The sequence below is a fragment of the Bradyrhizobium ontarionense genome, assembly GCF_021088345.1.
Taxonomy (GTDB): Bacteria; Pseudomonadota; Alphaproteobacteria; order Rhizobiales; family Xanthobacteraceae; genus Bradyrhizobium; species Bradyrhizobium ontarionense.
Genome location: NZ_CP088156.1, coordinates 4,623,968 through 4,739,310, shown reverse-complemented (window position 1 = coordinate 4,739,310; position 115,343 = coordinate 4,623,968). Strand labels below are relative to the sequence as shown.

The window sequence follows — 115,343 nt, the reverse complement described above, 5'->3', positions numbered from 1 at the left end:
CTGACCGTGATCGTGATCGGCCTCGTGGTCGAGAACCTGATCTTCCGCACCATCGAGCGCAAGACCGTGCAGACCTGGGGGACCCAATCATGAGCGAGCGAAAGAGTCCGGATCAGCTGCGCAGCGCGCGCTGGTTCGCGCCCGACGATCTCCGTTCCTTCGGCCATCGCTCGCGCGTGATGCAGATGGGCTATGCCCAGCAGGAGTGGAAGGGCCGCCCGGTCATCGCCATCGTCAACACCTGGTCCGATGCCCAACCCTGCCACATGCACTTCAAGCAGCGCGTCGACGACGTCAAGCGCGGCGTCTTGATGGCGGGCGGCTTCCCGATCGAGCTGCCGGCGCTGTCGCTGTCGGAGTCGCTGTTGAAGCCGACCACGATGCTCTACCGCAACATGCTGGCGATGGACGTCGAGGAGCTGCTGCGCAGCCATCCCGTCGATGGCGTCGTGCTGATGGGCGGCTGCGACAAGACCACGCCGGCGCTGCTGCTCGGCGCCACCAGCATGAACCTGCCGGCGATCTATCTCCCCGCAGGGCCGATGCTGCGCGGCAATTGGAAGGGCAAGACGCTCGGCTCCGGCTCCGATGCCTGGAAATACTGGGACGAGCGGCGGGCCGGAAAGCTGTCGGATGCCGATTGGAACGCCATGGAGGCCGGCATCGCCCGCAGCCACGGCACCTGCATGACCATGGGCACGGCGTCGACAATGACGGCGATCGCTGAGGCGATCGGCATGACGCTGCCGGGAGCGTCGTCGATCCCGGCGGCCGATGCGGAGCACATCCGGATGAGCTCGGAATGCGGCCGCCGCATCGTCGAGATGGTGTGGGAGGACCTGACGCCGTCGAAGATCCAGACGCGGCTGGCGTTCGAGAATGCGATCGCGGTGGCGATGGCGATGGGCTGCTCGACCAATGCGATCATCCACGTGATCGCGCAGGCGCGCCGTGCCGGGGCCGATATCGGGCTCGATGATTTCGAGACGGCGAGCCGCAAGGTGCCGGTGCTCGCCAATGTCCGGCCGAGCGGCGACGCCTACCTGATGGAGGACTTCTACTACGCCGGCGGGCTGCCCGGCCTGATGGGCCGCATGACGGAGCATCTCCATCTGGATTGCCTGACCGTCAATGGCCGTACCCTCGGCGACAACATCGCAGGCGCCGGCGTTTACAACGACGATGTGATCCGCTCGCAATCGAATCCGATCTATCGCGAGGGCGCGCTCGCCGTGCTCAGGGGCAATCTCGCGCCCGACGGCTGCGTCATCAAGCCCTCCGCCTGCGATCCACGCTTCCTGAAGCATAGCGGCCCGGCGCTGGTGTTCGACGACTATCCGTCGATGAAGAAGGCGATCGACGATCCCGATCTCGATGTGACCGCCGACCACGTGCTGATCCTGCGCAATGCGGGGCCGATAGGAGGGCCGGGGATGCCGGAATGGGGCATGCTGCCGATCCCGACGAAGCTCGTGAAGCAGGGCGTGCGCGACATGGTGCGGCTGTCGGACGCGCGGATGAGCGGCACCAGCTACGGCGCCTGCATCCTGCACGTCGCGCCGGAGGCCTATGTCGGCGGCCCCTTGGCGCTGGTGCGCAACGGCGACCGAATCACGCTCGACGTCGCCGCGCGCACCATCAATCTCGACGTGCCCGACGACGAGCTGGCGGGCCGCCGCGCCGCCTGGACGCCGCCGCCTGCGCGCTTCGAGCGCGGCTATGGCTGGATGTTCGCCCGTCACATCAAGCAGGCCAATGACGGCTGCGACTTCGACTTCCTCGAGACCGGCTTCGGCTCAGCCGTGGGGGAGCCGGTGATTTATTAGTTCACCTGTCATTCCGGGGCGCCGCGTTAGCGGCGAGCCCGGAATCCATAACCACGATCGGGAGTATGGATTCCGGGCTCGCGCTACGCACGCCCCGGAATGACGAGCGGAAAGATAGAGGCATGACCAGACTCAGCACCACCACCCGCAACAAACTGAAGACCGTCTCGACCGCCACCGTCGCCACTGCGCTGTTCAAGCGCGGCCTGCGCATCCAGTGCATCCAGAACGTCCATCCGCTCAATCCGGCCGCGCCGACCATGGTCGGCGAGGCCTTCACCTTGCGCTACATCCCGGCGCGCGAGGACCTCAACACGATCGAGGTGTTTCGTGACCGCGGCCATCCGCAGCGCAAGGCCGTCGAGGAGTGCCCGCCCGGCGCGGTGCTGGTGATGGACAGCCGCAAGGATCCGCGTGCGGCCTCGGCCGGCGCCATCCTGGTCAGCCGGCTGCATCAGCGCGGCGTCGCCGGTGTCGTCACGGACGGCGGCTTCCGCGACTCCGCCGAGATCGCCAAGCTCGGCATTCCCGCCTATCACCAGCGCCCGAGCGCGCCGACCAATTTGACGCATCATCATGCGATCGAGATCAACGGCTCGATCGCCTGCGGCGACGCGCCGGTGTTTCCGGGCGACGTCATCCTCGGCGATAGCGACGGCGTCATCGTCATCCCCGCGCACTTGGCCTCCGAGATCGCCGATGAGACGTTCGAGATGACCGCATTCGAGGACTTCGTCGCGGAGGAGGTCGCCAAGGGCCGTTCGATTCTCGGCCTCTATCCCGCGACCGATCCGCAGACGCCGCAGGATTTTGCCGCCTGGCGCGCGAAGAACGGCAGGTAGTCGCCACACACTCCGCTGTCGTCCCGGCCTTGAGCCGGGACCCATAGCCACAGGGCGTTGTGGTTACGAAGGACGTAGCTCCAGCGCGCTCGACAACCGAGGACGGTGGTTATGGGTCCCTGCGTTCGCAGGGACGACACTGGTGGTCAGGCGCGATCCCGGCCAAGCATTGCACTGTTGCCGGCGGTCTTCACTCTCACGCGCTCTTGTCCGCCAGCCCCACGGCCCACAGCGCAAATGCGAAGACGATCGCGACCTCGTCGAGCCGGTTGAAGCGGCCCGACGCGCCGCCGTGGCCGGCGCCCATGTTGGTGCGCAGCACGACTGGCCCGCCACCCGTCATCGTCGCGCGCAGCCGGGCGACCCACTTCGCCGGCTCCCAATAGGTGACGCGCGGATCGGTCAGGCCGGCCATCGCCAGGATCGCCGGATAGGACTTGGCCGCGACGTTGTCGTAGGGCGAGTAGGACAGGATGGTGCGGAAGTCCTTCTCGCTCGTGATCGGGTTGCCCCATTCGGGCCATTCCGGCGGCGTCAGCGGCAGGGTGTCGTCGAGCATGGTGTTGAGCACGTCGACGAACGGCACCTCGGCGACGATGCCGGCGAACAGCTCGCCCGAGCGGTTGGCGACCGCGCCCATCAGCATGCCGCCGGCGCTGCCGCCATGGCCGACGATGCGCTTGGCGCTGGTGTAGTTCGCCGCGATCAGCGCCCGCGCGCAGGCTGCGAAATCGTCGAAACTGTTGGTCTTCTTCTCGCGCTTGCCGTCGAGGTACCAGCCCCAGCCCTTGTCGGTGCCGCCGCGGATATGGGCGATGGCGTAGACGAAGCCGCGGTCGACCAGCGACAGCCGGTTGGCGGAAAACGACGCCGGCATGGCATGGCCATAGGAGCCGTAGCCGTAGAGCAGCAGCGGCGCCGAGCCGTCCTGCGCGACGTCGCGCCGGTGCAGCAGCGACACCGGCACCTCGGCGCCGTCATTCGCTTTCGCCATGATGCGCGTCGTGACGTAGTCGGCGGGATTGTGCCCCGACGGAATCTCCTGGCGCTTGCGCAAGGTCTTGGCGCGCGTGACCATGTCGTAGTCCCAGACTTCCGACGGCGTCGTCATCGACGAATAGGAAAAGCGCAAGGTCGTGGTGTCGAACTCGTAGGAGCCCATCGCGTCGAGCGAATAGGCGCCTTCATCGAACGCGATCGCGTGCTCCTCGCCCGAGGTGAGATCGCGGATCACGATCGACGGCAGCGCATTGGCGCGCTCCAGCCACACCAGGTGGCCGGCATAGAGATCGTGGTCGAGCACATAGATGCCGCCGCGATGCGGGATGAGATCGCGCCAGTTGGCGCGCTCGGGCGCGGCCAGCGGCGTCGTCACGATCTTGAAGTCGATCGCGCCGTCGGCATTGGTCAGGATGTAGAGTTCATCGCCGCGATCGGCGATCGCATATTGCACGCCGTTCTCGCGCGCGGCGACCAGCTTCGGCGGCGCCTCGGGATGATCGAGATCGATCAGCCGCTGCTCGGAGGTCTCGTGATCGCCGCCGGCGATCACGCAGAAGCGGCCCGAGGTCGACTCGTGCACGTGCGTGAACCAGCCGGTGTCCTTCTCCTCATACACCAGGACGTCGTCAGCTTGTTTGGTCCCCAGCCGATGCCGCCACACCTGCATCGGGCGGTGATTGTCGTCGAGCTTGACGTAGAAGAAGCTCTTGCAGTCGCGCGACCACACCGCGCCGCCATCGGTCTCCTCGACGACATCGTCGAGATCGGAGCCAGCGTCCCAGCCGCGCACGCGGATGGTGAAATATTCCGAGCCCTTGGTGTCGGCGCTCCAGGCGACGAGCTTGTGGTCGTGCGAGTGGCGGCTGCCGCCGAACTTGAAATACTCATGTCCCCGCGCCAGCGCGTCGCCGTCGAGTCCGATCGTTTCCGCTCCGCCATGGCGCGGCGTGCGGCAGAACAGCTCGTGCTGGCCGCCCTCGCGGTACTTGCGGAAATACGCATAGGGCCCGTCCGGCGACGGCACCGAGGAATCATCCTCCTTGATGCGGCCGCGCATCTCCGCGACGAGCTGCTTCTGCAGCGGCGCGGTGTGGCCGAGCACCGCGTCCGCATAGGCGTTCTCGGCCTCGAGATGGCCGCGGATGTCCGCGTCGAGCAGGGACGGATCGTGCAGCACCTCCTGCCACCGCGCATCCTTCAGCCAGGCATAGTCGTCCTGGACGGTGATGCCGTGGCGGGTGAAGGAATACGGGCGGCGCGGCGCCACCGGCGCCCGGGAGGTCGTGTCGGTCATCTCGTCCTTTACGGGCTCACGCTCTCGCCGAGCCATTGGATCGCGGCGTCGAGGCCGCCTCTGCCGTGTGGGATCTTCAACGCGACCAGCGCCATTTCGATCACGCCGAGCGTGCCCAGCACCATCGGCGCGTTGACATGACCCATATGGGCGATGCGGAAGGCCTGGCCGTGCAGGTCGCCGATGCCGGTGCCGAGCACGACGCCGCACTGCTCCTTGCAATAGGTCTGCAGCACGGCCGGATCATAGCCGCCGCCGACCAGGACGGTCGTGACGGTGTTCGAGCGTTCAGCGGCCTCGCCGATGTTGAAGCCGAGCACCTGGCCTTCGCTCCACTTGGCCACCGCGCGGCGCACGGCCTCGCCGAGCAGGGCATGGCGATGGAAGGCTTGCGGCAGCCCTTCGGCGAACAGCATGTCGATCGCCTGGCGCAGCGCGAACAGCAGATGCACCGGCGCGGTGCCGCCATATTTGCGATAGTGCTCGGTGCCTTCGCGCTCGCTCCAGTCCCAATAGGGGGTGCGCATGTTGGCGCGCTTGTGCACCTCCAGCGCGCGCGCGTTGGCGGCGACGAAGCCGAGGCCGGGCGGCGTCATCAGGCCCTTCTGCGAGCCGGACATCGCGACGTCGATGCCCCAGGCGTCCATCTCGAACGGCATGCAGCCGAGCGAGGCCACGGTGTCGACCATGTAGAGCGCAGGATGGCCCGATGCCTTGATGGCGCGGCCGATCGCCTCGATGTCGTTGACGACGCCGGAGGCCGTATCGATCTGCGTCACCACGATGGCCTTGATGACGTGCTCCTTGTCGGCGCGCAGCCGTTCTTCGACCTCGGCCGGGCGCACCGCGCGGCGCCAGTCGCCCCTGAGCACCTCGACCTCGGCGCCCATGGCGCGCGCCGCATTGCCCCAGCCGATCGCGAAGCGGCCGCTCTCCAGCACCAGCAGCTTGTCGCCGCGCGACAGCACGTTGGAGAGCACGGCCTCCCAGGCGCCGTGGCCGTTGGCGATGTAGATGTAGGTCTTGCCTTTGGTGGCGAACAGCTTGCCGAGATCGGCCATGATGCCGTCGGTCAGCTCGACCATCTGCTTGGAATAGATGTCGAGCGCGGGGCGGTGCATCGCCTGCAGCACCTCGTCGGGCATCGTGGTGGGTCCCGGGATGGCCAGAAACTCCCGGCCCGCGCGAACGGTCATTGCGATTGTCCTTGACGATTTGGCTATTGGCGATTGTCTTTGGATGGGACGACGGGCTCTCGGACCCCGGGGCTCTCGGATCCCGCCGATTGCGATTTTACGCGGCGCAGCAGCATAAGAAAAGCCGGAGATCCCGGGGGGCTGGCATGCCCGCTCCGGTCAACGCGGCCAATTCAACGCCGTGTCTCGCGGCAGCCGGCGGCCTCGGCCTCCTCGACCGAGCAGAACCACCGCGTGCCCTTGGCGATGCGCATCTTGATCTGCGCGTACCAGCGGCTCGTAGGCGTGTGGTAGATGCATTCGCCGGCGCCGTTGACATTGCCCTTGATGGTGCAATCGGCTGATGGCGCCACCGGACCCGAGGCCGAGGCGAGCAGGATCGCGCTCGCGCTCTCCGGCGGCTTCGTGGCGCCGAGAATCGTCGTCTTCTTGTTGCGCACGCGCCAGTCCCAGGGGGCGATGAAGGCGCCCTGCCACATGCCGGCCTTGGCCGCGCGCGCCTCCGCCTCGTCGGCTTCGTAATCGCGCGAGACGGTCCTGTAGGCCAGCGCCCAGCCGTTGCGCACCAGCCATTTCTGGATGTCCTCACCATCGACGTCGCAGCGCGCGACCTGACGGCCGCGGCGGTCGATCGCGCGCGGATGACAGGTCCAGCTCTTGCCGTCGGCGTGCTTGATCAGCTCGTCGCGTGCGGCGATGCCGCAGGTCCAGCGCTCGCCGTGCGGATTGAGGCACAGCTGGTCGACCGACGGCGCGTCGATACCGCCGAGCCGGATCCGTGTCGTGCCGATCACGACGTTGTCGGCCTCGCGGACCTTGGCGGGGCCGGTGATGTCGGCGGCATAAGCGAGCGACGGTGCGAGCGTGAGCAGGAGGAGAAGGACTGGCTTCATCGACATGAACGGGCGCGGGACGTCCTTGGGATGGGTTATGGGGCGATTGTGCGGCGGATCGCTCCCAGGTTCCAGCGTCGTGATCGCCTGAGCTGCTCAACTTCGCGCGATGCCGGCGCGCCGCGCCAGCGCCAGGCCCATCAGCACGAAGGCCGAGGTGACTTCCGGGCCGCCGACCAGAATGCGGGTCGGTGTCTTCATCTTGTTCCATTCATAGGCGCGGTAGGGATGGCGCCGGCCGCCTTCGCCGAAGCTGGCGACGATGCAATGCACGGCGGGCGCGAAGCTCGCAGGCTCGCCGCCGAGATGGCCGAGCGCGATCAGCGCCAGCGCCGCGTCGAACGGGTTCATCTCGCGGCCGATCAGCTCGTCCTCGACATAGGCGAGCACGCGCAGGCGGATCAGCTCGAACGCGCCGTCCGGATCGATCGCCGCCCGCGCCGCCGGCGGCAGCGCCATGAAGGCCTGATAGCAGCGGCCGAAATAGGCGCAATACAGCTCCGGCAGATAGTAGATGTGCGAGCGCGGATCGGCGAAGGCGCCGCTCGTGACCAGCCGCTGCTGGAAGCCCACGATGCGGCGGACGAAGTCGAGCCGGTCCCGCGTCTCCAGGATCTGCCAGCGCGCCAGATTGCGGAACGACACCTCGAGCACGTCGAGGTTCAAGGTCGGGTCGAGATCGTTGCCATAGGGCCGCTCGCCGGCCATGCTGTCGATCCAGGTGGCGACGCCGCCTTCATAGTCGACGTGGTCGTTGATCGGCACCGTCACGCGCGGCGCGTTGCTGCCCGCCCGCACCTGGTAGCCGGCATAGAAGTCGACCAGCGGCTGATCCAGGATCGGATCGTCGGAGCCGGCCTGCGTCGCGGCCGAGAACGAGCACGCCGTGGTGTCGCAGTCCGGCACGTAGATGCCGAAGCCGAGGTCCTGCTTGATCTGCGTGAAGAAGTGCGAGAAGCGCGGATGCGGCGCCGGCGCCAGCGCGGTGACGACATGGTAGCTCTTGCCGTCGGCGCCGCGCACCTCCTCGCGGCTGGTGGTCAGGCAGAACTCGACCATCGCCGCGGTGGCGCCGCGGGCGGCCGTCGCCTGGTCGGACGTGGCGAGGCCGGTCTCGACGAAGCTCAGCAGCGCCTCGGTGAAGAAGGCGTCGTAATAGGCCGAGCGGTGGCGGATCTGCACCGGCTCCCACATCGGCTCGGCGATGCCGCGCCAGGGCGGATTGATCACGGCGGCGGCGGGCGAGCGCGCGATGAAGACGCGGGCGAGATTGAACAGCAAGGTCGAGTTCTTGTAGCCGCGGGCGTCGAGGCCCTTCAGCGCCATCAGGACCTCGCGGCCCCCGAGATCGGGGTCGCCGATCAGGTTGAACGCGGCATAGGTCGGGATGAAGCCGTTGCGGGCGTAGGAGCCGAGCAGGTCGGCGCCGCAGGCCCGGATCACGCGGTCGATCTCGCCGGCCGCCGGCATGGCGACAGCCGTGCGGCTGCGCGGCGGAGCGGGATGACGCAGCGCGACGCTGTCGACCAGATCGGCGACGGGGCGGCCGACCTCCTCCCAGTCCGGTGTCGGATTGTCGCGGGCGAGAACCAGCGCCTGGCGCAGCGCATTGAGAACCGCGGGATCGTTCAGCTCCGGCAGGCCGGCGCGGCGCAGCAGCGTGCGCAGCGCGGGGTTGCCGAGCGCGGTCCGGTAGAACTTGGCCAGATGCGGGTCGCCGCTGCCGGGCTGGCGCAGGATGGGATCGCAGACGTCGTAGAGTGACGGCCCGTCCTTGCGGGCCGTCAGCGCGCGACAGGCAGCGCCGGCGAAATATTGAAAGCTCAACTCGAGAACTCGCGGGTTGTGTCGAGGCAGGGCTGACGTGACGCGTTTCCGAACCGGCCCGGCAGCCGGTGCGTCACGCGTGCGCAGGCCTACGAAACTGACATGGGGAGCGGCCAAAGACAACGTGACCGGGATCACGGCAGGGGAGGGCGATCTGGCCCCAACATGGCGGCCCGGAGCCTGTCGCGGCTCTGCCAGGAAACCGCGTCATGGTTAAATTATCGTTAAATTTCAAGTGCTTGAAAAGTCAAGGGTGTTTGGATGTTGCTTGGCTTGCGGGTTCAGGTTAAGCCTTTCTTCGTTGCGGTGCCGCAATTTGCGCGCAAAGTGACGACACATCGTCTCGCAACCCCTCAAACCTCAGAGGCGCCAGCGCGACCAAAGGGTGCGTACCTGCAACGGGTGCCTACCCTTGGGCCACGATGGATCGGCTCGGACCAGGATTGACGTGATGACCGCAAGGCAGCCTTCGTTTTCCCGCCGTTCGGCCGTGACCGCCGCCGCGCTGCTGTGCACGGTGTCGCTCGCCATCGGCGCGCATGCTGCCTTGAACAAGCGTTCGCTGGAAGCTCCCAGGATGGCCGCGACCGAGCAGAACGTCGCGTCGGCGGCCAGTGGCGCGCGTCTCGCGCTGGTCATCGGCAATGGCCATTACCCCGATGCGAACGCGCCGCTCGCCCAGCCGATCAACGATGCCCGCGCGCTGACCGTCGCGCTGCGCCGCGACGGTTTCGATGTCGACGTCGTCGAGGACGCGAGCGGGGACGACATCACGCGTGCCGTCGAACGCCTGAAGGCCAGGGTCAAGCCGGACTCGGTCGTGATGCTGTTCTTCGGCGGTTACGCCATCCAGGCCGGCCGCGAGAGCTACATGATCCCCGTCGATGCCAGGATCTGGAAGGAATCCGACGTCCGCCGCGAGGGCACCAGCATCGAGCGCGTGCTCGACGCCGTCCGCGAGCAGGGCGCGCGCGCCAAGCTGGTCGTGATCGATGCCTCCCGCCGCAATCCCTACGAGCGCCGCTTCCGCGCCTACTCGCATGGCCTGGCGCCGGTCAACGCGCCCGCCAATGCGCTGATCCTGTCGTCGGCCACGCCGGGCAAGGTCCTGGACGATCCGCAGGGGCAGAACAGCGTGCTGGTCTCGGAGCTCCTCAATCAGCTCGGCAAGAGCCCGAGCGCGGAGACCGTGTTCAACAAGACCCGCAACGCGATCGCGCGCAGCTCCGACGGCGAGCAGGTGCCGACGGTGTCGTCGTCCCTGGTCGAGGACATCCGCTTCGGCACCGACGTCGCCAACGCCGGCAGCTGAGGCTCAGGCTTCTCCGACGATTTTCGTTGCGCGTGCGAGCTGCCACCGTCTGCCATTGGTGGTAAGCGGCCCGTTGCGGCTTGCTCGGTGCTAACCTCTCCCCGCCTGCGAGGAGAGGTCGGATTGCATCGAAGATGTAATCCGGGTGGAGGGGGTACAGGTCTTACATTTTTCGCCACTGGGTGTGGCTGCCCCTCACCCCAACCCTCTCAGCGTGAGCGAAGCTCGTCGCGGCCCCGTAAGCACGGGGAGAGGGAGCCTACCGTTCGTGCCGCGGCAGCTCGCGCCTCTCGTTCGACGATGATTGCAATATTGCCGGATGAGACGCTCAGCTACTCCAGTCAGCGGTCGCCTTGCGACGTCGCCGCCGTCAGTTGCTCGCCATGACCGGGCGCACCGGATCACCCTCGCGCAGCAGTGCGCCGGCGCGGGCGACCACGACGTCGCCCTCGCTGAGGCCGTCGCGGATCTCGACCTGGCCGCCGGCCATCAGGCCGATCTCGACTCGCTTGGTCTCGATGCGCTGGGCGCGCACCACCTGCACCACGGTGCCGTCAGGATCGTACAGCACCGCGGTCAGCGGCACCGCGACGCCGCAGCTCTGGCCGATCTTGATCACGGCGCGGCCGAATGCATTCACCAGCAACCTCGCGCTGCCGGTGATGGCGATGAAGGCCTGGCCGAGCTGGCTGTTGGGCTCGACGGTCGGCGCCACCCGGCGGATCTTGCCGTCGACCTCGCCGGCGCCGACAATGCGAATCCGCGCCGGCTGGTTGACCGCGAGCTTGCCGAGCTGGGCGCTCGGCACCAGGCCGACCAGATCATATTCGTTGCGGGCGAGGATCGAGAACAGCGCCTCGCCGCGCCCCGAAGCGAGGGCGCCGATGGTGGCGCTCGACGACAGGATCGTGCCGGCGACCGGCGCCTGGACCATGATCGTGCCGCCCTCGGGCGGCGTCAGCCGCGCCAGGTTCTGGCCGGCCGTGACGGTGTCGCCGGCGTCGACCATCACCTCCGCGACCTTCAGTCCGGGCCGGTCGGGCCTGACCGCGGTCTCGTCGCGCGCCAGCACCATGCCGGACACCTCGACCGTGTTGTCGAAGCAGGCTTTGGTGGCCTTGAGCACGCTGACGGCGGCCCCCTTGGGCGCGTCGGGACTGTCGGCTGCGGAAGCTGCCTGCGCCAGTGCCGTGAGGCTTGCGGCGACCAGCGCCAGCTGGCGCGCCCTGACGGCAAGTGCCCTCAAAGCAAGTCCGGAATGTCCCATGCGAAACCGATCCTCGACGACGCATTCATTGAACGGCCCTCGTCGAGATAGCAGACGCGCGACCGCCGGGCCAGATGACCCCGCATCTTCCATAGTCGCGCCAGACCCTCGCGACGTTCAGCGCCGATCGCCCCGCGTCGGCCGAACTTATGCCCTGCCGCCACGTTGCTGTAGCTGAACCTGCACAGCCTCGATCTGGGATCACGATCATGCTTCGGCTCTGGATACCGCTTCTGCTCTCGACCGCGCTGGTGTTTCCGGCGCAGGCCACCGAGCCCACGGCGGATGCCGTCAACACCGCCGAGCTGCGCAAGCGGCCGCCGGCCGAGGACAAGACGGACCCGGTGGCGATCCGCGCCCAGGTGCTGCTCGACCGCGCCCACGTCTCGCCCGGGGAGATCGACGGCCGCTTCGGCGACAACGCCCAGAAGGCGCTCGCCGCCTTCGCCGCCGCCAAGGGACTGAAGAGCGGCGCCAAGCTGACACAAGAGCTGTGGGCCGCGCTGACGCAGCAGGACCAGGAGCCGGCCATCGTGTCCTACAGGATCACGAAGCAGGACGTGAAGGGACCCTTCCTCAATCCGATGCCGAAGAAGCTGGAGGCGATGAAGGACCTTCCGGCGATCGGCTACGCCACCCCGCGCGAGGCGCTGGCGGAGAAGTTCCATATGAGCGAGGACCTGCTCAGTGCGCTCAACCCCGGCAAGGCCTTCGACAAGGCCGACGAGGAGATCTTCGTCGCCAACGTCGTCGCGTTCCCCGAGAATGCCAAGGACGGTCGCGCGGAAAAATCCAAGGCCAAGCCAGAGTCGAAGGCGGAGTTCAAGGACAAGAAGGATCAGTCGAAGCCGAAGCTCGCGCCGATCACCAGGCTCGCCATCAACAAGGACGAGGGCACGGTGCAGGCCTTCGACAAGGACAACCACATGGTGGCGTTCTTCCCGGCGACGGTCGGCAGCGAGGAGAAGCCGACGCCCGAAGGCACTTTCAAGGTCACCTCGCGCGATGCCGATCCCAACTACCGCTACAACCCCGACTACGAATTCCACGGCGTCAAGTCGCAGAAGCCGTTCACGATCAAGCCGGGTCCGAACGGTCCGGTCGGCTCCTACTGGATCAGCCTGTCGATCGGCAACGGCTACGGCATCCACGGCACCGCCGAACCCTCCAAGGTCGGCAAGACCGAGTCGCATGGCTGCGTGCGCATGACCAACTGGGACGCCCGCTTCCTCGGCGAGCACCTGGCGAAGAAGGCGACGGTGGAGATGCATTGACCGACTCCATTCGCGCGCGATCAACTCATAGGATATGCCTTGCTGCCGTAGGGTGGGCAAAGGCGCGCAACCGATGTGGCCAACCGCAGACGCAGTGCTCGTGCGCGCCGTGCCCACCGCGCTCATCCACGATGCCGATGGTGGGCACGGCGCGCCCGACAGCGTTGTCGGCCGAGAGAGCGGGTGAGCGCGCCTTTGCCCACCCTACGGATCGCGTCGTCGTCCTGCGCGCATGGACTAATTTGTTCAGCCATCTCAAGCTGATTTGGCCTGTCCAGTCCTTCGGTAAAAAAGAAACCACTTGCGCCGTCGGGCAAATCAGGTGGAGATTTGCGCCCGTCCCGCCTCATTGAAGAGGGGCGCTGCGCGAACGTCACGACGCGTTGGGGTGGGATGCGATGGCCGCGATGTGGCGCAGCGTGCTCGCACGCCGACGTACGCCATGCCGCGGACGGTGAAGTCGCAGGGTCCTGGCCTCCCGACGCTGAGGTCCGCGCAACGCGTCAAACGCGTTGTCGCCACGGTGGCAAACAAGCCCGGTCACCGGGGAGACTGCGTATAATCCGTAAAGCCGTCGCGCAGGGAGGGCCGGGTCATCCGGCTGACCTGTGGTTCTGCCGCGTGCTTTTTTGCTGCACGCGGACCGCAGGCCTCAGCCGAGGCCTGGCCTTCCCTGCGCCCTCTATTTCGAAGAGGGTGTCTCGATGATCACAGCTCGGACGCGAAACGCGCCGCGAGAACGCGGTGGCATGTTTGTTTGCACAGGTCGTGCGTCGATTCAGGTGTCATCACCCGCGGAGGCGGGTGATCCAGTACGCCGCGGCCGTCGTGATCGAGCCGGGCCCTCTCGGAGTACTGGATCGCCCGGTCCCGTCTTCGCCTTCGGCTTCGACGCGGCCACGATTGCTCAGGGCGCGCCGGAGCTTCAGCGAAGGCGGCGAGCCGGGCGATGACAGCGGAGCAAAGATGACGGCGGAGCAATTCGGCAACGCTTTGGGATGGTGGAAGCGACGCCCATGCCAATCACATCTCCCGAGCCTGCCGCGCCTCTATTTCGCGAACGACCGCGACGGCGCGACATGCAGCGCATAGGCATCGGCGGCCTCGCTGACGCGCGGATAGAGCTCGGTCACGAGCGGGTCGTGGCCGGGGATGAAGCGGTCCGGATGGTCGGCGAGGCGCTCGACGATCTCCCAGCCCAGCGCCATGTCGCCGACATTGTAGACGATCGGAAACGGGCTGCGGCGCTGCAAATTGGCGTAGTAATGCGCGGCGTCGGAGGCGAGCACGACCGGACCGCGCGCGGTCGCGACGCGCACCACCTGCAGGCCGTCGGAATGGCCGCCGACCCGGTGCACGGTGACGCCGGGCGCGACCTCGCCGTCGCCGCTGTGGAAGGTGACGCGCTCGCCATAGACGTGGCGCACCATGGTGGTGACGTGCTCGACCGAGAACGGATGGCGCAGCAGGCCGTTGCACATGCAGCGTCCCGTCGCATAGGCCATCTCGCGCTCCTGCAGATGGAAGCGCGCGTTGGGGAAGCGGTCGAGATTACCGGCGTGGTCGTAATGCAGATGCGTGACGATGACGTCGCGGATATCGGCGGCGTTGACGCCGAAAGCGGCCAGCGCATCGATCGGATTCCGCGTCAGCCTGCGGTTGCGGGCCTGCGCCTCCTCGGCGTTGAAGCCGGTGTCGACCAGGATGTCGCGCCCCTCGCAGCGGATCAGCCAGACGAAATAGTCGAGGTCCTGCGCGACCGCATCATGCGGGTCCGGCTGCAGGAAGTTCATGTGCGGCGTCCGCGACGGCATCGTCGCATAGCGCAGGGCGTAGATCTCGGCGGCATTCCCCATGACGGCTCGTCTCGTTGCTGGCTGGCGACGGTGGCATCGAGCCATCGTCGCGCCGCGAGGTCAATCGCGACGCGGCGAACCGGATCGAGGAGCGGGGCGACACAGTGTGAGGCGGCTCACTGTCTTCCGCGTCGGTTCGTTGCATGGTCGCGTTCCATATCCGGCGATCGAAGGGAGGCGGGCGAAACCCGCCGTACGTGGCGATTCTCCAGCCGTCGCAAGCGGTTGACGTGTCGTCACGGCGATTTGATAATGCCTGACGCGTGGGATAAGGTCGCCGCGGCGCAAGCTGGACGGCGCCTGTTTGCTGGACCGCTGGACCGCCATCGTGATGACTGCTCGTCTGCTGTTGCTGCTCGGTTTGATGTTCTCCGTCGTGGTGTCGGCCGCGTTCTCGCGGCCCGCGCTGGCGGCCGGTGACCGCTTCGCCCTGGTGATCGGCAACGCCAAATATCCCGATGCCGAGGCGCCGCTGAAGGAGCCGATCAACGACGCGCGCGATCTCACCGACGAGCTGAAGCGCGACGGCTTTGGCGTCGAGACGCTCGAGAACGCCAATGGCGATGCGATGCGCCGCGCGCTCGAGCGGCTCTATGGCAAGATCAAGCCCGGCTCGGTGGCGCTGGTGTTCTTCTCCGGCTTCGGCGTCCAGTCCAGCCGCACCAGCTACATGATCCCGATCGACGCGCAGATCTGGCAGGAGGCCGACGTGCGGCGCGACGGCATCAGCCTCGAGCAGGTGCTGCAGGAGATCAACAGCCGCGGCGCCGGGGTGAAGATCGCGCTGCTCGACGCCTCCAGGCGCAATCCCTATGAGCGGCGCTTCCGCACCGCATCGATCGGGCTGGCGCCGGTCATCGCGCCGAGCGGTACGTTGGTGATGTATTCGGCCGCGCTGTCCTCGGTCGTGTCGGACACCGGGCGCGACCGCAGCCTGTTCGTGCAGGAGCTGCTGAAGGAGATCCGCGTTCCCGACCTGACCGCGGAGGAAACACTGAACCGCACCCGCGTCGGCGTCACCCGGGCCTCGCGCAGCGAGCAGGTGCCGTGGATCTCGTCGTCGCTGGCCGAGGATTTCTCCTTCGTGCCGGGAGCAGGCGGCGCACGTCCGAACTTGCCGGCCGAGAGCAACACTGCCCCGGTTCCGACGCCCGCGCCGACGCCGTCACAGGCGGCGCTGGTGCCGCCGGTGCCGTCGCCGCTGCCGCCCGCGCCGCTGCCTGTGCCTCCACCTGCGCCGCCGACCCCGGCCCAGAAGGTGGACACGCCGCCGCCCGCCGCCCCGGCGCAGCCGACACCTGCTCCGTCGTCGGCGATTGCCAATGCGGCGCCCACCGCCCCGGTCGTTCCCGCGGTCCCTGCTCCGGCAGCGCCTGCGCCGGACGCGTTCGCCGACGATCCCGTCATCAAGGGACTGAACGAGAGGCTCGCCAAGAATCCGGACGACGCCAGCGCGCTGTACCGGCGCGGCCAGGTCTATGCCAGCAAGGGCGCCTATGCGCTCGCGATCCGCGATTTCGACGACACGATCCGGATCAATCCGAAGGACGTCGAGGCGCTCAACAACCGCTGCTGGGCCCGCACCGTGGCCGGCGATCTGCAGGCCGCGCTGCGCGACTGCAACGAGGCGCTCAGGCTGCGGCCCAATTTCGTCGATGCGCTCGACAGCCGCGGCCTGGTGAACCTCAAGAGCGGCGCGGCCAAGAACGCGATTGCCGATTTCGACGCGGCGCTGAAGATCAATCCGCGGCTGACCTCATCATTGTACGGGCGCGGGCTGGCCAAGCAGCGCAATGGCGCCGCGCAGGAGGGCGCGCTCGACATTGCCAATGCCAAGGCGATGGACCCCAACATCGTCCGCGAATTCGAAAGCTACGGCGTGCGCTGATTTCTTGCGGGCCACAGCCGGCTCGCTCGAACCATGCAGCAGGCCGGACCGACATATCAGCGAACAGCCGGGAGTCGCGAGCGGGCCTTCGCGGCGGACGGCAGCTGAGTTTCGCGTGAGGAGGGATTGGCAATGACCGCACCAATGACGAATTCGACCAGAGCCGCCGGCCTGACCGGTCTGCTCGTGGCCGCCGCGCTGGGCGCAGCCGCAACGCTGAGCGTCATACCGGCCTTCGCGGCCGATGACGTGACCGAGGATCAGATCGTCCGGGCGCTGGCCGGGCCGAGGAAGCCGCTGACGCGGGGGCTGTCGATGTCGCCGCCCACCGAGACGGCGCCCGCCGTGCCGCCGGAGCAGGACAAGTTCCTGCAGAGCATCCGCGGCCGCTCGACGCGCTCGCTGTCATCAGAGGAACGCGAGGAGATCGCAACCATCGCCAAGGCCAAGCCGAACATCGATCTCGAAATCACCTTCGACTACAATTCCGCCACCATCAGCCAGAAGTCGCTGCCGTCGGTGCAGGCGCTCGGCCGGGCGCTGACGAGCGCCGATCTGAAGGGATCGACCTTCGTCGTCGCCGGTCATACCGACGCGGCGGGCGGCGAGGCCTACAATCAGGACCTGTCGGAGCGGCGCGCCGATTCGATCAAGCGCTACCTGATCGACAAGTTCGGCATTGCCGGCGCCGATCTGGTCACGGTGGGCTACGGCAAGAGCAAGCTGAAGGATCCCGGCCAGCCGCTCGCGGAGGTCAACCGCCGCGTCCAGGTCGTCAACATGCAGAGCAAGACCGCGGCCGCGCAGTAGCTCCGTGTCTGCACAAGCGCCGTCGGGGGTCGCGTGGCCAGAGATCGAGGTGACCAGATGCGTCCCGCAGGCTTGCGGGGCGTATTGTCGTGTCGGATCGTCGCGCGCCATGGTCGCGTCAGCGGCTGGTCCATCGTGAAACCGCAGTTCGAGCCGTCCGGATCGTTTCCCCGATGAAGCTGCCAAAATCCCTCAAAACCACCGCCGGCGCGGTGGTCTTCGTGGCCCTGGTCACGGGCTATTACTGGTACGAGCATCGCTCACATCCGGCCGCCGAGGAGCCGCGGATGCAGGCGCAGGTGCTGGTCACCAAGGCCGGCAAGTCCTGCTTCTCCGATCTGGTGCGCGTCACCGGTTTCGTCGTGCCCCGCCGTGAGGCGGTGGTCGGCGCCGACCAGGAGGGATCGCGGGTCACCGACGTCCTGGTCAAGGAAGGCGACACGGTCACCGACAACCAGGAGATGGCACGACTGACGCCGCCACCGCCTCAGCCGGGCGCGCCGGCCGCAGCCGCCGGCCGTCCGTTGTCGTTACGTGCGTCGGCGGCGGGCGTCGTCACGGAAGTCCGCACGATTGCCGGTGCGCCCGCTTCGCCTCAGGCGGGCCCGATGTTCCGCATTGCCGTGAACAACGAGCTGGAGCTCGATGCCGAAGTCCCCAGCGTTCATCTCTTGAAGCTCAGCGCGGGCGCGCCCGTGCGTATCACCCGCGACAATCAGCCCGACATCATCGGCCGTCTGCGTGTGGTGGCGCCTCAGGTCGACCGGTCGACCCAGCTCGGCCATGTCCGCATCACGCTGACCAGCAATCCGTCGCTCAAGCCTGGAATGTTCGCGCGCGCCAACATCGATGCCAGGCGGAGCTGCGGTATCGCCGTTCCCAATACCGCGATCGATCATCTCACCATCCAGATCGTGAAGGGCAATACGATCGAGACCCGCAGGGTTCGGGTCGGCCTGGTGTCCGATACGTCGACCGAAATTCTCGAGGGTCTGGCAGAGGGTGAAATCGTGGTGGCCGACGCCGGCAGTTCGCTGCACGACGGCGACCAGATCAAGACCATGTTCGCCGAAGACATCGATCGCACGCGGGTACGCTGATGGCACTGAATATCTCGGCATGGTCGATTCGCAACCCGCTGCCTTCGATCCTCTTCTCCATCATCCTGCTGATCCTGGGTTGGATGAGCTTCACCAAGCTCGCGGTGACGCGGCTGCCGAACGCCGATATCCCGGTGATTTCGGTCGCGGTGGCGCAATTCGGCGCGGCTCCGTCGGAGCTGGAGTCGCAGGTCACCAAGATCATCGAAGACGGCGTCTCCGGCGTCGAGGGCGCGCGCCACATCCAGTCGCTGATCACCGACGGCCTTTCGGTGACCACGATCACCTTCGCGCTCGAGACCAACACCGATCGTGCCATCAACGACGTCAAGGACGCCGTCACCCGCGTGCGCTCCGACCTGCCGCAGAACGTCACCGAGCCGCTGATCTCGCGTGTCGACAAGATCGGCCTGCCGATCGTGACCTATGCGGCGATCTCGCCGGGCAAGACCCCGGAGCAATTGTCCTTCTTCGTCGATGACGTGGTCAAGCGGCAGCTCCAGGGCGTGCGCGGCGTCAGTCAGGTCGAGCGCATCGGCGGCGTCGAGCGCGAAATCCTGGTCTCGCTCGATCCCGATCGGCTGCAGGCCATGGGCCTCACCGCGGTCAATGTCAGCCAAAGCCTGCGCGGCACCAATGTCGATGTCGCCGGCGGTCGTGCCGAAATCGGCAGGAACGACCAGGCCATCCGCACGCTCGCCGGCGCCAAGACGCTGAACGAACTTTCGAACACCATGATTCCCCTGTTCGGCGGTGGTGAAGTGCGGCTCGCCGATCTCGGTACCGTCACCGACACGATCGCCGATCGCCGGACCTTCGCCCGCTTCAATGGCGAGCCCGTGGTGGCGCTGGGCATCAAGCGCTCCAAGGGTGCCAGCGACGTGGTCGTCGCCGCCGCCGTGCAAAAGCGCATCGACGAAGTGAAGGCCGCCCATCCCGACGTCGATCTGAAGCTGATCGACACGTCGGTCGAGTTCACCAAGGGCAATTACGAAGCCGCGATATCGACGCTGTTCGAGGGCGCCATCCTCGCCGTCATCATCGTGCTGCTGTTCCTGCGCGATCTCAGGGCGACGGTGATCGCCGCGATCTCGCTGCCGCTGTCGATCTTTCCGGCCTTCTGGGCGATGGATCTGCTCGGCTTCTCGCTGAACATGGTCTCGTTCCTGGCGATCACGCTGTCGACCGGCATTCTCGTGGACGACGCCATCGTCGAGATCGAGAACATCGTCCGCCACATGCGGATGGGCAAGTCGCCCTATCGCGCGGCGCTCGACGCCGCCGACGAGATCGGGCTCGCGGTCATCGCGATCAGCCTGACCATCATCGCGATCTTTGCGCCGGCCAGCTTCATGTCCGGAATCGCCGGACAGTTCTTCAAGCAGTTCGGCATCACCGTCTCGGTCCAGGTGTTCTTCTCGCTGCTGGCGGCGCGTTTCGTCACGCCGATGCTGGCCGCCTATTTCCTCAAGGATCACCATCACGACGATCCTCCGCCGGGGTTCATCCTGCGTGCGTATCAGCGCATCGTGACGTGGTCCGTGAAGCATTACTTCATCACGGTTCTCCTTGGCATCGGGATCTTCGCGGCGTCGATCTGGAGCACGACCCTGCTGTCGCAAGGGTTCTTGCCCGCCCAGGACGCAGCGCGATCCCTGCTCGCGATCGAACTGCCGCCCGGCGCGCAGCTCGCCTACACCGAGATGGTCACCGAAGACATCGTGGCGCGCCTGCGCAAGCGGCCCGAGGTTCGCAGCGTCTTCGTCGACGGCGGCAGGCTGCAGGGGGCCATGGAGGTTCGCCGCGCCGGGATGATCGTCAACTATACGCCGAAGGCCGACCGCAGCCTGAGCCAGAAGGAGCTCGAGCTCGCGATCACGCAGGACCTCGAGAACATCCCTGACATCCGCTTCTGGTTCACGGATGAAAACAGCCTGCGTCCGATCAAGCTCGTTCTGACGGGCTCCGACCCCAAATTGGTCGACAACGTTGCGAGCGAACTGGCGTCGCAGATGAAGCGAATCCCGATCATCTCCAACGTAGTGTCGGACACATCGCTCGACCGGCCCGAGTTGCGGGTGCAGCCACGCGCCGATCTGGCCGCGCGTCTCGGCGTGTCGACGGAAAGTCTGTCGCAGACGATCCGTGTCGCCACGATCGGAGATGTCGGGCCTGCGCTGGCGAAATATGACGTTGGCGGTCGGCTGGTCCCGATCCGGGTCCAACTGGAGGATGCGGCGCGCAGCGACGTGAAGATCCTGGAACAGCTGCGGGTGCCGCTCGGCCAGTACGGTGAAAAGGGCGGAGTGCCGCTGTCGGTGGTCGCCGACATCAAGCTCGATCAGGGCCCGACCAGCATCAGCCGTTATGACCGAGGACGGCAAGCCACGATTGCGGCCGATCTCGTCGGATTTGCGGCCCTTGGCGACGCCTACAAGCAGATCGACGAGTTGCCGGTCAGGAAGAACATGCCGAGTGCCGTCAAGGTGATCCCATCCGATGATGCCGAAAGCCTGAACGAGCTGGCTTCGGGCTTCATCAGCGCGATCACGGCTGGCCTGATGATCGTCTACGCGGTGCTGGTGCTGTTGTTCGGCACCTTCCTGCAGCCGATCACGATCCTGTTCTCGCTGCCGCTCTCGATCGGCGGCGCGATCGGCGCCCTGATGCTGACAGGCAAGCAGCTCACGATCCCCGTCTATATCGGCATGATGATGCTGATGGGCATCGTCACCAAAAATGCGATCATGCTGGTGGAGTTTGCGGTCGAAGCGATCCATGCCGGCATACGGCGTGATGAGGCGATCATCGATGCCGGCATGAAACGGGCCCGTCCGATCGTGATGACGACGATCGCGATGGTCGCCGGCATGATGCCGAGCGCGCTCGCGGTCGGCGCGGGCGGCGAATTCCGCTCGCCCATGGCGCTTGCCGTAATCGGCGGCCTGGTGTTCTCGACCGTGCTGTCGCTGCTGTTCGTGCCGGCGATGTTCCTGGTGATGGACGATGTCGGCTCGTTGTTCGCGCGACTCGGCCGCACGCTGATCGTGGGGTCGGCAGAGGGCACGGACGCGCCGGATCACGAAGCCGGCAAGGTTCATGAGCAGAAGCCGCCGCCATCGATGGTCTCGCCGGCCGCGGAATGACGAATGGCGCGGCGGGTTGATCAGTTCGCCGCGGACGGCATGCCGCTCGTGGCGCCGAAATCCTCGACCAGGTCCTGGCCGGGCTCGCTGGGGCGGCTATCGTCCGGTGGCACGATCAGCGCGACGAAACCCTGGCTCGCACCTCGCCAGCCGAACAGGTTGGTCCTCAGTGTGAAGTCGGCACGGACCCAATGCCTGGCGCGCGAGGCCGCGGCCTGCATGCCGGAGATGCAGGAAATGTCGGTGTCATAGCACAGGGCGGCCCAGCCCTGCGCCGCTCCCTGGAGTTGCAGCTCGTGCGGATGCACGAGGCTCATCTCATAGCGCGGATGGTCGGGGCTGTAGAAGGCGGCGGCAAAGGCGAGGCCGTCATCGCCGCCCACCGCGGGAAGCTCGCTGTTCGACGCGGCATGCCACAGGCGCGTCAGCTCCAGGACGGCGGGCTCATAGAAGTTGCGGCCCTCGCTGAGCGGAACGTAGTTCCGGTACAGCGCGTGAAGCGGCGCAACCACTGTAGCCGCGAACGCCGCAATCCCGATCGTGGCGGCGGCGAGATTGATCGTCATGTCGCGGGGGACGTCATAGCTGGCGCCGCACACGATCACGACGACGAACAGAAACACGCCCTGCAGGCCCCACAGGGGCGGCATGTCGGTGCCAAAGACCGCAGAGATCAATGCGGGCAGGATCACGGTGCCGATGCTGATCATCGCCAGCAGCCGGAGCCCGGAGGCGAGACTGAGCGCGTCGTTCAACACGCGACCCGGGCGGGGCCGCGTCATCCCCAGCCATATCAGGCCCGGCACGCCGACGATGCCGGCGAGCGCGAGAACAAATCCGCCACCTTCGACCAAGGCGGCCGCGGCCGTCTTGCCGACGTGATGTTCGATTGCATGCGAGAACGGCTGGGCACCTGTCGTGGCGAGCCAGTAGAGATGAGGCGCGAGTGCGACGAGGCCGGAGAGGGCGGCGATCCACGGCGCCCACGACGTGAAATAGGCCCGTCGATCACGGTGACACAGCGCGGCGACCGCGAAGCTGGCGATCAGGAAGATCGAGTAGTACTTGCCGAGCATGGCCAGAGCGGCGGTCGCGCCCGCCGCAACGGCCCAGCCGACATGACGGGTCTCGAACGAGCGCAGGAAGCAGTAGGTCGCGAGCGGCCAGCTCGACAGCAGCACGGCGTTGGCGTTGAAGCGCTGCGCGTGCAGCTGATAGATCGGCAGCAGCATCAGCAACAGCAGCACGACGAGGCGCTTGTCGCCGCGCGCGAAGCGCCGCGTGATCAGGTCGATGGCCCACAACCCGACGGCCCCGTTGGTCAGCGCCAGCAGGTTGAACGACCAGCTGGTCAGCGGGAACACCGTCGTCCAGGCCCGCGCGGCCCAACCCATCAATGGCGGATGCTTGGATGAGCCCCAGTCGAAGCTGCGGCCCAGCGACCAGGTCTCGATCACGTCCTGATGGAGGTCGCCGCCCACATAGGCGATCGACAGATACGCCATCCAGGCCGCAACGAACCCCGCGATCAGCGCCGGGACCGCCCAGCCGTCCTCGACGGCATCGATCCAGCTGGCGATACCTCTGCGCCAGCGTGCGACCGAGCCGGTCGTCTCGATCGCAATCGCCGGCAACGCAAGACTCATGACTTCGCTTCCAAACTACGTTGTTCTGGCACGACAAGCTCCGTCCCGGGCGCTCGACGCGCGCAGGCGAAGGGACATGGCCGCTGCCGGATTGACCCCTGTTAGAATTGTTAAAAAGAGTTCATGTCCCAAATTGTGAGGTGTGGTGGCCCAAATGCGATCATGTTTGGCCGAGGTCGATACGAAACGATGCACGGTGGACAGTTCCGGCCACGGACTGGACCCAGGATGGACAAATTCGGGGCGAGCGGTGCGAAGCGGCGCCGAAGGCACGCGGATGCGGAGGAGCTGGCGGCTGTCCTCGTCAGCTGGCTTGTTCCCCGGTCCGCCGACTACTCGTTGCGGGCGATCGCGTTGAGCCTGGTGATGTTGTTCAGCAGGATGCGGCCGCGTTGCAGGTCGAGGATGCCGTCCTTGCGCCACGCCTGGAGCTGGCGGTTGACGCTCTCCCGCGCTGCGCCGACGAAGACGCCGAGCTGTTCCTGCGAGATGTGGACCTCGGAGCCGAAATCCTCGGCCAGTGCGCACAGCCGGCGCGCGAGACGGACCGGCAGCGGCTGCAGCACCGACTCCTCCATCCGCTCGCTCTGCCAGCGGATGCGCTGGCACAACAGCTGGATGATCCTGATCGCAACCTTCGGCTCACGCTCGAGAAAGCTGAGGAAGTCCTCCCGTCGGAGCACGAACAGCTCAGTGACCTCTCCGGCGGTGGCGTCGGCTGTACGCTCCTGCCCGTCGAGCACCGCGACCTCGCCGAACAGATCGCCGGGACCCATGAAGTTGAGGGTCAGGCGGCTGCCGTCGGTGGCGCCGGTCTCGATGCGAATCTGGCCGCGGCGCACGCCGAACAACGCGTTCCCCGGATCACCCTTCTGAAACAGCATCTCACCTGCGGAGAGATGCTGGGTGTGGCACAGGGTCGAGAGACGCTGCAGTTCGTCGCCGCCGAGGTCCGCGAACATCGGGTTCATCTTCAGGATGACCGCAAATTCGGCCTGCTTGCTCATCACTATACCTTCAGCAATGGTTTGAAAGCCTCAGTTACCGAAACCGCTCAGGCGGAAGTGTGTCATAAGTCACATAATGACGCACGTGCTCCCGACTATTTTCAACGCTCTTGGAGCGGTCCGCCGTTTGCGGGATAGAATTGGCCTCGACGGGTCTGGCGCCGCCGTACGCCCGCCCGCGTGAACCGCTCGCGCGACGCGATTGGGACATCGACATGAAAGCATTGAAGATCGCAGGCGGGTTGGTTGGCGTCATCCTTCTCGTGCTGATCCTGGCGCTTGCCTTCGGACTGCCGGCGGGATTCCTGACGGTCGCCATCCAGGACCGCGTCGAGCGCGACACCGGCTACCGTCTCAGCATGGCCGGTTCCGCCAGCGTCAGCCTGTGGCCGTCGTTTCGTGCCACGCTGACCGACGTCACCCTGCAGGACCCCAGGGATCGGGATGGCAACAACCGACTGACGGTCGGCAAGGTTCAGGCTGACATGGCGCTGTCGAGCCTGTGGTCCGGGCGAGCCGAGATCGCGGAACTCGTCATCGACAAGCCCACGCTCTATCTGCCGCTGCTGCGCGAACGTCTGCGCGACGGCGCTCCGCGCAGCCGCGCCGGGGCGAAACCCGAGGCGCCGCCCTCGATCCGGATCGAGCGGGTGACGGTCAGAGACGGTGCGGTCATTCTTTCCAATCCGCGCGACCGCGTCGAAAACCGCCTCGACGGCATCGGCGCGACTGCAGCGCTGAGCGACGACGGCAAGATCAAGGTGACGGGCGCGGCCCGGGCCGGTGACCGCCCGATGACGTTCGACATCGCGGCGGCGGCGCCTTCGATGCCGCTGGATCGGCAGACGGTGCCGCTCGATTTCAAGGTCGAGATGACCGGTACGTTTCGAGGTCTCCTCGCAGGTCGCGCCGACGTCCGCTTGAGTGGTCCGCTGGTGATGATCAACGGCCTCAGCGGCACCCTCGGGGATGGCGATTTCAATGGCTGGGCTTCGATCGATCTCGCCAGCAAGCCGCTGGTGAAGGTTGATCTCGACGTGCGCCGTTTCGATATTGCGAGCCCCGCACCGCAGAGTTCGGCCCACGCCTCGGGATGGAGCACGGCGGCGATCGATCTGCGCGGCCTGAACTATGTCGATGCACGCGTAAGGCTGTCGGCGACGGATGTTGGAATTTCGGGCGCTCGGCTGGGCCCGCTGGACGTGGAGGCGTTGCTGGCCGGCGGCGTGCTGAAGGCAACGATTTCCAATCTCGGCGTCTATGGCGGGCAGGCCAACGGTGAGGTCGTGATCGACGCTTCGGCTGGCAATCCCACCTATGCCATGCATTGCGACCTCGTCGGCGTCCGGGCGCTGCCGCTGCTCTCGAGCCTCGCCGAGTTCGACAAGCTCGATGCGCGGATGCAGGGCAAGCTGGCGTTGCGGTCGAGCGGCGCCAGCCAGCAGGCGATCATGAGCAATCTCAGCGGATCGGCCTTCCTGCTGTTCCAGGACGGCGCCATCCGCGGCATCAACGTCGCGCAGATGATCCGCTCCCTGACGACCAATCCGCTGTCGGGGTGGCAGGACTCCAAGGATTTGTCGACCGATCTCACGCAGCTTTCGGCCTCGTTCCAGGTCGAGCGCGGCCAGGCGACGACGAGCGACCTCAATCTCGTCGGACCGCTGGTGAAGGTCGCTGGTGCGGGCACCATTGATCTCGGCAACCGGGCGCTGGCGATGCGCGTCGAGCCGAAGCTCGTGATGACGACAGAGGGGCAGGGCCGCACCTCGGATCCGATCGGTCTCGGCATTCCCGTCATCATCGACGGTCCTTGGAGCCAGCCGCGCTTCTATCCCGACATGGCGGGCATTCTCGACAATCCCGACGCCGCCTACGCCAAGCTCAAACAGATGGGGCAGGGCCTGTTCGGCAAGGATGGTGCGGGACTCAACAATCTGATCAACGGCATCGGCGGCCTGATCGGAAACTCTGCCCCCGGCACCGCCGGCTCGACCGGTGCGCCATCGGCCGCAGCCCCGAACACGCAGGCGCCGGCCGCGGGCCAATCCGATCCGCTGGGAGGTCAGCTCGGAGCGGCGATCGGCAATCTGATCCAGCAGGGCTTGCAGCAGGGTACGCAGCCGCCAGGCCGAAGCCGTGGCCGCACGCTGAATCCCTCCGAAGGCGGCGTTCCGGCGCTGCAGCCACCGCAAGCCAACCCGGCGCCGCCGGTGACCGACGCCGACCAGGGCGCAGCACAGGGTGGAGGGAACTCCTCCGAGCCCCCGCAGGACAGCGCTCGGGACAGCCAGCCCATGAACGATGTCCTGAAGCGCATCTTCAACAGGTAACATGCGGCCGCGAGATGTCGGATGTGATCCGCGCGCATCGCCAGGAAACGATCATCAGTCATTCGGATGACGAATCTCCAGGTCACGTTGACCACGTCCGAAAGCCGCCCATGCGCCCCGCCGATCTGTGCTAGACAGAGGTATTCGGCGGGCCGTCTCGACAGAGCGCGGTCCGTCACCAAAATCGTCGTTGTCGCGTCGGAACGGCAGCGAAGCCGCCCGTCTGGAGTTGCGCCCCTTGGGGGCCCCTGGGCGTGTTGCGCGCGAGGGGTCCGGATGAACGGGGTCGAGAACAGAGGCTGGTCGCTGCGACAGGGTCTGTTCGCCAAATATGTCGTCTCGCTGGTCGGGCTCGTCGTGTTCGTGCTGGCCGTCAATGGCGTGACTGAAACCTGGATCAGCTATCAGGCCACCAAGGCCAGCCTGACGGCGGCGATGGCGGAAAAGGCGGACGCGAGCGCCCGACGGATCGACCAGGCAGTCTCCGACCTGCAGCGCCAGATCAGCTGGGTGACGCGGGCGAGCGCCAATACGCTCGAGCTGCGTCGCGCCGACTATGCCCAGCTCCTGGGTCAGGTGCCCGCAGTTACGCAACTCTATCAGCTCGACGGTGCGGGCCGCGAGCAGCTCCGGGTGTCGCGTACCTCGATCTCGTTCTCGTCGGGCAACGATCTGTCACGCGATCTGCGTTTCACCGACACCGTCACCCACGGGACCAATTTCTCTTCCGTGACGTTCAAGGGCGCGCAGCCGATGATGTCGATCTCAGTCGCGCATTCCGGCTTCAATGCCGGCGTGACCGTTGCCGACATCGACCTCGACTTTCTCGAAGACTTCATGACCGAGGCCCAGGTCGGCAAGGTCGGCATCGCCTATGTGGTCGATCCGCGCGGCCAGGTGTTGGCGAGCTCAGCGAAGGGGCCGGCTGTCGGCCAGGACCTCTCCAAGCTGCCCCAGGTCGCAGCGGTGCTCACCCCCGACGGGCAACCGCTGGCATCCGGCACCGACGGCGAGGGGCACGCCGTCCTGTCGGCGGTCGCGACGCTGCCCAAGCTCGGCTGGGCCGTGTTCTTCGAACAGTCGACCGCGCATGCGTTGGCACCGATCCGCGACCAGTTGCTGCGCGGCGCGCTGCTGATCGCGCTTGGCCTCGCGGTTGCGACGCTCGCCGGCTCGCTGCTGGCGCGGCGCATGCTCGTTCCCATCACCGCTCTGCGCGCCGGCGCGCGCCGGCTCGGCGCCGGAGATTTCGTCCAGCGTATCGAGGTGAAGACGCATGACGAGCTGGAGGAGCTCGCCGACCAGTTCAACAGCATGGCGGGCCAGCTCGCGCAGTCCTACTCCGTGCTGGAGGCCAAGGTCGAGGAGCGCACGCGCGATCTGGCGCAGTCGATCAACGAGCTGAAGGTGCTCGAAGAGGTCGGACGCGCGGTGTCATCCTCGCTCGATCTCAATGCGGTGCTGCCGACCGTGGCGGCGCGCGCGCTCGAGATCACCCACGCCGACGCGGTGCTGATCTATTCCTATGACGGCGCCGAACGCCGCTTCAGGCTGGTGGAGGCCAAAGGCGTCGACCGCGCGCAGAACGGCGCGCACACCATGCTCGACGAGCAGACGAGTCTGTTGGCCGAGTCGGTACGTAGCGGCGAGCCGATCGCGATTGCCGAGCTGGAAAGCGCGCCGGATCACCCGCTGCGCGACGTCGCCGTGGCGGCTGGATTTCGTGCCGTGCTGTTCACGCCGCTGGTCGATCAGCAGGGCGTGCTCGGTGCGCTCGTCGTGCTCAGGCGGTCAGCCGGTGCCTTCCCGCCGAACCTGATCGGGCTGATGCGGACCTTCGCCCACCAGGCGGTGCTCGCCATGCGCAACGCGCGGCTGTTCACCGAGGTCGATCAGAAGGGCCGCGAGCTGGCGCTGGCCCATGACACCGTGCAGCAGCAGGCGGCCAAGCTTACCGAGCAGACCGAGCAGTTGCGCGAATGGAACAAGTCGCTGGAGGAGCGAGTCGAGAAGCAGCTCGGCGAAATCGAGCGCATTCGCAGGCTCGAGCGCTTCCTGGCGCCGCAGGTGGCGCAGATCATCGCGTCGTCGGACGGGCACGACGCGCTGCTCGAGAGCCACCGCCGCGAGGTGACCGTCGTGTTCTGCGATCTGCGCGGCTTCACGTCGTTCACGGAGACCACCGAGCCCGAAGAGGCCATGAACGTGCTGCGTGAATATCACGCGGCCCTGGGCAAGCTGATCTTCAAATATGAGGGCACGCTCGATCGCTATGCCGGCGATGGCGTGATGATCCTGTTCAACGCTCCGATCCCGTTCGACGACCACGCCACCCGCGCGGTGAGGATGGCGCTCGAAATGCGCGACGAGGTCGGCCAGTTGACCGAACGCTGGCGCAATCGTGGTCACAGCCTCGGCTTCGGTGTCGGCATCGCGCTCGGCTATGCCACGCTCGGTCAGGTCGGCTTCGAGCATCGGCTCGAATATGCCGCGATCGGCAGCGTCACCAATCTCGCGTCGCGGCTGTGCGACGAGGCCAAGGCGGGGCAGGTGATCGTATCCCGCCGTGTCTTCGGCGTCGTCGAACAGTCGGTCGATGCAAGGCCGATCGACGACCTGCATCTGAAGGGCTTCAATCATCCGGTGCTGGCGATGGAGATCCTGCGCTGGCGCGGGGAGAGCGCCGAAGTGATCGAGGCGTCCGGGGAGAGGCGGCGCTCGTCCGCAACGAACAAGTAGATTCCATGGGGGAGCGGTGAGCGAGCCCTTCCGATAGGTTTGGGTTTCCACACTCGAACCCTCGGAGAGTCAGATGCAAGCATCGACCAAAGGCACGCTCACCGCCGGAGATACTGGCACGATTTTCGTTGCAATTGAACTCAGCCAGAAGAGCTGGCTGATCACGTTGCACAGTCCCGATCAGGGACGGATGTCGCGGCACAAGCTCGACGGAGTCGATCAGGTCGGGTTGCTGGCGTTGATCGCCAAGACGCGGGCCCGGGCGGCGCAGAAGCTCGGATCGGAGCCGCGCGTGGCGAGCTGCTACGAGGCCGGCTATGACGGCTTCTGGCTGCACCGGTTGCTGGTCGCGAACGGAATCGACAATCTGGTGTTCGATCCGGCAAGCATCGCGGTCGAGCAGCGCGCACGGCGGGCGAAGACGGATCGGATCGACGGCGAGCTGTTGCTGCGCACGCTGATGGCCCATTTGCGCGGCGAGCCCCGGGTGGTCCGGATCGTCCGGGTGCCGACGGTGGAGCAGGAGGACGCCCGGCGGGTCGGCCGCGAGCGCGACCGGCTGGTCACGGAGCAGACGGCCCACACCAACCGGATCAAGGCGCTGCTGCGGCTGTCCGGCCTGGAGGTCGGCGCGCCGCGCCGCCGCAACTGGCTCACCTGGCTGGAGCAGCAACGCGACTGGCAGGGTGAGCCGCTGCCGCCCCACGTTCTGGCCGAGGTCAAGCGCGAGCACGCGCGTCTGATGCTGGTGCGCGAGCAGCTCGCGGCGCTGGAGCAGAGCCAGGAGGCAGCGCAGGCGGCTGTCGTTCCGGAGGCGATGGCCAAGCGGCGGGAGCAGCTGCAGCGGCTCAAGGGGCTCGGGCCGGCCTTCGCCACGACATTGGCGGGCGAGCTGTTCTACAAGAACTTCCGCAACCGGCGCGAGGTCGCCAGCTATTGCGGCCTGACACCGAGCCCATGGAAGAGCGGCGGCATCGATCGTGAGCAGGGCATCAGCAAGGCGGGCAATCCGCACGTCCGCCTGAAGACGATCGAGCTGGCTTGGCTCTGGGTCCGCCATCAGCCGGACAGCGCGCTCAGCCGCTGGTTCCAGACCCGCACGCTCAACGCCGGCAAGCGTGTCAGGCGCATTGCGATCGTGGCTCTGGCGCGCAAGCTCGTCGTGGCGCTGTGGCGCTATCTCGAGACCGGCCTCGTGCCCGAGGAGGCCCTGATGAAGGCGTAAACGAACTTCGCGATCAGGCCCGCGGTTCGCCGCGGTCTTGCGAGGATGGATGATGACCGTGCCACCCTAGGGCCGTACCACCAGCCGTCTTGTAGATGGGTCTCATCCTCTTTGGCTTCTCGCCGCAAGCATGCGGAACATGGGCCCGGATGACTTCATCCGACCGGATATGAGGTGATGCAGCGGACAGCTGCAGAATCTTCGCAAGCCAGTCCTCGACCGAGACCGCAGGTTCGTGGCGCCAGACGTCGCCCTGCCCACCCGCAAAGCCGCCGTCCGCTACGGCGCAAAATCGAGAGCGCGCGGACGTCGGCTTTGCTCCGCCGAACACACCACCTCTAAGGAAACGAACGGCATCCTCGAAAAAACAACCTCGACCTATCGAACGAGACTTGACTCACAAGACCCCATATGAGGGTGGGCAAAGGCGCCTGGGTGGTGCCTGTTGTTGGCCGCAGTCTCGCGCGCCGTGCCCACCGCCGCAGTTTGACGCAGAACGGTGGGCACGCGCCGCCTCCGGCGGCGCTTTGCCCACCCTACGAAGCTCTCCTCAATACGCCTGCTTGGCGTCCGCCTCCTCGCTGGTCTGGATCAGATCGAGGCTCGCTTCGATCTTGCCGATCAGCCGGTCGAGCGTGTCGCGCTCGTCGGCAGATAAACAGGCCATGATGTCGCGCTCCCTTTGCTGCAAACGCGGGATCAGTTCTTCATACAGCGTCTTGCCCTTGCGGGTGAGGCGCAGGCGGAACTCGCGCCGATCCTCGGCATTCTCGACCCGCTCGATCAGTCGCCGCTCGAGCAGCGATGTTACGGCGCGGCTGATGGTCGATTTATGGGTGCGGGTGCATTGCGCGACATATTGTGCGCTGCAGGCCTCGCGGCGGAAGCCGAGGGTCGCCAGCACGCGCCATTCCGGAATGTCGAGCCCGTAGCGCTCGCGGTATTCGCTGGCCAGTGCCGCGCTGACCTCGGCGGCCAGACGATTCAGCCGGAACGGCGCGAATTTGAACAAGTCGAGGCGCTCGGGCTCTTGCTGCGTTGCAGTGTCGCGCTTCCCTTCAGTGGATTTGGTCTGCCGCCTGGGCTCGCCGGTCGATGGATCCGCCACGAACGCGCTCCGATTTTTTTGAGTTGACGCGGCCTGGGCCGTGATGTGTAAGATAGTTGCAGGTGAGACTATCTTGCAAGGGCCTCGGTTGAAAGGCGCTGCAGGCGGGTCGGACGCCACGGGAAACGCCAGCTTCAATTACAAGATTCGTACAAAGAGCAGGGCAGACGAGCCATGGTGCAGGCCAATCCAGGGCAGAGCACGAGCCAGGCGAAGGTTCAGTTCGGCTATCATCGCCACGGCGATCAGGGCCAGGCGGCGCCGGCCGAGCACCCGGTCGTCGTTGTCGGCGCCGGCCCCGTCGGTCTATCCTTCGCGATCGATCTCGCGCAGCGTGGCCACGCGGTCGTGGTGCTCGACGATGCCGACCGCATCGGCGAGGGCTCGCGGGCGATCTGCTTCTCCAAGCGCTCGCTGGAATATTGGGACCGGCTCGGCGTCGGCGACCGCATGGTCGACAAGGGGGTCGTCTGGAACGTCGGCCGCATCTTTCACGGCCCGTCGGAGCTCTATCAGTTCAACCTGCTGCCGGAGCCCGGTCACAAGCGGCCCGCCTTCATCAATCTGCAGCAGTTCTATGCCGAGGCCTATCTGGTCGACCGTGTCAACGACCTGTCGGCGATCTCGCTGCGCTGGCGCAACAAGGTGACGGCGCTCGAACAGCGCAACGATCGCGTCGTGCTGACGATCGAGACGCCCGACGGGCCTTATCTCCTGTCGGCGCAATATGTGATTGCCTGCGACGGCGCGCGCTCCTCGCTGCGCCAGATGGTCGGCGCGGGCTTCTCCGGCAAGGTGTTCGAGGACCAGTTCCTGATCGCCGACGTGAAGATGACGGCTGAATTTCCGACCGAGCGCTGGTTCTGGTTCGATCCGCCGTTCCATCCCGGCCGCTCGGCGCTGCTGCACAGGCAGCCCGACGATGTCTGGCGCATCGATCTGCAGCTCAGTCGCTACGCTGATCCCGCAATCGAGAAACTCCCTGAAAATGTACGGCCGCGGATCGCGCGCATGCTGGGGCATGATCAGTTCGAGTTCGAGTGGATCTCGCTCTACAAGTTCCAGTGCCGGCGCATGGAGCGTTTCATGCATGGCCGGGTGGTCTTTGCCGGCGATTCCGCGCATCAGGTGTCGCCGTTCGGTGCGCGCGGTGCCAATTCCGGTCTGGAGGACGCGGAGAACCTGGCTTGGAAGCTCGATCGCGTGCTGCGCAAGCAGTCGCCGGCCGCGCTGCTCGAGACCTATCATGTCGAGCGCAGCGCCGCGGCGGACGAGAACATTCGCGAGTCGACCCGTGCTACGGATTTCATGGCGCCGAATTCGCACCAGGAGGCGCGTCTTCGCAAGGCGGTGCTGTCGCTGGCGAAGGAGACCGAGTTCGGCAAGCGCATGGTCAATGGCGGCCGGCTGTCGGTGCCCTCGGTCTATGACACGCCGCTGTCGACGGTGGATCACGAGACGTGGCGCGGCGGGCCGTGCCCCGGCACCTCGATGCCCGATGCGCCGCTGCGAGAGCGCGACGGACGCGCGCTGTTTCTGACCGACGCGTTCGCAGCGCAAGGCAAGCGCTTCACCCTGCTTGCTTTCGAGAACGGCCGTGCGCCCGACGTGCCGGACGATGTCGGCGTGATCAGGATCGGCGGCGACGACGGCCTGGTCGATGCAGAAGGATTTGCAGCCACGCGCTATGCGGCCGAGCCCGGCGCATCGTATCTGCTGCGCCCCGATGGCTATGTCGCCGCGCGCTTCCGGCATGCGACGCGCGCGGCGGTCGATGCGGCGATCGCACGGGCCGCGGGCCTGAACTGAAGGACCGGTATGATGTCGCTCTCCACCAAATCGAACTTCGCCAGGCCCGACGACGCCTTCCGCGCCATCGTCGAGGCGCATCAGGGCCTGAGCGAGATCGAGAGCGCCGAGCTCGATGCGGCGCTGGTCCTGATCCTCGCCAACCATATCGGCGACATCGACGTGCTGCGTGAGGCGATCACGCTCGCGAGGCGCCGGATGATCGATAGCGTTCAGCAACAGCAACAGCAGCAACAATAGGCCGCTGCCGACACAGGGAATGAACTGATGGCGAAAGGTTTCGCATCCACCACGGATCTCGGCGAGAAGAAGGTCACCTTCTCCGAGATCGGCCCGGATCTCTATGCGTTCACGGCAGAGGGCGATCCGAACTCGGCGGTGATCGTCGGCGACGACGGCTGCATCGTGTTCGACGCGCAGGCGACGCCGGCGATGGCCAACAAGGTGATCGAGCGTGTCAAGACCGTCACCGACAAGCCGATCAAATATGTCGTGCTGTCGCATTACCACGCCGTGCGCGTGCTCGGCGCCTCGGCGTATCACGCGCAGGGCATCGTCGCCTCGCAGGAGACGCATCGCCTAATCGTCGAGCGCGGCCAGCAGGACTGGGATTCCGAGTATGGCCGCTTCCCGCGCCTGTTCCAGGACGCCGAAAGCATTCCGGGCCTGACCTGGCCGACGCTTACTTTTGAAGGCGAGATGACGATCCATCTCGGCAAGCGCGAGGTGCAGCTGATCCAGCTCGGCGCCGGCCACACCTCCGGCGACATCGTCGCCTGGGTGCCGGATGCCGAGGTGATGTTCTCCGGCGATCTGATCGAATATCACTCGGCCTGCTATTGCGGCGATGCCTATCTGCGCGAATGGCCATCGACCCTGAACGAGATCCGCGACTTCAATCCGAAGGCGATCGCGCCCGGCCGCGGCGATGCGCTGAAGGGCGAGGCGACCGTGCGCGAGGCGATCGCGATGACGCGCGACTTTGTCAGCTCGCTCTATGGCGCGGCGGAGATGTCGGTCGCCAAGGGACGCAGCCTGAAGGAGTCGATGGCGGCGACGCGCGAGGTCATGGACCCGAAATTCTCGAGCTTCGCGATCTATGAGCACTGCCTGCCGTTCAACGTGTCGCGCGCCTATGACGAAGCCAGCGGCATCGACGATCCCGTGATCTGGACCGCCGAGCGCGACCGGGAGATGTGGGCCCGCCTGCAAGGAGAAGGATGATGAATGTCAACACATCGCCTGACCGACTGCACCGCGCGTCGGGACAGGTCACGCCAGGCTACATGTCCGGCTTCGGCAATTCGTTCGAGACCGAGGCGCTGCCCGGCGCGCTGCCTCTGGGGCGCAACTCGCCACAGCGCTGCGCCTACGGCCTCTACGCCGAGCAACTGTCCGGCTCGCCGTTCACCGCGCCGCGCGGCTCCAACGAGCGTTCCTGGCTTTATCGCATTCGCCCGTCGGTGAAGCATTCCGGCCGCTTTACGAAGGTCGATGCCGGGCTGTGGCGCACCGCGCCCTGCCATGAGCAGGAGATCACGGTGCAGCAGTTGCGCTGGGATCCGGCGCCGATCCCGTCTGGCGAGGTGACGTTCCTGCAGGGCGTGCAGACCATGACGACCGCGGGTGATGCCGCGACGCAGGCCGGCATGGCGACGCACGTCTACGTCATCACCAAGTCGATGGTCGACCAGCACTTCTATGATGCCGACGGCGAGCTGATGTTTGTGCTGCAGCAGGGACGCCTGCTGTTCGTCACCGAGTTCGGCCGCATCGACGGGGAGCCCGGCGAGATCGTGGTGATCCCGCGCGGCGTCAAGTTCCGGGTCGAGATCCCGGCGGGACCGGCGCGCGGCTATCTCTGTGAGAACTATGGCGGCGCCTTCACGCTGCCGGAGCGCGGGCCGATCGGCGCCAACTGCCTCGCCAACGCCCGCGACTTCTTGACGCCGGTGGCTTCGTATGAAGACAGGGACACGCCGACCGAGCTCTATGTCAAATGGGGCGGCGCGCTGTTCAAGACTGAGCTGAAGCACTCGCCGATCGACGTCGTCGCCTGGCATGGCAACTACGCGCCGTACAAATACGATCTGCGCACCTTCTCGCCGGTCGGCGCCATCGGCTTCGATCATCCCGATCCGTCGATCTTCACCGTTCTGACCTCGCCCTCGGAGACGGCTGGTACCGCCAACATCGACTTCGTCATCTTCCCGGAGCGCTGGATGGTGGCCGACAACACCTTCCGTCCGCCGTGGTATCACATGAACATCATGTCGGAGTTCATGGGCCTGATCTACGGCGTCTACGACGCGAAGCCGCAAGGCTTCGTGCCGGGCGGAATGTCGCTGCACAATTGCATGCTGCCGCACGGACCGGATCGCGAGGCCTTCGATCATGCCAGCAATGGCGAGTTGAAGCCGGTCAAGCTCACGGGCACCATGGCCTTCATGTTCGAGACGCGCTTTCCGCAGCGGATCACCAAGCACGCGGCGGAGTCCGGCACGATGCAGAGCGATTACGCCGATTGCTGGAACGGCCTCGAAAAGCGTTTCGATCCGACCAGGCCGTAGCCACAACTCCCGCCGTCATTCCGGGGCGCCGCGTTAGCGGCGAGCCCGGAATCCATAACCACGATCGGTCATGTGGATGGAAAGCTGAGCTACAACCAGCCCGCGTCACACATCCGCTTGTGGTTATGGATTCCGGGCTCGCGCTTCGCGCGCCCCGGAATGACGAAAGGAGATACGGTCCCAACTCAGGAAAACATCTTGCCCCACCCAAACGATCCCTCGCTGCGTTCCTTCATCCCGGTCGATCCCACTTCCGACTTCCCGATCCAGAACCTGCCTTACGGCGTGTTCTCGGCGCAGGACTCGCCGAAGCCGCGGGTCGGTGTCGCCATCGGCGAGCACGTGCTCGACCTCGCGGTGCTCGAGGACGAGGGCCTGCTCGATCTCGCGCCCGCCTACGAGGTGTTCGCGCAATCCTCGCTCAACGCCTTCATGGCGCTTGGCCCAGCGGTGTGGTCGAAGACCCGCGCTGCGATCAGCGCGCTGTTGCAGCACGACAATCCGCGGCTGCGTGATGACAAGGCACTGCGCAGCCGGGCGCTGCTGCCACGCAAGGACGTCACGCTGCATCTGCCCTTTCACGTTGCCGGCTACACCGATTTCTATTCGTCGAAGGAGCACGCCACCAATGTCGGCGTCATGTTCCGCGGCAAGGACAACGCGCTGCAGCCGAACTGGCTGCACATGCCGATCGGCTACAACGGCCGCGCCTCCACCGTGGTCGTGTCGGGCACCAAGGTGCGGCGGCCGCGTGGCCAGTTGAAGCCGCCGACCGCCGATGTCCCGAGCTTCGGGCCGTGCAAGCGGCTCGACTTCGAGCTGGAGATGGGCGTCGTCATCGGCCGGTCCTCGCCGCTCGGCGAGATGCTGACGGAAGCGCAGGCGGACGCGATGATCTTCGGTTTCGTGCTGCTCAACGACTGGAGCGCGCGCGACATCCAGCAATGGGAATATGTGCCGCTCGGCCCGTTCCAGTCGAAGGCGTTCGCGACGTCGATCAGCCCATGGGTGGTGACATCAGAGGCGATGGAGCCGTTCCGTGTGCAAGGCCCTGCGCAGGATCCCGCCCCGCTGTCGTACCTGCAGCAGACGCATGCGCAGAACTATGATCTCGCGCTCGATGTCGCCTTGCACGCCTCCGGCAGCAATGCGGCGCAGACCATCTCGCAGACCAACTTCAAGTACATGTACTGGTCGAGCGTGCAGCAGCTGATGCACCATGCCTCGTCCGGCTGTGCGATGAGCGTCGGTGATCTCCTTGGGTCCGGCACGATCTCTGGCCCCGAGAAGCATCAGCGCGGCAGTCTGCTGGAGATCAGCTGGAACGGCACCGAGCCGGTCGAGCTCGCGGGCGGGACCAAGCGCACGTTCCTCGAGGACGGCGACTCGCTCGTTATGCGTGGCTGGTGCCAGGCCAGCGGCTATCGCATCGGCTTCGGCGAGGTCGAAGGGACGATCATCGCGGCCGAGTAGCTGCTCCATCCACCACCGTCATTCCGGGGCGGCCCGCAGGGCCGAGCCCGGAATGACGACGCGAGCGTTCAGCGCTCCTCCGGCATCACAACCTTCACGCCCGCTACGAACGTCGCGACATCCTCAGCCGTATACTTCAGGTGGACCCGTTTGTCGGACGGCTCTTGCCGCGTCGTGCAGACGCCCGGCCGCCATTCGCGCGACGGGCGGATCGGTCTAGGAGCGAACCCGCCGCCGCAGTTCGGGCAGACATTGAACAGCTTCGTCTCGACGCAATCAGCGCAGAAGGTGCATTCATAGGAACAGATGCGCGCGTCGTGCGCCTGGGGCGGCAGGTCCTTGTCGCAATATTCGCAGTTCGGCCGAAGCTGCAGCGCCATGGTCGTCTCGCGGCTGGTGAAGCCAGCGAAATGTCGCAAAATCGCGCGCAAATGAGGACGGCGAATTTCCCTCGATTCGGGCCATCGCCGTGCCAGCCTCGTCAGCCCGGCTTCAATGCCGACAGCGGCAGCCTGGCGCTCTCCTTGAGCCGGTCGAGCACGATCGAGGAGCGCACATGCGCCACGCTCTGGTGCGGCATCAGCACGTTGTTGACGATGTCCGACAGGCTCTTGAGGTCGCGCAGAACAAGCTTGAGCAGGTAGTCGGAATCGCCGGTCAGCGCATAGGCCTCCTGGATGTCGTCGACGCGGTTCACCAGCGCGCGGAACTTCTTGGCGTTGTCCGGCGAATGTGTCGCCAAGGTGATCTGGATGAAGGCGATCAGCTCGAAGCCGAGCGCGGCGCTCGCCAGCACGGCTCGGTAGCCCGCGATCACGCCGTCCTCCTCGAGCCGCATCCGGCGCCGAGAGCATTGCGAGGCCGACAGGCCGGCGAGGTCGGCCAGCTCCTGGTTGGTGAGCCGGCCGTCATCCTGCAGCGCCGCCAGGATGCGGAGGTCGAAGCTGTCGACGGAGATCATGCATCATTTCCCAAAGATACGCACGGATCGTGCACATTCCGGCAAAAATGACAATAGTTTGCATGCTTCGTGCGGCCAGGGCGGGTGATGATCCGTGAAATCGCCCGACCAGGAGAACTCGCCGATGGGTCCGTTTCCGCACGACGCGCCGCCTGCCACCATCTCCGCCGACAACCCGATGGGCACGGACGGCTTCGAGTTCGTCGAATATGCGCAACCCGAAGCCAGCGAGCTGCACGCGCTGTTCAAGCTGATGGGCTTCGCCGCGGTCGCGCGCCATCGGACCAAGGCGATCACGCTGTATCGCCAGGGCGACATCAACTATCTCGTCAACGAGGAGCCCGGCAGCCACGGCCACGACTTCGTCGCCGCGCATGGCCCCTGCGCGCCGTCGATGGCGTTCCGCGTCGTCGACGCGAAGAAGGCCTATGCGCGGGCGATCGCGCTCGGCGCCGAGCCGGCCGACCTGTCTTCGCAGCAGAAGACGCTCGATGTCCCCGCGATCAAGGGCATCGGCGGCAGCCTGCTGTATCTGGTCGATCGTTACGGCGCTAAGGGCTCCGCCTATGATCTCGAGTTCGATTGGATTGGCATACGCGATCCGCGTCCGGCGGGCGCTGGTCTCCATTACATCGACCACCTGACCCACAACGTGCATCGCGGCCGCATGGACGTGTGGACTGGTTTCTACGAGAAGCTGTTCAACTTCCGCCAGATCCGCTTCTTCGACATCGAAGGCCGCGCCTCCGGCCTGTTCTCGCGCGCGCTGACCAGCCCCGACGGCAAGATCCGCATTCCGATCAACGAGGATGCGGGCGAGTCCGGTCAGATCGAGGAATATCTCAAGATCTACCGCGGCGAAGGCATCCAGCATATCGCCTGCGGCGCCCGTGACATCTACGCCACCGTCGAGGGCATGCGCGGCGCCGGCCTGCCGTTCATGCCGTCGCCGCCTGATACCTATTTTGAGCGCATCGATGCACGGCTGCCGAAGCACGGCGAAGACATCGCCCGCCTGAAACGTAACGGCATCCTGATCGACGGCGAGGGCGTCGTCGAGGGTGGTCACACCAAGGTGCTGCTGCAGATCTTCTCGGCCAACGCGATCGGCCCGATCTTCTTCGAGTTCATCCAGCGCAAGGGCGACGACGGCTTCGGCGAGGGCAACTTCAAGGCGCTGTTCGAATCGATCGAGGAGGATCAGATCCGCCGCGGCGTGCTGAAGGTGGAGGCGGCGGAGTAAACCAAGCAGAGGTCGTCATTGCGAGAACCGGAGCGACCAAGCAATCCAGACTTCCGTCTGCGCCCTGGATTGCGTCGCTTCGCTCGCAATGACGATGCGCGCGAGAGGTAAAGTCACGCCAAACAACCGCTGTCGTCCCGGGCAAGCCTGACGCCGCGCCAGCGGCGGCAGACGCCGACCCGGGACCCATACCGCGTGATTTATCTGTAGGGCACGGTCGCAGATAGCCTTCGCAAAACGACCGACGGCGGCTATGGGTCCCCGCGTTCGCGGGGACGACACCGAATTTGAGGCGACGGCGTCGGCCGCATCGCAGCGATCGAGCTTACCGCCCCGCCTGCCACGCACTCACCAATGCCCCAATCTCCACCACCTCCGGCTCGCGGATAGTCGACGGCGTGCGCGAGAAGCGGGGAGCCGGGGCCGGCTGGGTGACGCCGTGGCGCTCGACGAACACGCCGCGCGCGGCCATGTGCGCGTGCTTGGGCGCCTCGGACATCGTCAGCACCGGCGCGAAGCAGATGTCGGTGCCTTCCATGATGGTGCACCATTCTTCGCGCGTCTTGCTCTTGAACACGCCGACCAGCTTCTCCTTCAGCGCCGGCCATGCCCGTGGGTCCATCTGCGCGTCGAAGGTGGGATCGGAGAGATCGGCATGCTGACGCAGCAGCGCGTAGAACTGCGGCTCGATCGATCCGATCGAGATGAAGTTGCCGCAGGCGCATTCGTACACGCCGTAGAAATGCGCACCGCCGTCGAGGAAGTTGCGCTCGCGCCCTTCGGTCCAGCGGCCCATCGCGGTGAGGTCGAAGAACATCGCCAGCAGCGACGCCGCGCCGTCGCACATCGCGGTGTCCACCACCTGGCCCTTGCCGGACTTCGAGGCTTCCAAGAGCGCAGCGAGTACGCCGACGACGAGATAGAGCGCGCCGCCGCCGAAATCGCCGACCAGATTGAGCGGCGGCACCGGGCGTTCCCTAGGTCCGATCGCGGCGAGCGCGCCGGTGATCGAGATGTAGTTGATGTCGTGGCCGGCCGCCTGCGCCAGCGGCCCCTCCTGGCCCCAGCCTGTCATGCGGCCGTAGACGAGTCTTGGATTGCGCGCGAGCACGACATCGGGTCCGAGGCCGAGGCGCTCCATCACGCCGGGTCGAAAACCTTCGATCAGCGCATCGGCGCCGGCGAGCAGGTCGAGCACCTCGGCGATGACGGCGTCGTCCTTGAGGTCGAGTTCGATGACCTTGCGGCCGCGGCCCGCGACCGACTTCATGTTTTTCCGCGCGCCGACGCGATCGAGCGTCACGACCTCCGCGCCCATGTCGGCCAGCAGCATGCAGGCAAATGGTCCAGGTCCGATGCCGGCGAACTCGACGATGCGAAAGCCCGCGAGCGGTCCGGTGGCGCGGGTCTCAGTCTGGGGTGCGATCTTGTCGAGCACGTCGTAAAATCCTTGTTGTCTTCCGCGCGTGACGCTGCTGATCGGGCGACCACCATAGCTGCGAACGACATCCTCCCCTCGAGGGGGAGGGTCGATCGCGAAGCGATCGGGGTGGGGTGATGCCCCACGGCCGGTGCTTCAGTCATTCACCCCACCCCGGCTCACATCGCTGCGCTCATGTGAGCCGACCCTTCCCCCAGGGGAGGGTGGGAATGGGTGGCTGCTGTCGGCCTCATTCAAGCGTCATGACGCGCGAATGGCGTTTCCTCATGCGCGATTGTCCCGCGTGTATCAGGCCAACGCAAGCGCGCTGTATGCCGCAAAGCAAAACGGCGCGCATCGCTGCGCGCCGTTTGGAATTTGATCTGCCGTGGTGCGGAATGATCCGCGTTGCGAGTTCAGCCTGCCGCTTGCACCGCGCGCTGCGCCATCACCTTCACCAGGTTGGCGCGGTAGTCGGAGGAGCCGTGGATGTCGCTGAGCAGTCCGGCAGACGACACGGTCACGCCGTCGATCGCCGAGGCCGACCAGTTCGACTTCAGCGCCGCCTCGATCGCCGATACGCGCATCACGCCGCTCTGCGAGGCGCCGGTGGCAGCGACGCGGACATCGCCACCCCTAGTCTTGGTCACGAACACGCCGGTCAGCGCGAAGCGCGACGCCGGGTGGCGCATCTTGGCGTAGCCGGCCTTCTCCGGCACCGGGAACGACACCTCGGTGATGATCTCGCCGTCCTCGAGCGCGGTCGTGAACAGGCCCTTGAAGAAATCCTCCGCCGAGATCGTGCGCTTGTTGGTCTTCACGGTGGCACCGAGCGAGATCAGCGCAGCCGGGAAATCCGCCGCCGGATCGTTGTTGGCGATCGAGCCGCCGATGGTGCCGCGATGGCGCACGGCGGGATCGCCGAGCACCGAGGTGAGGTAGGAGATCGCGGGGATCGCCTTCTTCACGTCCGCATTGGTCATGATGTCGTAATAGGTCGTCGCCGCCTTGATCACGAGCGTGTCGCCCGTCAGCTGCGCGCCGATCAGGTCCTTGATCTTGCCGATGTCGATGACATCGGACGGGCTGGCGAGGCGCTGCTTCATCACCGGAAGCAGCGTGTGGCCGCCGGCGAGGAACTTGGCTTCGCTGCCCTTGGCGAACAGCGCCGCCGCTTCGTCGACCGAGGAGGCGCGATGGTAGGTCGTCTCGTACATGGGAAGCTCCCTGAATTTTTTCTCGAGATGATCCCGGTACGCGCGTCTCGCGCGCAGACCCGGACTCTCGAAGGTTCAAACTGTGCGTCCGATTCCGGGGCGCGCCTGCACGCGCCCCGGAATGACGATCAACCGTGGATCGCGTGCCAGACGCGGTCGGGCGTGGCCGGCATTTCCAGCTTGTTGTGGCCGATGGCATCCGTGATCGCGTTGATCACGGCGGCGGACGCGCCGATCGCGCCGGCCTCACCGCAGCCCTTTACGCCGAGCGGATTGCCCGGGCACAGGGTCGTGGTGTGGCTGAGCTTGAACGACGGCACGTCGTCGGCCCGCGGCATCGCATAGTCCATGAAGGACGCGGTGACCGGCTGGCCGTTGCTGTCGTAGATCGCGTGCTCGAGCAGCGCCTGGCCGATGCCCTGGACGAGTCCGCCATGGACCTGGCCTTCGACGATCATCGGGTTGATCAGCCGGCCGAAATCGTCCGCCGCGACGAAGTTGACGAACGACGTCTTGCCGGTGGCCTCATCGACCTCGAGCTCGCAGATGTAGGTGCCGGCCGGGAAGGTGAAGTTGGTCGGATCGTAGAAGGCGGTCTCCTTCAATCCGGGCTCCATGCCGTCCGGCAGATTGTGTGCGGTGTAGGCGGCGAGCGCGACCATCGGCAGCGCGATCGATTTGTCGGTGCCGGTCACCTTGAACTCGCCGTTCTCGATGACGATGTCGCCTTCCGACGCCTCTAGCGCATGGGCTGCGATCTTCTTGGCCTTGGCCTCGACCTTCTCCATCGCCTTCAGGATCGCGGTCAGGCCGACGGCGGCTGAGCGCGAGCCGTAGGTGCCCATGCCGAACTGCACCTTGTCGGTGTCGCCATGGACGATCGAGACCTGGCTGATCGGCACGCCCAGACGTTCGGCGATCAACTGGCAGAACGTGGTTTCGTGGCCCTGGCCGTGGCTGTGCGATCCCGTGAGGACCTCGATGGTGCCGACCGGGTTGACGCGGATCTCCGCGGACTCCCACAGGCCGACGCCGGCGCCGAGGCTGCCCACCGCCTTCGACGGTGCGATGCCGCAGGCCTCGATGTAGCAGGACAGTCCGAGGCCGCGCAGCTTGCCCTGCGCCTTGGCCGCCGCCTTGCGCGCCGGGAAGCCGGCATAGTCGATCGCCTTCATCGCCGAGTCGAGCGAGGCGTTGAAGTCACCGGTGTCATAGGCCATGATCACCGGGGTCTGATGCGGGAACTGGGTGATGAAGTTCTTGCGCCTGAGATCGGCCGAATCCACCTTGAACTGCCGTGCCGCCGTCTCCATCAGCCGCTCGAGCAGATAGCTTGCCTCGGGACGGCCCGCGCCGCGGTAAGCGTCGACCGGCGTGGTGTTGGTGTAGACGCCCATCACCTCGGCGTAGATCGCCGGGATGTTGTACTGGCCCGACAGCAAGGTCGCGTAGAGATAGGTCGGCACCGAGGACGAGAACAGCGACATATAGGCGCCGAAATTGGCGTGGGTCTTGACCCGCAAGCCGATGATCTTGTTGTCGGCGTCGAACGCCATCTCGGCCTTGGAGATGTGGTCGCGGCCGTGGGCGTCGGTGAGGAACGCCTCGGTGCGGTCGCCGGTCCATTTCACCGGGCGGCCGACCTTCTTGGAGGCCCACAGCGCCACCATCTCCTCGGGATAGATGAAGATCTTCGAGCCGAAGCCGCCGCCGACGTCAGGCGCGATCACGCGCAGCTTATGCTCTGGCGCAATGTTGTAGAACGCCGACAGCACCAGGCGGGCGACGTGCGGGTTCTGCGAGGTCGTGTAGAGCGTGAAATGCTCTTCGGCGGTGTCGTAATCGGCGATCGCCGCGCGCGGCTCCATCGCATTGGGGGCGAGCCGGTTGTTGGTGAGCTCGAGGCTCACGACATTGGCGGCCTTGGAGAAAGCGGCATTGACAGCGGCTTCGTCACCGATCGACCAGTCATAGACGACGTTGCCGGGAGCTTCCGGGTGCAACTGCGGAGCCCCGGGCTTCAGCGCTGAGGGCATGTCGGCCACGGCCGGCAGCTCCTCGTATTCGACCACCACCGCTTCAGCGGCATCGCGGGCGATGTTCTTGCTCTCGGCGATCACGACCGCCACGGCCTGGCCGACGAAACGCACCGTCTCCGGCGCCATCGCCGGCCATGCGCCCATCTTCATCGGCGAGCCGTCCTTGGAGGTGATGGCCCAGCCGCAGATCAGGTTGCCGACCTTGTCGTCGACGATCTGCTTGCCGGTGAGCACCGCGACCACGCCCGGCATCGCCTCGGCAGCCGACGAATCGATGCTCTTGACCTTGGCGTGGGCGTGCGGGCTGCGGATGAAATGGGCATAGGTCATGCCCAGCAGCTTGATGTCGTCGACATACCGGCCCTTGCCGGTGATGAAACGCTTGTCTTCCTTGCGGACGACGCTCGCGCCAATGCCTTCCATACCCATGCGAATCTCTCCCTACCGGAGTTCTGTTGTCCCGCCGCGGCCATCGCGCGTGGCGGTCTTGGTCTCGGTATTTGATCGAATGACGTCTGCCGCCGACGGTTCTAGCCGGCCGCCCTTACTCAGCAGCCTGGGCGACCTTCATCCGGCCCGCGGCGTCGAGCACCGCCTTGACGATGTTGTGATAGCCGGTGCAGCGGCAGATGTTGCCTTCCAGCTCCTCACGCACCGTGGCCTCGTCGAGCTCGCCTCCGTGGCGGTGCACAATATCGATGGCCGACATGATCATGCCGGGCGTGCAATAGCCACATTGCAGGCCGTGATTGTCGCGGAAGGCGGCCTGCATCGGGTGCAGCTCGTCGCCCTTGGCAATGCCTTCGATGGTGGTGACGTTGGCGCCGGCGGCCTGGGCGGCCAGCACGGTGCAGGACTTCACCGAGCGGCCGTCGATATGGACGACGCAGGCGCCGCATTGGCTGGTATCACAGCCGACATGGGTGCCGGTGAGATTCAGATGATCTCGCAGGAGGTGAACGAGCAGGGTGCGATCCTCGACCTCGACCGAGACCGCTTTGCCGTTCACCGTCAGTTTGACTGTCGACACGAGTAACCTCCCGATGAATTATTCTTATTCTGATTAGAAACAGCGCCCTCATGACTTTGCAACTCGAATTTTCGTCTCTGATGTCATTGCGACGTCTTGCGTGCGGCATCGGCGATTCGGTCGCATGTGGCGCCGGCGCGCGGCGGCACCATCGCCGCCTCGAGGCCGGACTGTACGCGGATGCTGCCCATTTACCGGCCTTTAGCCATTGTGACGTAGTTTTGATCACGGTCTGGTGCTTTGCATCCGGGCTGGACGGCTCTGGTCAATAAAGAATCGACTGTCGGGGGTGGGAATGTCTGCGCATCTGGCGCCGCAGTCGCGGCGTGGCAATTTTCTGACCCTGCGCTTCCGCGCCAAGATCTTCCTCGGTTTTGCGGTCGTGTTGGCGATCTCGGCGGCCAGCATCGGTTTTGCTTATGTCGGGTTTGAAAAGGTGGCCGCCGCCGTTGCATCCTATCGGGTGAGCGTCGCGGAGGCCGATGCTGCCAGGACCATCGACCGCGAGCTCGTCTCCTATCAGGCGCTCGCCCGCTATTTTGCGCTGACCGGCAAGCCGGAGGACGAGGCGGCCGCTACGGCGGCTCAACAGTCGTTGCAAGCCGCGATCGACAAGTCGATGGCGGCAACCCGCGCCGCGGAGCGGCGGGCGCAGCTCGGCAAGCTGCAGGTGCAGTTTCAGACCTTCGCCAAGATCTTCTCGGACATCGTCGCCTTGACCCGCGACAATGCGAAGCTGGCGACCGACCAGATCGGCATCATCGGCAACAAGATCCGCTACAAGTTCGACGACCTGGCCGATACGGCGGCGCTGGCGGGGCTGTCCAGTGTGCAGACCACGGCCAAGGACCTGACCGGCCAGTATCTGACCGCCTCCGCCCTGGTCGGCACCTTCATCGCCAAGCCCGATCCCAAGACGGCGGATGGCGCCATCGCCCGGACGCGTTTCCTGGAAACGTCGCTGGTTACGATCTACGCCAATGACGACAAGGTGACGCAGCGTGTCACCGAGCTCGGCGACCTCATCAAGCAGTATCGGGCCGCTTTCATCAAGTTCTCGGACAACTCCAAGGCGCTGGCGAAGCTGGTGCAGGACATGGGCAACGCGGCCACCGAGATCCTGGGCTTGTCGAACGGACTGAGGTCCGACCTTGCCGCCGACCAGCAGCGGATCGAGGACGCCAGCAATGCCACCATCGCCGAGCTCGAAAGGCTGATCGCAATTCTCGCCGTCGGCGGTCTGGCGCTCGGCGCGGCCCTGGCGCTGATGCTCGGCAACGGTATTTCCAAGCCGATGATCACGATGTGCAAGGCAATGCGCGAGCTCGCCTCCGGCAATTTCGACGTCCGGCTGCCCGGCCTCGGCCGCAGCGACGAGATCGGCGAGATGGCCGCCGCGGTCGAAGAGTTCAAGGTCCAGGCGGTTGCCAAGGCCGAGCGCGACGCCGCGACGCAGGATGCCCAGAACAAGGCGGCCGGCGCGGCGCGCCGGGCCGAGCTCATCCGCTTCGCCGACGAGTTCGAGACCGCCGTCGGCTCCATCGTGTCCAACGTCTCGACCTCGGCGGAGCAGCTCGAACACGCCGCCTCGACCTTGACGCGCACCGCGGAGACCACACAGTCGCTGGCGAGCCGCGTCAGCGGCACCTCCGACCAGGCCACCGGCCGCATCCACTCGGTGGCGAGCGCGACCGACGAGCTGTCGGCCTCGGTCGACGAGATCGGCCGCCAGGTCCGCGAGTCCAGCCGCATCGCCGAATCGGCGGTCGCCCAGGCCGAGGAGACCGACGGCCGCATCGGCAAGCTGTCCCGCGCGGCGCAGGAGATCGGCGACGTCGTCAAGCTGATCACCGCGATCGCCGAGCAGACCAATCTGCTGGCGCTGAACGCCACCATCGAGGCGGCGCGTGCCGGCGATGCCGGCCGCGGCTTCGCTGTCGTCGCCTCCGAGGTCAAATCGCTGGCCGAGCAGACTGCCAAGGCGACCGACGACATCTCCAACCATATTTCCGGCATGCAGGCGGCGACCCAGGAGTCCGTGACTGCCATCAAGCAGATCGGCGGCACCATCCGTCAGATCTCGACCATCGCCTCGTCGATTGCGACTGCCGTGGAGCAGCAGGGCGGCGCGACCCAGGAAATCGCGAAGAACGTGCAGAGTGTCGCGGCGGGCACGCAAGAGGCGGCCTCCGACATCACGCAGGTCAATCGCCGCGCGACCGAAACCGGCTCTGCGTCGGAGGAGGTGTTGCGGTCGGCCCAGTCGCTGTCGTCGGAGAGCGCGCGGCTGCGCGAGGAGCTCAACCGCTTCATGGCCAACATCCGCGCGGCGTAGGTCTCGCCGGGATCAGGCCGGCCGCCACCGAGCCGGTCAATGCTGTGTGTGGCCGGCTGCCCCGCACTCCGCCGCCATCCCCCGCGAAAGCGGGGATCCATACCCCGCAGCGGTCGTTTGAAGGACGGTATCAATCGCGTGCCGCAATCGCGCATCACGCGGTCTGGATCCCGGGTCGCGCTCGCTCCGCTCGCTTGCCCGGGACGACGGCGCAGAGGATGCGCCCACCTTTTCCTTTAACGGCGGTTCTCCACCAGCGCGGCGCGCTGCATCGCCGAGTTCCCGCGCCCGTCCCGGGAACCCTCCTCACGGCGAGACGTTGGGTCGCAGCGGCAGGGTTTGGCTGCCGCATTTGCTTCATCCTCTCGGTCAAGCATGCGGTGCGACCTGCGCCGTCGCATTGGGATTCCATGGCACCCCGACAGGCATCCGCACCCGATCCTCGCGTCGTCACGCCAGTGCCGCTATCTGGCGCGCCGACGGGCGATAGGCGTGGCGGCGGGCTGATCATCGAGACCAGCATTCCCTTTCGGCTCGATGATCTCCGCTGGAGCGGGTTTCATACCCGCGTCGTGCTCGCGCTCGGCATCACCTGGGTGCTCGATGGGCTCGAGGTGACGCTCGCCGGCGCGCTGTCGGGTGCATTGAAGCAGAGCCCCAGCTTGCACTTTTCCAATCTCGACATCGGCCTCGCCAACAGCGCCTATCTCGCGGGCGCGGTGCTCGGCGCCCTCGGCTTCGGCTGGCTCACCGACCGCATCGGCCGCAGAAAACTGTTCTTCATCACGCTCGCGCTCTATCTGTCGGCCACCGCCGCGACCGCGATGTCCTGGAACGTCGCCAGCTACGCGCTGTTTCGCTTCCTCACCGGCGCCGGCATCGGCGGCGAGTACACCGCGATCAACTCGACGATCCAGGAACTGGTGCCGGCGCGCTATCGCGGCTGGACCGATCTGATGATCAACGGCAGCTTCTGGCTCGGTGCTGCGCTAGGCGCGGTCGGCGCCATCGTGCTGCTCGATCCGGATGTCGCCGGCCCCGATGTCGGCTGGCGGCTCGCCTACGGCATCGGCGCTTGTCTCGGCCTCGTGGTGCTGATCATGCGGATGTGGATTCCGGAAAGCCCGCGCTGGTTGATGATTCACGGCCATCCCGAAGAGGCACACCGGATCGTCGCCGCCATTGAGCGCGACGTCACCGGCCACGACCGCGAGGAGCGCGCAAGATCGCTGCCGAAGATCCGCCTGCGCATGCGCGACCACACGCCGCTCGCCGAGGTCGCGCACACGCTGTTCTCGGTCTATCGCCAGCGCTCGCTGGTCGGACTCACCCTGATGATCGCCCAGGCCTTCTTCTACAACGCGATCTTCTTCACCTTCGCGCTGGTGCTGACCGATTTCTATGGCATCAAGTCCGATCATGTCGGGTGGTACATCCTGCCCTTCGCAGCCGGCAACGTGTTGGGGCCGCTGCTGCTGGGACGGCTGTTCGACACGCTCGGCCGCCGCGCCATGATCACCTTCACTTACGGCGTCTCCGGCGTGCTGCTCGCGCTGACCGGCTATCTGTTCTCGATCGGAGTGCTGAGTGCGGAGACGCAGACCGCGGCCTGGATGGTGATCTTCTTCTTCGCGTCGCCCGCAGCGAGCGCGGCCTATCTCACCGTGTCGGAGAACTTTCCACTTGAAGTCCGCGCACTCGCCATCGCGTTGTTCTATGCTGTCGGCACCGGCATCGGCGGGGTCGCCGGGCCTGTGCTGTTCGGCGCGCTGCTCGACAGCGGCGCGCGCGGTGCCGTGTTCGCCGGATACCTGTTCGGCGCGGCACTGATGGTGACGGCGGCGCTCGTTGCCTGGCGTTATGCGGTCGCCGCGGAGCGCAAGTCGCTCGAAGAAGTCGCGCGTCCGCTCGCCGTCATGGAGTAGATTATAATGTCCGAGAATTCAGAACTGATTGCAGCGCGTATGTCCACCTTATCCGATGAGCCGGCCGAGACCGTTCCGGCACCCGCGAGCCTGGTGCCGCATCTGCGCGAGGTCGCGATCCTGCTCGACATCGACGGTACCCTGCTCGATCTGGCGCCGACGCCGCGCGAAGTGTGGGTCCCGCCGGGACTGGCCGAGACGTTGAACATCTTGCTGCGACGAACCTCCGGTGCATTGGCGCTGGTCTCCGGCCGCTCGCTCAATGACATCGATCTCATCTTCGCGCCGGAGATCTATCCCGCCGTCGGCGGCCACGGCGCGGAGATGCGGCTCGCCAGCGGCGGCGAGGCCGATGCCATCAAGGCGCCGCCGATGGACAAGGAGCTGAAGCGCCGACTGGCCGCGATCGCCAGGCTCAGCCCCGGCATTCTGCTCGAAGACAAAGGCTATTCGCTGGCGCTGCATTATCGTCTTGCGCCGCAGGCGGAGAAGGCGATCTACGAAGAAGTATCGCGCATCCGCGCCGAGCTGCCGGGCGCACCGATCGAGGTGCTGCCCGGCAAATGCGTCTGCGAGATCAAGCACGCCGGCTTCACCAAGGCGAGCGGCGTGCGCGAACTGATGCGGCGCGCGCCGTTCGAAGGGCGCAAGCCATTCTTCATCGGCGACGACGTGACCGACGAATCGGTATTTGCGATCATGCCCGATTTTGCCGGCCTGTCGTTCTCGGTCGGCCGGCGCGCGCTCGGCGTCGACGGACATTTCGACGCACCGGACGACGTGCGCGCGTTCCTGTCGCGCCTCGCGCAAGGTGGAACTAATTCAGTGCCGCCGCGCTGAGCACAGCAGTTTCAGTTGTGGTTCCATTTGTAGTTCCATCTGCGTCGCGTTCGCACAGCGCGCATTCCGCTATTGATTAGAAATGCTCTGACTTGCTTTACGCTGTGATTACATCGCTCCGCTGCCTGAATTTGGTTTCAATTGGTTGAAAGGGTGGCCCGGAACCATATTGATGAACAGCTGTTAACCGACATGATCAACAGGAGGGGAGCTGTGAACCTCGTCGTGGTTTCGAATCGGGTGGCGCGTGGCAAGGCCAGCGAGCCAATGACCGGCGGACTTGCGGCAGCTCTGCTGCCCGTTGTGGAGAATTCTGGGGCAGTTTGGGTGGGTTCCTCGGGCCGTGTGCGTGATGGCGCGCAGATGGAGCCGATTGCGCAGATCGAACAGATCGGCGCCGGCGCGCTGGCGCTGTTGGATTTTCCCGCCGCGCATTATGCCGGCTATTACGAAGGCTTCGCCAATTCCGTGCTCTGGCCGGCGCTGCATTCTCGCAGCGATCTGATCAGCATGTCGCAGGACGACTATCGTTCCTATCGCGAGGTCAACGCCTTCGTCGCGCGCGCACTGCTGCGGTTCCAGAAGCCGGATACGCTGTTCTGGATCCAGGACTATCATTTTCTCTCGCTCGGCGCGGAGCTGCGCACGCTCGGCGTGAAGAGCCCGATCGGCTTCTTCCTGCACACGCCATGGCCCGCGCGCAGCGTCATCGACAGCGTGCCGAATCATCGTGATCTCGTGAATGCGATGCTCGCCTACGATCTGATCGGCTTCCAGACCGAGGACGATCGCGAGAACTTCAGCGCCTGCATCCGCGCCGATCTCTGCCTCCAGGTGCGCGACGGCATCGTCAAATCGCGCCATGGCCGTACGCGTCTCGCGGTCTTCCCGATCGGCATCGATGCCGACAAGTTCGCGGCATCCGCCGCCAAGGCGGCATCGCATCCGGACGTGTCGCGGCTGCGCCGCAGCCTGCATGGCGAGAAGCTCGCCATCGGCGTCGACCGGCTCGATTATTCCAAGGGCCTGGTTAACCGCATCAATGCCTTCGACCGCATGTGGACGATGCATCCGACGCTGCTGCGCGCCGCGTCGCTGCTGCAGATCGCGACGCCGTCGCGCGAATCGATCGAGGCATATGGCAATCTGCAGAACGAGGTCGCGCGTCTCGTCAGCGAGGTCAATGGCCGCCACGGCGAGGCTGACTGGACGCCGATCCGCTATCTCAACAAGGGCTACGGCCAGAACGTGCTGGCCGGGCTCTATCGCAGCGCACAGGTCGGCGTGGTCACGCCGATGCAGGACGGCATGAATCTCGTCGCCAAGGAGTATGTCGCGGCGCAGAGCCCGGTCGATCCCGGCGTGCTGGTGCTGTCGAAATTCGCCGGCGCCGCCAACGAGCTCGATTCCGCGCTCATCGTCAATCCGCACGACATCGACGGCATGGCGCGCACCATCGCGATGGCCTTGTCGATGCCGCTCAACGAGCGCCGCATGCGCTATGAGCTCATGATGGCGAAGCTGCGCCGTCATTCGATCCAGCAATGGTTCGCGGATTTTCTGGAGGCGCTGCGGGACAACGAGGCTCAGGAGGCCGCCGAGATCGAACCTCTGCCGGCGGCGAGGGCAGGATTCCTCGCCAGCCGTCTGGTGACATCGAGCGCCCGCTATCACTGAAGCCAGCCGAGTTGCCGGAGGCGCAGCGGCGCCTCAGGCTCTTCAGTGGCAGTAGGACACGCCCTCCAACACGGCGCAGCGCAGCTTGTTCGGCGAGCTCGGATTGTCCATCGGCACCATGCCGTTGCCTTGGCCGACGAACACGCCGGGCCCGACCACCACGGAGGCCTTGTTGCCGACGATGACGGACGGGTGCGGCTTCAGGCTGGACCTGGTGCCGTCCGGCCACAGGATCGCATCGCCCTGCCAGATCCCCTTGCGGCCGTCGTCGCAGGTCACGTCGACGCCCTGCTTGGTGCATTGATCGGCGCGCGCCGCGCCGGCTGCGATCACGCTCAGCATCGCGGACAGCAGGACGGCGAGGCGGGCAGGGACGTATGACGGCATGGCGGAGAATCCCTCATGGACAGCCCGGAGCGGCGGGCCGCAAATCAGTGGTCGTGCGGCTCGGCCGGCCGGTTCATCAATGGGCCGGCGAGGGCGGCGGTGGCCCCCGATCGAGCCCGTAACGAGGGCGGATTGATGATTTTTATCAGCGATTTGGGGGAAATTTGCCGCCGGGGCCTCCGCTCGGCTTGCAAAACGCCGCGGACCCCGCCAAGAGAGGGCCGCCGGAGAGATGGCCGAGTGGCTTAAGGCGCACGCTTGGAAAGCGTGTGTGCGGGAAACCGTACCGTGGGTTCGAATCCCACTCTCTCCGCCAGATCGGCCCGGCGGCGCCGGTTCTCCGGGCGACATCGGTGGCAGAAAAGCCCAGTATTGGCGGGCTTTTTTCATTTTGGCTCCCGACCGCGACAAAGCGCGGCTCTTCGCCGGGACTTTCCTATCTGCTGCAGGAGATGTTCGGCTGGGCTGACGAAACGCGACCGTGTCAACCTTTCCGACGGCGGACACATCGAGAACTTCGGCGTCTACGAACTCCTTCGCCGGCGCTGCAAATACATTGTCGCAATAGACGGCGAGCAGGATCCGAAAATGACGTTTGGTGGCCTGACGACGCTACAACGTCTCGCCGCCATCGATCTTGGTGTAACGATCGATATCGGGGTCGGCCAGCTGCGCCTAGGTGAGAAAGGGCTCCACGACAGGGCAACCTGACCGTGAACTTGTCGGTCGAGCGGCTCGTTGCAACTCTCCAATCCCTTCATTTGTCCGGCCCGCTCGCCTTGGCGATGTCCGCGACTTCCGCGTCCGTGATCGATGGATCGCTGTAGAACCAAGCCTCGCGCCATTTGGCCCCAGAGAATTTCGGCGAAGCATGTTTCGCTCTAGGCAGTCAACGCGCTTAGCCTTGGCGCGTCAGCGCCGGCGGGGTTTCGAGACGGGTTAGGTCCTCAAGCTGATTGGACGCGACCTCGATTATCGCCGAGAGCGCGCTCTTCTTGGCCGCAAGTCTGGCGATCGGATCCGCGATCTGATCCGCCGTGCTGTGAGCCACGACCTGATTCAGGACCTGGACGAGGGGTCCCCACGGGCCTACGGGATGCGGGACGCCGTTGACGAAGATGACGCCACCTCCGTCCACCGCTACCCCGCCAAAAATCTCGCCGACGATTTGCGGGACACGAATGCGTTCCGCCGCACGGTAGTGCAAGGTCAGTTTGGCATATTGCTCGATCTCGTTGATCTCATCTACCTTCACGCTAGTGAAGCTAGTGAAACTGATGGCTTCGCTGCCCCAGGTGAACCGGTCACCTGCGACCAGATCGCTGGATCCCGACGATCCGATCATGCGATATGAATATCCTTCGTTGAGGCGATGGACGAAGACGGCCGGGCGTGGAAAGGCCGCATCCCAGTCCTCCGGCACGCGGAATTCGACTAAGAAGCCGCCCGCCGTGCCGGGAATTTCAGCAGCGAGGGCGCCGGGAAGACTGCGCGAGTGCAGCGGCCGTAGCACCACCTGTTGGGTAAAGGAAGAGTTCGCCGCCTTCCACACGCGCGATTCGTCCAACCAACCCATGTTGCGCATGTTGGCCGAGCATAGCCCCGGTCCGATCAGGGTATAGTTCGGGTTCGGTTCCGAATAGCACCCGTCCCAAGTGCTCATGGCGTCCCAAGGGTCTCTATAATCGTCGGTCAATCCATCTACCCTACTGTGCTGGAGCCCGTATCCGTGGCCCATCTCTTGGCCAAGCACTGCCGGCTGGAAAGAGCCAGGGTCGCAGAGAGCCGCCATGCCGCCGACAGAACCGAAGAGGTCGGTCAAGGTATTCATCGCAACCACGACACCGGAAAACTTGGATAGATCCACTCCGGCGGCCGAAGCCTTGGCCTTCCCCGCGGTGATCAGACCTCCGCGGTCGAGTTGGCCCGGTCCAGGCGCTGCCCTGCCAACGTAAGCGCTTTGGGGCTGATCTAGGGTGTACCACCCGAATACCTGACTACCGGAAAGATCAATCGACCCATGGGACATGGTATCGAAGTAGTCGGTCATGTTAAAGGAACCAGAACCTTCGGCCGTAAACAACTTTTTGAAAAAATCGATTGGCCTCGGCTCGTCGTTCTTGTCACTCCACTTGGTCAGAATAATCGCCCATGGCGTCGCGCGGGACATTCGACCCTCCAAAGTTTGAACGTCGGACCTAGCGAATGACGTAAGGTGTCTTCGACGCCGTGATGCAGAGCGGCCCACCGCCGTCTAGCGCAGAGGTGTGATTGCCCATAGATACATGACAAACCGAGGTCATCGCCCGTCTGGCTTTATCGAACTACGTTGGGCAGGACGAAGGTGACAGCAACCTGCGCCAGGACAGCGCCGGCCTGCACGGCAACGAGGGTGTGCGCGCCGGCGTCCCGTGCGGGGGGGCTTTGCATCTGCTGGCAGATGGTGCCGTTCGCGCGCACCGTCGCCGTGCCCAGCATGGCGCCGGTTGGGGTGTCCAAGTTTATCGCCACTGTGCCAGCCGGAAAACCCGCGCCGAACAACATAAAGGTGTCGTCGGTTCTCGTTGAGCTGATTGCGTGATTCGGGCAACCCATCTCACCATTGAGCTCGCCGACCATCATGATCGACGCCTCGCTCCCCGGCACCGTCACCTGGATAATCGCATCCGCCTTCGCATCGCGGATAACCGCGTGGATGGTGTGCGTGTTGGCCGACGTCCCAAGCGGGATCGTGATGGGGGTCTGGAATTTCCCCTGAGCGTTGACGCTCACCTTGCCTAGCGGCGTACCGCCGTCCAGCGTGAGGACCACTTCGTCGTTTGTGGCGTCGGTCTTTGCCGTGAGCACGTGCAGCATCACGCTCCACGGGCTGCACGTCATTAGGTCGCAATCGCGGGCGCGGAACTGGTATGCCGTGTTGGGCGTCAAATTGGTGGCATCGTAGTCCCCCACGCATCCGCCATTCGCATCGCCCGGGAGAGACTGCATAGCGAGCGGGCCGCCAACCCGGCCCCATTCAAGGGCAGTCGCGCCGCCGAAGCAAGATAGCCCCTCGTGCTGCAAGGACACCGGCAAGGCGGTGGCCAGGTTCGTATTCTGCGGGAAGTGCTGGCCGTTAAGCTGCACGGTGTCACCCGCCCTTACCAGCGGCTGCGTGGTCGAAATCATCGGCCGCGTGAACGATCGCGGCGGGTTGAGAACCGGCACACTCAACGATGGGGCCGCAATGCCCACATGACTCGCCCGGAGGATAATCCCCTGGCGCAAGTCAATCTCGGTTTCGAGGTCGCCGAAGGCGGCGAGAATGCTGGATGCGCCCGGCGTCTTTCCGGTACACGCGTCGCCCGTCCGGAGTTCGTTGAACGCGTCATCGATGGGCAGCGGCTGAGGCTGCACGGTACTCGTGATCGCCGCCTCTGCCGCCACGAAGCCTTGCCCGGAGAAGAAAAAATGTGCGAATTCCGCGGATGCGTTCTGAAAGTCGAACGAGGCGGCAACCACGTAGACTGTACCGTTTTCCGCGATGAGCTGGCAGAGGCCGGGCGTGCGTACGACCGTCACAATCTCGGTGGCAAAGTGAATGGTGAACCGGGGATTGTTCGGGCAGAAGATACTGCCTTTCTCGGGTGAGCAGGTTTGGGGAGACGTCGACGCGAAGGACACGGTGTTGTTCGTCAGCAGGTAGGCGAGGATCAACGTGGAGCCATATTGCTTGACGAGCATCTGCCCCGAGGCCGCGAGATCGCACGAGATGTTGTAGGCGCTATAGGAGGGACCGCGCATGGCCGTCTGCTTGATGACCTGCTGCTTGATGCCGTCCGGGCCGTCGCAGGCCTTCTCCCGAGGCGTCATCCCGGTGCTCGGATCTTTAGCGTTCCAAAATTGGTCAAACTGTGTGACGAGCGGCGCCGAGAAGAACTGGCTCATCTTCGGGCCGAATAGCCCACCTGGCAGCGGCACGCTAACTGGCTGGCCAGTCTCGCGGTCGGGGGCAAACAGACGGAGCTGAACCTTCAATCCGGTGATATCAATCGGGCTGGTATAGACCGGCAGAAATTGCGCGCGCGGCTCCGAAATGCCGCCTAGCAGCAGCGTTAGTGCGCCCGCAGCAGCGAGCAGGCAACCGAGCGGGCGCATGCGTGTAATCATCTTCCCGCCTCCCGAGCGCCGAAGTATTTTATATTGATTTAATATACTCCATCACGGTCTCGCTTGAACGTCAATGGGTAGAACTATCTAAGGTAGAACTATCTAAATGGCGCTCCGACTTGCCACTCGGCGCTGTCAGGCGGCCGTTCTTTTTTCGTCCGTCCTCGTTCCACGGCGGCCGAGAGACAGAGCGTGTTGTCCCACCGGGCTGGAAGAGCCCTACTTAAAATGGCGAGGGCCTTCATCCAACGCCGGCGAGCATATCTGCTTTGGCGGCCGATCGCCGCAACGGACGCCTTCTGTCACTTAATAGCGGAGTTATTCCATGGCATTGGGTTGGTGGAAAGCGCACGGATCGGTCCGCGCAATAGATTGGCGCTCCGAAGTCGGCCGGATTCTCGCACCGCGCAGGCGGTCTCACTCCGTCAAGTGCTCACGCAACTGACGGCGGCCAGTCAAAGGCGGCCGTGGTCCGTTTGTCTCAAACGCCGGCGACTTTGACCGCGCGTGGTGGTGCGCTCAATCCGCTGTGAGGCTACTCGGAGAAGATTCGACCCCGAGTCCTCTCCCACCGCCAGCTAACCGTCTCGATCGTTCGCCATTGTCCAAAATCATCGTAAAAGCTGCGATGTAGGCGGGAGACTCTGTACTCCCTTACGCCTGCCCACCTCGACGAGGCATATCGTGGATATCGCGCTTGCCGGCAGAACGGCAGATGTCGAGCCTCGCATCGGGATGCAGGGCGGACGGGCGCCGATATTGACCGCCATATTTCCCAGTCGATGCGCCATTGATGAGGCGACGTGCCTTGGCCGCCCCATCGGAGCAATGACGATCGCTGACCGGAGACGGCGCGAGCGCGCTGACATCTCAGCTCAACGTCAGCGTGAGTCGCAGGCGAGGCGGACAGATAAGATATCTCGCCGAGCCGGTCGGCATTCCCGCCACACATATCGAGCGAGCGGTCGGTCGCTGACACTTGCGCTCACGGTCGTGCGCGATCGACGACAGTGGCACTCCTGTTCGCTGCCTGCGTTCACGCCAAGCGTGCGAGTTCATTCTGACGATGCCGGCTCCTGCGGACAAGTTCACGTCCGATCCGATCTCGACTGGATCGGCGTGAGAAGCCAAGGGTCGTGGCTGCTCGACCATTGGACACACACTCGCGTGCGAGTGAGCTTGCGCCGCCGAGCCCAGCGGGGCGCGCTTGAAGCCGGAGGACGAACGCTAGCCGGAAGTAATAGAGCCGGTGATTGAACGCCGCATCGGCGATGGCGATCCGAAGCGCACTGGCAGCAGTGAAGTCCAACAGGCTGAGCCGCTCCGGCTCATGCTCCTGGCCGTTGCGTCCATTCTATCGGCTTCGGGCCGGCGCTGCGAAGCCCGGCCCAAATCCGGCGGTCGCGGCGAGATCAGGAAGTCATGCAGCGCCACCGGTCCGGATGAGGTCGTCTTGACCGCCAGAAGGCGACCTTCGTCATTGTTTCCTTTCTTTGTCATTGTTCTCTTTCAAAGCGTCGCACGTTAAGGTAGCATCCAAGAATTAGAGCTACCGCAGAGGCCCGAGCACCGGATTTCGCGTCTCCCTGCGGTTCTTCGCGGGCACGCGGCCGGGTGCCGAGGTCAGTTTGACCGTCGACAACCGCGTTCGGGAATTTGAATCATGATCGAATTTTTACGCCAAGCGAGCGGCTTATACTTGGCCGAGTCGGCGGCAGATGCGAGAGTCGCGTTTCTATTCCAGGACGCAAACCGGACCGATCCGACCTTTGAGCTGACGGCGCAAAGCTGGGTTGACCCCAACCAGCTCGGCTACATCGCCTTCTTTGAGCCATCAGCCACGAGGGACTGGGACAGCTTCGCCGCAGGCGTGCGCTCCGCCTTCTCCAATAATGTCGGTACCCAGATTGGCTGGTTTCCGGAGCCGCTGAGCATCCAGCCTATCCTGGTGTCGGTCTCCGGCCAGGGCACGCCGACGCCGATGCTGTCGGCGGCGTTCTCGCTCGTCTTTCGCAACAGCGTGACTTTTCAGGTCACGCCCAACATCTTCAATCCCACCACGACCGTGCTTTTCGATGACCCGTCGAACAGCCTCCAGCTCGGCAACCCGCAGCAACTCTCGAACGTCTTCGCCATGGCTGTTACGCCGCCAGGCGGCGCGACCGTCACGTTCACCTCGCCGGCGCCTTATGCCGCGCTTGCGATGACGGGGCCCCTCGTTGGCTCCGCACAGGTGGCGTTTCAATTCACCACCGAGGACCTGACGCAGTTCGAAGCGGGGATGATGTATTTCAGTCCGCCGATCGACGGCGGGCAAGTTCGCGTCCTCAGCTATCCTGTGTTCCGTGCTGCGTCCGGTTCGAACAAGCCGTTCGATTTCAATGTCACGCTCACTGTGCTCGCCCCGCTCGATCCGGCGCGGACGTTCTTCCAGTTCACCGATCCGGTGATCGGCTGCAATTTCGTCACCGCCAACGGAAAATCCTTTGCCTTCAAGACCGTCGCCGGCAGTGACGATCTCGCAACGAGCAGGCTCGTGTTTGCCGGGCGTCCGATGCAATCGGCGACCGATGAGAGCTTCTATTATCTGACGCCGGCCGGGACGTTCGGTCTGACGCTCGACGGGGTCAGCGGCGGGCCGGATACGGTTCAGATGCTGTGCGGCATCACCGGCACGGAATTCCTGTCGGTCAATCTCGGCTCCGCGCCGGACAGCCTGGAATTTGTCTCCGACAAGCCGGCCTGGCGCATTCCGCCGGCTGCGGATTCGCAGACCAAGCCGGTCTATCTCGACGCCACCGCGACCACGTCCTACGGCCGCATCGTCAGCAAGGTCGGCGCTTATGTCTCGCAGCCCGAGCGGGCGCCGCTCTACAAGCAGGGCGGAAAGCAAGCGGCACGTCTGAATGGCGCCGCGCCGCAGTCCGGATTGAATGTCCACATCCTGGATTACTTCGCGGTCGATAGCTGGCTCGCCGATCAGGAGGCGCCGGCAACGCCGCTTGCCCCCTATGCCGGCATACCGTTCACCACCAATCCCAACATCGAGGTCAAAACCTACCTCGACATGGAGTCGAACGCGCTCAATCCGAAGCGCGCCGATTCCTACGTTGCCGCACCGCCGCCGAAGACGGCGCGGCTTCAGACGATGGCCGACGCCGAGCCGCAGAAGGCGATGACGCCGCAGGGCATGATCGCCGAACTGTCGGGGCAGCCTCCGGTCTGGAATGCGCTCGAGATGGCGATCAGTGATGCCGGCGTGTTGCGCATCGCCGACATGGGGCCTTCGATCCGCAAGGCCGTGCAGCAGAACCAGATCTTCACCGTCATCAGCACCCCGCCGAGCACGCCCGATCCGCTCGATTCCTCCGTGCCGCTGTTCAGCTTCGCGGACAGCAGCCTGCAGATCGGCGACTGGACCTTCGATCTGTCGTCGGGCGGGCTCAGCGGGCCCGACGGAACGCCGCCCATCTTCATCCTGAAATTCTATCCCGATCAGTCGATCCAGGATCTGGTCGACGATACGCGATTGTGGTCGGCGCCGGATACTTTCAATACGTCCACCAGCGCGGACAAGGTGCAGGCCTATCTCCAGCAGGTGATCGAGGATGCCAAAGCGGCCGTGTTTCCGAACGGCGGTGACGTCCCCGATACGGACTCGATCTACTGGAACTTCTATCAGACGGTGATCGACCCGGCCTTCAACGGCATCCTCTGCGTCAACTGCAATATGGAGCTCAGCAAGCTGCCGACGGCGATCAAGGCGGTGCTCGGCGGCATGAAGGATCCGGGCATTGCCGGCTTCCGCGTCCACCATGCCGGCATTGCCATCAACAATACCAGTCCCGACGCCGACGTCCCGACATTGGCGCGCAGCGCGATGTTCGCGCTGGTCGACTATGAGAAGGCCGGCGATACGCCGCCGCCGGGGCTGGACATCGACTATGGCTTCGAGGTCGCGTTCCTGCGGGCGCTGTTCACCAATTCGGAGCTGCGCGACTTTTCCTGTCAGATCAACCTCACCATCAACAACCTGTTCGACACCGGGGTCAAGCAACAGGATGCGACAACGGCGGGCGCGGTTGGCGGCGGCGACGACGCCGGCAACACCATTGTCATCACCGGGTCCTACCAGGCGAATGCGACGGGCGGCGACAACGACTCGTCGGGCGCGGGCGTCTACTCGTTCGTTGCCGAGGGCGACTTCGTCTACAATTTCACCGACAAGGACGGCAATCCGAACAACAAATATCTCAAGCAGATCACGCTGACGAAGCTGCAGTTCTCGTTCGGCCAGGAGACCGCGGGCAAATCCCCGCCGGATGGCACAACCAGCAGCATCAAGTCGCATTTCGGGATCTGGGGCAATCTCGAGTTCAACGAGCTCAAGGTGCTCGACCTCTTTTCCTTCGAGAAGCTCGAGTTCTCCGACCTCGGCATCGACGTCGCCTTCGACCTCACCGTCTACGACACCAAACCGCCAAAGCAGCCGTCGACGGACAATCTCGCGCTCGCCTTCGCGCCCGGCAATTTGCGGCTCGATCTCGGCACGACCGAGCAACGCGAGGGCTCCAACAGCCTCACCAAGCTGATCCCGTTCAAGCTCAAATCGTTCCTCTATTCGCAGCATGCCGATGAGACCATCGAGAGCCTCAACTTCTATTCGCTCGGCTCGGTGGCCGGCCTCGCGGAAAACGGCATCACGCTGCAGGATACGTTCAATTACGCGCTCATCTTCGATCTCGACCTTGGTTCCATGGGCGGACTGGTCGGATCGCTGTCGGCGTTCAAATTCAGCGTCCTGATCGGCTGGTCGAGCGGCCAGAACGGCGGCGTCGCGGTCGGCGTGCAGCTGCCGCAGGTCGACGGCAAGCTCGAGATCAAGATCCAGGGTGTGATTACGATCTCGATCCAGCAGTTCAATCTCGAATATGCGACGACGAGCGAGCCCAAGATGCTCGTGCTCGGCATGAACGAGTGCTACGTCGAGATCTTCGGCACGCGGATTCCGCCGAAGGGCACGATCAGCTTCGGTCTCTTTGCGCCGACCGAGGGCGCCGACCAGATCGGCTGGATCGCCGCCTACAAGCTCGGCGAGGATGGCGGCGGCGGCGAACCGGAAGGTGGTGGAGGAGACACCGGCAAGGCGATCGCAGCGCGCAAGACGGTGCTGCCGCCGGCACGCGGCCTGACGAAGAGCGGCAAAGACGACGGCAATGGCGACGAGGGCGGCGTTTTCGAGCTGATCTATCTCGGCCTCGGCCAGCGCGTCGGCCCGGATCCGGCGACGCCACCGACCAGCTACGACGAATTTCTCGATTTCATGATGAACACCTTCTGGGCCAACCTGAAGGACAAGGATTACGGCTCGATCTATCACCCGGACGGCAGGTGGATCGCCGTCACCAATTTCAAACTGCTCAAGATCATCGAGCTCGGCCTCGTCTTCTACGACGTCACGCCGTTCTATGCGCTGCAGGTCAAGATCACCGGCGGCGTCGGCGCAGGCTTCGTCTTCGAGATCACCTACACCAAGATTTCCGACACGATCGGCCTGTTTCACACCACGCTGGGCCTGCCGACCTATCTGCGCACCTTCAACGTCGGCGCCGCGTCGGTGACGCTGCCGACCATCACGGTCGACGTCTATACCAACGGCAACTGGAAGGTCGATCTCGGCTTCCCCGACGGCGACAATTGGAGCCCGTGCTTCCAGGTCCAGGCGCAGGCCGGCCCGGTGCCGGTCACCGGCTCGGGCGGCTTCTACATCGCCTATCTCAGCTCGGCCACCAACCCGGATGTCTTCAAGGGCACCTACGCCACGATCGAAGGATTCGGATTCGCCGCCCGTCTCGGGGTCGGCAAGGATTTCACCGCCGGTCCGCTGAAGGCCGGCGTCAGCGTGACCTTCTTCGGCATCGTCCAGGGTGCGGCAGGCTACGTCACCAGCGGCGGCACCGACATCATGCGCACGCCGGATGCGTTGTCGCTGCAAGGCCAGTTCGGCATCATCGGCGAGCTCTACGGCTCGATCGACTTCGTCATCATCAAGGCGAGCGTCAATGTCCGCCTGCAGGCCAGTATCGGCCTGGTCCTCACTTACGAACACGCCGTGGCGGGCGCCGACGGGACGATCCTTCTCTATATCGAAGCGAGCGTCAGCGTCAGCGTCAGCGTGAAGATCAACCTGTTCTTGTTCTCGGTCACCATCAGCTTCAGCTTCAATGCGTCGTTCCGCTTCGATTGGTACCTGGTCGGCAAGCCGAATGATGCGAAAGCCGCGCTGCTGGCCAATGTCGTGTCCGCGCGAAGGCTGCTCGAGGCGCCGGCGGTGGGCCTGTTGCCCGGACTGAATGCCACGCTGCCGCTGCTCTATCTGCCGGAGCTGACCGTGATATTCCCGGACGCCACCCATGACGGCGTGCCGTGGGCCGTGGTGTCACTCGGTGTCGAGTATGAGACGGCGCCCAAGCCGCAGCCGACATATGCCGACTTCAAGCCGTTCGAGGCGACGGCAACGCAGCTTGCGACGTTTGCCCTGATGCATGCGTTGAATCTGCCGAGCTACGACGCCGAGGTCTGGCTCGAAAGCGATCCCGACACGGGCCGGGTGGGAATGCGCGATATCGACAGCCTGCCGGAATTGCTCACCGGCTGGCTCGACTATCCGACGATCCTGGCGCAGCTCGCCAATTTCAAGGGCACCGTGGCGCTGCCGACCCAGGACACGCATGCCACCGTGTTCCCGATGCCGCCGTTCCTCAACATCTCCACCAGCGGTCGCACCCTCGATGGGAAGCCGGCCGACTTCTCCTATCAGTTCGAATCGAAGAACGTGGTCGCGCTGACTTACCTGCGGGACGTGGACGATTATTTCAATCAGCTGTTCGTCAACCAGACACAGAACGCGCCGACGGCGCGCATGTTGATGGAAGCGACTGCGCCGCTGAGCCAGGAGATTTTCCTCGACTTCTTCAAGGGGCTGATCCGTGGCGCCGTGCACCAGCTCTTGGTCACGATGCAGAACCAGAATCTGGAGAAGGCCAAGCTCACCGACCTGTTCTGTGCCATTGCGAGCGCGCCATCAACGACGGCGCAGTCGCTCTACCAGCAACTCGCCGGTCAGATGTCGAGCGCATTGCGCGGCGGCCTGCGGCTGCCCTTCACGCCGGGCATGACGGTGCCCGGCGGCGCGCCGGATCCCGCCACCAACCCGCTGTTTGCGGTGCTGTGGCAGCAGTTCCCGGTGGGCGGCTTCGCCAAGGACAATACCTACGGGATCAAACTGACCAATCCCGACATGAAGCAGACCTGGCTGGTCGCCGACGTCCCGTTCGATTTGACCAGCACATGGGTCGATCCCTACACCAAGCTGACCGAGGGGTCGGTGGCCAAGCCCGGCCAGCCGACGCCGATCGATCTGACCTCGACCGGTCCGCAGGCCTTCGCCTTCGACAGCGCCATTGTATGGACGCCGCCGGCGGGCAATGCGCTCAGCCTGCGCACTTTCCCATCTGCCCTCATGCGCCTGCAGGCGGCGCAGGGATCCAATGGCATCCCGGTGCTGGTCAAGTCGCGTGCGGCCGACGGCGCCTATCTGCCCGACGGCACACCGCTGCCCGCAGCCGATGTCGCCCTCGCGACGGCCATCAATCTGACGGTCAAACAGATTGCCGGCGAGACGCAGGGCAGCGTGCTGGCGGACATCTTCGGCCTGTCGGGGGCGAGCCAGTCGGACGAGGCGCTGCTCGGCGAGATCCTTGCGGCCCTGCGCGCCGGCGAGCGGCCGATTGCGTCGCTGCAGATCCTCTACCAGACGGCCGCGAATGCGCCCGGACTCGTCTCCGCCACGGTTGATCCCACCGCCGTCTTCGTGCTTCGCACCAACACCACCTCGGTGTCGCAGCCCCCGCCGGGGCTGAGGGCGATGGCGACGCCTTTGCCGGTCGGTGTCGCCGTCGGTGCGACCTCGGCGGTCACCGACGATGGCGGTTACAGCTTCGTCCAGATCGTGCAGCAGGCGACCGTCACCAACGCCAGCGGCTACTATCTGCGCTATCTCGATGCCAGTGCTCATTCGCTGCCGACGGCGCTGTTCGTCAAGGGCGTCGGGCAGGTGACGCTGTTGGTCAGCTACACAGCATCGACGGGCGCCAATGTCGAGGCATCGCCGCTCGTCGTTGAGCCCTATCACAATGCGGTCGTGCTCGCGAATACCCAGAGCAGTCTGGTTTATTACGCCGAAACCGACGATCCGGCATTGGAGACGCGCTACGTCAAGGTCGCTGCCGGCACCTTCGGGGTCTCGCTCGCGCGCTCCGACGATACGATGCGGCTGAAGGCCACGCCGGAATTCGCTGCCAGGGCGCAGCGTGTATCCACTCAGGGCCCGACGCGCGACGAAGCCATCAAGCTGCTGCGCGCCGCGGGCCTGGCCGACGACGAACTGCACGGCGCGCTCATGGCGATGGCGGCGGCCCCGGCCGCGCTCAACGCGCTCTACGCGTTGGTGACCTACCGGGTGCAGGCGAGCGCCGGTTTCATCGCCAGCAATCTGTCGGCGCCCCTGCAGCCGCAGCGGCCGGCGGAGGGCGATCCGAACAGCGACTATCGCGTGTTCGCGCCACTCTACAACGTCGCCAAGGCCAATGTCGGCGTCGCGAATCCCGATCGCTACGCCAGCATCGACGATCCGTTCACGCTGTCCTTCTTCACCAACGACGCTTTCGGCAATCAGCTGCCGACGCCGAGCAGCTTCTCCGCCACCAATCTCTATTTCGATCCGATTGTTCCGGTCGACCAGTGGATGGGCGTGGTTCCGAGCTTCGATTTCGGGGGCGGTCTCGCGAAGCCGAACACGATCATCATCCGCCTGACCCCGAGCGAGTCGACGTTCGACGGCATGTCGGATGTGCAGAAGCAAGCCGCGCTGGTCAGCTTCCAGACCATCGCGACTCAGCTCAGCGGGCCGGGTGTCTCGTTCTACGTCGAGACCAGCCTGGCGCTGCAGGCGGATGGCGTCAGCCTGGTGCAGTTCCCGGTCGGCAGTTCCGACTCCAGCAACGTGATCGGGATGATCGACGGCATCGTCGACTGGCTCGCGGGGACGAGCCAGGATTTCCCAGGGCCGGTGACGATCGCGATGGCGGTCACCGGACCCGGCACGCTGCCGCCCTTGTTCGCGATCACGGTGCTGTTCGGGATCCTGCGCGACCCGAATCTGATCTCGCCGTATCTGAAGGACCAGTTCGGCACCATCATCTATCCTTCGGCGCAGAACGTTGCCTCGACCCTGGTCGCCAACACTGGTGGCGCCAACAACATGTCGGCTTTCGCTGCCGATTTCGTCGCGGCCTTCCCGGCACAGAAGCTTGCCGTCGGCCTGAATGGCACGCAGAGTGCGCCGCCGCAGCATCTGTCGAGCACGGCGAAGGCGCGCCGCGCGCTCAAATCGCTCGGGCTGGCCCGCGACGGTTCGGGCGGCGCGCGCGTCGGCGTGCAGTCGATCTGGGCCGCGGCCGCCTCGCTGCTCGACATTTCGATCGGCGTCGGTGCCCACGCGGGGCCACGGTTCCTGTCGCCGAAACCGCTCGACAACGCGCTCGACAGCGGCATGGTGCCGTTGCCGACGATGCCGGCGCAATTGCCGCAACTGCCGGCGCAGCGGCAGTTCGTCAATATCGACCTCGACCAGATCAACCGGACGTTCTTCCAGACAGTGGACGACGTGCTGGGGCCGGCCAGCGCCGCCAAGGCGTTCGAGGAGGCGCGCACTGCCTATGACACGATCGCGCGCGGGCGCGAGTCGTTGGCCCAGAAATATTCGACATATGAGGTCGAATGGCTGTTCAGTGCGCAATCGCCGTTCACCGGGACGGCGGACCAGCGCACGGTCGCAGCCACCGCGTTCGAGCAGCAGATGCGCGCCGCGCTGATGACGGCCTATTCGGTGGACACGATCGGGCAATTCGACGTCACCTGGAATCAATCGGTGTCGCCAGCGGCGGACGGCTCTATCGAGCTGTTCGGACCGGTCGAGGCGATGCTCGGCGGCAGCTACGCCTGGAGCGGCGTCACGCTGACCTGCAGCACCGGCAGCCCGGATCTGCTGGCGACCGGCGACCGCGTGTTCATGTCATTCACGGCTACGTCGGGCAGTGCGCCCCCGAACGCGGTCTACACCGTGACGGGCGTCGACGGCTCGAAATTCACCGTCGTCGTGCCCAACGGTTCGGGCAGCGGCAGTTACGTCGGCACGCGACAGAATGCGGGGCTATCGACCGCGCATGTGGCCGTCAGCAGCCAGGGGTCGAGCTCGCTCACGTTCCTTTACGGCGATCCTGATGTGGTCGCGCGCGCGACGGTGCCGTTCGACCTGCACTTCAACGTCACCAACCTCCAATACTTCCTTGCACCGCCGGGCGCACCAGGCGAGGCGCGGCCGTCGCTCTGGCTGCAGCTGATCGATCCTTATCCGCACGGTGTTCCACATATCGGGCCGGCCAACACGGTGACGACCATTCCGGTCGTCTTCCGCCAGTATCCGACGCCGCCGACCCTGGTCAGCCAGGGCTGGGCCGACTACACGCCGACGCCGCCCTCCGGCAATCCGATCGCCGACGGCGCCAATTGGAGCTATCTCTACACCTATCAGGCGTTCCTGGTGGCGCAGGACCAGATCAACAGTACGATCACCTACAACACGAATCTCAGTGCGACCTCGGAGCGGGCGTCGCGGCTGAAGGCGCTGGCGGTGGGCGACGGCCCCTTCGATCTGTTCACGGCGCTGGCTCGCGCCTCGGCGGTCATCGGCGTGGTCCGGCCGATCCTGCAGAACCTCGCCGATCCGAACTGGGCGCTGGCGGTTGCGAGTTTCGCCCAGAGCGTCGACGAGGTGAGGAACAATACGAACTGGAACCCCCCGCATACCTTTGGCAAAGCGTCGGGGCTGGCCAACGTCACCGATACCTACGTGATCACGGACAAGCGCGATGATGACCGCAGCACCCAGGAGATCACACTTGCATGGCCGCTGGATCAGGGCGAATCCAGCTTCGCCAATGCGACGCTGTCGTTGACTGCGCTCGATCCGGCCAAGAACCTCGCGCCGTATCCGAACCAGACACTGGATCGCAAGCCGGATCATCTGACGATTACCGTGCAGGACGCGCCGGTCGGCGCCCTCGGCGTGGCTCATTTGATCGAGGTCGACGCGCTCAACGTGCTTGCCGCGGAGAATGCGCTCTCCTCCGTTCAGGTCGAGCGCAACCTCATCACGCTCACTGCCCCGGACAACACGACATGGCAGACCGTGTCGGAATTCGTCTACATGACCCCAGAGGTGCGGCCGAGCCAGCCGGTTACGCCGTTCATCGAGCACGCCAAGCCGGTCGATGTCACCGCGCTGCCGAACCAGGGATCGGGCGCGGGCTGCCCACAGGAGCCGTCGAGTCTGTGCCAGCGCATCTACACGATCATGGCGAACCTGCTGGCTGATCCGGTCCAGGCAGCGTCGCTGGTCGACGCGCATCTCAGGTCGGATGTGACCAGCGGCACCACGCGGCGTGTCAAGATCGGCTGCTCATTCCGGTTCGCCGTGCCTTCGGCGACCGGGGCGGCCTATGACGCCACGTCGATTGCGCCGCTGGTGCCGATCGTGCTCGCCCGCTCGTTCGATATCGATGGCCAGGACCGGAGCCAACTCGGCGACTTCTCGGTGCTGTTCGCCAAAGCCATCGCCACCTGGGCCGGCAACAACGACATCATCTTTGGAGCTGACGCGACACCGGCCGGCGCGATGTTGGTGTTCGACGTCACGCTCTATGCGGCGCTGAGCAGCGCTGACACGCCGGTGCTGCAGTTCAGTAACCTGCAGCTCAAGCTTTCCGATGTCAGCCCAGTGTAGTGCGGTGGGGACGCGTCAGAAAGGAGGCGGCAGGGAATGAAGTGAGACGACCAAGTCGATCGACCGTACTTCCAAAGCCAGAAAATATTGAGAGGAACTCATGTCAGCCAAACACGCATTTTCCATTCTCGGCGCTCCGAAAACGACAGCCAGCTGGGACGGGTCGCCGACGACGATCAGTCCACCGGATGGACTTTCAATGGCGCAGACCACCAATGGGTCGATGGTGCTCGCCTATCAGAATACGTCGTCCATGAACAACGCCGGCAAGCTGGCGCTGACCTCAGGCGGATCCGCGCCGACGTTCCTGCCGGTTCCCGCACTTCTCGTGCAGCCGACCATCTACGTCCACAACTGGGGCGCAAACAATCTCAACGTGACCAACATCAGCGTGGCTGCGGCGACGCCGATCTGGGTGGAGGCGTTCGGACCTGGTCTGCCTGGGCAGAAGCCGGTTGCGCTGCCGATCGGCTCCGCGATCACGCTCAAGCCAGTGGCGGTCGCGCAAGGCACCAGCAACCCGAACTGGATGCAGCTGATCTTCACGTCCAACACCGCCAACCTGACGCTGGTTTCCGTGATCGGCGGCCCGGCCGATTCGTCCGGCAACAATGCCTATGTCGTCGCGCTGAACTCGCCGTCGGGCAATACCGGGCCGGGCACCGGAACACCCGCGCCGCAGGGCTATTACGCGACCGCCGCCGGCAACAGCTACTCGCTCGAGTTCAATTGGGGCTCGTCGGTGGTCTATGTTGCCAACATGTCGCCGTCCACGGCGGCGCCGGTGAGCGTACAGATGATCTCGCTCTGATCGCTTCGAAGCGAAGCAGCGTGCTGGTGGCGGTGATCACCGCTGCCAGCACGCGGTCGATACCAGCAAGCGGTCGATTTCTGCAACAAGGATGTGCGCCGATGATCACTGGCTATGCGCTGGCCAACGCAGCCTGGACCGGCTCGCCCGTTCTACTGCAGCAATACCAGGGGGTCACCATGCCGGTGACCCCGAATGGTTCGATGGTGCTCGGCTATTTCAATCGCGCGACACAGAATAATGCGGGCGTCCTGACCATCACGTCCGGCGGGTCGCAGCCCCGGCGCCTGGACGTTCCCGCGCTGGCGAGCTACTTCAGCGTGCTGACCCAGAACTGGCAAGGCAACAATCTCAATATCAGCAATGTCAGCCCGAATTCGGCGACGCCGATCTATGTCGAGGCCTTTGGTCCGGGTATCCCCGGCGTCGTTCCGCGGAAGCTGCTGGTTGGAACGCCGCTTCAGCTCGCCGTGACAGAGGCGGCGCAGGGCACGACGCTACCGAGCTATATGCAGCTTGGCTTCACGGCCAGCTCTGCCACTCTGGAAACACTGGCGATCGTGGGCGGTCCGTTGGACACCAGCGGCAACAACGCCTATGTGATCGCCTTGAACGCGCCGTCGACGTCTGGGGCCGGTACAAATGTGGCTGCGCCGCCCGGCTATTACGCGACCACGACGGCCAACAGCTACACTTTCCCGTTCAACTGGGGCGCTGCGGTGGTATTTGTGGCGAACCTGTCGTCGATGACGTCGTCTCCGGTCATGGTCCAATTGACGTCCCTTTAGAACCTGTCCGGGCGCTATTGGCGATTGCGGACGGCTTCTCTTGTCGTGTCTATGGTGACAATGCCGCCGATTCTTCCGCCGACACGTCGTTCGGGCGCGCTGGGGAATCCCCAGACCACGACCGTGTGGAAAGGGGAGCCGGTGATTCTCGCTGTCAATGATGGCGTGACCATGCCCCAGACACCGAACGGATCGATGATCCTCGGCTTCCAGAACACCTCCCCCGAGAACAATGCCGGAAAACTCGCGTTGACGAGTGGCGCGGGCGCGCCGGAATTCTTCGTTGCGCCGGCGCTCAGCCTTCAGCCGCAGATCCTCACCCGCAACTGGCAGGCGAACAATCTGAATGTGACCAACATCAGCGCCAACTCGAACACACCGATATGGGTCGAGGCCTTCAGTCCCGGCATCGGGCCGGCGTCGACGCCGCTTCCCATTGGGCAGCCCGTTCCCGTGAGCCAGAAGGAAACATTACAGGGTGTGACGAACCCGAACTGGATGCAGCTGTCGTTCCGCTTCAATTCGTCGAAGCTTGCTGTCTTCGGCATCATCGGAGGACCCCAGGACGCGTCGGGAAACAATGCCTACGTCGTCGCGCTGAATTCGCCTGCCGGGGACACCGAAAAGGGCACGGGCAACGCGCCACCTCCCGGGTATTACGCCACGGCCGGCGGCAATGCCTATTCCCTCGAGTTCAATTGGGGTAGCACGGTTGTTTTCGTTGCCTATTTCGGCAGCGCCAACGTTATCACGAAGATGACCGTCGTCGAAGCGCCAATGGTTACTCTTCTATCGCTCTGATGACGTTGCTCCAATCCTGTCCGGCACCGGTGATGAGGTTGCCGAACTCCTCCTCGGACTCAGACCACATCGTCACGTGAAGTTGTGAACATGCCGGCCAAAGACTGCGTTCGCCCGGGATACAAGCCGCGTGCTTGCCGCGCAAGCGCCTGCCCGACGCAGCCGCGCGCTGGCCGACGAGATGGGTTGCGCGCAAGCCGAATATGCGGCTGCGCACGAGCGCATCAGGACGATTGGGACAAAAGCCGCCCGATGAGCTGAACAATGGTCTGTTCCAACTCGTCCGGAGATCTGATGGTGACGCCTTGCTTGTAGTAGCGCTCGACAGGGTGGCCGATGCCGATCGCTGCGAGCTGAATGTCGCCGGCCTCCTCGATTTCGCTGGTGACGCTACGCAAATGGTGGCTCAGATAGCCATCACCGTTCTCGATCAGTGTGGAATCATCGACCGGCGCTCCGTCGGACAGCACGATCAGATATTTCCACCGTTCCTTGCGCTGGCGCAGACGCGATGCCGCCCATGCGATGGCTTCGCCATCAATGTTTTCCTTGACAAGATCCTTCCGCAGCATGGCTGCGCAGTGTTGCGTTCCCAGCGTCTCACCGGCACTGCAATAGACGATGTGCAAAAGATCGTTCAAGCGCCCAGGATAAGGGGGCTGACCGTCACGCAGCCATTTTTCCCGGCTCTGGCCGCCCTTCCAGCGCGTGGTCGTGAAGCCGAGCACTTCCAGCTTTGCTCCGAGGCTCTCCAGCAGGTCGGACGCGACCAGCGCAGCCCGGGCAGCAAAGAGCATGGGTCGTCCGCGCATCGATCCGGAATGATCGATCAGCAACGACACGATCGCATCGTCGGCGTCGGTTTGCGGCGGGATCGGGGCCGTACGCTCTGCTCTTGCAGCGAGCTCCGTTTCGAGGTCGTACAGCTGTTGCGGGGCAGCCTCGGTAAAGCGCTCGGAGTAGCCGTGGTCAGGATCCGGGAGCGCCGCCAGGAACGCATCCAAATCGTTGGCGTTGATCTCCACGTCGAACTCCCGGGTGTAGACCCGATAAGGTCGATCGCGGTCGAACCGGACCGGGCGACGACGCGCTTTCCGAAGCGATGGCAGAAAGCTCAATGCCATCAACGCAATGAGCATTGTCAGAAAAACGTTGCGCCAAAACAAGCCCAGCTCCAGTGATTGCGATCAAACCAGTCGTCATCGGTCCTCGCGCGCGATCGCCAGCAAGCGCGGCGCCTGCGCGCGGATGGCATCAGTGACCTCGCGGTCGAGCCTGTCGCGCCAGCGCGCAGGGATCGCATCGAGCCCGTAGGTGGCGCCCGCGAGCATGCCGGCGAGCGCGCCGGTGGTGTCGGCGTCGCCGCCCTGGTTGACGGTCCGCACGAGACATTCTGCGAATGAGGCCGTCGCGAGGTAATGATGCAGCACCGTCTGCATGGTGTCGACGATGAACGCCGAGCTCTGGCCGGGATAGGGCGCGAAGCGGAACGCCTTGTGCCTGCCGACGAGAGCCTCGGCCTCGCTGTGCACGGCGTCCTTGCCGGTCCCCTGCAGCAGGCCGTGCGTCATGCGCACCAGCGCGAGGCAGGCGTCGTCGGACAACGGATGATGATGGGTAGCGCGGGCCTGCGCCAGCGTCCATGTCTCCGCTCTGTCGGGCGCACCGAGTGTCGCCAGCGCCACAGGAAGCACGCGCATCGCGGCGCCGTTGCCGGCGTCCCCTTCTGCGTACGCGCCTTCGACCGTGCGATGCATGACGTAGCGGCGAATGCCGCGCCGGCAGGTGTTGCCGACATCGGCCGGACCGGTCTTCAGCCAGGCCGCGAACTCCTCGCAGACGTCGCGGGCATCGAAGCCGCCACTGCGGATGAGCGAGCGCCCCAATGCCAGCGACATCTCGGTGTCGTCGGTCACCTCGCCCGGTGCGAGCTTCAGCCAGCCGCCGCCGACGATCTCACGATGCACGCCATATTGCGCGGCGATCTCGACGGTCGTCATGAACTCGACGGTGGCGCCGAGCGCATCGCCGATCGCAAGGCCCAGATAGGCCGCGAGCGCGCGCTCCTCGACATCGGGCGCGGTCATGCTGCTGCTTTCTCACACATAGTCCACGCTCACCCGGTATTCGCCTCCGATCACCAGATATTCACCCTCGCCCTTCAGCGCGTGGGAGGACAGCAGGCTGTTGAAGAACAGGATCTTGCTGACGGGAATGCGTGCGGTGAGGATGGTGTCGCCGAAGCAGCCGGCGGTGTCGCGGTCGGACGAGAACGAGACGAGGTTGTTGAGCCGGATCACCGCCTCGCGCCGCGCCGTCCGGTCCACGATCCAATGCTCGTCGAATGCGTTGACGCCGCGGTAGAGCGTCAGATGCGTCTCGCCGGGACAGACGAAGCGGCGGATGGCCCATTGGCAGAACTCGAACAAGAGATCAAGCTGCACCCAGATCGCGTTGTTGTGGAAGCGGCTCGACATCTTTTCTTCGACATAGGTCGTCCAGGCCCGGCTCGCCACGTGCTCGATGATCTCCTTGTGGAAGGAGGGGCAGAGACCGAACCGGCTCTCCACCCAGCCCTTCAGCACGGCGCCTTCCGGGCCGTTGCTGTCGAAGCTCCAGCCCTGGATCAGCCGCAGGAACGACGAGCGGAAGCGCCGCTGGCCCGCCGACGCCGCGGCGTGCTGCTCCGGATCGAGGCCGAACATCGCCATCATGTAGGAGGAGAACGCCTCGCCGGCCTCGGCGAGGTCGTCCGCCTGCGCCAGCATCGTGAACAGGCTGGGGTTCATCTCGACGACGCCCCAGATGTGCAGCGGAACGGCGGCGTCGTTGAAGGCGCAGCTCGCCAGCCACTCCGAGGGCCGTCCCACCAGGTTGGTCGAATGCCCGATGCCGCGCCGCGGGCGCTGTCCTGCGTCATTCATGACGTGCATGATGCCGCGTTGCGCTTCGGCGGGAAAGGCTTCGCTGCCACGATCGTCGACGAGGGAGTTCACGATGGCCGTGGTCAGCTGCAGCCGCCGCATCCGCCGCCACCACCGCCCCCGCCGCAGCCACCCCCGCCGCCGTCGCCGCTGCTGCCGAGCGCTTTCGAGGTTGCCAGCACCGAAGCATAGGCGGTGCCGGACAGCACCACCGCGCCGGACAGCGCCACCGCCAGCAGCAATTCATGCTCGCGCGGAGCACGGCCCGCGCGCGTGTGCGACGCCTGGTAGTTGCGCAGGGCGTCGTTGCCGGCGCGCGTCCGCGTCGGCGGCTTTGCGAGAATGTAGGCTGCAAAGCAGGTCGCTGCGAGCAGGATGAGCAGGAATCCGACCGGATGATGCCGCTCGGAGCCGACCACGGCCTTGATGGCCCCGAACAGCAGGAGGGCGCCGACGAAAGGCAGCACCGAGCTGCGGAAGGCGGTCATCTGGGCGTTGCTCGGATAGTAGCCGATCGCCGTCAAGCGGTCCCGGATGCGAGCGACCAGCGGCCCCAGCGCTTTCTGGAATTCCGGCCGCGTCATCTCGGGGTGCAGCCCGAGACGCGGTGGTCTGTCGATCAGGGTGGCCAGGGCCGCCTGATCGGTCACGGTGATTCTGTGATCGCGAGGCGTGAACGTCGCGGCGTTCTTCGATGCGAGGCCGAGCAGAACGGCGTCGCCCAGACGAGGCTCGCCGCCGGCCAGATACGCCAGCTCCAGCTCGCGCAAGGGATGGATGGTCGATGCGGCAGGACCGATGGTCCGCCGCGTTCGAAAGCCCAGCCAGAAGATCAGGGCTGCGCTCGCAACATACAGCAGCAGGAACGGGCCGGCAGTCCAGTCGAATGGATTGAGCGGCAAGGGATCATCTCCTGAACAGACGGCGCAGCCATGCGCTGGGCCGCGGCATGATGAGGCAATGGTTGCGGTCGGTGACGTGATAGCGCGGGCCGGCGAAGCGCACATGTGTCGCGGGCCACAGATCGGCGCTCGGCGGCCCGAAGAAGCGTTCGTGTAGCGCCAGGGTCTCGGCATATTGGCGGCGGTAGACCATCTGCGCCTCCGGACCGCCCGGGGTGGGATCGTGATGCAGCGGCGCCTGCAGCCGCTCGCCACACCAGACCGTCCAATAGTCGCGCGAATAGATCAGGTGCTGATGCCAGACCTCGTCGACCGCCTCGCTCGGCGTGACCGGCGTCGGCGAGACCATGGCGAGAAAGCAGAAGCGGCGGTAGGCCTCGATGGCGGCGCGGGTCTCGTCGAGATTCCAGCCATGGTCGCGGGCCAGCCGCTGTGTGAAGTTGAGTGGCGTGTCGGGCTCGAAATCATGCGCGGCGATGCGCCGCCACAGCTCTTCGCGTGCGGGGGTCCAGCCGGGCTCGTTGGCCTCGACATCGATCTTCACCCGCGCGCGCTGCACCGAAAGCTCCCGGAGATCGTGCACGGCCCCTTATAGCATAGTACCGCGCCGGTTCCACTGGGCTGATGGCTCCCCCGGACGCGGCCGTCATGGGTCTCGTGGCCCAGGTTTGTGCCATTTTGCGCCATGTCTCGCCCGAGACGGATGGACCAGTGTCAGCAGGGCGGACGCTCGCGTGCAGGCGCTTTCACGCATGGCGCAGTCGTTCAATATTCGTGACCGGAATAGTCATCGTCCCAATTGTCACGCCAGCCGGGCGGCGAATTGTCGTCCTCCCAGTGGGAGTCGAGCCAGCGCGGCAGTTCGTCGTAGAATGGACGATCGCGATAGTAGTCGTGCCAATAGCTGTCGATGTGGGAGGTGAGGATCGGCATCTCCACGCGCGGCGCATAAGCCGGAACATAGACGCGACGGGTCTCATATTCGAATTGAATGTGCGCGCCTGACGCCCAGCCGCGAAGTCCCGAGGCGCTGATGTCGCACCAGGTGTAGCCCGCGAGACAGCCGTGGATCGTCAGCGATGTGCCGGCTCCGAGGAGGCCGACGGCCGCGAATCGCACGTTCGGTCCGGACCGAACGTTCAAGTTGACGCCGGAATAGCCCGCGACTTCAGCCGCCGCGGCCTTTTCGGCAAGGCCGATGAAAATCAGCAGTGCCGCGACGTGAAAGAGGCGCTTGGTTCTCATGGGATGACTCCTTGTCCATCGTGCGCTCGTCCCGCCACTGCCAAGCCGGAAGAGAAGACCGCTTGCATCGGCCCCAGGGTTGCTGCCGACTGTCGTGGCAGGCCTGGGCAAATCAGCATGGTCTTCGTTCGAATTTTCCCGGATCTCCATGGGAGAGACGGCCGGCCGTTTGCGCTTCGATCGTTACCGGAAGCCGACGCGCACGGGCTCCGGCTCACAGCGACTCGCTTTGATGACCACCGTCAAACGGACCACGATCCGCGCGCATCGGCCTGATGACGTAATGCTGTTGTAAGGCGAGGTCGCCACCTTGTGCGTGTCCTTACGATCGAAGTCGTGTCATTCGCCCTATCGACCGCGTGAACCGGGAGCGATCGCTCGCCGGATCTCGATGCGGCCTCGCCCGGCAGGACAATGGAGTGCCGTCGCAGACAGGAAGCTGAACCTGAGATCGGCTCCGCCCACTGCGGCATACTCCATCTCGCGCTGGCGCGCCGCATGGCTTCGAACGTCGTGAGCATCCAGTGAGCAGGCCGTTCGGATCGTGACCCCAGTCCCACATGCCCGAACGGCCTGCGTTGGCGCGCTGGCCGGAGCGATCGGGGGCAGCCCCCGTATGGCGGCGAGCGCTCCGGGCCCATGTCTGATTCCGAACCCGCATCGACAACACGATCTACACGGTCGGTCTCGTTATTAGCTATCGCTTAGTAACAGGTGCGGCCGCGGCGAGACCTCATGATCCCGACACTCCGTCGCGTCGGCAGGCCCGTCGTAATGATGCGGTAAGCTGCGCGGCTCAGTTTCGCGGCTGGAGTCGCCTCGGGCGATCGGTCAAGGAGAACAGAATGAAGCAGATTTGTGCGCTTCTCGTCGTGGCATTGGCGACGGCAAGCACGACGGCGACGCCGGCCAGCGCCGGTGGCAATCGCGGCGCGGCTGTCGCGGCCGGCGTGGTCGGGGGACTGGCGATCGGTGCCCTGCTGGGGTCTGCGGCGGCCGCCCGGGCCCCTACCTACGTGTACAGCTATGACGATTATCCGCCGCCTCGGGTCGTCTATCGCCGTCGCTACGTCGACGACTACGATGCCGGATATGACCACGGCTATGGCTATGGCCATGGCTATGTGTCCGGCTACAGCGATGGCTATTCGGACGGTGCCTGGGAAGGCTATTGAAAGCCGACAGCATGGACCGCGTGAAAAGGCCCCGCAGCAGCGGGGTCTTGCCGTCTTCGCCATCGCCGGCCGCTGTTGATCTCCCGGCCGAGAGGTTTCATCTGCTGCTGCTGCCCGGTTGGTTTCGCGGCGGACCAGACAAGCAGCCGATCGTGATCAAGCTGGCGGCGTCGTCGATCGCATGGATCTGACGGAATGTTGGCCGAAGCGCATTGCACCAACCTCACCGTTCTCGAAAGCTCTTCGTGACACTCGACAGCATCGCACGAACCCTTGTGGCCGCCGCGGTCCTCGGGGTCACGACCGGCTGCGGACCGCTCGACAGTCCGTCGCTGTCGGCTCCGCCGCCTTTGCCGGCGGACGACCCGACGCCCCAGCCGGAGCCGTCTCAGCCGCCCTCACCGATGGCTCCCACGCTTGTGCATCATCCAAGGCGACTGGTGCGAAGTGAAGCGCAGGGCGCCGTCAAGCCGCGTGCGGCGGAGATCGGCGACATCGTGACGGTCGTGGTCAGCTTGGCCGATGAAGCGCGCGCGTCCGATAGAACTGTGCAGACGGAGAGCGACGGCACCACAGATCGGGTCGCAGCCAAGGGCGAGCCTTCCGCTGCCGAGCAATTGCGGCGAGGGTCGCCGCCGAGTGCGAGCGGCGACAAGACAACGGCGCCCCGGCGGGACGCAGTGAGGATGAGCGTTGCCGCCGTGGTCACGAAGGTCTTGCTGAACGGCAGTCTGGCCGTCGAAGGACGGCGTGCGATGCGGATCGATGGCGAGATCGTCGACCTGGCAGTCGCCGGCGTCATCCGCTCCGACGACATTTGCGTCGATCACACGATCGACGCCGTGACGATGAAGCAGGCGCGCATCTCCTACCGCAGGCGCGGGACTGCCGATGGCAGGCAACAGCCGGGCGATGCGCGGAATTAGGCCTGCCGCGCCATCCGTGGCGCACGCGCGCGCACGATGCCTCGCGCACAATGAGTTCAGGGATTCGTAGCGCTCTCGCAGATCGGCCGCGATCGGCGCAGCCTGCCGCCCGGCGCTCCGCAGCAACCCGACGGTGGCGCCAAGCGCGTCGGGACGGCAGCATCGCTGAAGGCCCGGCTCGCCAGCCAGTCGGAAGGCCGCCCGACGAGCCTGGTCGAATGCCCAATGCCGCGCCGCGGGCGCTGTCCTGCGTCGTTCATGACGCGCATGATGAGCTTTCGTGCGGCGGGGAATTCCCACGAACCTCTCATTTGGCGCCGGAGTTCACCAAGCGTAACGCACGACGCCCTTGCCGGCGTAGGAGCGCGTGACGTTCGAGAACTCGCCCTCGAAGGTCGCAGCCGCCGACCAGCCATTGGTCCATTTCATCTCGGCGGAGGCGGTGGTGAGCGCCGAATCGCTGGCCTGCGCCGCGCCGTTGACGACGAAGCTCGCCGCCGGCAAAGCCTGGAAAGTCGCGGCGACGGCACGGTTCGGGTTGAAGTCATGCGCCCAGGCCACGCGGCCGCGCAAGGTCAGCACGGCGTCCTGCATGGCGAACGACTTGTCACTGCGCAGGCCGAGCTCGGTGCGCGTGTCGGTCGACGTCCTCGCTGCATAGGCCAGCGCGAAGGCGCCGCCGCCCGCGACGGCGTGCTCCGTATAGGCCGGCAGATCGAAGGCGGTCACCTGGGCCGCCGCGTACGGCGTGAGGCCGATGCCGCCGATCCACGGTGCGACGAAGCGGGTGCCGCCCTCGATGCGGCCGGAATAGGCGTTGGCGTTGAACGCGGCGCTCAGATGATCGGTGCCGGCGATGGTGACGATGCGGTCGGTCGTGACGTTCTGCCACCCATAGGCGAGGGCAGCCGAGACGTAGGCCGGGCCTTGCACGTGGCGCAGATAGGCGCCGGCCTGGAACAGGTCGGAGCGACCCCATCCCTGTCCGGTGACGCTGAAGTTGGTGCCGCCGCCGGCCAGCGCAAAGCCAGCCTGCGTGTTCGGCGAGATCAGATAGTCGGCGCCGACGGCGGTCCCGTAGAGGCTGCTCGCCGTGTTGGTCGAGCCGGCTACGGCATTGCCGTCCGTCGTCTGCGAACCGCCGAAGCCGGCGGCCCACACGCTCCAGCGCGAAGCGAATGCTGCGGCCGGCGCCTTGGTGACCATCGCGAAGGCATCGCTGCGCCGGCGCGCGGCATAGGCGCTGGCGCGATCGTCCTCCTCGGCATAGCCCGTCGTGCCGCCCGGAGAACTCGTCGCGCTGCGCTGCGCCGGATCGGTCAACAGGCCCATGAACTGCCCCATCGCGCCGAACGTCGTCTGCTGCGTCGACGCGCCGAGCTGGCCGGAGGCCTGCGTGAGGCCGGACGGCGTCAGTGACGCATAGACCGCGGGAATGCCGCCGCCGGCGTTGAAGGCATGGGTCAGGGCATTGCCGACGGCGCCCTGATTGCCGCTCAGACCGGCAAGGCCGCTATAGCCCAGTGCGACGTTCAGATAGACGTTGTTGGCGTCATAGCTGAGCGACCGCGTCAGCGTGGTCGAGTTTGCAGCGACGGTCGACGCGAAACTGCCGGAGACGCCGCCGGTCGCGGTGAGGATGGTGTAGGATTTCGCGACGTAGTCGCCCGGCGCGAAGGCGACGTTCACGGTCGCGCCGCCGAGCGTCACGGTGCCGCTGACATTGGTCGTGGACGCGGCCGTGGGTGAGACCTGCACCAGGTAGATCGCTCCCGACTGGAAGGCGAGATTGCCGGAGACGTTGAGCGAGGTGCCGGCGACGCCGCTGCCGGGCGCCAGGATGCCGCCGCTCGCGACCGTCGTCCGGCCGACCGTGCCGATGCCGCTCAGGGTGCCGCTCGCGTTCACGGTCGTGCTGGCGGCGGAAGCAAGATTGCCGTCGATCCGCAGATTGCCGCCGTTGACGTTGACGTCGCCGCTGTACGTGCTGGTGCCGGTCAGGGTCCAGGCCGAGTTGTCGATCTTGTTGAAGGTGGAGAAGGCGCGGTACTGCGCGGTGTAACCGAGCTGTGAGATATCGAACGTCGCGGTGCCGCTGCCACCGAGCTGCAAAATATTGTTCGGGCTTCCCGCCACATTGCCGTTGATCACCGAGCCCGGCAGCAGAGTCAACGTATTGGTGGCACCGGTCAGGCTGACGACACCGTTGATGGTGCCGGCATTGACGATCGAGGAGCCGGTGATTGCGATGCTGAAGATCCCGCCGCTGATGGTGCCGGTGTTGTAGACCAGCGAGCCATTGTCGACGGAAACACCCACCGAGCCGCCGCTGATGGTGCCCGCATTGTAGATCGCCTGGGTGCCGTGGCCGCCGGCGATTCCGCCGTTGGTCCCGGTGATGAGGCCGCCGGCATTGTTGGTGATGATGCCGGAGCCGAACGGACTGATGATGGCGGACGACCCGGAGATGGTGCCGGAATTGACGATGACGAAGGCCGTGAAGCCATCGATGCCGTTGTTGTGTCCCGTGATCGTGGCGCCGGCCGCATTGACGATGGCCAGATTGAAGCCCTGAATGCCTTCGAAGGTCGTGCCGGTGATCGTTCCGGAATTGAAGATGCTGCCGTCGTGCAGGTTGAGGCCGGCATTCACGCCGCTGACCGTGGCTCCGGTCGCGACGTTGACGGTGACCGCCGTCTCGACGCCGGTGCCGTAGCCATAAGTGCTGCCGCTCGTCCCGGGCGCGCCCGCGCCCTGGTTGGTCGTGGTGCCGGAGCAGGTCGCGGTCACGCTGTCGGCGGCGGCCGGCGTGCAGTCGGCGCTGGCTGCTCCGGTCCCCAGCGCCAGGACCGCAAGTCCGAGGGCAAGCGCCGAGACGCTGCTCTCATAGCGAAACCGGCTGCAACGCGTGCCCACTTCACGCAACGTTTCGATGCCCTGTCCGACCTGCAATTTCATCCCCATCCGGCTTACGCAACGATCACGACAAAATGTATCATCTGAAGCATGGCGTGCGTTTGTGGAAACGTCGAGCAACAACGAAACATGTATGAGATGTTGCCGCGTTGCTACACAGGTTGTATTCGGGCGCGTCACCCGTAACGGTCGTGCGCCGCGCGGTGTTGCGTCATCGGGCAAATCTGGATTCGTCGAGCGGGGCATTCGCGCCCCCGCGCCGATGTCAGCACGTTCTGAGTGGATCGGCGGGATCGATGCGGAGCGCGCGGCCCGAAGCTCCGGCGCAGCACTCGGTGTCCTGTTGCGTTCGGCGATGGGCTCAAGGCGAACGGCGACTGCCCCCGCCGCTGCCTATCGCAGGTGACACGAGAAATGCGATGACTGTTCGCGGCAGTCCTGCCAGTCCGAACAGCCGCGACTGCACCGTGAACTCTCGCCTGACGTAATTCCCCGACGCAACGGCCATTGCTTCCGCCGCGTCGATACAATCGGCCTGTTCACGGAAGCAGAGCGAAACCCAGCCGTGATCCGTGAACGCGCCGGGCGATGTGTTCGCGTCGGGTTGAGAGGGCAACGCGGGCAGCCCGTAAAGCGGATGATCGGCACTGTAGAATGCGGTCGCAAAGGCCAGGCTTTCGGTGCCGCCGACGTGTTCGAGCGGGCCCCCGGTCAATTCGCGCCATTGGCGCGTCGTTTCCAATGCGACTTGACGGTAGAAGGTGCGTCCTTCTTCATAACCGAAACTGTTGCGGTAGAGTGCGTGAAGCGGAGCGGCGATGGTGAGGGTCACGATGGCGATTGCGGCGACCACGACCGCCATGTTGACGGTGTAGAATCGCTCGATCCGATAGCTTGCGCCGCATACGACCAGCACGGCGAACAAGAACAGTCCCTGGAGTGCCCACAGCGAGGGCAGGTCGGTGCCGATGATCAGCGAGGTGGCGACGGGCAGGCCGACTGTTCCGATCGCGACGTAGAAGAGCAGCCGCAGGCCGTCGTTCAGCGCTGCGAAGTCCTTGGCGAAGCGGGTGATGCGCGTGCCGGCCGTCATGACCCAGGTCACGGCCGGTACGGCCATCGCGGCGGCAAGTCCCATCACGAAGGAAAGTGAATCCTGCAGCGACGTCGACAGGTCGGATTGCGCATGCATCAGCGCGTGATGAATGGGCGCCGCATCGGATGCGACCAGCCAGTCCAGATGCATCCCCAGGGCGGCAAGGCCGGCGACCGCGGAGATCCAGGGCGCAGCGGACGTGAAATAGGCCCGCCGCTGCGGATGGAGCAGCGCGGCCAGCGCGAAACTCGCAACCAGGAAGACCGAATAGTACTTGCCCAGCAGCGCGATCGCGGCGGTGACGCCGGCTGCGGCGGCCCAACGCATCGTCGGGGTTTCAAACGAGCGCAGAAAACAATAGGTGGCGAGCGGCCACGTCGCGAGCTGCACCGAGTTGGCATTGAAGCGTTGCGCGTGAAATTGATAGACCGGCGTGAGCATCAGAAGCAGCAGGACGATCGCTCGCTTGTCCCCGGTCACGAAGCGTCGCGAAATGAGGTCGACGAACCACAGCGCCAGTGCCGCGTTCGTCATCGCCATCAGGTGCAGCGACCAATCGGCCGACGGAAACACGGTGGTCCAGGCGCCGGCGACCCATCCCATCAGCGGTGGATGCTTGGCGTAGCCCCAGGCGAAGTGTCGTCCGAACGTCCAGGTCTCCAGGACATCCGGATGCAGCCCGGCGCCGCAATAGGCGATGACGAGATAGATCGTCCAGACTGCCACGAAGCACGCCAGCAGCAGCGGCACAGCCCAGCCGGCCTCGACGCCGTCGAGCCAGGACAGGAACGGCCGGCGCCAGGCCGCCGGATTGCGGTCCGACCGTTTGGCCATCGCCGAGAACGCAAAATCGCAGGACGTGCCAGCCGCCATCAACGACGATACGCCGGAGAAGGGCCTTCGAAGCCGATGATGGGGCGCGACCGTACGCGATGTGCGGTCGATCATGTGTCAGATTCCATGTGAGGGTATTTCGAGCGGGCTGTTGCGCGGGGACACGAACCTCGTCGAACTTGATTACGACAGGCTGACGTTCCGCGTCATCGCGATGCACGGAGCGCGGGGGGCGATCAGTCGACTCATCCGGGGAGCCGCACGTCATACGATTGCAATCACGGTGGCTGAGAAGTCATCGGGTTTGCAACCACCGATATTGGCAACGGCCATGGCGCGAGGTGGCCGATGCAAACGCGGTTCGATCAGATCCGCGGTGGAATGAAAGCTGCAGCGTGCAGTCGAGATGTCCCAGCGCAGCGGAAGAAGCAGGATCGCTGGCGGGATCGACGGGCGCACGCTTTAACGAGCTCTGGAGCCGGGGCTCGGATAACGGTGCCCGGATGCTGCCGACGTAATCCTATTGTAATCCGTCCGTAATCATAGGAACAGCGATCGCAAATGATGCAGGAGACTGGCGTGCGCGTTCTGGTCGTTGAGGATGACCCTCAGCTCGGGATCTGGCTGCGGGATGCACTCGCGACGGCCTTCGGCTCGTCCGATCTCGTCACCACGCTCGACGAGGGGCGGGCGGCGATCGCTGTGCGCAATTTCGAGCTCGTCGTGATCGACCGTGGTCTTCCCGACGGCGACGGGCTGGCACTGCTGCCGGACCTGCGGCAACAGAAGCCAAGCCCGGCAACGGTGGTGCTGACGGCCCTCGACGATCCGCTCGACATTGCGCGTGCGCTCGACGAAGGCGCGGACGATTACGTCGCCAAGCCGTTCGAGCCGATCGAACTGGTCGCGCGCGCCAGAGCGGTGCTGCGGCGCCTGTTCCTCGACCGCGGCGCCGTGGTCTCCATTGCCAATCTGAGCTACGACATCGTCAATCGCGCCGTCTGCGTCGACGAGAAGCCGATCGTCGTGCCGCGGCGGGAGTTGGCGATTCTCGAGTCGCTGGTTCGTCGCAGCGGGCGGGTGGTCCTGCGCGAGACGCTCGAATCCGCGGCCTACGGCTTCGAGGACGAGATCCAGTCGAATGCCATCGAGGCCCACGTCTCGCGGCTGCGCCGCCGCCTGCGCGAAGCGAACTGCAAGGCCGCGATCAGGCCGGTCCGCGGCCTCGGCTATCTCCTGAGCGGCGAGTGATGAGATCGAAGTGGCAGAAGCTCAAGGGGATGCGCCGCTCCATCACGGTGCTGTCCGCGATGCTGATCGGTATCGTCAGCACGATCATGCTGATCTGCGCCGCCGCGCTGCTGATCAGGTTCGGTGGTGACGATGATGGCACGTGGGGGGCCGCCGACGTCGCTGATGCCTTGAAAGAGGCGGTTGCCCGCAATGCAGGAGGCCAGCTGCTCGTCACGCAGACGCCGCGCCTCGAGAAGATCATCCGGGAATTTCCGACCTTCTGGTATGTCGTGTCCGACAAGAGCGGCGAGGTCAGCTTCGGGCCGATCCCGAAGTGGCGTCCGCACAAGCCGTCGGCGGTGCAGGACGGCACCAGTTTCCTCGCCTACGTGATCGACGGCGAGACCAGAAACCTGAAGCGGATGACGGCCGTCCGGAACACGTCGGTCGGCGAGGTCTGGATCGAAACCGGTGGCGTCGCCTATACGTCGACGCAGCTGATGCTCGGCACGCTCACCGACGCGACGATCGTGGCGCTTCCCATCATTCTCGTACTGCTGGCGACGGTGGTCGCAGCGCTGGTGTTCGTGCCGACGCTGATCGCGCGCCCGGTGCGCGCGGTTGCGACCGCCGCCGAGATGATCGACGGTGTACCGGATGGCCGCCGGCTGCCCGAACGGGACGCGCCGGCCGAACTGCTGCCGCTGGTCGCGGCGTTCAATCGCGCATTGTCGCGCATCGACTTCGCCGCCGAGGCGCAGCGCAATTTCCTGTCCAACGCCGCGCATGAGCTGCGGACCCCGCTGACCAATGCGAGGACCATGCTCGAGTCGGTCGAGGATGCCGGCCTGCGCACCCGGCTCGTTGCCGAGAACCAGAAGCTGTCGACGATCGTCACCATGCTGCTGCAGCTCGCGCGCATATCGATGGAGCCGGCCGAACTCGCCGACATCGATCTGGTCGCGCTGGCCCGTCGGGTGACGGCCGAGCATGTGCCGATGGCGCTCAAGGCGGGGGGCGAGATCGGTTTCAACGGACCTCAGTCTCCGGTGTGGATCCGGGGGTCGGAGCCGGCGATCGCGGTCGCGCTTTCGAACCTGATCAGGAACGCCGTCATACATGCCGGGTCAGGAGGTCCCATTCTCGTCGCCGTCGACGCCGCCGCGAGTCTCAGTGTGATCGACGCCGGACCAGGCCTGCAGTCGGATGAGTTCGAACGCCTGCAGCAGCCGTTCGAACGCGGACACGCCCGCGGCGAAGGGATGGGATTGGGACTTTCGATCGTGTCTCAGGTGATGGCGGCGCATCATGGCCGCCTCGGGCTTCGCGAGACCTCAGGCGGCGGCACCACCGTCGAACTGCGCTTCGCGCGCGCCGCGCAGTAGGAAACTGCCCGATCGGTCGCGTCCGGCGGTCCGATACCTGCCGTTAGGCGCACGGCCGAAACGGCAGGCCCCCCGCGCTCGGAGCAATGAGTTCCGGCTCTACGAAGTTCGAACGCTCACGCGCGCCTCAGCGCGGCTCCTTGGTGCGCTGCCATTTCAGAAAGTCGCTGTAGAGCTTCGCCGCCTCGTTCGGCGACATCCGCGCCTGCGCCTTGCGGTCGTCGAGAAACTTGCGGAATTCCGCCGGCGTGCCGTCCTGCCCCGGCGACTGCACGCGGCTCGCGCCGTCGATCCATTCCTGCGCCGCCTTGAAGCGGATCAGTCCCTGCACCGGCGCCGACAGCACGGTGTCGCGCCATTTCGGATGCCGCGGCGGCGACTGCAGCACCTGGATCTTGTCGAACAGCGCATTCACGAACCGCGCCGTGCGCCGGTAGCGTTCGCTCTGCTCCGGCCAGTTGTAGACCATCAGCACGGTCGGAGCCGCCACCGTGTCGACCTTGGGGCCCGGCGGCACCAGGTTCGGATACTCCTCGGACGAGAACGACGACGGCAGATAGATGTCCTGCAGCGCCCGGTCATAGGGAATGTCCAGCAGATGCAGCCGGCCGCCGTCGTTCCTGATGCCCTTGATGATCGGCGCATCCTTCGACACAGAGGCGATCCACGCATCGCCCTGGCCGTCGATCAGCTTCTGCAGGCCGCCGGTCGGATCGGTCTGCGAGTCGATGTCGGCCCGGATGCCGAGACGCCGGAAGATCGTCTGCGCCGCCGGCAGGCCGATCGAGCGCTCGGCGAACACGCGCTTGCCGTTGAGGTCCTGCAGCGAGCGGATCTCGCGCCGCGCGACGATGTGGACGTCGTTGTGGAACAGCTGCGCGACGTAGCGCACGCGCTGGGCGATGTCCGGGATGTTGTATTCCGTCTTGACGTATTCCAGCGCGTCGGTGGCGACGAAGCCCATGTCGATGTTCTTCAACATGATGATGTCGACGAGGTTCTGCGCCGAGCCCTTGCCGAGAATCGGCAGCACGCGCAGATTCTCGCCCTCGTCGAGCACCGCCGCCATGTCGGAGCCCATCACCGACATCGGGCCGCCGATCGGCGCCGTGATCACGGTCACCGTTCCGGAGTTCAGCGCTTCGCGGTCCGGCAGGTTGCCCACCGGGCCTCCGGTCGTGGGCGCGCGCTGCTGCGCTTGCTGGGCCTGGGCAACGCCGCCGCATACCGGGAGAGATGACGAGATGATTGACAACACGAATGCGCAAACAGCTACGCGCGCCACACGATCCACCGAACGCTTCCTTCGAGTCATTCTAAATTGACAGTGGACTTAGCAGTTCGATCCGGGCCGAATTTTGGCATCGGCGTGGCGATGCGCAAGACGCTGCAAAGCGGCCCAAGCGGCTCCATGTCTGTGCTGGAATTGCGGTGAGATGCGGCTCGAAATTGTCTCGCCCGCTCACTGCAGCCTGGGCGCGCGATCGATGCCTGCGTGATATCGCGCGCCGCGGAATGATGGCGGAGAGAATTGATCAGCTCACGCGCTGGCCGCATCCAGCCGCGCGACCTGGTCCTTTGTCAGTTCGAGTCTCGTCGCTGCGACCAGCGTGTCGACGTGCTCCGGCTTGGTGGCGCTGGCGATCGGCGCGGTGACCGAGGGCTTGGCGAGCAGCCAGGCCAGCGCGATCGAAGCGGGCTCGGCAGCGGTCTCCTTGGCGACCGCGTCGAGGCCGGCGAGGATGCGCATGCCGCGCTCGTTCATGTATTTCGGAATGCCGCGCTGCCCCCGCGGGCTCTTGCCGTAGTCGGCTTCGGAGCGATACTTGCCGGTGAGGAATCCGGCCGCGAGCGAGAAGAAGGTGATGACGCCTATGCCGTTCGCCTCGCACACGCGCTGCAGCGCGCTCTCGTAGGACGATCGCTCGGCGAGGCTGTATTCCGGCTGCAGGCTTTCATAGCGCGGCAGGCTGTTGGTCTTGGCAATGTCGAGTGCGGCCTGCAGCCGCTCGGCCGAGAAGTTGGAGGCGCCGATGGCGCGCACCTTGCCGGCCTTGATCAGTTTGTCGTAAGCCGCCAGCGTCTCCTCCTGCGGCGTCGTCTCGTCGTCCTTGTGCGACTGGTAGAGATCGATCACGTCGGTCTGCAGCCGGCGCAGGCTGTCCTCGACCGCGCGGGCGATGTAGTCGGCCTTCAGCCCGACCTTGCCGTCGCCCATGTCCATGCCGACCTTGGTGGCGAGGATGATCCGGCTGCGGTTGCCACGCAGCTTCATCCATTTGCCGATGATGGTCTCGGACTCGCCGCCGGTGTGTCCCGGCACCCAGCGCGAATAGACGTCGGCGGTGTCGAGGAAGGTCAGGCCTTCGTCCAGCACCTTGTCGAGCAGCCGGAACGAGGCGGCCTCGTCGACGGTCCAGCCGAACACGTTGCAGCCGAAGCAGAGGGGCGGAACGGAGAGGCCGGAACGGCCGAGCTGACGCAGCTTCATGGGAGGCTCTCGATTGGGTTGGGACGATCTGGGCAGATTGCCTCCATCTGCAGCCCACGACCAGATCGGCAACGGTATGGCGGGCCAGCGCCATCACGCATCTGACCAGGCCCAAACCGTGGCGCGGCTTGCCCCGAAGACGGTCCGGCATCGTCAGACTTCTCACGCATTTCCGGGCGACGGTCGGATTATTGCGAATGCCTCGCAATTGCGATGCTGAGGCGCGGGGGAGGAGTCCGTCCGATGAACACGCTGACCTACGCCCAGCTCGGATTGAGCTCCGATGCCCTGATGGCGCCCGATCCGGCGGCGAAGACGACGACCACCACGGCTGCAGCCGCGACGCCCTTCGTGCTGCCGGACGGCGCCGTCTCGGATCCGGTGGTGCATGCCGACGGCTCGGAGACGGTGTCGGTGCACACCGGCGGACTCACCTTCAACCTGACCTTCGATGCCGCCGCCGCTGCAGCACCCGAAAGCTTCCGCGCCGGCGTCGAGCAGGCCGCCGCCATTCTGTCCTCGGCGATCACCGACGAGGCCACGGTCAATCTGGCGATCGACTTCGCCGGCACCGGCGGCGGCGCCGGGGCCAATGTCAGCAACGGCGTTCTGGCCAATTACAGGCAGCTCAGGACCGATCTGGTCGATCACGCAGCCGCGGGCGACACGGTGTTCGATCATTTGCCGGCCGGCAGCAAGGTTCAGGGCCATCAGCAGGTGTTCGTGTCGAATGCGCAGGCTAAGGTGCTCGGCCTGGTCGCACCGAACGATGCCACCACGGAGGACGGCTTTGCCGTCTTCAACACCGATATTCCGACGCAGTCGCTGGTCGGCGTCGCGCTGCACGAGCTGTCGCATGCGCTGGGACGCGTGCCGTCGCCTGGGAATCTCGACATCTTCGACCTGTTCGATTTCACCAGGCCGGGCCACAATCTGATCAACAACAGCCTGAGCTCGGCGCCGCCAGCCTATTTCTCGCTCGACGGCGGGCTCACCAAGATCGCCGACTACGGCCAGACGTCCGACCCCGCCGATTTCCTCAACACCGGCATCCAGGGCGCCAACGATCCGCTGAACGAATTCTACAACCCCACCACGTCGCAAACGCTGTCGCCGATCGACCTCGTGGTGCTGGAAGCGCTCGGCTACAACATCACGACGCCGGACACGCAGGCGCTGCTCGCCCAGCTGCCGCACGCGGCCGGCGTGGCCGCTCCGGTGCAGACGCCGCAGCAGGCCGCAGCGATTGCCTCGGCCGTCGCGGCCGAGACCGCCGCCAGCCTGACGAAGCTCGGCGATCCCGCCGGCGCCGCGCAGGTGCTTGCGAATGCCAAGGCCGATGTGGCCAATGCCGGTGACACGCCTCACGAGGCGGCGACCTACGCGTCCTACTCCACCGAGTCCCACCACGACGCCATGGCGCTCGCCATGCAGTTGCACCACATCAGCGCGAATTGAGAGCCGGCGCGAAAGCGACGCAAGCCGGCATCTCTGGACGACGGACGCGCAGGGTGGGTCTAGCTAGGTGCGAGACTACGGATTACGGTGAAAGTGCATAACGACCTACAAGGCCGGCAGCGTCGCGTTGACCTCGCTTCGGTCGGCGCACATCGTCCTCCGGGCGTGCGTCGCCTCCGGTGGAATTGGGCCATCTCCAGCTGACGTCACCGTTGTGCCGCGGCCGGATTGTCAGGGGCGATATAAGCCCCTGACATGATGGATGTGCGGCTCTCCGGCCCGGCGTCGGCACCTCCGTAGAACTACGGCCGTCATCGCCGCGGCGCCGGGCTTAGCGAACCTTCAATAAATGACGACTCATGTTGTTACCTCCGGTTGCAGAACGAGCGCGAGCGGCGACCGCTCCCTGCTGCACCGGCCCGAAGGTTTCTCGCGCAGGAGGTTCCACGCATGAGTCCGGCATCCTCCGCAACCCATCCGCGACCCGATCCCGAGGCGGCGTCCGACGGCGCAGCCATCAAGCCGGTCCATGCCAGCGACACCGGCGCCGCCAGCCGCGCCGCCATCCAGACCTGGACCGGAAAGGTGATCGCCGAGCAGATACACGCCAAGCCGCTGGGCGAAGCCTACCGCCAATGGCTCTACCATCGCGTCACCCGGCAGCCGCTGCTGCGCGACATGTATTCGAAATCATTCTCCGCCTATGGCGATACGGTGCTGGCTCTCAAGGCCGGCGACGACCATGTGGTCGTGTCGCAGAGCGACAGCTACATCCGGAGTCTCGGTCAGGACCTGCGCGGCGTGCGGATGTCCGAGCTCAAATTCGCGACCGCCAACAGCCTGCGTGAGATCTACGATCAATGTCTCAAGACCAGGCAGCCGGTCTACGCGCGCTACATCTCGTCGCTGTCCGACCAGAATGCCTATTGGGAGGTCCTGGTGCTGCCGCTGGCGATGAAGAGCCAGAGCGAGCCCCTGTTCAGCATGAGCTTCGTCGCGATGCTGAGCGAGAAGATCGACGTGCTCCAGATTCTCTATGACCGATCGCCGGTCGGCATCGTGGCCGCCGTTCCAATCATGAACGGTCAGAACAAGACCGACGACGCGCGCATCCTGACCATGAACGCGAAGGCGCGGCAGATCCTGCGGCAGGACCCGGCGCGCCACCAGATCCACACGATCGGCGAACTGATCAGATATGTCGGCGACAGCCTCGGCTGGACCGCGACCCAGACCGCGCTGGAAGGATACGCCACACGAATCGACTACCGCAACGGCGATGGCGATCTGTTCTCGTTGACGATCGAAATCGTGAACCAGATCATCCTCATCGCCGTGGCCGAGCTCAACCGGCCTGAGATGTCCGGGAGTTCCGAGACTCCCGAGGTCAAGACTGCGGGCCGTTTCGCCCGTATCCTGGGCCTCGGCTGAGGCACGGCCTGGCGAACTGCGCGCTGCGGCCCATTGCGCTGACGGTGCATTGGACTCCCGCGCGCAACGGGGCGGTCGCGCTCCCAAGGATGGCGTTCGCTTGCCACCGGGACGCGCTGGGGTGGTCGAGAAGTTTAGTGCAGCGTCACCGTAACCCGTCATCGCTCGACTGAGCGGCTTTCCGATTTCAAACTCGGGCATATTGGACAACGGGCAACGCCGGGCCAGCGTTCCGGCGTCATGCGGCAGCGGCGCCTCGCGCATAGGCGTCTCGACCGGGACCGCAACTCCGCGAGATCATCACACCACGGATGTCCTCCCGGTCACCCGCAGCGATACAACGAAGGGAATGGTGATCGCGTAGATGGCGACGACTGACAGCCAAATGGCGCCGGGCCATTGTGCCCTGACCACGAAATAGAAGCTCGAGAAGCCGAGCGGCGCAAAGATGGATGCGAGGCTGACCGTCGAGGCGAGCACGCCCTGGAGCTGGCCCTGCAGACCGCCGTCCACCTGTCGCGTGGCGATCGACTGCAGCGCCGGCATCCCCACGCCGCCGAGCGCGAACAGCGGCATGGCGCCAAACACCATCCAGCTCTGTGTGGCGAACGCCATGGCCGTCAGCGCGACGCAGACACCGGCAACCCCGGTCAGGATGGCACCACGCTCGGTCAGCAGCCTCACGGCTGGACCGGGAAGGAATGCCTGGGCCAGCGTCTGGCATACGCCGAAGGCGCCCAGCGACAGGCCGATCCAAAGACCGCTCCACTGGAACGTGTCGCTGCCCCACAGCGCCCAGCAGACGCCATAAGCCTCACCGGTCGCGCTGAACAGGAAGAACAGGAGCACGATCGGCAACAGGCTCTTCATCGAAAATACCCAGCGCAGCGGCCGCAGCGGATTGAGGAGCGCGATGTCGATCTTGTCGCGGCTCGGTGGGTGCGACTCCGGCAAGCTCACGAGCGCCAACACGAAGTTGCATCCGTTCAGGACCGCGGCCGCGATGAACGGCAGCCGCAGCCAATGATCGCCGAGCATGCCTCCAAGCACGGGCCCGACGATGAATCCCAGGCCGAACATCGCATTGAGGAGACCGAATCGGCGGGCCCGCTCCTCTTCGGCGGAGATGTCGGTGATGTACGCCGTGGCCACCGAGACGTTGGCGCTGGTGATGCCGGCGATGGCGCGGCCGAGCAGGAGCATCCAGAGATTGGGCGCAAAGGCCAGGAACAAATAGTTCACAGTGGCTCCGGCCAGCGAAATCAGCAGCAGAGGGCGCCGGCCCAGCCGATCGCTCAGCGAGCCGAGCACCGGCGCGCAGACGAACTGCATCGCGGCGTAGAGTGCAGTCATGATGCCGAGATAGGGCGCCACGTTCTGGGCGTGGGTCACGTCCTGCAGCAGCGACGGCAGGATCGGAAAGATCAACCCGATGCCGACGGCATCGAGCACGATGGCAACGTAGATGACGACGAGAGATTTGGTCATGGCGCTCCGGTCCACGCGAGCGAGCGAAGCAAGGAAGCGCCGACCGCTGGCTGGAGCCTGACGATTCGTCAGGCGATCGATATTTGGGAGACGCTGGCCGGCCCATGCCGCGATGGCGAATGGACGGCTTGTACTTGGCCGCAGGCAACGGCCGCTTTTCGCGACAGGCGCCATCTACACCCGGAACCTGGACGCGGCAAGCCGCTTTTTCGAGCGACGATCGATGCGCTCAGCGCGGTCGCATGACCGCTCCGGTCTCTGCAGGGGATTGGCAGTTATGCTCCGCCGCCCTCTCCGAGCGCTGCAATCAGGATCGTTCGGACGCTCTCTGGCGTTCCAGGTCGCGGAGGTAGCTGAGGCCACAGACGGTCAGGCGACCGGTGTCCTGCTCCCCTTGTTCAGCGAGCCTGCGAATGTGCTGCGCCAGATCGCGCCGCGTTCCCTGGTCCAGATCGTGTCTGGCCATGCGGCGATAGATCCTCATCGCTCGAACGAGCGGCTTTGCGATTTCGACCTGGGACATCCGCGACAACGGGTGACGATGGCGATCGTTCCGAATCAGCTGCGGCGGCGCCTGCGTTCAAGGAGGCAGTCCAGCATCGTCACTGCAGTTCTGAATTGTCGCGGGGATTCCCTGTCCTGCCTACCTGGCGACAGCGCCTGGTCACTCCTCGGCCCGCGACTGGAAGTCCCGTTGGATCAATGGGGTGAGCAGGTGCTCGGCGAGGTAGAGGGACGCAAGAGGCCGCAGGTGCGCATTGTCGAAGCTGACGAGGCCTTCGCGCCGGTTGCGATCGAGATAGATGAGGCAGCCGTCTCGATTGCAGAAGAAATCGTAAAGGCTGCGGTACTCGAACGGTTCGTTGGCCTGGAGCTCGTTCTGAAATGCCTTGTCGATGCCAAGCGCATGCTGGTCGAGATGCGTCAAAATTCGCGCGGGCGTGAACTGCCAATAGTGCTGCATGACCACCTTGAAGAGGAACGGCTCCCAGTGCGGCGCCAGCCCGAGAACGATCACCCTCTTCACGCCGATCTGCTTCATTTCGCGCGAGACCTGACGCAGATAGTCGGTGTCGAAGGAATTGTTGAAAGAGATGACGACGACGTCGGGAACGACCTTTTCTATTGTCGACACCGCAAATGAGTTGGACTTTTCGCAGTAGTCGGTTGCCAGTTTTGTCAGATCGATCGGGTGCGGACGGCACCCTGAGGCATAGACGAGCAGCAAGGACGTGTCGGACGGCAGCGTCTTCCGCAGGCCGTAGACGAGATGTGCCGCGTGGGAATCGCCCCACAGGAGCACTGTCCTGGGTGAGTGGCCGGTGTAGCAGTCCGGGCTGATGGCGGCCCGCGGAATCCGCGTCGGAAGCGCGCTCTCGAAGTCGTAGAAGTTGCATTGGTTCTGGTTAATTTCCACCAACTCTTCACGCGCGGGGGACACGCCTGTGCGGAATGCATCGAAATAGGCTGCGTAGCTGTTCATGTCGCCCGGCTGAAGGGTCCAGCCGTAGGTGATGGTCAGGACGCCTAATCCCGCGAGCGTCGCCAATGCACCGCCGAGCAGTGGGACCGATCGCACGGGCGATTGGCCGAAACGAATCGGATACTCCAGGTATCTATAGGTGATCCAGGCCAAACCGGCACTGAGCGCGACGACGCCGGAGCGAACCGACGCGGAGCCTGCCTCGCCGATCCAGGCGCGGGTAAGGACGAGCAGAGGCCAGTGCCAGAGATAGAGCGGGTAGCTGATCAGCCCGATTCCGACCAGGACAGGGTGCGACAGAACGTGCCGGGCGACCCAGCTGTTCGGTCCGGCACTGACAAGCATGCAGGTCGCTATGACAGGCAGCAGTGCAGCCCACCCGGGAAATGGCGTACTTCTCGAAATCAGGATCAGGCTTGCCGCCAACAAGCCTAATCCCGAAATGGCAAGCAGATCGGCAACGCGTGCTTGAAGACGGGCGTCAGGGACAGCGAAGGGCAGCTTGGTGTGTGGGGACGATGCGATCGCCAGCAGACCGCCTGCGAACAGCTCCCACGCTCGCGTGAACGGAGAGTAAAAGGCCTCTGCCGGGCTCATGCCTATGGCTTTGATGTTCAGCAGAAACGATCCGACAAGCAGCAGCCCCACAAGGTAGGGCAGGGCGCGCTTGTTTGTCCGCCAGCACAGCCAGAGGAGCACCGGCCAAAGGATGTAATACTGCTCTTCGATGCCAAGCGACCAGAGGTGAAGCAGCGGCTTCGTCTCCGCGGCCAGGTCGAAATAGTTGGCCTCCTGCCAGAACAGCAGGTTCGCGGCAAACCCGGCGCTTGCTGCGACTTGCTTGCCGAGCTCCTTGTATTCGTCAGTGTATAGAAAAATGCATCCGAGCAAGAGCGCCGCAAGAAGAACCACGATGAGGGCAGGAAAAATACGCTTGACTCGACGAGCGTAGAAGGTCGGAAGACGGAAGGATCCGTTCGCTAGGTCTGCAATGATGATCGAGGTGATCAAGAAGCCGGATATGACAAAGAAGATGTCCACTCCAACGAATCCGCTTTGAAGCGAATGAGGAAAGGCGTGGAATCCGACGACTGAAATGACTGCGACGGCTCTAAGTCCGTCGATGTCCGGCCTGTATGCCGTGCCAACAGCGGGAGCCGGCTTCGAACCGACAGCTGGCGCATGCATGTGCTTCCCCTCCGCCAAGACAATATTTGGTCTCTGCTCGCCCCGCCTGCAGTCCGCTCAATTTCCCGTTGCTCAATTATGGCGGATGGCCGGGGCCAAACGCAATCAGGAAGGGCGGTCGCGGAGGGGCTGTGGCCTTCTCCGAGGGCGGTCTGTGCGAGCCGGACGCTGATGCGTCGCTGGACGATACGTGCGGCAAACTTCGCCGCCGGGGGCAAGAGGGGTTTATGCAGGGGAACCGATTGTCAGATTGAGGCTTGGTGGCGAGGCAGCTCCGATCCGCCGGAGCCGGTCCGCGAAGGAGGCATGGCCATGTCCGACGAAGGCAAGCTGGAACGCCCTGATCTCACGCTCGGCGTGTCCCTGAGCGACTTCAACAACGGCATGCTGCTCGGTCACGTCCACAACGACCCTGTGCTGCTGGTGCGCACCGGCTCCGACACCTTCGCGATCGACGCGTTCTGCAGCCACTATCACGGTCCGCTCGCCGACGGCCTCGTCGTCGAGGAGAGCGTCCGCTGTCCCTGGCATCACGCCTGCTTCGACTTGCGGACGGGCGAGGCCACCCGCCCCCCTGCGCTCTCGCCCTTGTCGGTGTGGCAGGTCGAGCAGGAGGCCGACCGCATCGTTGTCAGGCGCAAGCGCGATCAGGCAGGTCCGGCCCGGACGGCGGCGGCCGATGAACCCCGTCGCATTGTCATCGTCGGCGGCGGCGCCGCAGGCTTTGCCGCGGCGGAAATGCTGCGCCGCGAGGGCTATGGCGGCGAGGTCATCATGCTCAGCAGCGACGAGGCGGCGCCGGTCGACCGCCCGAACCTGTCGAAGGATTATCTGGCGGGCAAGGCGCCCGAGGACTGGGTGCCGCTCCGGCCGGATGATTTCTATTCGGAGTCGAAGATCGATCTCCGGCTGCGCGCACAGGTGACGGCCATCGATCGCCGGGCGCAGCAGGTCGTGCTTGGTGACGGCAAGACCGTGCCCTTCGACCGGCTGCTGCTCGCGACGGGCGCCGAGCCCGTGAAACTGCAGATCCCCGGTGCCGACCAGCCGCATGTTCACATGCTGCGGACGCTGGCCGACTGTCGCGCGATCATCGCAAGCGCCGCGGCGGCCAAGCGCGCTGTCGTGATCGGCGCGAGTTTCATCGGACTCGAGGTTGCGGCGGCGCTGCGCGACCGTGACATCGCGGTGCATGTGATCGCGCCTGAGCAGCGGCCGATGGAGCGCATCCTGGGGCCCGACATGGGCGACTTGGTGCGTGCCCTCCATGAGGAGCATGGCGTCGTCTTTCATCTGCAGGACAGCGTGACGGTGATCGACGGCAGGAAGGTCAGCCTCAAGAGTGGACGCACGCTCGAAGCCGACCTCGTCGTGGTCGGCGTCGGCGTGAAGCCTCGTCTCGATCTGGCGGGGCAGGCTGGCCTCAAGATCGATCGCGGCGTCCTGGTCAATGCGAACCTCGAAACCAGCGTGCCGGGCATCTTTGCCGCGGGCGACATCGCGCGCTGGCCAGACCGGCATTCCGGCGACAGCATCCGCGTCGAACATTGGGTGGTCGCCGAGCGGCAGGGACAGACCGCCGCCCGCAACATGATGGGGTTCAACGAGCCCTTCGATGCGGTGCCGTTCTTCTGGAGCCAGCACTACGACGTGCCGATCAACTATGTCGGTCACGCCGAGAAATGGGACGAGATCGCGGTCGACGGCGACATCAGGGAGAAGGACTGCGTGCTGCGCTACAAGCGCGCCGGCCGCGTGCTCGCGGTCGCCTCGATCTACCGCGACATCGACAGCCTCAAGGCCGAACTGGAGATGGAGCGGAGTCAGTAACGGGAGCCGGTGGACTCCTTACGCGGCCGCCTTCCCGTCAGCCGCGTGGTCGGTTGGTTGGGCAAAAGTGCCCGCCGATGCCCAAATGTATAAGCTGGCCGCGCTGCTTGCAGAAGTCGGACAAGTGTGGTGCGTTCTGAGCCCAGATTTTATCTGAAGGTTGAGCAACCCTAGCCGCGCGTGATCGGCGGCCATGGCTGCGTCGCCTTGGCGGCTCGGGGGGTGATGACGATCTATATCTGCAACATGTTGGGCCCGATATCGACAACCTATCGTTTTCAAGACGGCGATATGATCACGCGGGTTACTCGCGAGTCGCTCGCCTATGTGCATCGCGGTGTCTCGACCGAGGTGCTGTTTTGGTACAATGGCGCGGGCGCGTTTGAGTATTCAATGCCAGCTAGTCTTCCTCCGGAAGAACGCGACGAATTCCTCGAGAAACTGGAACGGTATTGCAGGAACAAGCGCAATACCGCAGGGTCGAGTAGAGCCGTCGTCGAGCGAAACGCCACCGCAGGGCGATGTGTGTCTGGCAAACCACGCGCGATGCATGAACGGTCAATTCCAGGTATGCCTGTGTGAGTGGCGAAAGGTCGAGAGCGAAGTCGCGGACCACCACCAAAAGGACGGCCTCGTGACGAAGACGCCCAAGCACATGCATCCCGGCGAGGTTCTGCGGGAGGCGTTCCTGATTCCTCTCGGCATGTCCGCAGGCGCTCTCGCAAAGGTGTGGCGTGCCGGGGCCCGGATCGAACGGATTGCGGGCGAACGGACCGCCATCGCGGCCGACACCGCGCTCCGGCTCGCCAAGACGCTCGACGCGACGCCGGAGCTCTGGCTCAATCTGCAGACCGACTACGATGTCCAGATCGCAAAGCGCGAGCTCGGCAAGACTCTCGACCGCATCGAGACGGTGAATAAGCCGCGGGCGGCTTGAGCAGCGGGGCATCGGGCAACGACAACCAGGTGTGAGTGCCCGGCAGGGCAGAGTTTTACGCACTGGCTCCGGAATCCAGGGAGCCGAGCCCAGGCCCTGCTGACCGACTATTGTCTCCTCCACGCGAGCTGACGTATGTGTATCCGGCGGCATGATGATCGCTCGGGGCGATGCGATCAATGCCGCTGGGGGGGGACGGACGATGGGGATCAAGGCAGCTTTGCCTGCGGTGGTGATGGCCGCAATGGTGTTTCTCGGAGGGTGTGCGGCTTCGCCGGAGGGGCTGAACTCGCGCGACGACGCCGACAGCCGGACCTTTTCCGAGAACTACGAGGAGATCTTCCGGCGCCTGAGCGAGACCGGCAAGCGTTGCTATCCTCCCGGCCAGGATGTGGTCAATCCGACCCATGGACAGATCGAATCCGAAGGCGAGCTGCACCGCGACCGCGGCTTCGCGGAGTTTCGCCTGGTCGCGGGCAGCTATGGGATCCGGATGAACTACTTCGTCGCGGCGCGCATCGAAAAGTCCGGCTCCGGATCGCGCGTGACCATCAAGGTCAGCAACCCCATGGGAGCGGGCCCCCTGAGCAGCCGCATCTACCGCTGGGCCGGCGGCGACTCGAGCTGCTAGCGGCAGAGCGTTGCAGCGACGGTGTCCTTTCAGAAGTTAATGAGCAGCGGGGATCACCGTAGCGGAGGCAAATAGGGTTCCTTCTTTCCAATTGCGGTGTCGGTGCAGTTATTCATTGCGATCTGACTAGCGGAGGGGGCCCCAATCAACCAGGTGCATCCTCATCCTATTTCGCGTAATTCGCAATTCGGCATTGCCACTGCAATTCGTGGCTGCGTCGTGAGTGTGGCATTCCATGTGAGGGGCGCGTCGGAACTTTCGCCGAGAACCGCGGGTCGTAAAAAAAGATGTTGAAGTTGTGTACACAGGTCTTAGGCGTTGGGTGCCTGTTAGGGGGATTCGTCGCCACACTGACGATGGTCTACTACTTCATTTTCATGCTGGGGTGCGTACGACCGGGAATGAAAACCTATGTACGTCTGATTGGGCCGTTCGCGCTGTTCCTGTCCAATGTTTGGACTGATGCTGGAAATCGGGCCAGAGTGAGATTCTTGATCTCTTGGATCGTATTCTTTGCGTTCTTTGGTTGCGCCGCGTTGGTCGTCGAATATCTGCAGCCTCTTGCTGGAATGCGAAATTCGATCAATTGAGGTTGCGTGACAGTCCACGAAAAGACGGATCAGGTCGTCTTCGCTTCCGAGGTCCTGGCCACGTGAGTTCAGCTGCGCGTCCGTCTTGAATTTGCGGCGAGTGGGGCGGTCTCTCATCAACGCGTCTATGTAGGACCTGCGCCCTTCCTGCCTCTCCTGCCCGACGGGCAGTTCCCGCATTCCCGTCATGCGCAAACTGCCCGTCGAGCCAGTTTGTCGCACGCCGCACGGCTTGCACCGTCGGGCAAATCAGAACGATGTTTCCGGGCATCCCGTTCGCGATGAAGAGGGACGTTTCGGCCGATCGTCACGGAGCGTAGCAAGCGGGGAGCGGTGGACGTGTCGGGCTTGGGGCTCTGCGCAAGCGGGCCGGCGAGCAAGCCTGGTGCGGACGGTCAAGTCGCGTGGTCCTGGCCTCCCGATGCTGAGGTCAAGTCGGCTGATGATGCGCTTGCGCATCTCGCTGATGATGGGGGCAAACAAGCCCGGTCCCCAGGGAGATCGCGAAGCAGCCGTTAAAACCAGCGCGCGGGGAAGGCCGGGTCGTCCGGCTGAACCTGTGGTACCTGCCGCCTGCATTTTTTTCCGCAGGCGGGCCACGGGCCTCAGTCGAGGTCCGGCCTTCCCTGCACCCTCTCATGATCGAGGGTGACGTCGGCAGCATGACCCGGGCGCGGATGCGCCGCGGGGCTGCGGTGGGCTGTTTGCAAACATCGTGCAGTGGATGTGGTGCGTGGGCTTGGATGCGTCGCGCGGCGCTCGTCACGCTTGTGAGGTGGAACGGCGATACTACAAACTCGGTGTCGTCCCGGCCTTGAGCCGGGACCCATAACCACCGGCGGATGTGTGAGGCACGCAGGTGACTCAGGATGTGCCCAACACGTCTCCCTGTGGTTATGGGTCCCGGATCTTCGCGCGCTCGCGACAATGCTGCGGCAATGTCGCCGCGCGCTCGTCCGGGACGACGGCGGAGGGTGGGGCAGACTGGCGATACTACAAACTCGCTGTCGTCCCGGCCTTGCGCCGGGACCCATAACCACCGGCGGATGTATGAGGCACGCAGGTGGCTTCCGGCGTGCCCAACACGGCTTCCTGTGGCTATGGGTCCCGGATCTTCGCGCGCTCGCGGCAATGCTGCGCATTGTCCTCAGCGCGCTCGTCCGGGACGACAGCGGAGGTGGGGTGGAACGGCCAAGCTATAAGTACGCTGTCATTGCCCGGCTTGACCGGGCGATCCGGTATTCCAGAGACGGTGGAGATGGAGCCGAGGCGCCGCGGGTTACTGGATCACCCGCCTCGCGGGTGATGACGACTGAATGTGGGGCGGGATGTCCCCACTCAAACGCTCACACTCGGTGCAGTGCGCCGCTCAGCACGCGACCGCGCGAGCTACTTCCTGATCGGCACGCCCTTGGTCGTGAAGCGCTGCGGGCGCTGGTCGGGTCGCACCGGCCGCCGCGTGGTGGCGGCCTTGCCGGTGCCGGGCGGCTGATGCGCGGGGACCAGTTGATCCGGGCGCGAGCCGATCAGATCGGCGCGGCCCATCGCGCGGAGAGCGTCGCGCAGCACGGGCCAGTTATCGGGGTCGTGATAGCGCAGGAACGCCTTGTGCAGCCTTCGCTGCCGCAAGCCCTTGATGGCCTCGACCTTGTCGCTGCCGCCGTGGCGGACGCCGCGCAGCGGGTTGACGCCGGTGTGGTACATCGCGGTCGCGGTCGCCATCGGCGACGGCAGGAAGGTCTGCACTTGATCGGCGCGGTAGCGGTTCTTCTTCAGCCACAGTGCGAGGTTCATCATGTCCTCGTCTGACGTGCCGGGATGGGCGGCGATGAAATACGGGATCAGATAGTACTTCTTGCCGGCTTCCTTGGCGGCGGCGTCGAACATCTCCTTGAAGCGGTCATAGCTGCCGATGCCCGGCTTCATCATCTTGTCGAGCGGGCCGCGCTCGGTATGTTCTGGCGCGATCTTCAGGTAGCCGCCGACGTGATGCGTCACCAGCTCCTTGATGTAGGCGGGGCTCTCGACCGCGAGGTCGTAGCGCACGCCCGAGGCGACCATCACGCGCTTGACGCCCTTGACCTCGCGCACCTTGCGATAGAGCCGGATGAGATCGTCATGCGAGGTGTTGAGGTTCGGGCAGATCTCGGGGAACACGCAGGACGGCCGGCGGCACGCGGCCTCGACCTTCGGGTCCTTGCACGCCATCCGGTACATGTTGGCGGTGGGGCCGCCGATGTCGGAGATCACGCCGGTGAAGCCCGGCGTCTTGTCGCGGATCAACTCGATCTCCTGCAGGATCGAGGCTTCCGAGCGGCTCTGGATGATGCGGCCCTCGTGCTCGGTGATCGAGCAGAAGGTGCAGCCGCCGAAGCAGCCGCGCATGATCGTCACCGAGAACTTGATCATCTCCCACGCCGGGATCTTGGCATCGCCATAGGACGGATGCGGCGCGCGGGCGTAGGGAAGGTCGTAGACGGAATCCATCTCCGCCATGGTCAGCGGGATCGGCGGCGGGTTGAGCCAGAGGTCGCGGTCACCATGGCGCTGCACCAGCGGCCGCGCGTTGCCGGGATTGCTCTCCCGGTGCAGCACGCGCGAGGCCCGCGCATAGGCCTCCTTGTCCTGCTCGACCTGCTCGCAGGACGGCAGGCGGATGACGACGTTGCCCTTCTCGCGCGCGGCACCTTCGTCGGCAGAGTCGAGATCGTCGGCATGCAGCTCAGTAAAACCCTCGGGCACGCGGCGGAACAAGGCGGTGCCGCGGATGAAGTCGAGCTCCTTCGGGGTTTCGCCGGCGGCGATCCGGTGCGCGACCTCGATCACGGCGCGCTCGGCATTGCCATAGAGCAGGATGTCGGCCTTGGCGTCGGCCAGCACCGAGCGGCGCACCTTGTCGGACCAGTAGTCGTAATGCGCAATGCGACGCAGCGAGGCCTCGATGCCGCCGAGCACAACCGGGACGTCCTTGAACGCCTCGCGGCAGCGCTGGGCGTAGACGAGCGTGCAGCGGTCCGGCCGCTTGCCGCCCTCGCCGTGAGGCGTGTAGGCGTCGTCGCTGCGGATGCGGCGGTCCGCCGTGTAGCGGTTGACCATGGAGTCCATGTTGCCGCCGGTGACGCCGAAGAACACGCGCGGTTTGCCCAGCGCCTTGAACGGCTCGGCCGAGTGCCAGTCCGGCTGCGAGATGATGCCGACGCGAAAGCCCTGCGCCTCGAGCAGCCGGCCGATGATCGCCATGCCGAACGAGGGATGGTCGACATAGGCGTCGCCCGTCACCAGCACGATGTCGCAGGCGTCCCAGCCGAGCGCGTCCATCTCGGCGCGGCTCATGGGGAGAAACGGCGCCGGCTTCAGGCTCGCACGGTGGCGGGGCCAGGAATTCAGCGGCTGGGCGGCGGGGAGGGCGATATTCATGGCCCACGCATAAGGCCGTGGGCCTGCGAGTTCAACCAAGCCCCTCGCCGCAGGGGCGCGTCGGGGATCAATTTGTCCGGAATGGTTCCCGCGGGATGCCGGGGGGCGTCAGTCGAGCCCGTTCGCGACGCGGGCCCGGCGCTTGAGCCAGCCCCGGCCGAACAGCACCAGCAGCGCGCCGGCGGCAAGGACGACCCACATCGACGGCATCTTCGAGCGCGAGCCGCCGCTGCCTTCGCCGACCGTCAGCGGCCCCATGCCGGGATCGCTCATCGAGACCAGCCGCGGGCTGGCGGAGTCGGTCATCGTGCCGCGCATGTCGGCGAGCGCCCCGGGCGGCGTCGGGTCGGTCGCGAACAGCCGTCCCAGCCGCGAGCCGGCGGAATCGACCGTGGTGTCGTCGCCCTGCGGCCGGTCCATCGCGGACTGCGCGGCATGGCTGGCCGACGGCAGCTGCGCGAACGAGTCCAGGTTCGCCGGCCGGTGCTGCTTCGGCGCCTGCTGCGCCATCCGCTCCGGCTTCTCGATCTTCTTCTGCTGCGGCAGGGCAACCCGCACCTGCGGCCGCGTATAGGACGGCTGGGTGATGGCCAGAACGCGATTCGACCAGGCCATGTAGGCCTTGCAGAGATCGTTGCAGTACTGCCCGTTGACGGTCTCGGTCTCCACCGGCCCGGCCTGCACCGCGCCGGGGGCCGCAAGGACGATCGTCGAGACCAGCGCAGCGGCGGCGCCGACCTTCGGTATCGATCTCAATCGAGACATCGCTGTCAAATGGCCGATCATCGCAATTTCCCCCGTCGCGGTTTCACGCCGTTTGAGAGATAACGACAGCGGCTCAGGTCGATAGTTGGATCAGATCGCGTCAACTTCCGGATTAGATGAGGTCAATTTGCTGATGCGAGGCGTTCTCAAGAAGCGGCAGGCGCTGCTGTTCGACATCGACGGCACGCTGGCCGACACCGATGCGCTGCATATCGAGGCCTTCAACGCGGTATTCGGACCCTTTGGCCATGCGTTCGACCGCACGCGTGCGGCACGCGAACTGCTTGGCCGGTCGAATGTGTCGATCGGAGCAGAATTTCTGCCGCATGAGCGGCCCGAGCGGCGCGCCGCAATCATGGCGGAGAAGGAGGCGGTGTTTCGCAGCCTGGCCGCCGGCGAGGTGCAGCCGCTGCCCGGCCTGATGACGCTGCTCGACCATGCCGAGGCGGCGTCGATCCCGGTCGTCGCGGTGACCAACGCGCCGCGCGCGAATGCCGAGATGATCCTGCACGGGCTCGGCATTGCCGATCGGTTTCGCGCTGTGATCATCGGCGACGAACTGCCGCACGGCAAGCCGCATCCGTTGCCCTATCTCGAAGGCCTGCGCGCGGTGGGCGCCATGGCGGATCGCGCGGTCGCCTTCGAGGATTCGCGCGCCGGCATCACCGCTGCAACGGCCGCCGGCATCGCCACCATCGGCATGCGCACCAATCTCGGCCATGACGACCTGATCGCTGCCGGCGCGGCGATGACGGCGGCGGCGTTCGACGAGCCGGAGGTGCTGACGCTGGTCACGGCCCGGTTGGGAGGGGCTGCATAAGTCGCCGGACCGCGGCGCGGGTTCAAACGGAGGAGACGAAATATTTCGGCGATGGTGGTCTTTGAAACCGCCCGCCGATGCCTAGCTCCTCGCCCGCCGACATCGAACGGCATGATCGCGCGCGGTGACAGCGTTGCGGCAGCAGCCGCGCCGGCCGCGTGCGACTTGGAGATACCTCATGGACATCACCAGTCTGATCCAGCCGGCCCTCTGGGCCGGGGCGATCATTGCGCTGCTTGCGTTGCTGAAGCTTTCCAACATCATCCGCTACATCCCCAACAGCCAGGTCGGAATCGTCGAGAAGCTGTGGGCGATCCGCGGCTCCGTCGCCGACGGGTTCATCGCGCTCAACGGCGAGGCCGGCTTCGAGCCCGAGGTGCTGCGCGGCGGCCTGCACCTGTTTTTTCCGTTCATGTATCGCATCCACCGCTCCGACCTCGTCACCATCGGCCAGGGCAAGATCGCCTATGTGTTCGCGCGCGACGGCGCGCCGCTCGGCGCCTCACAGGTGCTCGGCGCCAACGACACCGAGGACAAGAGCGATTTCCAGGACGTGCGGCGCTTCCTGCTGGCCGGCGGTCAGAAGGGCCCGCAGCGCAAGGTCCTGCGCGAGGGCACCTACGCGATCAACACCACGCAGTTCGCGATCATCACCGACGAGCGCGTCCATGGCCATGCGCTGAGCGAGCAGGAGCGCGTCGTGCTCGACGCCATGCAGCTGACGATCGCCGAGCGCTGGGGCTTCACTCCGGTGATCCTTGCGGCCGATCATGATCTGGTCGGCATCGTCACCGTGCATGACGGCCCGTCGCTGCCTCCGGGTGAGATCATCGCCCCGGAAGTCGGCACCGAGCTTCATGACCCGGCCACCTTCCATAATAATTTCCAGGAGCCCGAGAAATTCCTCGCCGCCGGCGGCCATCGCGGCCGCCAGCTGCAGGTCATCGTCGAGGGCACCTGGTACATCAACCGGCTGTTCGCGACCGTCGAGAACGTGCCGAAGACGATCATCCCGGTCGGCAATGTCGGCGTCGTGATCTTCTATACGGGGCCGCGCACCGCCGACGTCTCGGGCGAGCAGTATCGTCATGGCGAACTGGTCAGCAACGGCAGCCGCGGCGTCTGGCGAGATCCGCTGCTGCCCGGCAAGTACGCCTTCAACACCTATGCCGGAAAGATCGAGATCATCCCGACCGTCAACTTCATCCTGAAATGGGTGCGCGGCGAGGTCGGCGCGATGCGGCTCGACGAGAACCTGTCGGAAATCTCGCTGATTACCAAGGATGCGTTCGAGCCGACCCTGCCGCTCTCGGTGGTGATGCACATCGACTACAAGAAAGCCCCGATGATCATCCAGCGCTTCGGCGACGTGAAGAAACTGGTCGAGCAGACGCTCGATCCCATGGTCAGCGCCTTCTTCAAGAACGTTGCACAGAAGATGACCCTGATCGAGCTGCTGCAGAACCGTGCTGCCATCCAGGGAGAATCGGCGGCCGAGATGAAGGTGAAGTTCGAGGGCTATTCGCTCGAATTGCAGGAAGTCCTGATCGGCACGCCGCGGGCTGCGCCCGGCGATCAGACCATCGAGAACATCCTGATCCAGCTGCGCATGCGGCAGGTCGCGCGCGAGCAGGTCGAGACCTTCCAGGAGCAGGAGAAGGCTGCAATCCAGGAGCGCACGCTCAACGAAGCCAAGGCGACGGCGGCGGCACAGGCTGCGCTGACGCAGTCGCTGATCCAGATCCGGGTCAATGAGAACGAAGGTGCGGCTGCGCTCGCCCGCGCGCAGAAGGATGCCGAGACGCGCAAGGTGACGGCCGCGGCCGTCGGCGAGCAGTCGCGGCTGGAGGGCCAGGGCGAGGCCGATCGTGCGCTTGCGGTGGGTACTGCCAGCGCCCAGGCGACCAAGCTTGCGGTCGATGCCTATGGCGGGCCGGAATTCAGGCTGGCCGAGCAGAACTTTGCGAAATTCGCCGACGCGCTGACGCGGATCAACCAGCCGCTGGTGCCGCAATTCCTGATGTCGGGCGGGCAGGGGCAGGAGAGCGGCAATTCCGGGCTGATCCCAACGGCGATGTTGAGCTCGATGTTCGGCCGCATGATGCCGGAGGCGCTGGAACAGTTGAAGCGCGAGGCGCCGCGGGCAGGACGATGATGACGGAGGAGAACTGAGCACGACGGCGGAGACGGCGGAGCTGACATGTCGCTGACATCAGGCAACAGCTTGCCGTCACCGCTCTCGCGCAATGGTCGCGACGAATGCGGCCGATCGATTGGCCGCGATGAGACGAAGGTGAGACGCATGCGCAAGTTGCTGATCGCGGCCGGTCCGTCGGAAGAGCCGTTCCGGTTGACGCTGCAATCCGATGAAGACGCATCTGCTTGCGAGCAGCGCGGCCGACGGACCGGCACCGGGATGCGAGCCAAGCGCGTCGGTAGCCGCGCGCATGGTTCGCCGCGGCCGTTTCGCTGGGCACGGCCGTCGCGCGCCATGGCCGCCATCGTCGCAGGGTTGAAGGCGACGCTGTCCGCCCTGGTTCCGGCGGACAGCCGACACGGCCTGCGCGAACATGACGACGCCTCGCGCGATGTGTCCTCAACCCCGCCGCGGCTTCGCCTCGTCAGCGATTGCGGCCGGGCGCTCGAAGCTCCGGCCGCGTCACCGATCGTGCCCAGCGCGATGTTTCAGGACGCGATGACGCCACGCCATCACGTCCGTTCCCCGCGCACGCCGGGCGCCAAGCGCCGTCGCCTGCGCTGGCGCTGATCGAGCAGGAGCGGTCTACGAGAGCCGCGCGGGTCGATCAATGCAGTGGATTTTCTGGGGCATTGCGCGCAAGCTGACGCGGATCTCGCGAGGGCTGACGCGCCATGCATGGCTCCGGACTCGTTGCTGCACTGCTGATCGCCCTTTTCATGCTGACGCAAGGCGCGGCAGCCCAGACCCCCGATGAGCATGTCACCTTCGGCGCCGCGCCCTACGTCCTTGGGCGGCTTCAGCAGCGTCTCGCGCTCGAGCGTGGCGAGATGGCGGTGGCGACCAGCCAGGCGGTCGACGGCTATCTGTCGAAGCCGGAAGGCACGGGTCCGTTCGCAGCCATTGTGTATCTGCACGGATGCAACGGGCTCAGCGAACGCACCCGTCGCTATTTTGCCGGCGTGTTGACGGGCTGGGGCTATGTCGTGCTTGCCGTCGACAGTTTCGGCTCGCGCGGCATCGCACAGGCCTGCGACCGCCCGATGCCCGACTGCCAGGCCGACGCCTGGGGTGCGTTGGCGTATCTGTCATCGCTGCCGTTCGTGGACCGGGCGCGCATCGGCGTCGTCGGCTCGTCGCAGGGCGGCATCGTCACGATGCGGTTCGCCTCGACGCATGACGTCAAGATCTACGACGTGCCGGATGATCTCACCTTCAAAGTCGCGGTCGCCTACTATCCGATTTGCGGCGTCGCGACGCCCTGGCTCGCGGTGCCCACGCTGATCCTGATCGGCGACAAGGATGATTGGTCGCCCGCGACGAACTGCGAGCAATGGCTGTCGCAGCGCCCTGACAAGGGGGATGCCGTCAGGCTGCAAGTCTATCCCGGCGCCTACCACGCCTTTGATTTTCCCGGGCTCAAATATGGCCTGTCGAGCTTCGGCCATTGGCTGCAATACGATGCCGACGCAGCCGCGCGCTCGACCGCCGAGATGCACGACTTCCTGGCGGCGCATCTGGGAAAGTGAACGGAGGTGGAGGCACGAGCGCGATCGTTGCCGCAGGCGTCGTGGCCGTGGTCATGACGCCGGGTAGCTCAAAACCGTCCGCCGCCGGCCTGGAAGGGAAATTGTGGAACGACGCCGATGAGCCGGGTCTGGAGTTTCGCCACAGCCTGCGGATTGGCCTCGGACAAGGCGCGCCTTGCGTCAGCGGAATTATCCTCGACCTTGGCGGCGAAAAATCCCTCGTGCCAATGCATGTGAACGATGAGGCGGCCGAGATTGACGACCTCGCCTGGGCGTACGGTGAAGCTGCCAAATCGCGGAGCATGGCTCTGCGGATCCAGCCCCGGCCCCCTGGTCGTTGGGCCGCTGCCGATGTTGATCCTGTCGATGAAGTAGATCCCGGGGTCAACGGCGAAGACGTGCGGCGCGCGATTGTCGTCGCCCCGTCCGAACACCGCCTTCCAATCGGCCGCGACCGAGCCTCGGATCGCCAAATCATAGTCGTCATCAGGGCGGCCCTGAGATCGGTCGATACGCCGGAAGAGCACGTCACCCACCGCGTCGATGTCGCGAAGGGACGTCAACTCGCGCAGGTCTGCGGCAAGCACGACGATCGCTTTTTCGCTGCTGGTGCGGGCAGTTCGTGATGCCGGCGGCCGCTCTTGAGCCAAAGCCCGGGCGAGTGGAAGCAACGCAAGAATAGCAGCAATGAGCGCAACCGATTTTCGAGACACGTCGATGTCCACCCTTTGTCAAGAAGCCCTTTGCCACATATTGGGCCCGACCCTTGTAAATATCATGGCAAGCGTTGAACGACACGAACATGTGCATCCCGCGTGTGACGCCGCGGTGCGAGGCGCGTATGCGCTCCGGGGCTGCTTAGAACGGAGAGCGCATGGGTGCCCTGCATCGGCCGCGCGTCGCACTCTGCTTGTCTGGACGCCAATGCCATGAGATTGAAGCGGAGAGGGTGTGTGGTACACGGCTGGCGCGCTCATCCATGCCCTGAGGTCAGGATCGGACATGCTGTCTTCACGCTTCCTGCTTGCTGGTCTCGCGCTGCTGTTCGCCACGGTCACGCTGGCCGCCGACGCGCCCGGCGAAACCAAGGGCACGGTGCTGGAGCCGTCATCCGATAACCTCGCGCTGACCTGGGCAAACGCAAATCTCGTCCTGCCGGCAACGCTCGCAGGCGGACGGCGCTGGGAGGGCCATGCGGAGGATGCGCCTGACGTGATCGGCATCGCGCCGCTCGTCGTCGTGATGCATGGATCGAGCGGGGTGGCTCCGGGGGTGAAGGAATTTCAGGCCTGGCTCGCCGACGAGCTCGGCGCCGCGTCGGTCGCGCCTGACAGCCTCGCGATCCCCGACCGGCTGACCTACACGTCGCCAGTCGACGTGGCGACGTACGAGCGCGTCCATGCCTTGCGGCTGGCCGAGCTGGAAAACGCGTTGAAGGCCTCCCGAGAGTGGAGCTGGGTCGACCGGCTGCGCGTGGTGCTGGCCGGCACCAGCGAGGGTGCGGTCGCGGTCGGCCGCTATGCCGGCAAGGACGCGGCAGCGCGCCTGATTTATTCATGGTCGTGCGAGGACAACTACTTCGTCACCGCGCCGCGGCTCGGCGTCGGGCCGAAAGAGCCGGTCCTGAACGCGATCTCGGCACGCGATCCGTATTTCTCGGCGGCCAATCCCTGGAACAACGATCGCGCCGTCACCGGCTCCTGTGCTGCAGCCCTCAAGGATGACCCCAAGGCGGAGGTCCTGGTGATCGATGCCGACGTGCACACCATCCTGAATCGGCCGGAGGTACGGGACCGGACCGCGTCGTTCCTGCGCGGCGTCCTGAATCCGTAAGGCTGCTACCTCGACGAATGGTCGGAGATTGAAAAGGTGCTGAGACTGCTCGTCCTCGAAGGCAATTCGCTGGCCGGCCGTCGCCGCTGGGCGGAGATCGCGGGTGTTACTCCGTCGGAAAGCTATGCCGACGTGCTGCGCGCGCTGGCGCCGGGCGCCGTGGTCGACATTGCCACCCCAGCCGATGCCGATGCGGCCTTGCCGCAGCCGCTCGACGCTTATCAAGGCGTCGTCATCACGGGCTCCGCGCTCAACATCTATCTGCGTGAGCCGGAATCGCTGCGTCAGATCGAGCTGGTGCGCACGATCTATGCCGAGGGCGTGCCGATGTTCGGCTCATGCTGGGGACTGCAGCTCGCTACCGTTGCGGCCGGCGGCGAGGTGTCCCTCAATCCGGCGGGACGTGAGGTCGGCTTCGCGCGAAAGATCGCCCTGACCGAGGCGGGCCGCGCCCATCCGATGCATGCGGCGCGAACCACAATGTTCGATGCGCCGGCCATTCACAGCGACATCGTCACAAAGCTGCCGCCGGATGCGGTGGTGACCGCGCGCAACGCCATGAGCGAGGTGCAGGCCGCCGAGATCAGGAGCGGCCGCGGCCGGTTCTGGGGTGTGCAGTACCACCCCGAGTTCAGCCTGCAGGATATCGCCTGGGTGATCAGGCGCATCGGACAGCCGCTGGTCGATGAAGGCTTCTTTGCTGATCTCGCCGAACTTGAGCGTTACGCCGTGGATCTCGCGACGCTGCATCGCGACCGCGCCCGACGCGACATTCTCTGGCGCCTCGGGCTCGATCAGGACGTGGCGAATGACGAACGGCGCCAGGCCGAGATCAGCAACTGGATTGCCTCGCTCGACCGGCGCTGAGAGGACTACCTCATGAACTGGATGATGAGCGGTGCCAGCGCCACGTTCATCAGGCCGACCAGCACCATCACGAGGCCGGCGATGGCGCCTTCCTCGCGGCCGATCTGGTGGGCCCGCGCGGTGCCCGCGCCATGCGCGCCGACACCGAACAGTGCGCCCTTGGCGAGCGTCGAGCGCAGCGGCAGCCGCGCCAGCACGATGTCGCCGACCGCAGCGCCGATGATGCCGGTGAGCACGACGAACACGGCGGTGAGATCGGGAATGCCGCCAATCTCGCCGGAGACTTCCATGGCGAACGGCGTGCTGATCGAGCGCGGCAGCAGGCTCAGCCGCAGTTCGCCGTCGATCCCCAGCAGATAGGCCAGCGCCCAGCTGGTTGCGACGGCGGTGAGGCTGCCCGCGACCATGCCGGCCAGCAGCAGCGGCCAGCGGCGGCGGATCAGCGCGCGCTGCTCATAGATCGGCACGGCGAAAGCGACCGTGGCGGGGCCGAGCAGCGCCACCAGCCAATGCGTGCCGCGGATGTAGTCGCGATAGGAGACGTTGAGCGCAAGCGCTGCGATCATCAGCAGTGCCGGCGCGACCGCAAGCGGCATCAGCCACCAGCGCGGCCAGCGCCGGTGCAGGCGCTTGGCAAGCAGATAGAGCAGGATCGTCGCCAGCGACCAGACCGCAGCCTGGACCAGCGGCTCACGCCACAGCGCCGCGATCGTCATGACGCTCCGTCCAGCGATAGCAGAGGTCCACCGTGAGCGCGGTCACGCACATCACGGCGGTCGTGCTCACGACGATGAGGGCGAAGATCTTCAGGCCGAGCAGGCCGAACAGCTCGCGATGGTCGAGCAGCGCGAGCACCGCCGGCACGAAGAACAGCAGCATCTCGGCCAGCATCCAGTTGGCGCCGCGCTTCATGCTGGCGACCTTGAGTCCGCCGGCCAGGAACAGGACGAGGGCCAGTGCCATACCGATGATGCCGCCGGGCAGCGGCAGGCCAGTCGTCCGCGCCAGCACGTCGCCGGCGGCCCAGAACGCGCCGAGCAGGCCGATCTGCACCAGCCGGTTGCGGCGGAGCAGGCGCTGAAGCTGGATGGAAATGCTGCGGTGCATCATGGCTGAGTCCAAATTCTGTTTCTGCAACATAGAATATGCGGCAATGCAGCATGTAGAAAATGAATTGATTGAATGATCTCAAGTCGATTTTGGAATAGACTGTCCCATTATGGAACTCAGGACCCTGAAAACCTTCGTGGAGGTCGTCCGGCAGGGCGGCTTCTCCCAAGCCGCCAAGGTGGTGTTCGCCACGCAGTCGACCGTGAGCAAGGCGGTCAAGCAGCTCGAGGACGAGCTCGGCCTGCCGCTGCTGGACCGGCTCGGCCACAAGAGCCGCATGACCGCAGCCGGCGAGATCGTCTATCGCCGCGCCATCCGGCTGCTGGCGGAGCGTGACGACCTGCAGGCGGAACTCGAAGAGTTGCGCGGCTTGAAGCGCGGCGTCCTGCGCCTCGGCCTGCCGCCGATCGGATCGAGCACGCTGTTCGCGCCGTTGTTCGCGCACTATCGCCGGCTCCATCCGGAGATCGAGATCCGGCTGGTCGAGCACGGCAGCGACCGGTTGAGCGAGCTGCTTGCGGCGGGCGACATCGATTTCGCCGGCCTGCTGCCGCCGATCGCCGACGAATTCGTATCCCAGGTCGTGCGCCGCGAGCCCCTGATGGCGCTGGTCTCGGTCGATCATCCCTTGGCGCGGCGCGAGACGATCACGCTGGCCGAGTTGCGCGGCATGCCGTTCGTGCTGTTCGAGGCCGGCTTCGCGCTCAACCGCATCATCCGCGAAGCCTGCCAGCGCAACGGCTTCGAGCCGAACGTGGCGGCGCGCAGCACGCAGATCGACTTCATCGCTGAGCTGGCTGGCGCCGGGCTCGGCATCGCCTTCCTGCCGCGCATGATCGCGACCCAGCGCACGCAGGTGCCGATCAGTCTCGTTCTGCTCGACGAGCCCGGCACCGAGTGGACCCTGGCGATGGCGTGGCGGCGCGGCGCCTATCTTTCGCCCGCTGCGGCGGCGTGGCTCAGGCTGGTGCGCGAGCGCGGCGGCGAGGCGTGATGCGCGCTGCAGCCTCGCATCACGCGTCATAGATGCGACGATACAGCGTCGTCACCGGAGGAACGCGCAACATCTGCGGCTCCTGCTCCAGGAAGATCAAGTCGGCGACTCCGATCCCAGTCCAAGGGGCTGATCGCAAACGCGAGATTTTGAGCGGCAAATTCAATCGATGACCTCCGCCGCGCGGAACCAGGGATGGCTTGAGGCGTTTCCGCCTGCTCCGTAAAAATGCGCGCGTCCCGACGTGCCGAGAGATCATTGTCCATCCGGAGGAGCAGGGATGTGCCGTTGGATCGCCTATCGCGGAGAGCGTACCGCGTTCGAGCATTACGTCACCGAGCCTGAGCACTCGCTGGTGACGCAAAGTCTGCGTGCCCTGGAATCGACCGCAGGCACCAACGGTGACGGCTTCGGCCTCGGCTGGTACGGCGATCATCCCGAGCCGGGCCTCTATCGTGAGACGCGGCCGGCATGGTCGGACGAGAATCTGCGCTATCTCTGCCGGCACCTGCATTCGCATCTGTTCTTCGCACATGTGCGGGCGGCGACGGGCACGGCGGTGACGCGGCAGAACTGCCACCCCTTCGCCTGCGGCCGCTGGCTGTTCATGCACAACGGTTTTGTCGGCAGCTGGAACAGGCTGCGACGCAAGGTCGAGGCGCTGATCCCGGATGCGCTGTATCCGTCGCGGCTCGGCACCACCGATTCGGAAGCGGTGTTCCTTGCCATGGTCGGCGCCGGCATCGATCAGGATCCGATCGGAGCGACCAGCGAGGTGTTGCGCGCGCTGTGTCAGCTCGTCAACGAGGACGGTCTAAACGAGCACCTGCGCTTTACCTCCGCGTTGTCGAACGGCCACGATCTCTATGCGTTTCGTTTCGCCGCGAACGATCGTGCCAACTCGCTCTACTACCGCGAGGATGGCGATCAGGTGATCGCGGTGTCGGAGCCCTATGACAAGGAGCCCGACTGGATCGAGGTGCCGCCCGATCACGTGCTGGTCGCGCGTGCGTCAAGACCGGCCGAAATCGTTCCGCTATTTGCCGGAGGTTCTGCCGGTTTCGAGGCGGAACGCAAGAGATCACAGAGGGTTGTCGGGGGGGCATAGAACAACAGGAATTGGATGACCCGCGATGTGCGGCATTTGTGGTGAAGTCAGCTATTCCCGCCGGCCCTCGCTTTCCGCGCTCGGTCGCATCAACGATGCAATGCAGGCGCGCGGCCCCGATGCGGCCGGTCTGCAGGTGCAAGGCGGGATCGCGCTCGGCCATCGTCGCCTGAGCATTCTCGATCTCTCGGCCGCCGCGCAGCAGCCGATGATCGACGCGGCGCTCGGCCTCGGCATCGCGTTCAATGGCTGCATCTATAATTTCCGCGAGTTGCGGTCTGAGCTGCAGGCGAAAGGCTATCGCTTCTTCTCCGATGGCGACACCGAGGTCATCCTCAAGGCCTACCATGCCTGGGGCAAGGCTTGCGTGCAGCGCTTCAAGGGCATGTTCGCATTCGCGCTATGGGAGCGCGACAGCGGGCGCGTCGTGCTGGCGCGCGACCGGCTCGGCATCAAGCCGTTGTACTATACCGACGGTCCCGGCTTCTTCCGCTTCGCTTCGTCTCTCCCCGCGCTGCTTGCGGGTGGCGACGTCGATACATCGCTCGACCGCAGCGCGCTGCACCACTTCTTCAGCTTTCACGCGGCTGTGCCGGCGCCGCGGACGATCCTCAATGGCGTGAAGAAGCTCGCCCCCGCGACGCTGTTGACGATCGAGCCAGATGGGACGCAGGACCGCGAACGATACTGGCAAGTCTCTGTCGGCGAGCAGCGTCCGACCGATCGCGCCATGAGCCAGGAGGAATGGTCGGACGCGCTGCTCGACGCGATGACGGCAGCCGTCGACCGCCGTCGGGTCGCCGACGTGCCTGTGGGTGTGCTGCTGTCAGGCGGCCTGGATTCGTCGCTGCTGGTCGCGCTGCTGTCGAAGCTCGGCCACGATGACATCCGCACCTTCTCGATTGGATTCGACGCTGTCGGCGAGCACAGCGGCGACGAGTTCCGCTACTCGGACATCATTGCGCGAACGTTCGGCACGAACCACGAGCAGATCAGGATCGGCGGTGACCGCGCGCTCGAGGCGTTGCCCCATGCCATCGGTGCGATGTCGGAGCCGATGGTCAGCCATGACGCCGTCGCCTTCCATCTCCTGTCCGCGGAGGTGGCCAAGCGCGTCAAGGTGGTGCAAAGCGGCCAGGGCGCCGATGAAGTATTCGGCGGCTACAGCTGGTATCCCGGCTTTCTCTCGGCCAACGATCCGGTCCATCAGTATCAAAGCGCCTATTTCGACTGGACGCATACGGATCTGCAACGGCTGCTTGCCCCGGAGCTGCTTGACGACGACATGAGTCTTGCATTCGTGGAGCGCTTCTTCGGAGATCACGGTGGTGCATCGGCCGTCGACAAGGTGCTGCAGATCGACACCGAGATCATGATGGTCGACGATCCCGTGAAGCGGGTCGACAACATGACCATGGCGTTCGGGCTGGAAGCCCGCGTGCCGTTTCTCGATCACGAGGTGGTGGAGCTTGCTGCGCGGATGCCGGCCGAGCTGAAGGTGAAGAGCGGCGGCAAGTACATCCTGAAAGAGGCGGCGCGGCGCTGCGTTCCGGCGGAGGTGATCGACCG

The 115,343-nt window shown here is 65.3% G+C and carries 82 protein-coding genes and 1 tRNA gene (2 of these 83 running past the window's edge); 48 read left to right on the top strand and 35 right to left on the bottom strand.

Annotated features, from left to right (window positions below; translation table 11 throughout):
* From LQG66_RS20915 to LQG66_RS20905, 3 genes are all read left to right on the top strand, one after another.
* A protein-coding gene (locus LQG66_RS20915; RefSeq protein WP_231317569.1) for an ABC transporter permease crosses the window boundary here: on the top strand, nucleotides 1–93 show its 3' portion. The gene continues 768 nt to the left of window position 1, outside the view; only the last 93 of its 861 coding nucleotides appear in the window; the start codon falls outside the window, past its left edge; it ends in the stop codon at nucleotides 91–93.
* Nucleotides 90–1,826 carry an L-arabinonate dehydratase gene (gene araD, locus LQG66_RS20910; protein ID WP_231317568.1) on the top strand — a complete coding sequence of 579 codons (1,737 nt, stop codon included), beginning with the start codon at nucleotides 90–92 and terminating at the stop codon, nucleotides 1,824–1,826. The genes LQG66_RS20915 and araD overlap by 4 nt, the downstream gene beginning before the upstream one ends.
* Nucleotides 1,827–1,948: 122 nt before the next feature.
* The gene (locus tag LQG66_RS20905; protein WP_231317567.1) at nucleotides 1,949–2,668 is read left to right on the top strand and encodes a ribonuclease activity regulator RraA; all 720 of its coding nucleotides are present in this window, start codon (nucleotides 1,949–1,951) and stop codon (nucleotides 2,666–2,668) included.
* A 196-nt stretch (nucleotides 2,669–2,864) separates the two neighbouring features.
* On the opposite strand, the gene LQG66_RS20900 is transcribed toward LQG66_RS20905, so the two are convergent.
* The 4 genes from LQG66_RS20900 to LQG66_RS20885 all read right to left on the bottom strand — a co-directional run bounded on the left by LQG66_RS20900 (nucleotide 2,865) and on the right by LQG66_RS20885 (nucleotide 8,880).
* Nucleotides 2,865–4,964 (bottom strand): S9 family peptidase, encoded by a 2,100-nt coding sequence (locus LQG66_RS20900; protein WP_231317566.1) that lies wholly within the window; start codon nucleotides 4,962–4,964, stop codon nucleotides 2,865–2,867.
* Between the two features lie 8 nt (nucleotides 4,965–4,972).
* Nucleotides 4,973–6,160 carry a pyridoxal-phosphate-dependent aminotransferase family protein gene (locus LQG66_RS20895; protein ID WP_231317565.1) on the bottom strand — a complete coding sequence of 396 codons (1,188 nt, stop codon included), beginning with the start codon at nucleotides 6,158–6,160 and terminating at the stop codon, nucleotides 4,973–4,975.
* A gap of 173 nt (nucleotides 6,161–6,333) precedes the next feature.
* A complete protein-coding gene (locus tag LQG66_RS20890) occupies nucleotides 6,334–7,059 on the bottom strand; it encodes a thermonuclease family protein (protein ID WP_231317564.1) in 726 nt (241 codons plus the stop codon).
* Nucleotides 7,060–7,149: 90 nt separating this feature from the next.
* Complete coding sequence (locus LQG66_RS20885) at nucleotides 7,150–8,880, bottom strand: hypothetical protein (RefSeq protein ID WP_231317563.1); 1,731 nt, start codon at nucleotides 8,878–8,880, stop codon at nucleotides 7,150–7,152.
* Between the two features lie 451 nt (nucleotides 8,881–9,331).
* Between LQG66_RS20885 and LQG66_RS20880 the strand changes: the two genes are divergently transcribed.
* Nucleotides 9,332–10,192 (top strand): caspase family protein, encoded by an 861-nt coding sequence (locus tag LQG66_RS20880; protein WP_231317562.1) that lies wholly within the window; start codon nucleotides 9,332–9,334, stop codon nucleotides 10,190–10,192.
* Nucleotides 10,193–10,562: 370 nt separating this feature from the next.
* Here LQG66_RS20880 and LQG66_RS20875 read toward each other — a convergent pair whose 3' ends face one another.
* Nucleotides 10,563–11,459, bottom strand: a complete 897-nt coding sequence (locus tag LQG66_RS20875; protein ID WP_231317561.1) for an efflux RND transporter periplasmic adaptor subunit — start codon at nucleotides 11,457–11,459, stop codon at nucleotides 10,563–10,565.
* 209 nt (nucleotides 11,460–11,668) lie between these two features.
* Here LQG66_RS20875 and LQG66_RS20870 point away from each other — a divergent pair, with 209 nt between their 5' ends.
* On the top strand, nucleotides 11,669–12,733 hold the full coding sequence (locus LQG66_RS20870; protein WP_231317560.1) for a L,D-transpeptidase: 1,065 nt from the start codon (nucleotides 11,669–11,671) through the stop codon (nucleotides 12,731–12,733).
* Nucleotides 12,734–13,782: 1,049 nt separating this feature from the next.
* On the opposite strand, the gene LQG66_RS20865 is transcribed toward LQG66_RS20870, so the two are convergent.
* Nucleotides 13,783–14,589 (bottom strand): N-acyl homoserine lactonase family protein, encoded by an 807-nt coding sequence (locus LQG66_RS20865; RefSeq protein ID WP_231317559.1) that lies wholly within the window; start codon nucleotides 14,587–14,589, stop codon nucleotides 13,783–13,785.
* Between the two features lie 331 nt (nucleotides 14,590–14,920).
* Between LQG66_RS20865 and LQG66_RS20860 the strand changes: the two genes are divergently transcribed.
* The 4 genes from LQG66_RS20860 (at nucleotide 14,921) to LQG66_RS20845 (ending at nucleotide 21,533) form a co-directional block, all read left to right on the top strand.
* Nucleotides 14,921–16,477, top strand: a complete 1,557-nt coding sequence (locus tag LQG66_RS20860; RefSeq protein WP_231317558.1) for a caspase family protein — start codon at nucleotides 14,921–14,923, stop codon at nucleotides 16,475–16,477.
* A 132-nt stretch (nucleotides 16,478–16,609) separates the two neighbouring features.
* Nucleotides 16,610–17,287, top strand: a complete 678-nt coding sequence (locus LQG66_RS20855) for an OmpA family protein (RefSeq protein WP_231317557.1) — start codon at nucleotides 16,610–16,612, stop codon at nucleotides 17,285–17,287.
* Nucleotides 17,288–17,460: 173 nt separating this feature from the next.
* The gene (locus LQG66_RS20850) at nucleotides 17,461–18,387 is read left to right on the top strand and encodes an efflux RND transporter periplasmic adaptor subunit (protein ID WP_231317556.1); all 927 of its coding nucleotides are present in this window, start codon (nucleotides 17,461–17,463) and stop codon (nucleotides 18,385–18,387) included.
* Entirely contained in the window at nucleotides 18,387–21,533 is a 3,147-nt protein-coding gene (locus tag LQG66_RS20845; protein ID WP_231317555.1) for an efflux RND transporter permease subunit, read from the top strand. The genes LQG66_RS20850 and LQG66_RS20845 overlap by 1 nt, the downstream gene beginning before the upstream one ends.
* A gap of 20 nt (nucleotides 21,534–21,553) precedes the next feature.
* On the opposite strand, the gene LQG66_RS20840 is transcribed toward LQG66_RS20845, so the two are convergent.
* Nucleotides 21,554–23,179, bottom strand: a complete 1,626-nt coding sequence (locus tag LQG66_RS20840; RefSeq protein ID WP_231317554.1) for a glycosyltransferase family 39 protein — start codon at nucleotides 23,177–23,179, stop codon at nucleotides 21,554–21,556.
* Between the two features lie 332 nt (nucleotides 23,180–23,511).
* Complete coding sequence (locus tag LQG66_RS20835) at nucleotides 23,512–24,186, bottom strand: Crp/Fnr family transcriptional regulator (RefSeq protein WP_231317553.1); 675 nt, start codon at nucleotides 24,184–24,186, stop codon at nucleotides 23,512–23,514.
* A 215-nt stretch (nucleotides 24,187–24,401) separates the two neighbouring features.
* Between LQG66_RS20835 and LQG66_RS20830 the strand changes: the two genes are divergently transcribed.
* The 3 genes from LQG66_RS20830 (at nucleotide 24,402) to LQG66_RS20820 (ending at nucleotide 30,483) form a co-directional block, all read left to right on the top strand.
* Nucleotides 24,402–26,519 carry an AsmA family protein gene (locus LQG66_RS20830; protein ID WP_231317552.1) on the top strand — a complete coding sequence of 706 codons (2,118 nt, stop codon included), beginning with the start codon at nucleotides 24,402–24,404 and terminating at the stop codon, nucleotides 26,517–26,519.
* A gap of 276 nt (nucleotides 26,520–26,795) precedes the next feature.
* Complete coding sequence (locus LQG66_RS20825; RefSeq protein WP_231317551.1) at nucleotides 26,796–29,258, top strand: adenylate/guanylate cyclase domain-containing protein; 2,463 nt, start codon at nucleotides 26,796–26,798, stop codon at nucleotides 29,256–29,258.
* 73 nt (nucleotides 29,259–29,331) lie between these two features.
* Nucleotides 29,332–30,483 carry an IS110 family RNA-guided transposase gene (locus LQG66_RS20820; protein ID WP_231317550.1) on the top strand — a complete coding sequence of 384 codons (1,152 nt, stop codon included), beginning with the start codon at nucleotides 29,332–29,334 and terminating at the stop codon, nucleotides 30,481–30,483.
* 550 nt (nucleotides 30,484–31,033) lie between these two features.
* Here the strand turns inward: LQG66_RS20820 and LQG66_RS20815 are convergent.
* The gene (locus LQG66_RS20815) at nucleotides 31,034–31,591 is read right to left on the bottom strand and encodes a MarR family winged helix-turn-helix transcriptional regulator (protein ID WP_231327877.1); all 558 of its coding nucleotides are present in this window, start codon (nucleotides 31,589–31,591) and stop codon (nucleotides 31,034–31,036) included.
* 174 nt (nucleotides 31,592–31,765) lie between these two features.
* Here LQG66_RS20815 and LQG66_RS20810 point away from each other — a divergent pair, with 174 nt between their 5' ends.
* The 5 genes from LQG66_RS20810 to fahA all read left to right on the top strand — a co-directional run bounded on the left by LQG66_RS20810 (nucleotide 31,766) and on the right by fahA (nucleotide 37,443).
* Nucleotides 31,766–33,400, top strand: coding sequence for an FAD-dependent oxidoreductase (locus LQG66_RS20810; protein WP_231317549.1), 1,635 nt, complete (start codon nucleotides 31,766–31,768; stop codon nucleotides 33,398–33,400).
* A gap of 12 nt (nucleotides 33,401–33,412) precedes the next feature.
* Nucleotides 33,413–33,640, top strand: coding sequence for a DUF2783 domain-containing protein (locus LQG66_RS20805; RefSeq protein WP_231317548.1), 228 nt, complete (start codon nucleotides 33,413–33,415; stop codon nucleotides 33,638–33,640).
* Between the two features lie 27 nt (nucleotides 33,641–33,667).
* Nucleotides 33,668–34,624: an MBL fold metallo-hydrolase gene (locus tag LQG66_RS20800; protein ID WP_231317547.1), complete on the top strand. Its 957-nt coding sequence runs from the start codon at nucleotides 33,668–33,670 to the stop codon at nucleotides 34,622–34,624.
* Nucleotides 34,624–35,970, top strand: coding sequence for a homogentisate 1,2-dioxygenase (hmgA, locus tag LQG66_RS20795; RefSeq protein WP_231317546.1), 1,347 nt, complete (start codon nucleotides 34,624–34,626; stop codon nucleotides 35,968–35,970). Before LQG66_RS20800 ends, hmgA begins: the two co-directional genes overlap by 1 nt.
* A gap of 198 nt (nucleotides 35,971–36,168) precedes the next feature.
* Nucleotides 36,169–37,443 (top strand): fumarylacetoacetase, encoded by a 1,275-nt coding sequence (gene fahA / locus LQG66_RS20790; RefSeq protein WP_231317545.1) that lies wholly within the window; start codon nucleotides 36,169–36,171, stop codon nucleotides 37,441–37,443.
* 68 nt (nucleotides 37,444–37,511) lie between these two features.
* Here the strand turns inward: fahA and LQG66_RS20785 are convergent, their stop codons facing one another.
* Both LQG66_RS20785 and LQG66_RS20780 read right to left on the bottom strand, forming a co-directional pair.
* Nucleotides 37,512–37,823, bottom strand: a complete 312-nt coding sequence (locus tag LQG66_RS20785; RefSeq protein WP_231317544.1) for a DUF1272 domain-containing protein — start codon at nucleotides 37,821–37,823, stop codon at nucleotides 37,512–37,514.
* A 101-nt stretch (nucleotides 37,824–37,924) separates the two neighbouring features.
* Nucleotides 37,925–38,404 carry an Lrp/AsnC family transcriptional regulator gene (locus LQG66_RS20780; protein WP_231317543.1) on the bottom strand — a complete coding sequence of 160 codons (480 nt, stop codon included), beginning with the start codon at nucleotides 38,402–38,404 and terminating at the stop codon, nucleotides 37,925–37,927.
* 124 nt (nucleotides 38,405–38,528) lie between these two features.
* Between LQG66_RS20780 and hppD the strand changes: the two genes are divergently transcribed.
* Nucleotides 38,529–39,647: a 4-hydroxyphenylpyruvate dioxygenase gene (gene hppD / locus LQG66_RS20775; protein WP_231327876.1), complete on the top strand. Its 1,119-nt coding sequence runs from the start codon at nucleotides 38,529–38,531 to the stop codon at nucleotides 39,645–39,647.
* Nucleotides 39,648–39,972: 325 nt separating this feature from the next.
* On the opposite strand, the gene LQG66_RS20770 is transcribed toward hppD, so the two are convergent.
* From LQG66_RS20770 to LQG66_RS20755, 4 genes are all read right to left on the bottom strand, one after another.
* Nucleotides 39,973–41,085 carry a CaiB/BaiF CoA transferase family protein gene (locus LQG66_RS20770; RefSeq protein ID WP_231317542.1) on the bottom strand — a complete coding sequence of 371 codons (1,113 nt, stop codon included), beginning with the start codon at nucleotides 41,083–41,085 and terminating at the stop codon, nucleotides 39,973–39,975.
* Between the two features lie 398 nt (nucleotides 41,086–41,483).
* On the bottom strand, nucleotides 41,484–42,284 hold the full coding sequence (locus tag LQG66_RS20765; protein WP_231317541.1) for an FAD binding domain-containing protein: 801 nt from the start codon (nucleotides 42,282–42,284) through the stop codon (nucleotides 41,484–41,486).
* Between the two features lie 128 nt (nucleotides 42,285–42,412).
* Nucleotides 42,413–44,752 (bottom strand): xanthine dehydrogenase family protein molybdopterin-binding subunit, encoded by a 2,340-nt coding sequence (locus LQG66_RS20760; protein ID WP_231317540.1) that lies wholly within the window; start codon nucleotides 44,750–44,752, stop codon nucleotides 42,413–42,415.
* 115 nt (nucleotides 44,753–44,867) lie between these two features.
* The gene (locus LQG66_RS20755) at nucleotides 44,868–45,353 is read right to left on the bottom strand and encodes a (2Fe-2S)-binding protein (RefSeq protein ID WP_012040904.1); all 486 of its coding nucleotides are present in this window, start codon (nucleotides 45,351–45,353) and stop codon (nucleotides 44,868–44,870) included.
* Between the two features lie 295 nt (nucleotides 45,354–45,648).
* On the opposite strand from LQG66_RS20755, the gene LQG66_RS20750 reads away from it, so the two are divergent.
* The 4 genes from LQG66_RS20750 (at nucleotide 45,649) to LQG66_RS20735 (ending at nucleotide 52,130) form a co-directional block, all read left to right on the top strand.
* The gene (locus LQG66_RS20750; RefSeq protein WP_231317539.1) at nucleotides 45,649–47,688 is read left to right on the top strand and encodes a methyl-accepting chemotaxis protein; all 2,040 of its coding nucleotides are present in this window, start codon (nucleotides 45,649–45,651) and stop codon (nucleotides 47,686–47,688) included.
* 410 nt (nucleotides 47,689–48,098) lie between these two features.
* Complete coding sequence (locus LQG66_RS20745; RefSeq protein WP_231317538.1) at nucleotides 48,099–49,613, top strand: MFS transporter; 1,515 nt, start codon at nucleotides 48,099–48,101, stop codon at nucleotides 49,611–49,613.
* A 6-nt stretch (nucleotides 49,614–49,619) separates the two neighbouring features.
* Nucleotides 49,620–50,453, top strand: a complete 834-nt coding sequence (gene otsB / locus LQG66_RS20740; protein WP_231317537.1) for a trehalose-phosphatase — start codon at nucleotides 49,620–49,622, stop codon at nucleotides 50,451–50,453.
* Between the two features lie 213 nt (nucleotides 50,454–50,666).
* Nucleotides 50,667–52,130: a trehalose-6-phosphate synthase gene (locus LQG66_RS20735; RefSeq protein ID WP_231317536.1), complete on the top strand. Its 1,464-nt coding sequence runs from the start codon at nucleotides 50,667–50,669 to the stop codon at nucleotides 52,128–52,130.
* A 42-nt stretch (nucleotides 52,131–52,172) separates the two neighbouring features.
* Here LQG66_RS20735 and LQG66_RS20730 read toward each other — a convergent pair whose 3' ends face one another.
* Nucleotides 52,173–52,472 carry a hypothetical protein gene (locus LQG66_RS20730; protein WP_231327875.1) on the bottom strand — a complete coding sequence of 100 codons (300 nt, stop codon included), beginning with the start codon at nucleotides 52,470–52,472 and terminating at the stop codon, nucleotides 52,173–52,175.
* A 271-nt stretch (nucleotides 52,473–52,743) separates the two neighbouring features.
* Here LQG66_RS20730 and LQG66_RS20725 point away from each other — a divergent pair.
* Both LQG66_RS20725 and LQG66_RS20720 read left to right on the top strand, forming a co-directional pair.
* A tRNA-Ser gene (locus tag LQG66_RS20725) sits at nucleotides 52,744–52,833 on the top strand.
* A 56-nt stretch (nucleotides 52,834–52,889) separates the two neighbouring features.
* The gene (locus tag LQG66_RS20720; RefSeq protein ID WP_231317535.1) at nucleotides 52,890–53,228 is read left to right on the top strand and encodes a hypothetical protein; all 339 of its coding nucleotides are present in this window, start codon (nucleotides 52,890–52,892) and stop codon (nucleotides 53,226–53,228) included.
* Nucleotides 53,229–53,415: 187 nt separating this feature from the next.
* On the opposite strand, the gene LQG66_RS20715 is transcribed toward LQG66_RS20720, so the two are convergent.
* Both LQG66_RS20715 and LQG66_RS20710 read right to left on the bottom strand, forming a co-directional pair.
* Nucleotides 53,416–54,687 (bottom strand): metallopeptidase domain-containing protein, encoded by a 1,272-nt coding sequence (locus tag LQG66_RS20715; protein WP_231317534.1) that lies wholly within the window; start codon nucleotides 54,685–54,687, stop codon nucleotides 53,416–53,418.
* Nucleotides 54,688–54,833: 146 nt separating this feature from the next.
* Nucleotides 54,834–56,666 carry a hypothetical protein gene (locus LQG66_RS20710; protein WP_231317533.1) on the bottom strand — a complete coding sequence of 611 codons (1,833 nt, stop codon included), beginning with the start codon at nucleotides 56,664–56,666 and terminating at the stop codon, nucleotides 54,834–54,836.
* A 1,663-nt stretch (nucleotides 56,667–58,329) separates the two neighbouring features.
* Between LQG66_RS20710 and LQG66_RS20705 the strand changes: the two genes are divergently transcribed.
* The 4 genes from LQG66_RS20705 (at nucleotide 58,330) to LQG66_RS20690 (ending at nucleotide 70,971) form a co-directional block, all read left to right on the top strand.
* Nucleotides 58,330–68,571 carry a hypothetical protein gene (locus LQG66_RS20705; protein ID WP_231317532.1) on the top strand — a complete coding sequence of 3,414 codons (10,242 nt, stop codon included), beginning with the start codon at nucleotides 58,330–58,332 and terminating at the stop codon, nucleotides 68,569–68,571.
* A gap of 100 nt (nucleotides 68,572–68,671) precedes the next feature.
* Complete coding sequence (locus tag LQG66_RS20700) at nucleotides 68,672–69,382, top strand: hypothetical protein (protein ID WP_231317531.1); 711 nt, start codon at nucleotides 68,672–68,674, stop codon at nucleotides 69,380–69,382.
* 101 nt (nucleotides 69,383–69,483) lie between these two features.
* Nucleotides 69,484–70,170 (top strand): hypothetical protein, encoded by a 687-nt coding sequence (locus LQG66_RS20695; protein WP_231317530.1) that lies wholly within the window; start codon nucleotides 69,484–69,486, stop codon nucleotides 70,168–70,170.
* A gap of 60 nt (nucleotides 70,171–70,230) precedes the next feature.
* Nucleotides 70,231–70,971, top strand: a complete 741-nt coding sequence (locus tag LQG66_RS20690) for a hypothetical protein (protein WP_231317529.1) — start codon at nucleotides 70,231–70,233, stop codon at nucleotides 70,969–70,971.
* Nucleotides 70,972–71,195: 224 nt separating this feature from the next.
* Here the strand turns inward: LQG66_RS20690 and LQG66_RS20685 are convergent, their stop codons facing one another.
* From LQG66_RS20685 to LQG66_RS20660, 6 genes are all read right to left on the bottom strand, one after another.
* Complete coding sequence (locus tag LQG66_RS20685) at nucleotides 71,196–72,137, bottom strand: cobaltochelatase CobT-related protein (RefSeq protein ID WP_231317528.1); 942 nt, start codon at nucleotides 72,135–72,137, stop codon at nucleotides 71,196–71,198.
* A gap of 33 nt (nucleotides 72,138–72,170) precedes the next feature.
* Complete coding sequence (gene draG, locus LQG66_RS20680; RefSeq protein WP_231317527.1) at nucleotides 72,171–73,058, bottom strand: ADP-ribosyl-[dinitrogen reductase] hydrolase; 888 nt, start codon at nucleotides 73,056–73,058, stop codon at nucleotides 72,171–72,173.
* A gap of 12 nt (nucleotides 73,059–73,070) precedes the next feature.
* The gene (locus LQG66_RS20675; RefSeq protein WP_231327874.1) at nucleotides 73,071–73,895 is read right to left on the bottom strand and encodes an NAD(+)--dinitrogen-reductase ADP-D-ribosyltransferase; all 825 of its coding nucleotides are present in this window, start codon (nucleotides 73,893–73,895) and stop codon (nucleotides 73,071–73,073) included.
* Between the two features lie 83 nt (nucleotides 73,896–73,978).
* Nucleotides 73,979–74,797: a TIGR04222 domain-containing membrane protein gene (locus LQG66_RS20670; RefSeq protein WP_231317526.1), complete on the bottom strand. Its 819-nt coding sequence runs from the start codon at nucleotides 74,795–74,797 to the stop codon at nucleotides 73,979–73,981.
* A gap of 4 nt (nucleotides 74,798–74,801) precedes the next feature.
* Entirely contained in the window at nucleotides 74,802–75,356 is a 555-nt protein-coding gene (locus LQG66_RS20665) for a glycine-rich domain-containing protein (RefSeq protein WP_231317525.1), read from the bottom strand.
* Between the two features lie 206 nt (nucleotides 75,357–75,562).
* Entirely contained in the window at nucleotides 75,563–76,042 is a 480-nt protein-coding gene (locus LQG66_RS20660) for an SH3 domain-containing protein (RefSeq protein ID WP_231317524.1), read from the bottom strand.
* A gap of 845 nt (nucleotides 76,043–76,887) precedes the next feature.
* On the opposite strand from LQG66_RS20660, the gene LQG66_RS20655 reads away from it, so the two are divergent.
* The 3 genes from LQG66_RS20655 (at nucleotide 76,888) to LQG66_RS20645 (ending at nucleotide 78,143) form a co-directional block, all read left to right on the top strand.
* Nucleotides 76,888–77,217 carry a hypothetical protein gene (locus LQG66_RS20655; RefSeq protein ID WP_231317523.1) on the top strand — a complete coding sequence of 110 codons (330 nt, stop codon included), beginning with the start codon at nucleotides 76,888–76,890 and terminating at the stop codon, nucleotides 77,215–77,217.
* Nucleotides 77,214–77,408, top strand: coding sequence for a hypothetical protein (locus LQG66_RS20650; RefSeq protein WP_231317522.1), 195 nt, complete (start codon nucleotides 77,214–77,216; stop codon nucleotides 77,406–77,408). Before LQG66_RS20655 ends, LQG66_RS20650 begins: the two co-directional genes overlap by 4 nt.
* Nucleotides 77,409–77,621: 213 nt before the next feature.
* A complete protein-coding gene (locus LQG66_RS20645; protein ID WP_231327873.1) occupies nucleotides 77,622–78,143 on the top strand; it encodes a flagellar basal body L-ring protein FlgH in 522 nt (173 codons plus the stop codon).
* A gap of 324 nt (nucleotides 78,144–78,467) precedes the next feature.
* Here the strand turns inward: LQG66_RS20645 and LQG66_RS20640 are convergent, their stop codons facing one another.
* Together LQG66_RS20640 and LQG66_RS20635 are read right to left on the bottom strand one after the other, a co-directional pair.
* The gene (locus LQG66_RS20640) at nucleotides 78,468–81,101 is read right to left on the bottom strand and encodes an autotransporter outer membrane beta-barrel domain-containing protein (protein ID WP_231317521.1); all 2,634 of its coding nucleotides are present in this window, start codon (nucleotides 81,099–81,101) and stop codon (nucleotides 78,468–78,470) included.
* Nucleotides 81,102–81,420: 319 nt separating this feature from the next.
* A complete protein-coding gene (locus LQG66_RS20635; RefSeq protein WP_231327872.1) occupies nucleotides 81,421–83,028 on the bottom strand; it encodes a glycosyltransferase family 39 protein in 1,608 nt (535 codons plus the stop codon).
* A 540-nt stretch (nucleotides 83,029–83,568) separates the two neighbouring features.
* Between LQG66_RS20635 and LQG66_RS20630 the strand changes: the two genes are divergently transcribed.
* Both LQG66_RS20630 and LQG66_RS20625 read left to right on the top strand, forming a co-directional pair.
* Complete coding sequence (locus LQG66_RS20630) at nucleotides 83,569–84,240, top strand: response regulator (RefSeq protein ID WP_231317520.1); 672 nt, start codon at nucleotides 83,569–83,571, stop codon at nucleotides 84,238–84,240.
* On the top strand, nucleotides 84,240–85,607 hold the full coding sequence (locus LQG66_RS20625; protein WP_231327871.1) for a sensor histidine kinase: 1,368 nt from the start codon (nucleotides 84,240–84,242) through the stop codon (nucleotides 85,605–85,607). The genes LQG66_RS20630 and LQG66_RS20625 overlap by 1 nt, the downstream gene beginning before the upstream one ends.
* 127 nt (nucleotides 85,608–85,734) lie before the next feature.
* On the opposite strand, the gene LQG66_RS20620 is transcribed toward LQG66_RS20625, so the two are convergent.
* The gene (locus LQG66_RS20620) at nucleotides 85,735–86,922 is read right to left on the bottom strand and encodes a TAXI family TRAP transporter solute-binding subunit (RefSeq protein WP_425601231.1); all 1,188 of its coding nucleotides are present in this window, start codon (nucleotides 86,920–86,922) and stop codon (nucleotides 85,735–85,737) included.
* Nucleotides 86,923–87,147: 225 nt separating this feature from the next.
* A complete protein-coding gene (locus LQG66_RS20615) occupies nucleotides 87,148–88,098 on the bottom strand; it encodes an aldo/keto reductase (protein WP_231317519.1) in 951 nt (316 codons plus the stop codon).
* 243 nt (nucleotides 88,099–88,341) lie between these two features.
* On the opposite strand from LQG66_RS20615, the gene LQG66_RS20610 reads away from it, so the two are divergent.
* Both LQG66_RS20610 and LQG66_RS20605 read left to right on the top strand, forming a co-directional pair.
* Nucleotides 88,342–89,556, top strand: coding sequence for an NF038122 family metalloprotease (locus LQG66_RS20610; RefSeq protein WP_231317518.1), 1,215 nt, complete (start codon nucleotides 88,342–88,344; stop codon nucleotides 89,554–89,556).
* A 450-nt stretch (nucleotides 89,557–90,006) separates the two neighbouring features.
* The gene (locus tag LQG66_RS20605) at nucleotides 90,007–90,987 is read left to right on the top strand and encodes a hypothetical protein (protein ID WP_231317517.1); all 981 of its coding nucleotides are present in this window, start codon (nucleotides 90,007–90,009) and stop codon (nucleotides 90,985–90,987) included.
* 300 nt (nucleotides 90,988–91,287) lie between these two features.
* Here LQG66_RS20605 and LQG66_RS20600 read toward each other — a convergent pair whose 3' ends face one another.
* The gene (locus LQG66_RS20600; RefSeq protein ID WP_231317516.1) at nucleotides 91,288–92,475 is read right to left on the bottom strand and encodes a TCR/Tet family MFS transporter; all 1,188 of its coding nucleotides are present in this window, start codon (nucleotides 92,473–92,475) and stop codon (nucleotides 91,288–91,290) included.
* A 664-nt stretch (nucleotides 92,476–93,139) separates the two neighbouring features.
* Nucleotides 93,140–95,146 carry an acyltransferase family protein gene (locus LQG66_RS20595; protein ID WP_231317515.1) on the bottom strand — a complete coding sequence of 669 codons (2,007 nt, stop codon included), beginning with the start codon at nucleotides 95,144–95,146 and terminating at the stop codon, nucleotides 93,140–93,142.
* Nucleotides 95,147–95,458: 312 nt separating this feature from the next.
* On the opposite strand from LQG66_RS20595, the gene LQG66_RS20590 reads away from it, so the two are divergent.
* From LQG66_RS20590 to LQG66_RS20575, 4 genes are all read left to right on the top strand, one after another.
* Nucleotides 95,459–96,976 carry an FAD-dependent oxidoreductase gene (locus LQG66_RS20590; protein WP_231317514.1) on the top strand — a complete coding sequence of 506 codons (1,518 nt, stop codon included), beginning with the start codon at nucleotides 95,459–95,461 and terminating at the stop codon, nucleotides 96,974–96,976.
* 225 nt (nucleotides 96,977–97,201) lie between these two features.
* On the top strand, nucleotides 97,202–97,558 hold the full coding sequence (locus LQG66_RS20585; RefSeq protein ID WP_231317513.1) for a hypothetical protein: 357 nt from the start codon (nucleotides 97,202–97,204) through the stop codon (nucleotides 97,556–97,558).
* Between the two features lie 52 nt (nucleotides 97,559–97,610).
* Nucleotides 97,611–97,913: a HigA family addiction module antitoxin gene (locus LQG66_RS20580; RefSeq protein ID WP_231317512.1), complete on the top strand. Its 303-nt coding sequence runs from the start codon at nucleotides 97,611–97,613 to the stop codon at nucleotides 97,911–97,913.
* A gap of 202 nt (nucleotides 97,914–98,115) precedes the next feature.
* Nucleotides 98,116–98,544: a hypothetical protein gene (locus LQG66_RS20575; protein ID WP_231317511.1), complete on the top strand. Its 429-nt coding sequence runs from the start codon at nucleotides 98,116–98,118 to the stop codon at nucleotides 98,542–98,544.
* A 1,979-nt stretch (nucleotides 98,545–100,523) separates the two neighbouring features.
* Here LQG66_RS20575 and LQG66_RS20570 read toward each other — a convergent pair.
* Together LQG66_RS20570 and LQG66_RS20565 are read right to left on the bottom strand one after the other, a co-directional pair.
* Nucleotides 100,524–102,551 carry a YgiQ family radical SAM protein gene (locus LQG66_RS20570; protein ID WP_231317510.1) on the bottom strand — a complete coding sequence of 676 codons (2,028 nt, stop codon included), beginning with the start codon at nucleotides 102,549–102,551 and terminating at the stop codon, nucleotides 100,524–100,526.
* A gap of 108 nt (nucleotides 102,552–102,659) precedes the next feature.
* Nucleotides 102,660–103,316, bottom strand: coding sequence for a hypothetical protein (locus LQG66_RS20565; RefSeq protein WP_231327869.1), 657 nt, complete (start codon nucleotides 103,314–103,316; stop codon nucleotides 102,660–102,662).
* A gap of 127 nt (nucleotides 103,317–103,443) precedes the next feature.
* On the opposite strand from LQG66_RS20565, the gene LQG66_RS20560 reads away from it, so the two are divergent.
* The 4 genes from LQG66_RS20560 to LQG66_RS20545 all read left to right on the top strand — a co-directional run bounded on the left by LQG66_RS20560 (nucleotide 103,444) and on the right by LQG66_RS20545 (nucleotide 107,862).
* Nucleotides 103,444–104,136, top strand: a complete 693-nt coding sequence (locus LQG66_RS20560; protein ID WP_231317509.1) for an HAD family hydrolase — start codon at nucleotides 103,444–103,446, stop codon at nucleotides 104,134–104,136.
* A gap of 178 nt (nucleotides 104,137–104,314) precedes the next feature.
* Complete coding sequence (locus LQG66_RS20555; protein WP_231317508.1) at nucleotides 104,315–106,291, top strand: SPFH domain-containing protein; 1,977 nt, start codon at nucleotides 104,315–104,317, stop codon at nucleotides 106,289–106,291.
* A 156-nt stretch (nucleotides 106,292–106,447) separates the two neighbouring features.
* Complete coding sequence (locus LQG66_RS20550; protein WP_425601230.1) at nucleotides 106,448–106,903, top strand: hypothetical protein; 456 nt, start codon at nucleotides 106,448–106,450, stop codon at nucleotides 106,901–106,903.
* 104 nt (nucleotides 106,904–107,007) lie between these two features.
* The gene (locus LQG66_RS20545; protein ID WP_231317506.1) at nucleotides 107,008–107,862 is read left to right on the top strand and encodes a dienelactone hydrolase family protein; all 855 of its coding nucleotides are present in this window, start codon (nucleotides 107,008–107,010) and stop codon (nucleotides 107,860–107,862) included.
* 68 nt (nucleotides 107,863–107,930) lie between these two features.
* Here LQG66_RS20545 and LQG66_RS20540 read toward each other — a convergent pair whose 3' ends face one another.
* Entirely contained in the window at nucleotides 107,931–108,587 is a 657-nt protein-coding gene (locus LQG66_RS20540) for a hypothetical protein (RefSeq protein WP_231317505.1), read from the bottom strand.
* Nucleotides 108,588–108,864: 277 nt separating this feature from the next.
* Here LQG66_RS20540 and LQG66_RS20535 point away from each other — a divergent pair, with 277 nt between their 5' ends.
* Together LQG66_RS20535 and LQG66_RS20530 are read left to right on the top strand one after the other, a co-directional pair.
* Nucleotides 108,865–109,695 (top strand): dienelactone hydrolase family protein, encoded by an 831-nt coding sequence (locus LQG66_RS20535; protein ID WP_231317504.1) that lies wholly within the window; start codon nucleotides 108,865–108,867, stop codon nucleotides 109,693–109,695.
* A gap of 36 nt (nucleotides 109,696–109,731) precedes the next feature.
* The gene (locus tag LQG66_RS20530) at nucleotides 109,732–110,562 is read left to right on the top strand and encodes a type 1 glutamine amidotransferase (RefSeq protein WP_231317503.1); all 831 of its coding nucleotides are present in this window, start codon (nucleotides 109,732–109,734) and stop codon (nucleotides 110,560–110,562) included.
* A 5-nt stretch (nucleotides 110,563–110,567) separates the two neighbouring features.
* On the opposite strand, the gene LQG66_RS20525 is transcribed toward LQG66_RS20530, so the two are convergent.
* On the bottom strand, nucleotides 110,568–111,278 hold the full coding sequence (locus LQG66_RS20525) for an LrgB family protein (RefSeq protein ID WP_231317502.1): 711 nt from the start codon (nucleotides 111,276–111,278) through the stop codon (nucleotides 110,568–110,570).
* Nucleotides 111,253–111,684: a CidA/LrgA family protein gene (locus LQG66_RS20520; protein ID WP_425601229.1), complete on the bottom strand. Its 432-nt coding sequence runs from the start codon at nucleotides 111,682–111,684 to the stop codon at nucleotides 111,253–111,255. Before LQG66_RS20520 ends, LQG66_RS20525 begins: the two co-directional genes overlap by 26 nt.
* Nucleotides 111,685–111,781: 97 nt before the next feature.
* On the opposite strand from LQG66_RS20520, the gene LQG66_RS20515 reads away from it, so the two are divergent.
* The 3 genes from LQG66_RS20515 to LQG66_RS20505 all read left to right on the top strand — a co-directional run.
* A complete protein-coding gene (locus LQG66_RS20515) occupies nucleotides 111,782–112,666 on the top strand; it encodes a LysR family transcriptional regulator (protein ID WP_231317500.1) in 885 nt (294 codons plus the stop codon).
* A 280-nt stretch (nucleotides 112,667–112,946) separates the two neighbouring features.
* The gene (locus LQG66_RS20510; RefSeq protein ID WP_231317499.1) at nucleotides 112,947–113,774 is read left to right on the top strand and encodes a class II glutamine amidotransferase; all 828 of its coding nucleotides are present in this window, start codon (nucleotides 112,947–112,949) and stop codon (nucleotides 113,772–113,774) included.
* A 25-nt stretch (nucleotides 113,775–113,799) separates the two neighbouring features.
* Nucleotides 113,800–115,343, top strand: partial view of an N-acetylglutaminylglutamine amidotransferase gene (locus tag LQG66_RS20505; protein WP_231317498.1) — the 5' portion only. The gene runs 229 nt beyond the window's last position; only the first 1,544 of its 1,773 coding nucleotides appear in the window; the start codon lies at nucleotides 113,800–113,802; its stop codon lies off the right edge, out of view.

What these genes read in the sequence shown, in the direction of transcription:
- araD (WP_231317568.1), top strand. Translation starts at nt 90, where the DNA reads ATGAGCGAGCGAAAGAGTCCGGATCAGCTGCGCAGCGCGCGCTGGTTC.
- LQG66_RS20905 (WP_231317567.1), top strand. Translation starts at nt 1,949, where the DNA reads ATGACCAGACTCAGCACCACCACCCGCAACAAACTGAAGACCGTCTCG.
- LQG66_RS20900 (WP_231317566.1), bottom strand. Translation starts at nt 4,964, where the DNA reads ATGACCGACACGACCTCCCGGGCGCCGGTGGCGCCGCGCCGCCCGTAT.
- LQG66_RS20895 (WP_231317565.1), bottom strand. Translation starts at nt 6,160, where the DNA reads ATGACCGTTCGCGCGGGCCGGGAGTTTCTGGCCATCCCGGGACCCACC.
- LQG66_RS20890 (WP_231317564.1), bottom strand. Translation starts at nt 7,059, where the DNA reads ATGTCGATGAAGCCAGTCCTTCTCCTCCTGCTCACGCTCGCACCGTCG.
- LQG66_RS20880 (WP_231317562.1), top strand. Translation starts at nt 9,332, where the DNA reads ATGACCGCAAGGCAGCCTTCGTTTTCCCGCCGTTCGGCCGTGACCGCC.
- LQG66_RS20875 (WP_231317561.1), bottom strand. Translation starts at nt 11,459, where the DNA reads ATGGGACATTCCGGACTTGCTTTGAGGGCACTTGCCGTCAGGGCGCGC.
- LQG66_RS20870 (WP_231317560.1), top strand. Translation starts at nt 11,669, where the DNA reads ATGCTTCGGCTCTGGATACCGCTTCTGCTCTCGACCGCGCTGGTGTTT.
- LQG66_RS20865 (WP_231317559.1), bottom strand. Translation starts at nt 14,589, where the DNA reads ATGGGGAATGCCGCCGAGATCTACGCCCTGCGCTATGCGACGATGCCG.
- LQG66_RS20860 (WP_231317558.1), top strand. Translation starts at nt 14,921, where the DNA reads ATGACTGCTCGTCTGCTGTTGCTGCTCGGTTTGATGTTCTCCGTCGTG.
- LQG66_RS20855 (WP_231317557.1), top strand. Translation starts at nt 16,610, where the DNA reads ATGACCGCACCAATGACGAATTCGACCAGAGCCGCCGGCCTGACCGGT.
- LQG66_RS20850 (WP_231317556.1), top strand. Translation starts at nt 17,461, where the DNA reads ATGAAGCTGCCAAAATCCCTCAAAACCACCGCCGGCGCGGTGGTCTTC.
- LQG66_RS20845 (WP_231317555.1), top strand. Translation starts at nt 18,387, where the DNA reads ATGGCACTGAATATCTCGGCATGGTCGATTCGCAACCCGCTGCCTTCG.
- LQG66_RS20840 (WP_231317554.1), bottom strand. Translation starts at nt 23,179, where the DNA reads ATGAGTCTTGCGTTGCCGGCGATTGCGATCGAGACGACCGGCTCGGTC.
- LQG66_RS20835 (WP_231317553.1), bottom strand. Translation starts at nt 24,186, where the DNA reads ATGAGCAAGCAGGCCGAATTTGCGGTCATCCTGAAGATGAACCCGATG.
- LQG66_RS20830 (WP_231317552.1), top strand. Translation starts at nt 24,402, where the DNA reads ATGAAAGCATTGAAGATCGCAGGCGGGTTGGTTGGCGTCATCCTTCTC.
- LQG66_RS20825 (WP_231317551.1), top strand. Translation starts at nt 26,796, where the DNA reads ATGAACGGGGTCGAGAACAGAGGCTGGTCGCTGCGACAGGGTCTGTTC.
- LQG66_RS20820 (WP_231317550.1), top strand. Translation starts at nt 29,332, where the DNA reads ATGCAAGCATCGACCAAAGGCACGCTCACCGCCGGAGATACTGGCACG.
- LQG66_RS20810 (WP_231317549.1), top strand. Translation starts at nt 31,766, where the DNA reads ATGGTGCAGGCCAATCCAGGGCAGAGCACGAGCCAGGCGAAGGTTCAG.
- LQG66_RS20805 (WP_231317548.1), top strand. Translation starts at nt 33,413, where the DNA reads ATGTCGCTCTCCACCAAATCGAACTTCGCCAGGCCCGACGACGCCTTC.
- LQG66_RS20800 (WP_231317547.1), top strand. Translation starts at nt 33,668, where the DNA reads ATGGCGAAAGGTTTCGCATCCACCACGGATCTCGGCGAGAAGAAGGTC.
- hmgA (WP_231317546.1), top strand. Translation starts at nt 34,624, where the DNA reads ATGAATGTCAACACATCGCCTGACCGACTGCACCGCGCGTCGGGACAG.
- LQG66_RS20785 (WP_231317544.1), bottom strand. Translation starts at nt 37,823, where the DNA reads ATGGCGCTGCAGCTTCGGCCGAACTGCGAATATTGCGACAAGGACCTG.
- LQG66_RS20780 (WP_231317543.1), bottom strand. Translation starts at nt 38,404, where the DNA reads ATGATCTCCGTCGACAGCTTCGACCTCCGCATCCTGGCGGCGCTGCAG.
- hppD (WP_231327876.1), top strand. Translation starts at nt 38,529, where the DNA reads ATGGGTCCGTTTCCGCACGACGCGCCGCCTGCCACCATCTCCGCCGAC.
- LQG66_RS20765 (WP_231317541.1), bottom strand. Translation starts at nt 42,284, where the DNA reads ATGTACGAGACGACCTACCATCGCGCCTCCTCGGTCGACGAAGCGGCG.
- LQG66_RS20760 (WP_231317540.1), bottom strand. Translation starts at nt 44,752, where the DNA reads ATGGGTATGGAAGGCATTGGCGCGAGCGTCGTCCGCAAGGAAGACAAG.
- LQG66_RS20750 (WP_231317539.1), top strand. Translation starts at nt 45,649, where the DNA reads ATGTCTGCGCATCTGGCGCCGCAGTCGCGGCGTGGCAATTTTCTGACC.
- LQG66_RS20745 (WP_231317538.1), top strand. Translation starts at nt 48,099, where the DNA reads ATGGCACCCCGACAGGCATCCGCACCCGATCCTCGCGTCGTCACGCCA.
- otsB (WP_231317537.1), top strand. Translation starts at nt 49,620, where the DNA reads ATGTCCGAGAATTCAGAACTGATTGCAGCGCGTATGTCCACCTTATCC.
- LQG66_RS20730 (WP_231327875.1), bottom strand. Translation starts at nt 52,472, where the DNA reads ATGCTGAGCGTGATCGCAGCCGGCGCGGCGCGCGCCGATCAATGCACC.
- LQG66_RS20715 (WP_231317534.1), bottom strand. Translation starts at nt 54,687, where the DNA reads ATGTCCCGCGCGACGCCATGGGCGATTATTCTGACCAAGTGGAGTGAC.
- LQG66_RS20710 (WP_231317533.1), bottom strand. Translation starts at nt 56,666, where the DNA reads ATGATTACACGCATGCGCCCGCTCGGTTGCCTGCTCGCTGCTGCGGGC.
- LQG66_RS20705 (WP_231317532.1), top strand. Translation starts at nt 58,330, where the DNA reads ATGATCGAATTTTTACGCCAAGCGAGCGGCTTATACTTGGCCGAGTCG.
- LQG66_RS20700 (WP_231317531.1), top strand. Translation starts at nt 68,672, where the DNA reads ATGTCAGCCAAACACGCATTTTCCATTCTCGGCGCTCCGAAAACGACA.
- LQG66_RS20695 (WP_231317530.1), top strand. Translation starts at nt 69,484, where the DNA reads ATGATCACTGGCTATGCGCTGGCCAACGCAGCCTGGACCGGCTCGCCC.
- LQG66_RS20690 (WP_231317529.1), top strand. Translation starts at nt 70,231, where the DNA reads ATGCCGCCGATTCTTCCGCCGACACGTCGTTCGGGCGCGCTGGGGAAT.
- draG (WP_231317527.1), bottom strand. Translation starts at nt 73,058, where the DNA reads ATGACCGCGCCCGATGTCGAGGAGCGCGCGCTCGCGGCCTATCTGGGC.
- LQG66_RS20675 (WP_231327874.1), bottom strand. Translation starts at nt 73,895, where the DNA reads ATGAATGACGCAGGACAGCGCCCGCGGCGCGGCATCGGGCATTCGACC.
- LQG66_RS20660 (WP_231317524.1), bottom strand. Translation starts at nt 76,042, where the DNA reads ATGAGAACCAAGCGCCTCTTTCACGTCGCGGCACTGCTGATTTTCATC.
- LQG66_RS20655 (WP_231317523.1), top strand. Translation starts at nt 76,888, where the DNA reads ATGAAGCAGATTTGTGCGCTTCTCGTCGTGGCATTGGCGACGGCAAGC.
- LQG66_RS20645 (WP_231327873.1), top strand. Translation starts at nt 77,622, where the DNA reads ATGGCTCCCACGCTTGTGCATCATCCAAGGCGACTGGTGCGAAGTGAA.
- LQG66_RS20640 (WP_231317521.1), bottom strand. Translation starts at nt 81,101, where the DNA reads ATGAAATTGCAGGTCGGACAGGGCATCGAAACGTTGCGTGAAGTGGGC.
- LQG66_RS20635 (WP_231327872.1), bottom strand. Translation starts at nt 83,028, where the DNA reads ATGGCGGCTGGCACGTCCTGCGATTTTGCGTTCTCGGCGATGGCCAAA.
- LQG66_RS20625 (WP_231327871.1), top strand. Translation starts at nt 84,240, where the DNA reads ATGAGATCGAAGTGGCAGAAGCTCAAGGGGATGCGCCGCTCCATCACG.
- LQG66_RS20620 (WP_425601231.1), bottom strand. Translation starts at nt 86,922, where the DNA reads ATGACTCGAAGGAAGCGTTCGGTGGATCGTGTGGCGCGCGTAGCTGTT.
- LQG66_RS20615 (WP_231317519.1), bottom strand. Translation starts at nt 88,098, where the DNA reads ATGAAGCTGCGTCAGCTCGGCCGTTCCGGCCTCTCCGTTCCGCCCCTC.
- LQG66_RS20610 (WP_231317518.1), top strand. Translation starts at nt 88,342, where the DNA reads ATGAACACGCTGACCTACGCCCAGCTCGGATTGAGCTCCGATGCCCTG.
- LQG66_RS20605 (WP_231317517.1), top strand. Translation starts at nt 90,007, where the DNA reads ATGAGTCCGGCATCCTCCGCAACCCATCCGCGACCCGATCCCGAGGCG.
- LQG66_RS20600 (WP_231317516.1), bottom strand. Translation starts at nt 92,475, where the DNA reads ATGACCAAATCTCTCGTCGTCATCTACGTTGCCATCGTGCTCGATGCC.
- LQG66_RS20595 (WP_231317515.1), bottom strand. Translation starts at nt 95,146, where the DNA reads ATGCATGCGCCAGCTGTCGGTTCGAAGCCGGCTCCCGCTGTTGGCACG.
- LQG66_RS20590 (WP_231317514.1), top strand. Translation starts at nt 95,459, where the DNA reads ATGTCCGACGAAGGCAAGCTGGAACGCCCTGATCTCACGCTCGGCGTG.
- LQG66_RS20585 (WP_231317513.1), top strand. Translation starts at nt 97,202, where the DNA reads ATGACGATCTATATCTGCAACATGTTGGGCCCGATATCGACAACCTAT.
- LQG66_RS20575 (WP_231317511.1), top strand. Translation starts at nt 98,116, where the DNA reads ATGGGGATCAAGGCAGCTTTGCCTGCGGTGGTGATGGCCGCAATGGTG.
- LQG66_RS20570 (WP_231317510.1), bottom strand. Translation starts at nt 102,551, where the DNA reads ATGAATATCGCCCTCCCCGCCGCCCAGCCGCTGAATTCCTGGCCCCGC.
- LQG66_RS20565 (WP_231327869.1), bottom strand. Translation starts at nt 103,316, where the DNA reads ATGTCTCGATTGAGATCGATACCGAAGGTCGGCGCCGCCGCTGCGCTG.
- LQG66_RS20555 (WP_231317508.1), top strand. Translation starts at nt 104,315, where the DNA reads ATGGACATCACCAGTCTGATCCAGCCGGCCCTCTGGGCCGGGGCGATC.
- LQG66_RS20545 (WP_231317506.1), top strand. Translation starts at nt 107,008, where the DNA reads ATGCATGGCTCCGGACTCGTTGCTGCACTGCTGATCGCCCTTTTCATG.
- LQG66_RS20535 (WP_231317504.1), top strand. Translation starts at nt 108,865, where the DNA reads ATGCTGTCTTCACGCTTCCTGCTTGCTGGTCTCGCGCTGCTGTTCGCC.
- LQG66_RS20525 (WP_231317502.1), bottom strand. Translation starts at nt 111,278, where the DNA reads ATGACGATCGCGGCGCTGTGGCGTGAGCCGCTGGTCCAGGCTGCGGTC.
- LQG66_RS20515 (WP_231317500.1), top strand. Translation starts at nt 111,782, where the DNA reads ATGGAACTCAGGACCCTGAAAACCTTCGTGGAGGTCGTCCGGCAGGGC.
- LQG66_RS20510 (WP_231317499.1), top strand. Translation starts at nt 112,947, where the DNA reads ATGTGCCGTTGGATCGCCTATCGCGGAGAGCGTACCGCGTTCGAGCAT.